Here is a 91743-nt window from a genome sequence, read left to right as displayed (position 1 = left end):
TAGTTGAAAGTAGAACCTGAACCATTTCCAGCTGTATACGTACGAACATTTCCTTGATCATCATAATCAAATCGATACGTTTGAGAACCTTCTTTCTATATAAAGAAAGAAGGTGTCTCCAAAAGAGCATTTTTAATGACCTTTTGAGACACCTTCTTCAGCAATTTATTTCTCCTTAACCACTTGAATTACCTGTTCTATACTTTCTGCTACAAGTACGGGAGTCCAAATCCCCTCTCCATGTTCAGCTGTGTACACTGCACACTCTATATCTTTAGTGTCTACAAAAATAGGATCTCCTATATATGAATCTAAGCCAATTACAATCCAACCTTCTTGCCAAGATCCTTCTTCATCACTTATTAAACTTTCCCCACTATCGGTAATACGGAACCCAATCTGTCCTTCTTCTATTTCTTCACTATTAAATAACTCTATTGTAATTTCTTCTCCGTCGCAATCTAACTCAATTTCATTATCTTCTAAACCATTTACACACTCTAAAAGCTTTTTTAGTTTATTATGATACTCCAAGAAAAACATCCTTTCCTATTTAATCAATAAAATTCCAACGTGATAGAAATATCTCAATCATTCAATAAACCTATTAATAATTTATACGATCTGCTTCTTGTAATAATAAATCCAACCATTGTTCCTAAATCCCGTAAAACTTTCTTATTTCTTGAATGTAATTCTAATACTCTATTCTCCTCATTAATAGCATATATCGTACCTAAACTCATTGAATCTGCAAATACAAAATATGTATCCGGCATTTTCTTAGAGAAATATAATTGTTGAAAGCTAATTAAATCAAAAGGTTGATAGTACTGTTCCTGAATAGAGATTCCTTTTATCTTAGGAGTACCTGCTATTCGAACTAAACCGGCTAGTATGCTCCCATTCATTAGCGATAATAATTTTTTATAGGCTTTTGGAAATACAAGTTTCATCTCATTTTCGAATTGGTGAATTTCTTCCGAATTAAGAGGAGGATTTACTACATTCACCCAATTATTTTCATCTATATTTCCAAATAATCTGCTCCCAGTTCTTATAACTTTAGTATCGGTTCCATATATTGAACTTAGTCTTTCAATAATAATATTATTCACTTTTTACCTCCTTTATAAGTTCCTATCAGACAAATGTATTCTATTGTTATCTCATTCGCGATTGCCTATAGATAAATTTTCCTTTTGTAGGATTCCTCCAATTACCTCCATGAAGTCTTAAATGTTCTTTTCTTGTTACGAATCTTATATTATTGGGATTGGCTGCATAATGCGGATATGAATACTCGTTCATCTTTTGGAAATTTTATTATAATACGAAACGGATTAAGGCAAAATTAAAAATGAGCCCGGTACAATACCGGACTCATTTTTATCAAGCTGCCTAATGAAATAACCGTGTCTAATTTTTAGGGGTCACTTCATTATTAGGACGGCTTTTTTCTAACTTGTGCATATTAATTGAGTAACTATTATATCCCTTCGCCCCATCCTTACCTTTTTTCCCATGTACAATTGCTTTAGCTAAAATTTGTGTTGGGACATACCTTTCAGACTCTCCCATATGTTTAGCTGCTGAACTATCAAAATCCATTTTTCTAGCTATTCTATTCGATTGATAGTTTTGTACCTTCTGATATACTCGTTTTACAGCTTTAAATTTCCCTCCACCAATGGCACCCTTAGTGGCTGCCTTAACGACACCTTTCCATCCTTGACCTGATTTATAAGCCTTATAACCATCATAAGCCGCAAATCCAGCGTTAATTGCAAACCATACCCAATGCCCATCCGGATCAGGGGCCGCTGATAGGAACATTTCCCACGCTTTTCACCTTATAATACGTTTCAACAATTACTAGCTACGATTTAAATATTATGTCATATATATCTGTACTTTTTAGAGGAGTATTTATAAAAAAGCATTTTATAGTTCAAACTCTTTTTTATATAAACGGATTTTCTATTAAGCTTCCCTTTAACTCGTTATTCCACGACATCACTCAATGTTTTTAGTTGTTTTTCTAATGAACACTCAGTTGTTTTTTGATGTTGTTATACCAAACCGTGCCTTTTTTTAGCCATTTTTTCTGTATGTAACAAACGGATATCCTTGGTCACAATCATCAAAACCAAATTGAAAACGAAACTCTTCTTTCTAATTAAATATGTAAAGAAAGTGCCGTCTGATTTAATAATCAAACGGCACTTCAATTTCATTTTCCTATTCTAAGTACTTAACCTTCAAGATCTATTACTTATATAAAGAAAAAGAATACATTTTAAAACCTAATCCGTATATTCCTAATACTATTAATTAGCTTTATTCATCAATCTTTCTTTAATCGAAAAATTGGATCTTGATCATGAAAACCTATGCAAATAGGAATATTTAGCTCATAACTTTGAACACCTTTGATATATGCAATAATTGTTCGAGTAATTAAAAATATTATTGTCCCATGAGATGCGTTAGTAGTATCAAAGCCATCACTTTTATTATAAATATCACTGAACTCTCTCAAATTTGGTCCCTCTATGCTATGTTGCCAATCACATGCCCAGTCATCATCCTCTTCCTCTAGAGGGTAATAATCTTCACACAAATAAAACTGTCCATTCCAATTATTATCCATATCATATTCGAAATATAAACTCTTTATTTCATTTTCATTTAAATAATTTATACTGTCCGTAAAACTTTTTTTTAGTCCCTCTTCATATTCCCTCAAGTCTAAGTTTTTAATTTTTTGGGCAACCTCTATACCTGCTAATTGCTCACAAATCTTATAATATTTTTTTTCAATATCTTCGAGATTTAATAAAAAAATATCGCTTTGTAATTCATCTAAATATTCATAAATATCATTCATTATTTTTTATCTCCTTTTATTTTTCCAATATGGTGAATATAACATATCCGGATTTTTTGAACATGTTTTTTAAGACTTCTATAGGATTTTAAAAATTGTTTTTTATCACCATTGGCATGCTTATCAATCTTTTTCATATTCCTTAACATAAATTCGTGATACGCATTCGGGTGTCGACCTTGATGACGCATTTTCTTCTTATTCCAACCATGATCTAAATTCAAATCATATTTTTTTGTGATTTTTCCAAATTGTTTTGTGTACTTTTTACTCTTATTTGTTGCAAAGTGATGGACTTGAAAAGGTTTCTTTTTCATAGCCTGTAAAGTTGCCCTTTTCGCCGTTTGTTTTGCTACATAACGTGCGACATGCGGAGCAGCAAGTCTACCACCATGTATAGCTAATGGAATTACAAACTGAGCAAAATGACCATCTGGATCGGTCAGCATCACTGGATTATTATCACCATACGTATACCCATTCATGGTAATTGGGTCATCTTCATCACCCGGATCAGGATCCACCGATAAGAACACACCATGGTCTGGATTATAGTATCTCGCAATCAGATAATACATACCAATCTCTTTATCATACATGTATCCCGCATATCCAAATGGATTGTCTGCTGCAATACCTTTTGTATCACTCTTTAGTACGTTGCCCCACGAATCATATTCATACGTTGCTACAACTTCTCTATTTTGATCTGTCATCGCAATGACATCACCACGAGGGTTGTAGTGGTAGTATAACGTTTGTCCTTTTGATTTCATCGCTAGACGCGCGCCACTTGTTGAGTATACATATTGACGAAGTACAGTTCCACTACCATCCGTCTCGTATAACGGGTTAATACTGTCTCCATCATAGAAGTAACGTGTTACTTGGCCATTTACATTCTTTTCAATACGACGATTATCCTCATTGTACTTATATGTTGTGAAGGCATTGCTCTCACCTTGTTTTGTAATCGCTACAATTTGGTCGTCTTCATTCCATGTATACTTATACTTTCCATCAGACGTACGATTTCCATTCGCATCATACGTTAACGATTCGTTTCCGAATTTTACAAGTTGATTTCCTTCATTAAATGTTGCCGCTATAGATTTTGTTTCTTTTCCATTCTCTACAACTTTCACACTTGTACGGTTTCCAAATCCATCATATGTGTATGATTTAGTTGTTCCGTTTGGTAGTGCTTCATTTAATAATTGGTTAATGGGGTCATATACAAAGTTTGTTTCTGTTACTTTTCCGCCCGCACCTTCATGTTTAATCTTCGTATTGAAGTTTAAAGATAAATACATTTAACAATTGATAAAATAAAACAAGGGCTTTTTTGGAATCATCGGTTAAACTTGCAATTTAGTTGAAGAAGGCACAAACTGATGATGCGGAAAAACGTAGTATATAGAAGACTATGTAAGGAGTTTTTCATATGATTGATAACAGAATTTCGAAAGATTATGACCATGAAATAGATGATTCTTTAAAAGAAATTACAGATACAACCATCTTACTTAATTTTCAAAAAGCGATTGTAAGTTTATATCCTCATCTAATACCAATTCATGCTTTTGCCTATGACGCATGGGATGATATTGTAATGCCATTGTTTTATGAAATGGTATATAAAACCTTTGCTTTTAAATACGGGATAGATATTAACTTTAAAGAAACTCATACCTATATGTTTTCGCTTAATAGTTATAAAGGGATACATCACATCGAGTGTGTTCCAAAGTGCACGACATTTAAGATTTATATTAACGAAGAATGGATTGAAATGGATAATAAAAGTTTGAAAGAAAATGTATTTGTATTTAAGTCATTTGGGGATGGATTGCATTTTCTAACTGGTGGAATTGAAATTGCAGATGCTTATCGTGTAGGATTTGACCTTGTTGAGGTTGATATTGTTTCTACCATAACAGGTCTTCCATCTAAAACAAGTATTTTTATTGATAAAGAGCATGTAGACTTTGTGTTTGTTGCAGAAACATATGATACAAATATCCAAAATTAAAAATTTCATGTAAGAAAGTAGGAAGAATATCTTCATTACTACTAGTACCAAATAGTTATTTGAACACGCTCCGCTATTATATATACAAACTTCCTACTACATTTCATATGAGAAAAAGTTATTACGATAAACAAAGAAAAGGTCTCCTAAAATATATTTTAGGAGACCTTTTCTTCATTACACTTGCATCGCTTTCTCTCTCAATGCTCTTCTTAACAACTTACCAGTCGTATTCTTCGGTAATTCTATTAAAAACTCAATGCTTTTCGGCACTTTATATTTCGCTAAATGTAACGTGCAGTAATGCATTAGTTCTTCTTCTGTTACGTTCATTTTCTTCAAAACGACGTAAGCTCGTACGGCTTCTCCTAAGTTTTCGTCAGGAACACCGATTACGACAACTTCCGCTACAGATTCGTGCGTATATAATACTTCTTCTACTTCACGAGGATATACGTTATAACCGCCAACTAAGACGATATCTTTTTTACGATCAACGATATAGAAGTAACCTTCTTCATCCATTTTTGCTAAGTCACCTGTATATAGCCAGCCATTTTTCAACGTCGCAGCTGTATCTTCTGGTGCATTATAGTACCCTTTCATAACGTTAGGTCCGCGAACAATTAATTCACCGACTGCGCCGACAGGTACTTCTTCCCCTAGTTCATTCACAATTTTATTTTCTACATGCCAAATATTTGTACCAATTGATCCTGGTTTACGTGGACGATCTAGCGGGTTGAAACAAGTAACTGGTGATGCCTCTGATAAACCGTATCCTTCTGAAACAATAACGTTAAAACGTTTTTCAAAGTTTTGCAGAAGAGCAACAGGCATCGATGCACCACCGGAAATACAAAGACGAAGCGTCTTCACATCTTCTGCGCTTGCTTCTTCAAATAAATATAAATAATTGTACATCGTCGGTACGCCAGCAAAAATCGTTGGTTCGTACGTGCGACAAATACGGAATACTTCTTTCGGACTAAATTTCGGTAACATTAAAATTGTTGCCCCGTTCACAATCGGTGCATTTACCGCAACTGTTAAACAGAACACATGGAACATTGGCAGTGCCGCAACGACGCGATCGTCAGCAGTAAATTGTAAATAAGACGCAACATCATTCGCATTACTATATAAATTTTTATGTGTTAACATAGCGCCTTTTGGTTTTCCAGTTGTACCTGAAGTGTATAGGATAACCGCTACATCTTCTTCATCTAGTTCAGGGCCTTCGTATTGTAAGTCTCCAGCCCCCACAAAACTAGTAAACGTTTTCATTTTTTCGGTTTCTGTATGGTTAAAATCTGATGAGGTTTCGCATATGATGATATTTTCTAATGAAGGAAGTCTTGTTGTAAGAGATTGTATAACAGGTAGAAGGACGTCGAGTACGATGATTGTTTTTACATCTCCATTTTGTAAAATGTAATGCATTTCGTCTGCTGTATAAATTGGATTAACTGGAATAACAGTTGCTCCAGCTTTCATTGTTCCGTATAAACCGACCAAAAAATGTGGTGAGTTCCCAACAACTAATGCGACATTGTCCCCTTTTCCAATGCCCATTTCTGCTAAATTGCTAGAAAACCTTGTGACCATTTTGTTTAATTGGTCATATGAGACCGACTGATCCATAAATATATAAGCCGGTTTATCCCCCTTCTTTTTTGCCGTTTCAGCCAAAGATTGAACGAGATTCACAAAAACCCCACCTTTATAAAATTTAGAATATTTAAAAATTCTAAATTAATTATATTAAAAGAAAATTAAAGTAGCAAGTGATATTCTATTAACTGCATATAGACAGATCACCTTCTCTTAGTTTACTTTGGAAAAATAAGGGGATTTTATTTGCAAGTAATTTATAACACTAGACCAAAAATCATTTTAGGATAATATGCACTCATCTTTTCTTTAAGCTTTTCAAGTTCCTCTTTATTTAAGTTCGTATACTCTCCATACAAATTCAAAACGTCCGCTCCATTTTCATGAAAATACACGGTAACATATAACGTCGGTAACCCTTTATTGTTTTCATCTATTGATAAGACGACATCTGGCGTTTTATTAACAGTGCTGAATGTTTCATTTCTTTTCCATTCCTTATTTTGAAACCTGTCCTGTATATCCTGTATCTTTCGTTTGTTATCTGTATGCGTAAAATATATAACATTATCCCGCGCTGGCTTTCCGATAGATAAAAGGGTACGACTTGAGGAAGTTTCACTGTTACACGCTGCAATCCCAATGACGAATCCGAGCAATATTACAATGTGTATGACCCTTTTCATATCGATCCGCCTCCTTTTCATATATATATTCCTTTATAAGAGGCAGATGTCCTGTAAGTATACATTTTGTGGTAAATGGAATTATATCGACAAAACTACAAAAAGAAAGAGGCTGCCTTTATGGCAGCCTCCCTCATTTTTAGAAGAATAAATGTAAGAAATCTTCAGTTGTAATGTTACCGAAGTAGCGTGCGATATCTACGCCTTCTAAAGCTGCAGTGAATGTATCTTTATCGAACTGAACGCCTGTTAGACGCTCTTCGATATCATGAACATCTAGTGAACCGAAGAAGTCGCCGTAAATTTTGCATTCTGTTACTGTTCCTTTTTTCACTTCCAGACGAACGTCAACTTGTCCAACTGGGAAGCGGTGTGAATGTTGTAAGTTGAACTTCGGTGATTTTCCGTAGTTCCAGTCCCAATTGCGGTAGCGCTCTTCAGAAAGTTTATGGATTTCTTTCCAATCCTCTTCTGTTAATTCATACGTTGGGATTTCTGTTTCTCCTTCGAAAATTGTTTCTAGAAGAAGTTGTCTAAACTCTTCTGTCGTCATTTCTTCGTTTAGGAACTCTGTAATGTTCGCAACGCGGCTACGGATTGATTTAATTCCTTTTGATTGGATCTTATCCATTTTTACTTTCAGTGCTGATACGACGTGATCGATTTCAGAGTCAAATAGTAACGTACCGTGACTGAACATACGACCTTTCGTTGAGAACTGCGCGTTACCTGAAATTTTTCTTCCTTCAGCTAAAATGTCGTTACGACCACTTAGTTCTGCATTTACACCTAATTTACCAAGCGCTTTCGTTACAGGCTCTGTGAATTTTTTGAAGTTGCTGAAACTATCTCCATCATCTTTCGTGATAAAGCTGAAGTTTAAGTTTCCTAAATCATGATATACTGCGCCTCCGCCTGATAGACGACGAACGACATGAATACCTTTTTCTTTTACGTAATCTGCATTAATTTCTTCTACTGTGTTTTGGTTTTTACCAATGATAATCGAAGGTTCGTTAATGTAGAACAGTAAATATGTTTCGTTAATATCTAAATTTTTCACACAATATTCTTCAATCGCTAAATTTATTCTAGGATCTGTAATTCCTTTATTATCAATAAATAACATCGTATCACCTCATGAGTTCCATACGTAGCCACTATGCGCTAGCGTAATATGGCCACTGAAAATTTGTTTTGCTTCTGTTACTAAATTAGATGGGTTTCCTGTATGCGGTAAGTGCGTTAATAAAAGTTCTTTTACATTCGCATCTTTTGCAATACTTGCTACTTCTGTACTATTCATATGCCCTGCTTTTGCAGCCTCTTGATGTGCATACATATTACACTCACAAATGAAAAGATCAGCATCTTTCGTGAATGGAATGAATTCAGGAATATAACTTGAATCAGCGCTGTATACTACAGCATCATCTCCAGCTGTAATACGCATCGCAAAGCATGTAACAGGATGAACAGTTTTTAAGAACGAAATCGAGAACGGTCCAACTTGAAGTGTTTCTTCTGGATTGTACGCGATTCCTTTCGTATGTGGTTCATGTGTTAAAGAATGGAATCCATTCTCGTCAAACGTATGACCGTATATTGGTAATTCCGGTAGTTGCCTTGTTGTCGCACTCGTAATTAATCTCGCATATTGCAATACCCCAATGTCCGCAACATGATCGTGATGATAGTGTGACAGTACAACTGCATCTATATGAGATGGTGTTATATATTTTTGAAGCTGTGCTAGTACACCACTACCACAGTCTACAAGTAAACGAAAACCATCGTGTTCAAACAAATACCCCGACGTTGCTTCTCCCGCTTCTGGAAATCCGCCCCAAAAGCCGACAACAGTCATTTTCATATGTATCCATCCTTTCTAAAACCGAGTAGGAATGCATGTTTCACTTACATTCTACATTGTTAACTATAATCCATTTCCTAAACTTTTTCATTAATTTTCAATTTTGTTATAAAACAGTTGTTGACTTTTATTTTTTGTACTAATACAATAATAGTAAGAAATGGAAATGGAGGGATTGACATGATTGATCAACCAATGGAGTTTTTCAGAAATTTACCGACGAAAACTTGTGCGCACTGTGGGAAAGAAATTGATGAGCAACACGAAGCATACCATAACAAATGTGATGACTGCGTTCACGAAGAATAGTAGTTTATGAACATAAAAAAACCTAGCAGACATAGTCTACTAGGCTAATAACATCGTATCCTTCTTCATCGTTGAACCTTTCACCAAGAGCTCCAGTTCAAACTCATACAATTCTTTTTGTCGATAATTTTTCGTATGGATTTTATCCATCATCAGGTCGACAACTTTTCGGGCCATCTCATCGATTGGCTGTTCAATTGTCGTAATACCTGGCTCTGTAATCTGTGATAATATTTGATTATCAAAACCGATAACAGCGAGATCATCTGGAATGCTCCAGTTATGGTGCTTCGCCTCTGAGATAATTCCAGCTGCTACCTCATCGCCTCCTGCCAAAATCGCGGTAGGATTTTTTTTGTCCTTTAATACTTCATGGAATATTCGTTTTCCATCCTCCCAAGAGAAAGCGTTTTCAAGAAAATCAATCGCTTCTACTTGGCGGCTCTTCTCAGTTATTGCACGTAAAAAGCCCATTTTTCGCTGCTGGCTAACTAATTTGGTTTCGTTACCACGGCAAAAAATAAGATTGCGATATCCTTGATCTAACACATGCTTCGCAGCTATGTATGCTCCTTGCGCATGATCAAACTTCACTGTTGGAATATTTGCTTCCTCAATATATTCATTACATAACACGATTGGACCGTGCTGTAAGTATGGCTCTACATCTTCCCACGGATTTTCTAGTGAACATAGAATAATCCCATCTACTTGTTTCGTAGATAATAATTGTAAATACTCCATCTCTTTTTCAGGTAAATATCTTGTTTGACAAATAATCAGTTTATATTTATGTTCAGAAGCTGCAATCTCGATTGCTTCAATAAATCTACTGAAAAAAGGATTTGTAATCCTTGGAACTAGCACCGCAATTGTTTCCGTTTTTTGTTTACGAAGCCTTCTCGCCGCAGAATTAGGAACAAAGCCTAAATGCTTCATTGCTAATTGAACCCTTTTTTTCTTCTCATCTGAAACATATGGATGATTATTAATCACCCTAGAAACCGTTGTCCTTGATAACCCCGCTAATTTCGCCACGTCCTCTATAGTCGACACGAAATTCTCCCCCTTTGCATGAAAACGTTTTCTTAAATTGATTATATAGTATATTATTGGAAACTGCAATATCGGTTGTTATGATTTTACTATATTAATATTATACATAGGTAAAAGTCTGTTAATGGAGGGGCAATATACTGCTTTTAGACATTTACGGTAGGTACATTCCTTTTCTTAATACCATATATCCTTTATTCAATATAAAAGCCCATCAATACATCGTCTCCATATGATCCATCTTCATACTTTATTTGCTTTCGTTGTCTCCCTTCTTCTACAAAACCCATACGTTTGTACACTTTAATTGCCCGATCATTAACAGAAACTACACCTAAGCAAATTTTCTCTAAACCTTTCTGCCCTTTAGCCCAACTAATAAGAAATTCAATTAATTTCGTGCCGATGCCTTGATTACAATACGCCTCTTTAATCCCCATTCCCATTGTGCCTGCGTGTTGTAACCGTTCTAGTTCATATCGGTTGAAAAGTAAAAAGCCAACTACCTTCCTATCTACTTCATACACGATATAGAGATTACCTTTCTCATTGCTTTTCCGTATCTTTTCTCTTTCTGCATTACTATCATTCGGTAACTTCTTTGGGGATACTATGAAAAATTTTGTAGTAGTTTCCGATAATATAATTTCTTTTCTAATATTCATAATTGCTTCTGCATCAGTCTCTTTTACTAACCGTATCATTGAATCACCTCGTACTTTTTCTTTTTAAAAATAATATTAAAACTATAAAACGTCCAATATGCAATATTACATATCGAGAATCTTTTTACTCTTGATACAATATTCATAAATCAAAATAAAAGGAATATATGGAATGAACCCTATCTTAACAGATGCAAAACAACTATTACATAAAGAAGAAAAAATTTTATCTACTTTAAAATGTTCACTTACTGGCTATATGATTACGCATAAAGTCCCGTATCCTGGCATGTTACTTGCTACTAATCAAAGACTTCTCTTTTTTAGCCAATATAAAAACACATTCATTGCCGAATTTGATTATGAAAAAATTCTATCCATAGAAACGAAGAGAAGAATCTTTGACAAAAAAATAATATTTTACTATGAAGATGAATATATAACGCTTGGATACATTACAAGTTCGAATGTTGAAGCGTTCATAGACTTACTACAAAGAAACAGCAAGACTAGCACAGGCTTATAATCAGCGGGGATCCCCTCGCTGATTCATTATTTTAACTCCTCCCACTTCGTCCAAACTTCTCTCCCGTTTATACGGTACATACTATCCTCTCTATCCATAAACCTATGTACAATAAATTCACGTCTAATTGTACAAAAATCATCATGATATTGTTTTATAAATGTATTAATTTCTTTTTCTGTATATTGATTTTCAGCATTTAACTTGCTAATTAAATGCTCTAACAATACTAATTTTTTCTTCTTTTGACCTGGAATCGATTTTAAACGATTCTCTTTATCAAAAAAGTTACGAATGGTCGTATCACGGAATTTCATCTCACTTTCAGTCATTTTTTATCCTCCATCGGTTTTTATACAATAAAATTTATCGTTTATCTTTACTATCCTTCTTCATTCTTTCACTTACAACATCCATAAAGTAATATCCACTAATTAGCACATAGTAAAATAAAAGTATCCCTAGTATATCTTTCATACTCGTATATTCTTTTTTCTGAAACAAGATAGGTGAAAGAGAGAAAACGAGAAAGAAGATTAATGGATATAAGATAAAATAGTAAGTAGGATTGCCTTTCATCATATCAACTCCTCTACCCTATGTTTCTCTGTAAATTGTTGTAATTCCTTTTCTTTCGTTTCTATAGCTTTTAGAAAGATTTATAGATGAACCAAGGAAAAGATGCCCTCTATTAAAATAAAAAAGCACCAAAAAGGTGCTTTTTTTACGCTTCAACCGATTGATTTTCAGCAACATTTTTAAATTGTCGTTTGTGCATCAAAGTTAAGGAGGCGATTGTTCCAAGTGATAATACAACGATAAAGATCATGAGCATTCCTATGTTTTGCCACATGAAGTTAAAGTCTCCGCTTGATACAACTGCTTTCAATCCTGATACAGAGTATGTCATCGGTAACCAAGCATTAAATGGTTGTAAAAACTTCGGAATTAACTCTAACGGGAATGTTCCAGCACTTGTTGTAAGCTGAATAATTAATGTGATGATGGCGATGAAACGCCCTGCATCACCGAATGCTGTTACTAAACATTGAATTAATGCAATAAACGCTAAACTTGTAACGATGCTAAAGAGTATGAAGTACGGAATACTTTGTACTTCTACACCTAATCCGAACAGTAATATAACATCTGCTACTATCGCTTGAATAATACCGACCGATAGTAAAACACCGAACTTACTAATAAACCAGCTAAACCCTGATTTTGGAACACCAACTGTGTCACGTAATGGATATACGATAGATAATAATAATGCCCCAACAAATAAACCGAGTGATAAGAAATACGGCGTAAATCCAGTTCCGTAGTTTGGAACTTCCGCCATTTTCTCCGTCTTCACTTTTACAGGGCTTGCAAACATATCATACGTTTTATCCGTCCCTTTTACTTCACCAGTTTTTTCTGCTCCTTCGCCCAGTTTCTCAGCAAGTTCGCCTGAACCGTCGTTTACTTTCACGAGGCCATCTGTTACTTTTCCTGATCCATCTGCTAGTTTATTTACGCCGTCGATTAGCTGGGTTGAGCCTGTTGACATTTGATTTAGGCCACCATTTAGAGTACCTAAGCCAGTTGTTACTTGGCTTGAACCGTCTGTTAATTGCGTTATTCCTCCTGACATTTGATTTGCTCCCGCGGATAATGTACCTAAACCACCTGTTACTTTGCTTGAGCCGTCCGCTAATTGAGTTACTCCATCAATTAATTGATCTGACCCCTTATTTAATTTATTTACACCTACTTTGGCATTATTTAATCCTTCACCAAATCCGTGAAACTTACTTACAAATTGGTTTTGCGCATTCATTAATTTCGTAATACCATCCGTTAAAGTATTAATCCCACCTGAATTCGGTAGTTTGTTTTGCATTTCACTTGCCTTTTGATTTATTTCACCTTTTAGTTGATTTACTTCTTCGTTTAGTGTCTTTGTTCCACCCGATACTACAGCAACTTTTTGTTGAACTGTCGCTGTACTTTTTGCCGCATTTGTTATATACGGTTGTAACTGCTCTTGATATTCTTTTGGTAAACTCTCAATTTGCTTTTGTAAATTAGCTACATCTTGCGCTGCATTTTTGGCATCTCCTGCTGTTGATTGAGTAAATCCATTTAACTGATTTACGTTTTTTTCAGCTCCGTCTATTTTCTCATTTACTTTATTTAATATTGTAGGAACTTTCGCCTGCATTTCTTCTAAACCTGCAGCGGAACTTTTCACTTTACTATCTAATTCTTGCAAACCCTTTTCAATTTTTTGAGAAACCCCCTCTAATTGACTTTGTCCTCCAACAAGCTGTTCCATACCAGCTGCTAATTCATTCGTTCCTGTTTTTAATTCACCTGATTTATTTACTAACGTATTCAAACCCGCTGTTACTTTCTGAGATCCATCTTGCAATTTCCCTATACCCGTCTGCATCTCACCTGTTTTGCTATTTAACGTATTTAAACCATTTGTTACTTTGCCTGATCCATCTACTAATTTATTAGATCCATCTGCTAATTTCTGAGCTCCATCCTTCATCTCTCCAGACTTCCCTTGAAGTGTATGAAGGCCATCCGTCACTTTACTGGAACCATCATGCAGCTCACTTGATCCGTCGTGTAGTTTATTTGCTCCTTCCGCCCCATCTGCTAATCCTTTTGAGACGTCTTGAATAGAATCAAACATTTTCTCTGCATATGTTTTCGTTAACGTACTTGATACTTCACCTTTAATTTTTTCAATGGCTGTTCCGCCAATTTGTGAAGATAAGAAGTTTAAGCTTTCGTTTGGAATGTATTCTAAATTTAATGGTTTTGGATCATCTTTTAATAACGTTGTAGCGTTACTTGAGAAGTCATCTGGAATGCGTACTAACATGTAATACTTTCTACCTTCCATTCCTTTTTCCGCTTCTTTTTCACTTACAAATTCCCATTTGAAACTTGTATTATCTTTTAAGTTATCAACGAGCCCTTTTCCGACCTCAATTGGTTTCCCATCAAATACTGCACCTTTATCTAAATTGACTACCGCAACTGGTAAATCATCTAACTGTTTATACGGATCCCAAAAGGCCCATAAAAACATACCTGCATATAAAATTGGCACGAATAAAACCGCGATAATTGGAATTAATATTTTTTTACTTTTTATAATTTCAGTAAACTCTTTACGAAGTAACTGATTCCATTTCATCATTTCTCCCCCTTTTCTAAATGACCACATTGTTCATTTGGTCATTTTCACTCAAACAAAAAGGCTATACTTGTTCATACATATGCCTTATCCCCGAATTTATTACTATGCAACTTTTTCTCATTATAATTTTTCTATAACTCCTCCTCAAATTAAATATATGACCTCATTATTAATTTGGTCATTTTTTTATAAAATTAAAAGGATCATCTTAGTTTGACAATCCTTTTAGTAAATAAAGTTCAAATAACTCTGCAATTTTTTCTTTTTCTAGCGGTTCATGATTTTTTTCCCAATCAAAAATAAGCGATACATATAGACGAAGCATAATAAATGCTGTAATTTCTGGATCACATTTGCTAATTTCACCTTTTTCAATCGCAATCTTTAAATACGATTGAATAACAGAAACAATTTCCACATCAACTTGTTGCATGACTTCTTGTACTTCTTTCGTTCCCATATCGCGCTCTTCTTGAATTAATTTAATCATGAGCTGATGTTCTTTTCTAAATTCCAAGATGCTATATAATGCTCTATGTACATTTTCAAAAAATGAAACATCTGAACGAATTGCACTTTCTGCAACTTGCTTCATTTCTGTAATTAAATTAGAAATAATTTCACCAAATAGCTCTTCTTTATTTTTGAAAAAAGTATAAATCGTTCCTTTTCCTACATTCGCTAACTTCGCTACTTGATCCATCGTTGTTGCTTTATAACCGAACGCTGAAAAAGACTTTGTTGCAGCTTCAATAATAGAACGTTTTCGATCTATCGCCACATCTTCACCTCCAAAAATGACCAATTGGATAATATAGTCAATCAGTACACCTTTGATATTACCACACGCTTACATTCTAGACAAGTTCTCTTTTTTATTATTTCCAGTATAAAAAAATTCCAGTCAGTGTATATCATACTGTCCATAGTTTATCAGAAGAAAAGAGAAAAGGAAAAGGTGTTCTTAAGATATATGATTAAACCTTACTTCACAACAACAAAATTCCTCTTTTTCAAATAATCAAATAAAAAAACAAGAAAATCTTTACAATTAATAGTAATATAGAAAATAGACAAGTTTATCAAAATAGTGGAGGCTTTTTCAGTCATGATGCGTGCGCTTCGTTTAAATATAAAGCAAGCTTTTTGTAATCGTGTTTCTTTAATTATTATGTTTAGTGGACTAGCTCTTATTTTTATTTACCATTATTATTATGTAATTCGTTACATTGGGGATGGAACGGATGCGTTTGTAACAACAGCTTTTAAATGGATTGGATTTCGCGACAATGAAATGGATGTTTATTTATTATTAATGCCCGTTATTGCTAGTTTCCCCTTTAGTACAAGTTACAATTCGGATAAATCAGATGGTTTTAAACCGTTTGTAAGTAAAGGGATTTCTTTGTTCCCTTATTCAGTAACGAAATATATCGTTACATTCTTTTGTGGCGGACTTCTTTATACATTTCCATTCATCTTATCGTTATTATTTTGCAAATTAACCATTCCAGACGGAGAACCGACGGCTGGTTCAGGCATTATAAATGATAATGGGATGTTTGCAAACTTATATTACGAATCTCCCCTCACTTACATTACTGTATATATCGGAATTAATTTTTTATTTGCAGGTTTAATGGCCCTTTTAGGACTTGCAGCATCTGCGTGGTCACAAAAGGACTATATGGCGATTCTCTTCCCATTTGCAGTTGCCTCCATTCCATACGTCCTGCTAAATACGATATTCCCTACAATAGGTGGAGCGCCTTTTCATTTATATGACCCAAAACAACCGTTGCATGGCATGTCGCCGTATATTTTAACGATGCAATGCACTTTTTTCCTTCTCGTTAGTTTATTCATGTACATACAAGGAGTAAAGCGTGATAGAAAAAAATATAGAAGAAGGTTGCAAAGAAGAGAGCGGTGTAGAAAGGCTTTTCAAGTATAATAAAACCCTAATTTCCTTACTATATTGGAAATTAGGGTTTTATTTACTATTCATTTACGGTGTACCAGCCAATCCCCATAAAATAACAACCGCTACAAAATAAATTGCTTTAATCGCCACTACTAAACATAATGAAGCAATTGCATATTTACTTAATTCTCTTCTTGCACCTATTAAAGTGAAAATAACCGCCAAACTAAATGTTATATAAGAAGTTGCTGTATGTATTAAGTTATACGTAATGTCTAAATTACTTGTAAGTCCTGTTATATCAGCTACAAACTGAAGCATGACGATCGTACTAAAAAAAATTGCAAACTGATTCATTAATTTTCCATTTATTCGTGCTTGCATCGCTGCCCTCCTAACGACTGAATATTCAATTAATTTTATCATCAGATTACAAAAAAAGGAATCATCTCTTTATACTATTGATGCAGAAACAAAAAAGAACGCTCAGTCACCTAAGCGTTCCTTTCTTTAAGAAGCTTTCTTCAAATCAATTTGAGCAAGTACTGGGTCATGATCGCTTACACGTCCGTGCTCTTTCATTATGTTTGAGTTTAAGTGCACTGGATCTACAATTGTGTGCGGTGCGATGTTGTTTGTTACTAAAATATGATCTAACACTTGTGCATTTCCTTCGTGAATGTACGTGTAACGATTCTCTTTCGGCACTGTGTTTAACATATTCTTTAAGTTTGTTCCTTCTAGTGCTTTTAGTGGTTTAGCAAACTCAAAATCGTTCATATCTCCTAACACAACAACTGGTGCATTTGTGTTCTTTTTCTGAATTCCTTGTACAAATTGATTTACTTCTTGTGCTAACTGAATTCGTTTGTCTTCACTTTTTAATACGAGCGGTTGCACTTTTCCAAATGGCGTTGCATCCCCTATTTTTGAGTTTAAGTGATTTGCAACGACAACAACGTTTTGTCCTTGGAACGTAAATTCTGCCGCTAACGGTTTACGTGTACTTTCAAATAATGAACTTTCGTCTCCAATGCGAACCACATTTTTATCAAGTAACTTCGGTACTGCTGCTAATTTCACGCGTGATGGGTTGTAGAAGAAACCGACGCGAATATTCGCTCCTGGTGCTCCTCCGTCTAGATTATTGTTTGGAGCAATTTCTACATACTCATACTTCGGTCCACGAATTTCTAGAACTGCATCAATGATACGTTTTGCGCTCAATGACGCATCTGTTGTACCGTCATTAATTGATCCGTTATTATCTTGCATTTCCTCTACACCGATAATATCTGGCATTTTTAAATTGTATTTAATAGAATACGCTAACGCTTTTACCTTTTCATCTGTTGTTTCTTTTTTATTCGCCGAGAAGTTTTCAATGTTATATGTAGCAACTGTTAACTTATCAAGACGAGGCTGAATATTTGCCCCTACTTGCTTAAATCCACCATCCACTACAGCTGGCAATTCTGTTATTGGCGAAATACGGAAAGAACCGTAATCATATCCTACTACCCCTGTTATATCTCCAGTGAAAGTATCTCCTACTTTTGCTACATAATCGCGAGGCACTTTTACAGAAAGACGCTCTGGGTTTAATTGATTTTCATCTAATAGAGGTGTGCCATATTGTGTTACTATTTTATCTCCACCATTTTTTACTGTTACATATAAATTTCCGTTTTTCTGAGGTGCAATAATTTTTGGTGTTGGCATCGTAACACGCATACCTTCTATACTTTCATAGAAGTCGATTGCATCTTCATTTGGATCAAATAAACCAAATGCATCATTATCAATAATCTGATCCGGGATTTTCACACCGTTTTCCCCAAGTACAATCGGTGCTGGTAAAGATTGATCTTTTGCGATTACAACAACGCGACTCGCCTTAATTTCTGTCGTCGTTAAGTCTGTTTCAAATCGCTCTGCATATCCTGGTCCAACATATTCTTCTACTACTCCATCAACTTGAATAAGATCTCCTACTGCTACATTCGCATCTTTTTTGTATACGTACATACCTTCTGAAGTAGCTGGATCATTATCTAGCTGATTGTCTTCTATATAAAAGCCGTTTTTATCAAGCGCTGTGACAACGCCTTCCACATTGTATACTTTCTTCCCGTTGTAAGGAGACATATGTGATTTTCCTTGAATGTCATGAATACGAACCTGTTCATTATTTACGATAATAAACGAAAACGTCGAAATTGCTGAAGAAGTAAGCCCTTCTTTTTCTGCGATTGCTTTCACTACACTATTTTCATTCACTACAATTTGTCCATTATAACGAACGCTTTTATTAGTAGGATTAGAGCCATCTAACGTATAGTAGATTGTTGCCCCTTCTGTATTCGTCGTTAATGTTACCGCTGTTCCTTTAGCAACTTCTCCACCGTTCGGTGAAGCTACTACATCGCTAACACGGTTTTGGCCTTCACCTTGAAACTTATAAGCTGTTACTGATTTTAAACCTGGGTTACTAAAATATAATTCAAGAGTCCCAGTCAAACTAACTTTCTTCCCGATATTTTCAGGATGATCTTTTACATTCACTGCCGTTCTCACATCACCTTTTGGCAACTGAACAGGCATGATTTTGTCTGGATTCGTTTCGTTTGGCGAATCTGCAATTGCTACGTTTGTATCATCAAACTTAGCTGGATCCTTCGTATATTTAGAAGAACTTTGCGTATATCCAACAATGTACCCTTCCACTATCCCCTTCGTTTTCCCTTGCTGCTTAAATACTTGAATTGCTTTTTCTACTGACATAGAAGCAGTTTCTTCTGCTTGCGCTAAAGTTCCAGTAAATGAAAGCAATAGCAAGAATGATAAAAAGACACTTAACAATTTCTTCACAGCCATTTTCCTCTCCATATTTCATATTTTCTCAGCATTTCTATCATAACAAATGATTCGTTATATAGAACTATTTTTCGACAAATTTTACAAAAGATTTATTTAATTTACAAGCTTTCAACCTATAATACAAAATAATAATTTTACACCTTCTACAAATGCACTCTATAATGTTAGAGAGAGAAAACAGAAAATATCGACATTTGATTGGCATGTAAAATGGATTCATTTGAATAGGAGTGATTGGATGGAAGTGCAAACAGAAACATACCGCGCAGCTATGAATGGAACATTAGAACGTCATTTTTCAGATATGATTGCTGTTATACCAACTAGAATTACAATTGAGCAGTTAAAACAGCGGCTAGAGACTATCGCTACTAAAGTTGATGAGTTAAAAATTGTTTATAGTGATGAGACAAGCCTTATTTTTGAGTTACATATGGATGAAGCAATCATACCGTATGAACTGCATATTGATGAGGCGAATGACCCAGAAGAATACAAAATGTACAATAGACAAGATTCTACAATCGTAGATCGTAATTTTGAAGATGCGGCTTTCGGCACTGAAATTTTCACTCGTACGCTATTTGTAGGCGATGTACTGGACTGCTTTTTCCAGCAGTTACAGTTTTTATGGAATCTCGCCCCAGATTTGTTATTTGTAATCGATTCAAGTGCAGCAATGAAAGTGATATCTAGAAGCTATATTGAATATCACGTTGAAAATGAATTATTACCTGACATTCCTGACTTGTACGTTATTCATTCTGTTTATGAAGACGATAAAGATGATGAGCCTACGCAATATTGGTTTCATACACACGGTCTTTTAAGAGCAGGCGTAACTGAAATAGAGTTAATTATTCCAAATCGCATTTCTTCCTACTACGGCATTAGCGATCTCTTTCAAACATTTGCTAATAATGCGGTTGAAAATGGACAAGTCCCTATGAATGAGCCTATCGTTATCGCGCATAGTCAGCAAGGTTCTATACATACAGTCGCTGTTCCGTGGGAAAAAGGATTATCTTATATAGGGCATAAAACGAGTATGGACCAATTATCTTCAATCGAGGATGAAGAAGTGAAACTACAACCAATAGATGCACAAAATACATTCTTAGGCGGAATGGATGCCCGAGATGAATACCATCAATCTCCATCCGTTCTCTTATTCAAATTTAATACTTCAGAAGAATATATTGAAAGTTTTTTCAAAGAACACGAGGAAGCTACAGGGCTCATGTTCTATAAAACAAATAGTGAAACCAATCGTATGGCTTACAATGCGAAAAATACTTTCGGGTATTTCAGCAACATTTTTCACATTGAACAATCAAATGAAGATTTTCGTTTCCTTGCTAAGTTTGGTGTCTCCTACGAAGAAGGAAAAAGTGAACATATGTGGTTTGAAATGCAAAACATTACGGAAGATTTCATTCAAGGAATACTCATTAATGAACCATATTTTATAGAAGATATGAGTGAAGGAAATAGTTATCATTTAGATTTTGATAACTTAACAGAGTGGGTTATTTATGCAGGAGATGCCGTTATAAAGCCAAATAACTTATATATGTTTATTGGCGAATAAGTATTTTATACAATAAACGAAACGCCTTCAATATAATTGAAGGCGTTTCGTTTATTGTGCGATTAATTCAGCATCTATTACTTTCTCCAAATGAGATAATACACGCTTTGCAGCTTCCTCACCTTGATTAATACAATCTGGAAGTCCAGCACCAGCATAGGAGCTACCTGCCAAGTATATACCAGGCAACTCTTTCTGCATAAATGTTGTGAGCTTTTTCATTCGCTCATTATGGCCTACTGTATATTGAGGCATCGCTTCTTTCCAGCGGCTTACGATTGTAAATTCTGGATCCTCTGTAATATCCATCGTTTTTCTTAAATCTTCTAGTACGAGCTGAACGAGTTCTTCTTCAGTTTGTTCTACAACCGCTTCATCACCAGCACGTCCAACGTAACAGCGAAGGAGTGTTTTTCCTTCTGGCGTTGTATGTGGCCATTTTTTATGCGTCCACGTACATGCTGTAATCGTGTAATCGCTATTTCGTGATACGACAAATCCTGTACCATTAATATCGCGCCGGATTGCTGACTTTTGGAAAGCAAGTGCCACATTCGCAACGGATGTGGCCGGAATATTACGGAAGAAACGAAACTGCTTGTACTGAGCAAACATGGACGGCAATACTTTATGCGAAGTTGCCACTACGATGGCGTCCGCTTCTATTTCTTTTCCATTACTAAGAGTAATTGTATAACCATCACCCTGTTTTGCAACTTTTTCAATGCGAGTTCCCTTTATTATCGTACCTTCATGCATCTTCACTTCGAGAGATTCTACGATAGATTCTAAACCTGTTTTCACTGTTTGGAAGATTCCTTTTTTCGGTTTAGCTTTCTCTTCTTTCGGAGCGAGCGTACGCATACCGAGTGAAATACTGCGATGTTTCTGCTCAATCTGATACATTTGCGGGAATGTTGACATTAAGCTCATTTCATCAATATCCCCTGCATAAATACCCGATAGTAACGGTTCTATTAAGTTTTCAACCACTTCGTTTCCGAGGCGATGTCTGAAAAATTGTCCGAGTGATTGGTCAGATACTGGCTTTGACCTCGGCATTAATAGATCAAAACCAGCTCTTAGTTTACCAATTGGGGAGAACAGCCCGGAAAATAGAAACGGCGTAATTTGCGTTGGAATTCCCATCATTGATCCGCTCGGCATTTTATGTAACCGATTGTTTACGAGGATAAATGATTGACCGGCTTGATTATTTACAAGTTCATCGCCAAGACCTAATTCTTTCACTAATCTAGCTGCACTTTCTTTTCGTGCTAAGAAAGAATCCGGTCCGCGTTCAATTGTAAATCCATCTTTTCGAACGGTTTGAATTTTTCCGCCAAGTTTACCCGATGCTTCTATAAGTAATGTATCAATCGGCAAGTTTTTTTCATGAATATTTTTTTGTAAGTTATACATTGCTGTTAATCCCGTTATGCCTCCGCCGACGATCACAACTTTTTTCCTCAAGCAGGCTCCCCCTTTCTTCTTACAGTACAGATTCTTTTTTCTTTAATACAACATCTGTTAAACAATCAATAAATGCGTCCGATGCATTTGGCATTTCTGGACGATAATATTTCGCACCAATTTCATCCGTTACAACTTTACACTCAAAGTCGTTGTCATATAAAACTTCTAAATGTTCAGCAACAAATCCAACTGGTGCATATACGAATGAAGTATAACCGTGCCTTTCATTTAGTTCTCTCGTTAAATCTTGTACATCTGGACCAATCCAAGGATCTGGTGTGTTTCCTGCACTTTGCCAGCCTACTGCATAGTTTGCTACTTCAGCTCCGCGCGCGATATAATCAGCTGTTTCATTTAATTGATCTGGATATGGATCGCCCATTGCAATAATTTTCTCTGGTAAGCTATGTGCAGATACGATTAATACTGCTTTTTCACGCTCTGCATCTGACATACCGTTATATATACCTTTCACTGCATCAACCCAGTACTGGATGAATTTCGGCTCTTTATACCAGCTATCGATGCCGTGAATTATTAAGTTCCCAAGTTTCTCAGCTTCTTCTTGTGCTCGTCCAACGTATGATTTCACGCTAAACGTAGAATAGTGAGGTGCAAGAACAAGTGCGATTGCATCTTGTATTCCGTCGTTATGCATATCTTTCACCGCATCTTCAATAAACGGTTCAATATGTTTTAAACCAAGATACATATGGTACTCTACTTCATCTTGCACTTCATTTAAACGCTTCTCTAACTTCTTAGCTTGCTCTAATGTAATAGTAGCTAAAGGAGAAATACCACCAATTGCACGGTAACGCTCTGTTAAATCTTCCAGCATTTCAGGACTTGGCTTTCTTCCTCTGCGAATATGTGTATAGTAACGTTCAATATCTTCTTCTTTATATGGCGTTCCATATGCCATTACAAGCAAACCAATTTTCTTTTTCATACAGCAATTCTCCTTTACTTCGCTAACTGCCCTTTAGAGTATTCATGAATAAATGTAGTTAAACGTTTTAATGTATCTGGATTTACTTCTGGGAATACACCGTGTCCTAAGTTAAAGATATAACCAGGCTCTTTCATCCCTTGATCTAAAATACCTTTTACATGTTCTTCAATAACAGACCATGGCGCAAGTAAGAATGAAGGGTCCATATTTCCTTGTACCGCCTTATGAACGCCGCGTGCACGTGCTTCTTCAATTGGTAAACGCCAGTCTAAGCCGACTACATCAAGCGGTAAATCGTGCCACTCATTCACTAAGTGTGCAGCTCCTACGCCGTGCATAATCATCGGTACACCCATAGGGCGAACTTCTGCAAAAATACGCTCCATTGCTGGTTTAATAAATACGCGGTAATCTGCTACATTTACTGTTCCAACCCAAGAATCGAAAATTTGAACTGCTTTTGCTCCTGCGTTAATTTGCGCTTTTAAATATGTAATAACCATATCTGCTAGCTTATCCATTAAAGCAAACCAAGCTTTTGGCTCTGCATACATGAACGCTTTCGTATTATGGTAGTTACGAGATGGACCGCCTTCAATCATATAGCTCGCTAATGTAAATGGAGCTCCTGAAAAACCGATTAACGGTACGTCTAACATTTCTGTCGTTAATAAACGAATTGTATCTAGTATGTACGGTACATCATCTTCTGGATTGATTTCCCCTAGTTTTTCTACGTCTTGTAAAGAACGGATTGGGTTATCGATAACTGGGCCAATACCTGATTTAATTTCTACATCCACACCAATTGCAGGTAGTGGTGACATAATATCTTTATAAAGAATTGCTGCGTCTACGTTATATTGATCAACCGGCAATTTTGTAACGTAAGCACATAACTCTGGATTGTGTGTAATTTCAAATAAAGAATACTTTTCTTTAATCTTTCTATATTCCGGCTGTGAACGACCTGCTTGACGCATATACCATGCTGGTACATAATCGGTACGTTCCCCCCTACATGCTTTTAAAAATGTCTCATTTATAGTTCTTACCAAGACCCTTGCTCCCTTCCTTACCAATGCTTCGAATACGTTCGATATTTATCTTTTTTTACTATACAGCTTGTAAAAACAAAATGCATAATATTATGTACGTTGTTCATTAAATTGACACAAACATTCGTAAAAACGCTTACTATTTTCACAACATTCTTATTATAACACAGAGAAAAACTATGGTTTAGCTACTTTTGACTTTTCTCCTTCGCGATTCGTTTGTGAATTATATGGTACAACGTAAAAGCTCGGTTTTGAAAATATGTTAACGAACTTTTCCTCATATTCTCCAGCACCATTTACAGTGCTAACATGCGTATGAATTCCGTTCTCCACTCTATAGATTCGGTACATAATTCTGTTATCTGGAAGTGGCGTCCAACTTAATTTTGCTTTAAATAAACCGAAAGGGCTAAATGATAGTTTCATTTTTACATCTTCAATTTTGCGCAGCCGAATCGGAGCACCGATTGTTTCCACACCTTCAGGCTTCATAAACTTCTCTTTATGTTCTACATTAGCCTTCGTTAAAATTTTCTTAAACAATTTTGTCGCAGATGCACTTTCTCCTTGCAACTGATGTTCCTTATCCGTACGGTCATAACCAATCCAAACAGCGCCTACTAAGTTCGGTGTATAGCCGACGAACCACATATCTCTTGCTCCCTTATCGTCATTTGGCAATGAAGTTGTACCCGTTTTTCCAGCTAGCGCACCGTTATATACACCTGCTCTCGCTGTCCCCTCCTTCACAACTCCTTCTAACATTTTCGTCATATACCATGCCGTCTGTTTCGAAAAAATTTTCGTCTCTACTTTCGGTGATTCCCCAATGACTGCACCGTGTCTATTTAATACTTTATCAATAACGTGCGGCTCGATAATATTTCCATTTGCTAAAAATGAACGATACATTTTTACAAGATCAAATGTTGAAACGCCATTTTTCAATCCGCCAAGCGCTGTACTTAAACCAGCATCTGCAATATGGACATTTCCTTTTTCTAAATATTGCTTTCCTTCTTCTACCCCTAACTCATTTAATAAAGAAACTGCCGGTACGTTTGCCGACTCTAAAATCGCATCATACATCGTCATTTCTTTTGAATACTCATGATTATAATTTCGAGGTTCATACCCTTCAAAAGAATTTCTTTCATTCGTTAATAAAGAATACGGATTATACTTTTTCGTTTCTAGTGCTGGTGCATAAACGATAAGTGGTTTTAAAACAGATCCGGGCTGCCTTTTGGCAAAAACACGATTAAATCCTCTCGGGACGTACTTTCTTCCCCCAATCGCCGCTTTAATCCCTCCCGTATGATTATCCATTAATAAAAATGCACCTTGTGCCCCTTCTTCTTTCCCAGGAAAATTCCTTGCATCTTGAAACTGGTTATACGCTACCTTTTGAATTTTTTCATCCATAGGTACGACAAACGTATATCCTCCGCGAAGTACTTCTTGATGAGACAATCCGTATAAACGAGCTGCTTCATCTATGACCATATCAATATACGGCATATATGCGAGCTCATTTTCGTCTAAGTTTTTATATAAAGCAATCGTCTTTCCTTGATAACGTACGCTATCTTCGGCAGTCAAATAGCCTTGTTTATGCATAAGTGACAATACTAGATCGCGGCGTTCCTTACTCTTCTCTGCAGAATAGTACGGTGAATATCCGTTTGGTGACTTCGGAAGGCCTGCAAGCATTGCCCCTTCCTCTACTGTTAAATCCTCAACATTTTTATTAAAATACAGCTTTGCTGCTGCTTGAATACCGTAAGCCCCATGACCAAAATAAATATGATTCATATACATTTCAAGAATTTGTTGCTTCGTATATTTTTGCTCTAATTGAAGAGAAATTGCGACTTCCTTCAATTTGCGCGTAAATGTTTTTTCACGAGTTAAAAAGACATTTTTAGCGAGTTGCTGCGTAATGGTACTACCGCCCTCTAGCTTTTCTCCAGCTAACGTATCTTTATAAAGAGCACGGAATATAGACGGATAATCAATTCCTTGATGCTCATAAAAACGAGAATCTTCCACCGCAACAAACGCCTGCTGCACATACTTCGGAATTTGCTCGATCGGTACGAGCTCCCTATTTTCTACGTATAATTTCGTAATTTCTTTCCCTTTCTGGTCAACGATACGTGATGAAGAGTGGAAAACGAGCTGCTTTTCATCCATCATATAGCCACCAGCTAACACGATAAGTTTATAGAGTACAATCGCTACTATAAACGTTGCGACGCCACCTAATAAAGTCCACTTTACTTTCTTCATACATCGGCCTTCTTTCCAAATGATGGTACATTTATTATTTGAAAAAGAAGTATCTTTATGTATATAATCTTCGAAGTTTTTTAAGAGAGTTGATATAATAGAAACAAACTATTAAGGGGGCATTAAAATGAAGGCTATTATTTCATACGAAACACCTCTAGAACAAGCACATTTCACTGCAAAAAATGATGAGAAAAATATGTTTTATAAAGAAAATACAGAAGAATCTGTAGAAGGCTCACTTCAGTATGACGTACTAGATGCTGTCGGTGAATTTAAAGGACAACCTGGCTATATCGTTTGTAACAATATTTCTGTAACAGACGAAGGTCGCCCAGTATTTGAAAACCGTTTTAAAAACCGTGCAGGCCTTATTGAAAACGAACCAGGATTCCAAGCGATCCGTGTTCTACGCCCATTAAGTAACGATACATATGTCATCTTAACGATGTGGGAAACGGAGCAAAACTTTAAAGATTGGACAGAATCACGTTCATTCGAAAACGCTCATAAAAAACGTCCTGCACAAGCAGAAGGACAAGCACAGGCACAGGCGCATCCACATGCCGAACAGCAAAAGAGTATTTTCTCTCGTCCGTCGTTCGTGACTACTTTTGATGTGTTAGTTTAATTAAAAAGTAATACAACACTAGCAGTACGTGAAATTATATTAACGATTTTTCGAATATATCTATCATATCTTTGAATATATCAACGATTTTTTCAATTTATCTATCACATCTTGAAATATATCAACGATTTTTTCAATTTATCTATCACATCTTGAAATATATCAACGATTCGACTAAAGATATCGATTTAATGACAAAAAGGAAACACCACTACACATCGGTGTTTCCTTTTTCTTTGTACCAATTATATATACGAAGCGAATCTTTTTTTCTCATATGCTTTACTTCATAACCGCGCCCGGCTACCGCTACAAGAGTTGTACATAATTCATCTTTTCTTTGAAAATACGATTGATTATAACCTACTGCTTGAACATGTCTTCTTCGCATTATTCCTGTATATTTCGAAAAATTACGATATACAACCGTTAGTTGATTTTCTCTTAATTCATAACCACCACTTTTATATCTAGCATACGCAAGTAACGAAAACACGATAAATAACGGTAAAATAACAAACAACGCAATATATTGTTTAAAATATATACTCACGCTGGCAATTAGAACTGTGAGTATGATACTTATTAACCAGCCCATAATGAAATAACGACGCAACGCTGTTTTTGGTAAGTGAACGATCTCCGCTTCGATTTCATAAGGTAACTCTAAATATGTGAGCAGGTGCTGTACATCTTTTTTCTTCATAAATGGATGCAACATTACTTCGTTACTTGCTGCTCCAATACTTTGAATTGCTTCCACTTCAACAGCACAATAGCCAAACGGCTGGCGAAGCATACCTTCTTTTACAGTAATCGCTTGAATGCGGTGCAATTTTAAGACAAACTCTTTCTTTTCAAATAATCCTTGAACGATACGAATCTCTTCCCCTTTTCGCCCAATTTTAAAGTTTGCATATTTCAACACATATCCAGCCGTGGAAATAATCCATGAAATTGCCATTAAAATTAATGCAATTACAATTAGTTTATAAACACCGTTTCCCATCACATACGCTTCTACTTTACTTGTGAATCCTTCAGGAAGAACAAAATCAAACTTTGTGTAAAGAAGTACTAGTCCAGAGAACACTAGTCCGAACCGACCAGATGTAATCGCTGCGGCTAAAACCTCTTTCGCTGTTAACTGATAAACCGTCTTGCTTTCTTCCTCTTCTATTTCTTCTTTTACAGTAGTTTCTTTCTTATGTAATACAGAGATTAAATGTTTTGCCTCGTCTTCTTTAATACCAGCCAACATCACTTCTGGTTCATTACCACCACCGGCTACTTCTATATTTAACTTCATGAGTCCGAGCATTTGATAAATGAAGTTAGAAGACGTACTAATATTTTGTACACGCTCTTTATTTAAATAGCTTTCCTTCTTTACAAAAACACCGTGCTTTACATGTAACATATTATTCTCAATCCAGTACAATTTAAAATACCATTTAATTGCTGAAAAAATAGCCATGATGAATAAAACAACCAGAAGGAAAAGATAAAATAAATACCAAGGTTCCACTTGTTCATCAGGTTTAAATAAAACAAGAATAATAAGTGGCAACAAACTCGCAACCCTAATACCTAACAATATCGTGATCGGATGTTGCCTCTTATACATCCTCATCACTCACTTTCGCAAGTTCTCCAATTTGTCTTTTCAGCTGTTCTGCTTCTTCTTTCGTTAAACCTGGGATACTATGAGAAGTTGCGGCTGTTGAAATGTGTAATTCTGCTAAATTATACTTTCTCATAATCGGCCCTTGCTCAATCGTTACGTGCTGCACACGGATCATCGGAATAAGTACGCGTTCTACAACAAACATTCCCTTTTGAATCTCAATCTCTTCTTCATTTAATCTGTAACTATAATAGCGCTGACGTAAATTTGGAAACACAAAATAATCAAGTGGAATAAATGTAATGGCTCCTGTTACTAATAGTCCAAACAACCACCCCCACCAGTTAAAGTTAATCATGAAAAAGAAATATGCAATTACGACTGTTAGTATAACTGCCGCCCCAATTAAAGCGTGAATCCTCCACACTTTCAGCATATTAGAATGAATCTCCCTTTCTAACGGCTGCATCTCATCACTCCAATTCTATGAATTTATTACTTATATATTATCAAAAAATAAGGTTTTATATACATTTTTGTAAATTTATAGTCAAATAAATATAAGTGAATCAAAAGCATGTTAAAAAACATATATTATAAATATGAATTATATTAGACCAAATAAACCCTGCATGATTCATGCAAGGTTTATCGTTTTATACACAATATATTTCATCATTGTTGAGATATACTAGCATCGCTTTCAATTCGATTTTCTTTTTGACTCAGTTTTTTATCTTTAGATTTTTTTAATGTTAAAGTCATGCCAATAAAAATAAAAAGAATTCCTGTTATTTGCATTAAAGTTGGACGGAATCCAGTAAGTACAGTATCTAATAATATTGCCACTGCCGGATCTAAAAAAACTAATATTGAGATTGTTTTTGTAGATAAATGGCGTAAACTATCAAAAAACAGATAATACACTATCCCAGTGTGAATAAAACCAGTAGCTATAATATATGTCCAATTACTTTGAGTGAGGCCACTAAAAGCATCTAAATCTATAAATGGTATTAAAAGAAATATCCCCAAGAATGTTTGTAAAAATGTCATTGCATACGCACTCATTTTGTTAATCCCTTTACCAAATAAAGTTGTAAATGCATAAAAGAGAGCTGCAAGAAATCCCCATATCATACCTGAAGACATTAATGAGCCTACAGAGAAGCTTCCATCGATACCAGCAATTAATAAAGCTCCCACAAAACACACAATTATTGAAATGATAGATATTAATGTTAATTTTTCTTTAAAGACGATACTTCCAATTAACAGTACAATTACTGGTGCAAGATGATAAACTGAGATAGCAATTGTAACTGACATATTTTCAAAGGCTTTAAATAAGAAAACCCAATTAAATACTAAGAAAAAGCCACATATTAAAACTTGAATAACTTCTTTTCGTTCCCATTTATCTTGTTTATATTGCCCTGTAAGCAACCAGCATACACTTAAAAATATTGTCGCAAAAATACACCTTACAAACACTAATTCAAACGAAGGCAAGTTTGTTTGAACAGAAAAAAATCCAACTGATCCAAAGATAACCATTGATGCTATCATCTTTAAGGCCGGTACCGTTTTCTCTTGCTTAAAACTTTTTTGAAACAAATTAATCCCCCTCCAATAAAAAAATCTGTTTATAGTGAGAAAAACACCAGCCTAAAAAAGGACAGGTGCTTTTCCTCAAAAACACTCAACTACAAGTTTTTCCCAGCAGTCCAACCACCATCAATTACAAAATTAGAACCAGTAATAAAGCGGGCCTGATCAGAAATCAAGTACTCAATACATGAAACAATATCCTGCGGCAATCCCCAAGTATCTAAAGATTGATTACTTTTTATCATAGACATCAATGCTTTATTACTAAAGTATTCTTCTGTAAGTTCAGTTCTAATAACACCGGGAGAAATGCTATTTACCCTTATATTTTGCTTCCCAAATTCCATAGCCATCTGTTTAGTCAATCCGATTAAGGCATGCTTTGATGCCACATAAGCAGCTCGCTCTGGTTCAGCCATTAATCCAGAAACCGATGCTATATTCACAATACAACCTTTTATTTTCGATTCACACCATCGCTTCGCTACTTCCCTAGAAAGTATAAATGGGGCTACTAAATTTACATCAATTACTTTTTTAAACATGTCATCGGATAAATTTAAAACAGGTGTTATCTCTCGAATACCAGCAGCATTTATTAATATATCAGGAGAAAGCTTTTCTAAATCTAATTGAGTAAAAAGATTATGAATCGCTTCACTATTACTTAAATCAATTTGCACTACTTTCAAAGGCATATCTGTTTTCATATAATCTATTAAGTTATTATTATTAATATCAAGAGCTATTACATGAAAGGATTTTTCTAAAAAGTATTTTATACAAGCATGACCTATACCGCTATTGGCTCCAGAAATCATAATTATTTTATTCTCTCTCATTTTGTCTCCTTATAAGAAAATGTTACTAATAAAATATCACGAAAAGCTTCAGTACTACATTCTGTTCCAAGTGGCGTTACGGCATGGAAAACCTTTTGTCCAAATACTAAAGTTTCTAAAGGCTCCTTCAAACTTATAAACTGATTAATTTCCCTTGGAGAATTAGCTATTAAATTATCTCCGCCAATAGCTGTATTACTTAAATTCATAAGGTGTAAAAACACTACTGGTTCATCATCTTTATGTAACCAAATAGGTGAACTAAAAGATGGTCTTTCTTTAGTAGCTTTATATCTTACTTGATGTAAACCTATAATTAAATCTTTACTTGTATCTATTATATTTGTTTTAAATGCAAATTCAGTATCGAAACGCACGATATTTTGAATTAAAGGATTATATAAAAAACTATCATTTATGCTATGGAACTGTCTAACTTTACCGCCATCATCATAGTTATATTCTTTAGATTGGAAGTAATCATTACTATTATCTAAAATATAATCTGGTGAATCAACATACTTTATATACCTTGAATAAGATCTAGCACGGCATTCACCGTACGCATCATCTTCCAAATTATAATAATCTAACTGTGCTTGTGTTAATAAACGATGATTCTCTTCCTCTTGTAAAAAGATTTCATTTGAGATTTCAAGGAATCCCTTAGATTCAAATTCATGTACCTTTTCTTCTATGCTAAAGCCACTCATTTTACTAAGAACAAACGTCATTATAAAAACCTCCACACTATTGTATTTTTCTTTCTCACCCTATGTTAGAAATGCAATAAGTAACCGAGATTCTTGCTTAATAAAATTAAAAATTATGATATTCAATTAATACACCAAATGAAATATATGTAATCCATTAAAACTATTTCTTAAGCAATATTATATATCCTCTTGGTTATTTTTTCTAATTATCTGAAGATTTTTCAACATTAGTCTTAATATTCAAAATTAAAGAAATGTATTTTTCAGAAAGAGAAAACTGCGAGTATTGCAATTATTTATGTATATAACTTTTTTTAAAATTATATTTTAAATATAACTAGTTTTTTATAATTTTTTTGATATAATTACATACGGGAAACGGGAAGAATTTTGTCTTCCCAAGTGTTTTTATTTGCATCTAGTTCTTTTGCTAGATGCCTTTTTTTATGTTAAAAAAGGTATCCTCAAATACTTTGAGGATACCTTTTCACTTTTATTATCTCTGCTGTTTTCTACCTAATACGAGTAATCCAAAACTCATCATTACAAGAAGTGCTCCCATATATGGTTCCACAGGCATTTTCTGCCCTGTCTTTGGTAATTCTTTTTCCGGTTTTTCTGGACCCGGTGTTCCAGGCTTTTCTGGATCTGGTGTTCCAGGTTTTTCTGGATTCGGTGTTCCAGGTTTCTCTGGATCTGGTGTGCCAGGTTTTTCTGGATTCGGTGTTCCAGGTTTCTCTGGATCTGGTGTTCCAGGTTTCTCTGGATCTGGTGTGCCAGGCTTTTCTGGATCTGGTGTTTCTGGAACTGGTGGTGCTAAATGATTCAATTTGTTTAATACTTCTAATTGAACTGCATTTATCATTCCATTTGTAATTTCAAATGGAATTGGATTAGTTAATTTTTCATATCCTTTTGGTGCTTCTACTTCTACTAGTGTGTAGTTACCTACAGATAAATCTGCGATTTTTGCCTTTCCATCTTTATCTGTTGTTACTTTCACTACTACTTTTCCCGCTTCATCATGAACTTCAAACACAGCTCCTGATAAGACTTCCTTGCTTTCAGCAGCCATTTTTGTAATCTCCACTGAACCTTTGTCTAACTGTTCATTCTCTACTTTCAATGATAAGACTTTCGTCATACCTTTTTTAATTTCGAATGATACTGGTTCCGTTAACTTCTTATAACCTGGTAAGCTCTTCGTCTCTACTAATTTATATTTTCCTACTGATAGATCTGAAACGTTTGCTTTTCCTTCTTCATCTGTCGTTATTTCAGTTACTATTTTGCCTTGCTCATCTTGTACTTCGAAGACTACGGCTTCTAATGCTTTTTGGCTATCTTTATCTACTTTTGTTACTTCTACATTTCCCTTGTCTAACATTTCATTTTCTACTGTTAAAGCAAGAGATTTTGTCATACCCTTTTCAATTTGGAAAGTAATTGGATCTACTAATTGTTTATATCCTTTTGGTGCTTTTACTTCTACTAACTTGTATGTGCCAACGGATAAATTAGTGACTTGTGCTTGTCCTTTTTTATCTGTCGTTATTTTAGCGACTACTTGTCCTGCTGCATCTTGAATCTCAAATACTGCATCAGCTAAAGCATCTTTATTTTCTTTATCTACTTTTGTAATTTCTACATTTCCTACATCCACTAATTCATTTTCTACAGTCAATTGTAATGCTGTAACTCTACCTTTTTCAATTTCGAATGAAACTGGCTTTTCTAGTGGTTTGTATCCTACCGGTGTTTCTACTTCTACTAACTCATACTTTCCAATAGATAAATCTGAAACTGTTGCTGTTCCTTCTTTATCTGTCGTTACTTTCGCAACTACTTTTCCTTTTGAGTCACGTACTTCAAATACAACATTTTCTAATGGTGCTTTACTGTCTTTATCTATTTTTGTGATTTCTACATTCCCCGTATCTACCATTTCATTTTCTACAGTGAACGTTAAAGATTTTGTCATACCTTTTGTAATTTCAAATGGTACAGGCTTTTCTAATTTTTTATAGCCTGGTAAACTATCTACTTCTACTAGCTTGTACTTTCCTACTGATAAATCTGAAACTGTTGCTTTTCCAGCTTTATCTGTCGTTACTTTCGTTACTACCTTGCCTTTGTCGTCTTGAACTTCAAAGACTACCCCTGCTAACGGTGCCTTATTATCTTTATCTATTTTTGTAATTTCTACATTTCCCGTATCTACCATTTCATTTTCTATTTTTAATGATAGAACTTCTGTCATTCCTTTTTTGATTTCAAACGATACTGGTTCTGTTAATTGTTTGTAACCTGGTAAGCTTTCTTTCTCTACTAATTTGTACTTTCCTACAGATAAGTCTGAGATTTTTGCTTTACCATTTTTATCTGTTTTTACTTCCGTTACTACTTTGCCTTTTTCATCTTGCACTTCGAAGACTACATCTTCTAATACTTTTTTACTATCTTTATCTACTTTTGTAATTTCTACTGAACCTTTATCTACTAGTTCATTCTCTACTTTTAATGATAAGACTTCTGTCATACCCTTTTTAAATTCGAATGATACTGGCTCTGTTAGCTTTTTGTAGCCTGGTAAGCTTTCTACTTCTACTAGTTTGTAATTTCCTACAGATAGATTTGAAATTTTCGCTTTTCCTTCTTTATCTGTTGTTACTTTCGTTACTACTTTGCCTTTTTCATCTTGCACTTCGAATGTTACGCCTTCTAATAACGCGCCACTTTCTTTGTCCACTTTTGTAATTTCTACTGAGCCTTTATCTAACTGTTCATTCTCTACTTTTAATGATAAGACTTCTATCATACCTTTTTTGATTTCGAATGATACTGGCTTCGCTAGTTTTTTATATCCTGGTAAGCTTTCTACTTCTACTAGCTTATATTTTCCTACTGATAAATCTGAAATTGTTGCTTTTCCATCTTTATCTGTTTTTACTTTCGTTACTACTTTGCCTTTTTCATCTTGCACTTCGAATGTTACGCCTTCTAATAACGCGCCACTTTCTTTGTCTACTTTTGTAATCTCTACTGAACCTTTATCTAACAGTTCGTTCTCTACTTTCAATGATAAAACTTTCGTCATACCTTTTTTGATTTCGAATAATACTGGTTCTGTTAATTTTTTGTAACCTGGTAAGCTTTCTTTTTCTACTAATTTATACTTTCCTACTGATAAATCTGAAATTGTTGCTTTTCCTTCTTTATCTGTCGTTACTTCTGTTACTACTTTGCCTTTGTCGTCTTGAACTTCGAAGACTACGCCTTCTAATAATTTTTGACTATCTTTATCTACCTTTGTAATTTCTACATTTCCCTTGTCTAACATTTCGTTTTCTACTGTTAAAGCAAGAGATTTTGTCATGCCTTTTTCAATTTGGAAAATAATCGAATCTACTAATTGTTTATATCCTTTTGGTGCTTTTACTTCTACTAACTTGTATGTGCCGACTGATAAATTAGTAACTTGTGCTTGTCCTTTTTTATCTGTCGTTATTTTAGCGACTACTTGTCCTGCTTCATCTTGAATTTCAAAGACTGCATCAGCTAAAACATCTTTATTTTCTTTATCTACTTTTGTAATTTCTACATTTCCTGTATCTACTAATTCATTTTCTACTGTTAGCTTTAATGCTGTTACTCTACCCTTTTCAATGTCGAATGAAATTGGCTTTTCTAGTGGTTTGTATCCTGCCGGTGTTTCTACTTCCACCAACTCATACTTCCCAATAGGTAAATCTGAAACGTTTGCTTTTCCTTCTTTATCCGTCGTTACTTTCGTAACTACTTTTCCTTTTGAATCACGTACTTCAAATACAACATTTTCTAATGGAGCTTTACTATCTTTATCTATTTTTGTTATCTCTACATTCCCTGTATCCACCATTTCATTTTCTACTTTTAATGATAGAACCTCGGTCATGCCTTTTTTGATTTCAAATGATACTGGTTTTTCTAGCTTTTTATAACCAGGTAAACTTTCTACCTCTACTAATTCATACTTTCCTACAGGTAAATCTGAAACATTTGCTTTTCCATCTTTATCTGTCGTTACTTTTGTAACTTCATTCCCCTTTTCATCTTGGACGATGAATGTTACTCCCGCTAACGGTGCTTTATTATCTTTATCTATCTTTGTTATCTCTACATTTCCCGTATCTACCATTTCATTTTCTATTTTTAATGATAGAACTTCAGTCATGCCTTTTTTGATTTCAAATAATACTGGATCTGTTAGTTTCTTATAGCCTGGTAAACTTTCTTTCTCTACTAATTTGTACTTTCCTACTGATAGATCTGAGATTTTTGCTTTACCATCTTTATCTGTTTTTACTTCCTTTACTACTGTTCCAGCTTCATCTTGCACTTCAAAGACTACGCCTTTTAATGCTTTTTTGTTGTCTTTATCTACTTTTGTAATTTCTACTGAACCTTTATCTAACTGTTCATTTTCTACTTTCAATGATAGGACTGTTGTCATACCTTTTGTAATTTCGAATGATACTGGTTCTGTTAGCTTTTTGTAGCCAGGTAAACTTTTCGTCTCTACTAATTTGTACTTTCCTACTGATAAATCTGAGATTTTTGCTTTACCATCTTTATCTGTTTTTACTTCTGTTACTACTTTTCCTTGCTCATCTTGCACTTCGAAGACTACGCCTTCTAATACTTTTTGACTATCTTTATCTATTTTTGTAATTTCTACTGAGCCTTTGTCTAACTGCTCATTTTCTACTTTTATTGATAAAGCTTTTGTCATACCTTTTGTAATTTCAAATAGTACTGGTTCTGCTAGATTTTTGTAACCTGGTAAGCTTTTCGTCTCTACTAATTTGTACTTTCCTACTGATAGATCTGAAACGTTTGCTTTTCCATCTTTATCTGTTACTACTTTTCTTACTACGCCATCTTTCTCATCTTGGACTTCAAATTCGACACCGGCTAATACTGCCCCGTTTTCTTTGTCCACTTTTGTAATTTCTATATTCCCTTTGTCTACCATTGCATTTTCCACTTGTATTGGGAATATGCCGTCCCCTGTTACATTTACTTCCAACTCTGTTTCTTTTAATTGGTAGCCTTCAGGTGCTTTTGTTTCTTTTAAAATATATTTTCCTGGTGCTAACGGTTTAGAGATTGCCTTACCATCTTTATCTGTAACAATATGTTCGACTACTACACCGTCTTTTACTATATCAAACTCTGCATTTTCCAATGGTTTTTCACCATTTTCCGAATCAATTTTCTTTACTTCAATTTGACCCTTTTGCATAGTATTTTTAATTTCAATTGTTTTTGTTTCTCCAGCTTGAAGTGTAACCTCTACTGGGCTTGTTAATTTTTGATATCCTTCTGGTGCTACTGTTTCATAAACTTTATACGTCCCAGGAGCTAAAGTTTGAGGTACTGAAAAACCTTTTTCGTCCGTTTTTAGTTTTGCAACAACTTCATTTGCACTATTTCGAACTTCAAATTCGGCACCTTTTAACCCTTTATTCGGATTCTCAGAATCTGTTTTATGAATCAGTACTGTACCATCTTTTGGAGCTTCAGGCGGCGTAATAGTTACTTCTTTTGATGTTAATGTTTTATCATCAAAATGCAATTCCGCTTTATTAGGAATCTTCTTATCTACGTAAGAAGATAAGTCTGCATTATTTTTTATTTTCGCCTTGATACTGAGATTGATTATCTGGTCTTCATATGACTTATAGTCAAAACTCTCACCAAACGTAAATGTTACTTCACTTCTTTGTTTATCTATATTTAACGTTCCTTTAGAAGTAATATCTTGGCCATTTTGATCATACACTTTTGCCTCTAATACTTCTAAAACATCTTCTAAATCATCACTAATTACCATAGATGTGTATTTAGGAGGATCGTTCGGTATATGTGTACCAACTTGGTATTGAATAACTTGATCCATTTGTGTTAACTGCTCATTCTCTACAAGCTTGCCATTCTCATCAACTATATTTTTTTCAATGCTAGGTGGATTATTGTCACCTGAACCGGATCCTCCTCCACCACTTACAAATACTTGTCCTACTTTTTCTTCAGTTTTAATATTTTTACCTTCTAATTTCACAGTATTTTTATGAGGCTTTGCAGCAGGATTTGTAACCTTTGTTTTATATCTTAAAATATAACCTTTTGAACTGTCTGGAAACTCAATTGTAAATCCAGTCTTCGTTGCATTTATTTTAATGTTAGATAAATCTGCTGGCTTAATATTTGTTGGTGCATAACCATCTTCAAATACAGCCTCTTCTAATACTACGCTGTCTGTAATTAACTCATGCCCAGGTCCTAATGTATCTGTTAATTTAAGATCTTGCATTTCTGTTCCAGTTGCATTTACGTATACAAGCCAATCAGCAATTGAAGGATCTTCTTGATTATAAGAACCCCATTTCAATAAATTTTCCGTATTGGGCTGTGGCTTCGGTCTCTCTGTCGTATTATTTACACTTACTTCTTTATTGACGATTTGACCATCAACGTTAAATTCTAATGGAATTTCTTTAACACCATCATATGCTTCTAGACCAAAGTAGAATTCTACGAATAAAGAGCCTTTAATGTTATTCTTTCCTTCTACGTAATCACCCATAGTACACGTTAATAGACCCTTTTTCATCTCACATGTACCAACTGTTTTTCCTTCAGCATCTTTTAAAGGAAAACTCATATTCATAAGGTCTTTTCGAAACTCTTTTGGCATATCAATTGTGAATTGATCTCCACTTTTTATTTTTTCTTTAGCTGACCACTTCACTTCTACTTTCATACCATCTGAGGCTTGATACGGTTCAGATGTCGTGCCATCAGTACGGGAAATATTAATTTCGTCCACTGGACTTTTCATCACAGCAGCTTGAATAACTGGAGCCCACACATTCAGCACTGAAAATAATACTAGAAAAACTAATGAAACCATTGAAATATGCCTTTTAGTACTTTTCATTTGCATAGTTCCCTCCTATTTTTTTATATTTATATAACAAAAAAAGACCGTCCGGTTGCATCAAAAATGTGCAACCAGACGATCTTAGTAACCAATATGTATTACCGTAGACTCTAAGCTTTGCGGCCTATCCTTTCGAATAGTGTGCTAAAAATATCTTTTATTCTTTTTTTGTTTCATTTTCCTCTTAAACCAAATATTACTATACCGTCTGGACGGTTATAATTCAATACTCTATAAAATTGTTCTATTTTTCTAATAAAAAAAACAATTCACCACTACATTAAATAAGTAATGGTGAATTGTTTTCGTATTATATAGTTCGTATATTCTATTTATATGAATTATCAATAAGAGCTTGAATCACTTTTTCTCTTAACTCGGGGCTTAGTCTGCCAACCCCTAAATATTCCGAATACCATAATCCATCTGCTGCTAATCTAATAATTGTTGCACAAACTGAATCTATCTCATCGTTTTCTATATTCTTTTGCAGTTGCTGAAATGATTGTTGTAATGGCTCAAGTAATTCAGGTTTTAACATGAATGCTGCCATCATACTACTAGACAACTCTTCTGTTCTTCTCTCATTACTTAATCTTTCCTCTACAAAAGAGCGAACCCATCTCCCTTTCCTCTCTGAGTCTTCCGCTACTTTATTGTAAATAGCGCCCTCATAATCCTCTATCCCTCTGACTATCATACCTTCTATTAAAGCTTCTTTATTTGCAAAGTGATACAATAATCCACCTTTACTTACACCCGCCTCTTTTGCCACTGCTTCTAAGGTTAATTTAGCAACCCCTTTACATTGCACAATTTGAGAAGCGGCCGCCAAAATCTTTTGCCGCGTTATGCTGATACTCATTCCTTTTTAAAACCCCATTTCTACTAAATTTATATAAATACGAATCTTATTTTTAATATTGTTGATTACTACTAAGTATTTTCTTTATACAACAAAAGCTTCATTACCTTTGAATTTTTAGTTACTTATTCTATTAAAAATTTCCATATCATTCAATATGATAACATTAAATACACAAAGTCGACTATACATCTATACTTTTGTATTCATTCCTAATATATCCATCAATAAAATTTACCGATTAGTCCTTCTTATTACTTTATAAGACGGCAGTAATTCTTTCAGCATTAAATAAAAAATGTTATTACTCCCATCGAATCGAGTAATAACATTTTACTTAACAAATTCGCGGCCAACTAGCATCCTTCACATCTTCACTAGTCGGTTTTCTAACTGATCCAATAAAGTGAAACTTTATATCCGCAACATGGACAGGTGTATTTCATTTTGTCACTCCATTATTAACTTGTTTTCCCATATATTCCGACTCACAAAGAATGTAACAGCACAAATCATAGTTATCCCTATGAAAAATGTATTAGAATCTTCATATGTAGTTGGAATGCCTACCGTTACGAAAACAATACTAAAAGCTAAAAATAGATATAATAATAAAGATATAATATAGCTTAGTTTAAATCGTAAAATGATACCTCTAAACAATAGCTCACCAAGTAGACAGCCACCTAAAATAATAGGTACTCCGAAATACAATGTAAGGACTCCCATTTGCGCAGTAGATTGAATTATCTTTCCAATTATGTTCGGCGAAACCAGCTCACTATCGTTTCCCATCCTATCATATAAATCAAGTGCTGTTGCTGAAATAAAGAAACTTAATATAGAAAATGAATACGGTATTAAAAATTTGCTCACTCTCATTCACCTCGCTTTTTTCTTTACATATATTATTCATTATTTCCTATCATTTTTACATAAAAAAATAACCCTCTATGATAAAACATAGAGGGAAGCATTTCTATATAAAAATCTATACCTTATCCTGAAGTGAATCCCGAAAATAGGACAAATATCAAAACACCTAAACCATCTGCTATCTGCTCCCTACATTCTTTAGGGTAGATAGTTTATATGTTTTATTAGAAAGTAGTGCTCTCTTTTTTATAATATTCTTTTGAAATCTCTTCATAAAATGCTGCCGATGTCGAGTAGAAATAAGGTACTAACCATAAGAAACCGATTCCTATAGTAAGAATACTTAATATGAACCAGCCTAAGAAACTTAAGCATAGTAAAAAGTAATCCATTTTATGTCCATTCATCATATGACGACTCTCAGTAATCGCTTGATTCGCTGTATATTCTGGATGATCATTCAAAATAAAATATGTCATAGAATAAGAAAATGATTTAATAATACCTGGAATAATAAGAAGTAATGTCCATAGAGTCAAGTATACATACATTAGTAAATATGTTAAAAACGACTTCATCAACTTACTTCCATCGCTAAACCATCTAAATATATGACCAATGCGAGCATCAGTCCTACGAATTGCATTTAAAACAAGATAATAGGCACCTATTGTTAATGGACCAATAACAAGCATTACAATAATACTTACTGTGAGTGAATCACTTGCTTCTTCCCAACCCCAAAATATCGAAAAAATACCTGTGGTTAGCATTTCAACAGCTCCAATAAGGATTCCAATTAATAAAGTTGCCCCTACCGCTAATCCCCATCTTCCTTTTAATGCATCAAGTGCTTCTCTTTTCAACTGACTTATCATATATAACCTCCTAATACTATTTATATTTTAGTATACCATTTATATCAAAAATTCCACAGATTCCTCTAAAATAGAAGAATATTACCTTTTTTCATACATATTAATACATGTGTGCTGTAGTTGTACTGCTCTATCACTTAAACCACTCATTTCCTTATAACAAAAAAAGCCTGCCCTTCATAATAGGCAAGCTTTCTCAAATTATTCCTCCCTCATTCTCTTCTTATACCAATCCTGCATTCTCTCCGCGTCTTCTACTCTCGTATGCTCTATTTTATAACTAGATGATGCACTAGAAAACTTATACGTACATAAATCCGCGCGGCGCTGGAAATATGATTGTGTCTTCTCCATTGATTGGACGTGTCTTCTTCTAATAAGTCCTGTGTATTTTCCGACGCTACGATAGACAAGTGTAATTTGTTCTCCGTTAACACTGTAACCATTTGTTTTAAATGTTGCGTATCCAAGTGTAAAGATAAGGATTGCGAGCGGAATTAATGCCCACATGATGAAGTGCTTTTCAGAGTATATACTTATTCCAAGAAGCGGGATTGCTAGCATTGCGAAGAAGATAAAACTATCAATGAGATAGCGGCGCAATGCTGCTTTTGGTAATGCAATAATGTTTGCATTCAGTTCGTATGGTAATTGTAAATGGGCGAGTAACTGTTGCACTCGATTTTTTCGAATGATAGGATGCAGTGTAACTTTTTCTTCTTTTCCCTCACTTTGAATGACTTCTACTTGCACAGCACAATAACCGAATGGTTGGCGTAAAATACTTTCTTTTATCGTAATACCTTGAATACGATGCAATTTTAGTACGAGCTCTTTTTTCTCAAGTAATCCTTGTGAAATGCGAACTTCGTCATTTCTTCGATTCACTGTGAAATCGCCATGTTTTAACGCGTAACCGATTGTAGATATAATCCAAGAAAGAACGAGTAAAATGGCTACCATGAAAATCCAGCCATATATATCATGTTCCATTACATACGACTTTACGCCATTCTCTATCCATTTCGGAATGTACTCATCTACTTGGTGATAAACGAAAAAGATTAAAGAGAATAATAGTCCAAATTGACCAGATGTAACAGATGCTAATAAAATCTCTTTCCAAGTTAATTTATATTCTGTCGTTTGTTTTTCCTCTGTAACAATTGCTTTTTCTACTACATTTTCTGTTGCTTCGTCTAACGTTCCTTCTGCTTTCACTTCTGGAGTTGGCTCATTTAGCAAAGCAATAAGCTCCGCCGCTTCTTCTGCCGTAATACCAGCTAAGCTAACTTCTGCTTCATCGCCCCCACCAGCTGTTTCAATCTGAATTTTTTTCAAACCGAGCATTTGATATAGTACGTTAGAACTTGTATTAATCGTTTGAACACGTTCTTTATTTAAGTAGCTCTCCTTTTTCACGAAGAGACCTTTTTTCACATGTAATACGTTATTTTCAACCCAATATGTTGTGTAATACCATTTTTCAAATGCTGAAAAAACGGTGAGTAAACCAAATGCTGCGGGAATTAAATACCAAAACGGGAATTTTCCGTTTAAGCTAAACATGAAAATAATGAGTGGTATAAAATCTGTTATTTTCAATTCTAATAACATCGTGATTGGATGCTGCCTCTTATACATCCTCATCACTCACTTTCGCTAATTCTGCGATTTTCGTTTTCAACATTTCTGCTTCATACATCGTTAAGCCTGGAATGCTGTGAGAAGTTGCTGCTGTTGAAATGTGTAATTCTGCTAATCCGTATTTTCTCATAATTGGTCCTTGTTCAATCGTAACGTGCTGCACACGAATCATCGGTACTAATACGCGCTTTACGACGAAAAGACCATGCTGAATTTCAAGTTCTTCATCATTTAGTTGGTAGCTGTAATAACGTTGACGTAGTTTCGGGAATAAGAAGTACGAAAATGGCGCGAACACAACTGTTAGCCCAATCATCACATACAAAATCCACGCCCACCAATCAAACTTTATCATAAGGAAAAGGTAAGCTAAAATGACGAGTATACCGATCCCTTCTTCAATTACAGCACGAATTTTCCACACTTTGACCATGTCAGGGTTAATTTCATTTTTCAATGGATCCATGTAACCACTCCAAATCTAGTAATCTAATATACGAATACTCTTAATCTATATTTTACATAACTTTACAGAAAATTAAAATTTAATCTTCTTTCCTCTCTGGAATAAAATATCCGAACCAAAGTAGCCAAATAAAACCGATTAACTTCATCCAACTTCCATCTGCTTGAAAAGCCTCTATCATGCCTGGAATTTTATAAACTCCAATGAATCCAAGAAAACCGAGCCACCAGTTTTTTTGCATTTTCATTTTTACTCCTCCTTCATGACGCTTTTCACATTTCGAATCCAAATTTCTTTATATTTTAACTGAAATCCCATGAGCATATAATTGCTCATATTATCGATCACAAGCGCTAGCGTATGAGCGTTTTCTTCCGTTGCATGTTGTGACACAACGCCCAGTCTCGCGCCTTGCTTCAATAAATCGTGGAAACCATGTAAGAAATCCTCTTGTATTTCAAATAATCGTTTCTGATACTTTTCATTTCGCGATGCAGTTACGATAAATTCATTGATAACGCGTAGTATTCCTTCTTGCCCTTCATACTCAGAGAGCATATGTAAACCATCTGCGATTAGCTTTTCTGCAAAATTTTCTTTCGTATACTGCTCTTTATCGAAGTAATTTGCAAAATGATAATCAGAAAAAATCTCTTCAAATAAAAAATCGACTAACGCTTCTTTAGAAGAAAAATGATAATAAATAGCCGGTTTTGAAATACCTACCTCTTTCGCAATCATGGAAAGGCTCATCTTCTCAATGCCGTGCTCTGCCATGAGTTTAAATGATGCCTCTACAATGTTTTGCGATGTTTGTAAATTCTTTGTCATACTGTACCTCACTTATTTTTACTTACCGGTCGGTAAATAAATTATAAAATGAAACTGAATAATTTGCAAGTTAATAAGAGTTTACACAGGAAGTTCTTGATAAAGTGAAACTTTAATCAGCCTTCATAAACAGCGGGATAAAGGCGGCGATGAGGCTGGTCACGATAATAAAAGCGGATTTCCATCCATTATTGTGCTCTTTATCATATTGATTGTAGTCGGAGTTGGCTATAGCGAAATTAACTTCTAAAAAAAGCATCCTAAATCACACATTTAGGATGCTTTTTTTTACTTTCTATTTAGCAATCGCATACGATAACAATTCATTGTCACTTCTCCAAGTCTTTGCAGCAATTGATAGTTCGCATATGCGCCTACCGGGGCACCGATTACTGGTACGAGCTGAAGCATTTTCGCTAAATCGATATAGTCTCGGTATTCTGTTTGGAACTTTTCCCAGTCCATATGATTTTCTTTTTCTGTATCCCACGTTTCAATTGCTTTCCATATTTCTTTTCTGTGATTGTCACTTGAAAAGGCGAGTTGGAAAACGTGAAGAATAAAAAGACGCTCTTCTTGTTTACTTGTATCAAATCCATACAACGTTGCTGCATCGAATAAAAATTTAATTTTAATCGTAAGTAAAAGCGGAAAGTCAGCAAGACCGAGTAAAATACCACCAGCCCCCGTCCCTGCTCCTTCTGCCGCAGCTATTTTTTTGTACTCATCCATTTTTTTACGCACTTCGTCATCACGTCTTTGCAGTGACCATGTCGTCTCTTTTAGCTTCGGCTTTATAAAGTTTGATCCGGCGCTGATCGTTTGCACCATCATCCGAATCGTTTCTGTTAAGACTTTTTGCACTTTCGCCGGAATAAGCTGTTGTACTTTCGTCTGCACTTTCTTTGAGAACCGTGTCATCATAGAAGAATCTTTCATGAATGTAGCTTTCCACTGCTCCAGTTCTTTTATAACCTTTTCTTCATATGTAATCATAGGTTCATTCCCTTCAATTTAAACGTTCAATGCGCTTCGCACCGTATTGGTAAACGAAACCGATACTAAATAATATGCTTACGACAAGTAAAATTCCTGTCATCATGAAATCTTTCGTTGCTAGTGCAAATATAACTGTAAAGATTACGCTCCCGATGATTAGAATCACATTTAATAAAGTAAGAAAATCTTTCTTCTTTTCATCTACCTTTACTGGATACAAATCAAGCCAAATTTTCATGCGGTGATGTTTCCATAAAGTTAATAGCTGATAGCCAATTAAGTATAGGAAAATAAAACTTACGATAAATCGCCCGTATAAAAATGGAATGAAGTAAAGAATAACTCCTCCAAGAGCGAGCAGACGCACATATAATCCAAAATAGTTACCTGATCTTAAAAACGTTCTCGTATATAAGTATAAATATGTGCGCTTTTCGCCGATTATCGACAGAATGAAATCCAGCCATTTTCGGCGAGATACTCTTTCTTTTAATGCTGGTACATCAACGAACATATTCGCAATTCGGTACAGCAGCATCATTTTCTTACCTTCTTCAGAAATTAAATACTCCCAGTTTAGCGGCTTTCCTTTTACCATTTGATGCATGATAGCAAGATATAACACCATGAGCAGAACGATTCCGCCAATAACAAGAACTGAAGTACGTTCTACAAGGAAATATACAAATAAACCGTTTAAGATAAAACGAATAAACCAATCAGCCTTTTGTATATTTTGATCTGTTAAAAATGACTTTTCCCACGCTACAAATAAATTCCACGCTTTTACAATGACAAATGCGAGGACAATCCATATGTAGCCAGCACCGGTTTGCTTCATTTGTTGGAAGTATAACGGAGCAAGCGCAGCTGCTACGATTGCGATTATGTATAACTGAATCATAAATGTAAAAAGAAATGCCTTGGTGAAGTAAGGTTTTAACTTTTCTTCAACTGGCAGTAAGTAAACGAGATCCGCTTCTTTTAATAACGTTTGAATGGATCCAGCTGTTAACACGAGTCCAATTAATACTGCCATTACGAGCGCAGTTGGAAAGGAAGATGTTAACGTTTGTAACCATTGCTGGTAATAATACGCTCCCGCACCGATGATGAACACGAAAATAAATTTCAAATGATCATTAAATACGTATTTACTATATGTACGAACTTCTTTTAGAAAGTGACGAAATCGTTCTTTCCATAACGCTGTGCTATTCATAATCTTCTTCCTTTGTTAGCGCGATGTAAATATCATCTAACGTTGCACCTGGCATATTAAACTGTGATTGCAGTTCAGCTAATGTTCCCTTCGCTCTTACTTCACCTTGATGCAGAATAATGAACGAATCACAATAACGCTCTGCCGTCGCTAAAATATGTGTGCTCATTAAAATACCGGCTCCACTCTTTTTCATTTGATCCATCATTTGAAGAAGAGATTGAATTGCTAACGGATCTAATCCAACGAAAGGTTCGTCTACTATGTAAAGAGATGGCTCAACTAAAAACGCGCTCATAATCATTACTTTTTGTTTCATCCCTTTTGAGAAATGAGATGGAAACCATTTTAAACGATTTTTCATTCGAAATTCATGTAATAGTTGTCCTACACGTTCTTCATATTGTTTTTCATCGACGCCGTACGCCATCGCTGTTAATTTCAAATGCTCTTCTAACGTTAATTCATCATATAATACCGGCGTTTCTGGAATGAATGAAAAGCTAGAACGGTACGCTGTCATATCATCACGAATTGTTTTCCCATTAATTGTGACAGTTCCTTTTTTCGGTTCCATTAAACCGATAATATGTTTAATCGTCGTACTTTTACCAGCTCCATTTAAACCGATTAAGCCGACAAGTTCGCCTTTATTAACAGAGAACGAAACGTCTTTTAATACAGGTCGTTTCGTATATCCTCCTGTAACATTTTCTACACGCAATAACTCGCTCATACGACACCACTTTCTTCATTAGTATTCATTCTATATTCATCTTACCAAAAATTATGCTGTACTACATAGTATCCATGTACTCAAAAAAAAAATTTAAATTTATTAGCATATATTTTCCCGAAAGCGGACATCATAATTATTGAAGAAGGAACACATTGAAAAAGCAACCACCAATTGATGAGTACAACAACATAGTGAAGTCATCATGAAATGGGGTGTCCATGTTGGACAATGAAATTTACACATAACCAGATTATTTGTTTCATTTTCGAAACGGGGTGTCTCCGAAAGAGCATATACTGTTTTAAAAAATAAACAATTTCCTTTTATGAAAGATTGCAATTCATTTCACTTGAAAATGGGGTGTCTACGGCAGAAACTTTAGCCGATTTACCGTGCATTTCTTAAATAAATGAGGTGTCTGCGAAACGTAAATTACGATAATGCTTTTTCAATCCCTCTTCAGAAAACAGGAAGCTGAGTCAGCTTCCTGTTTTTCGTGTTTGTTCTCTTATGTAATTATGGTAAAATACGGCTAAGGATATTTGAAAGGATGAGATCAATGAATCATACAGCAGACAATTGTATTTTTTGTAAAATCATTGACGGGCAAATCCCTTGCTCAAAAGTATACGAAGATGAACATGTGCTTGCATTTTTAGATATTAGTCAAGTAACAAAAGGACATACTCTTGTTATTCCGAAAGTTCACAAACAAGACATTTTTGCGTTAACGCCAGAAATCGCATCACACATTTTTTCTGTCGTTCCAAAAATCGCAAATGCGATTAAAGCAGAGTTTAATCCAGTTGGCTTTAACCTACTTAACAATAACGGTGAAAAAGCTGGACAAACTGTGTTCCACTTCCACCTTCATTTAATTCCACGCTACGGTGAAAAAGATGGTTTCGGTGCTGTTTGGAAATCACACCAAAATGAATACACTATGGAAAATTTACAAAACATCGCAAGTACAATTGCAAATAGTGTGAAATAATGACACTATAAGAAGGCGTAATACATAACAAGCCACTTCCCTGAAGTTATCAAATTCCGCATGGCTTGTTTCTTCACTTAAAATGCTCAGGGATGATTGTTTGTGCATAGCACATATAAGAAAGATATGCATATTGTTTTACATCATGAATACGAACAAAAAATAAGGAGGTCTCCTTTTATGTCAAAAGCTAAATCCTTTATTACAGGTGTTATTTGCGGGGGAGCAGTTGCTGGACTAGCCGTTCTTTTCTCAACTCCTTCTTCTGGTAAAGACATGCGCGGCAAGTTAAAAGAAAAAGGAAATGATATTAAAAAGACTTTAGCTGATATTACAGCTGATACGAAATTATTAAAGCGTCAAATTGTTGAAACTGCTTCAGAAGGTAAAGAAGTGTTTCAAGAACTAAAAGATGACATGCAAGACACGCTTTCTAACTGGAAACAAGATATTTCTCAAAACAAGCGCCATATTGAGAAAGAAATTTTGGACATCCAAAAGTCAATTGAGAAACTACAAGAAGCTGTTCCAGAAAAAGCGTAAACAAATTCCTGCTTAGTTTTTTGCATATAACAAATATTTTTTATATAAATTGACCTTGACACGGCATATCGTATAGATATGCCGTGTTTTTATGCATTTACAATATATGTTATCAATTAACATGTAAGGACAACGCATGTATTCACGACTCATAAAACGCTTCCATAGTTATGCATGATTTGTATAGAATGTCATTTTGTTAAAAAATTTTCACAATTCTCACAAAAAGACTTTATTAATTTTTATTTTACTGGCATAATAGATAGTAATGAAAAAAGAATGTTAAAGTGGGTGAGTACATGAAAAGTGGAGAAAAAGATTACTCGGTAAAAGAAGCGATGATTTTCAGCCAACGCATTGCTCAATTATCGAAAGCGTTATGGAAATGTGTAGAGAAAGATTGGCAGCAGTGGATTAAACCTTACGATTTAAATATTAATGAACATCATATTTTAACAATCGCTTATCATTTAAAAGGGGCTTCTATTTCTGAGATTGCTAAGTTTGGAGTTATGCACGTATCAACGGCGTTTAACTTCTCGAAAAAGCTGGAAGAACGCGGCTATCTTGTATTCTCAAAAAAGGAAGATGATAAACGAAATACGTACATTGAAATTACAGACAAAGGGGAAGAATTACTACTTCGCTTAATGGAGGAGTATGATCCTGAAAATAATTCAGTGTTTAATGGGGCTCTTGCACTTCGTAATTTTTATGGGAAGTTCCCAGAAAATATCGAACTGATTGCAATCCTGCGTAATATTTACGGACAAGACTTTATCGATATTTTTGAGAAATCATTAGAAGATATTGAAGAGAACTTTACAGAATCCGATCAAAAGTTAGTTAAGAAATAATCTATTTATTTTTTCGCAATCATGCTTAAGAATTCATTCATAAGCGGCTTAAATAAACCTTGTTTTGCTAGCGCTTCCGCAGTTTCGTTTACTTCGAGCTGATGTGGAAGCGCTTTTTCAAATTGATTTAACAGCGCATCGAACAAAAGAAGCCCTTCAGCTTTCTCCACTACATATTGCTCGTTCAGTTTTTCACAAAGATTTAGTATACGTTCAATATCTTTTTTACGAGCTTTTTTCTTTATGATCAAAGAATAAAATGGACACTTCTCTTCATCAATCATTTTAAATAATAGGTCTACGTAGTATTCAGCTTGTTCTAATCTTCTAACAACGTCCATTTTCTCCCTCACTTTCTAACACAAAGTCTTCTATTTCTGAATTTTGTAACACGAACAAAATATCGTGTGATACAATATATGTATATGTATTTTAGCCAAAAGGAGGTCTCGCCTCATGACACTTATAACAGTTGTTTTTGTCGCATTCGCACTTCTTGTTATATTTTACACGAATTTCATGACACATACACTGTGTGAACGAAAACAAATAGCTGCGAGCCGCCAGCCCGGTGTCTTTCGGGTTATTAATGTATGTATAACAATTTTATTAATTTCTAGTTATATAGAAATTATATTTCATGGAAAGTGAGGAAGGAAAGCCCCTTCCTCACTTTTTTCCTCTATAAGCAAATTATACCTACAATAACCAATAAAATAAACAGTACAAGTAATAAAATAAGTTGAGAATTCATCCCCATCCCCTCCTCTATTCTGTATATGCGGCATACGCCCAATATGGCACACTTTCAAAATCTGACACGTACTGGTTAATTTTTCTTTATCAATATGAAAACGCGTCGAAATATGATATATTAAATTTTGTACATATTGCTTATACTATAGAACAAAACATTCATCAAAACTTTATCCTCAGCCACGGTAAGCCCTGTTAAGCGCGCTTTACCAATACAAAAAAGCAAAAGTATCAGTGAGACTTAATCGGGCTCTTATGAATTTAAAATTCATCGGTGTAGGATAAATTAAAAATACATAATAGTAGGAGTGTTTATCGAATGAAGAAAGCTATGCTTGCCTTAGCCGCAACAAGTGTAATCGCATTATCAGCATGTGGAACATCATCATCAGACAAAATCGTTACATCTAAAGCTGGTGACATTACAAAAGAAGAATTCTACGATCAAATGAAGACACAAGCTGGTAAACAAGTACTAAACAACATGGTTATGGAAAAAGTTCTTATTAAAAACTACAAAGTTGAAGACAAAGATGTAGACAAAAAGTTCGATGAAATGAAAAAACAATACGGTGATCAATTCGATACACTAATGAAACAACAAGGTATTAAAGAAGAAACTATCAAAAATAGTGTGCGTGCTCAATTAGCTCAAGAAAAAGCGGTTGAACAATCGATTACTGATAAAGATGTAAAAGCAAAATTCGAGGATTATAAAAAAGAAATTAAAGCAAGTCATATCCTTGTAAAAGATGAAGAAACTGCTAAAAAAGTGAAAGATGAACTTGCTCAAGGTAAATCTTTCGAAGAATTAGCAAAGCAATACTCTGAAGATACAGGTTCAAAAGAAAAAGGTGGCGACTTAGGATTCTTCGGACCAGGGAAAATGGTAAAAGAATTTGAAGAAGCAGCTCAAAAGTTGAAAAAAGATGAAGTAAGCGAACCTGTAAAAACACAATTCGGTTACCATATTATTAAAGTAACTGATAATCACGCAGATGCAACTTTCGATAAATCAAAAGCTGATATTAAAAAATCACTAGCTCAAGAAAAAACGCAAGATGCTCAATTCATGAACGATCTTATGATGAAAGAAATCAAAAAAGCTGACGTAAAAGTTGACGATAAAGATTTAAAAGATCTTTTCAAAGAGCAAAAAGCTGACGATAAAAAAGACGAAAAGAAATAATGAAAAGCTCGGGCTAAGCCCGAGCTTTTTTATATCCCCTCTTCCAGGGGGAAATTGTGTACAGATTGGGTAAATGAAATTACATGATTGACTCTTCGATTCTATAGAAAGGATAACGTCTTTTTCATTTTATGGATAGTGTACAATCTTAGCTAGTTTTACACTATCTTCGTTACCGAAAGTTTATTTTGTCATTCGTTTAACTAAAACCACCTTTTATGCATTTCACTTAAAAACATTTCTGTGATTCTAAATCCTGAACTTTCCCCTATAATAGAGTCAATCCCACAATACGGACAAACTGCTGTGTTATCATCATCCCACCACTCTGTAATTTTTTCTGGATGGAAAATTTCTAAACAATAGAAACAACCACATATAACATCCTTTTCTAAGTGCTTTCTATTACGAGAACAAAAACGATGTGCTTCCTCAAAATATTTTCCCATCAGTATCCCCCTATTCCTGATTGTTTCTATACTTTACTTAGATTATCCTCGGCAAAATTGCAATTATTTCTTACAGAAAAACAAAAAACCCTTGATTCACAACGCGTGGAACCAAGGGTTTATCTCATCATTATTGATTAAATTAAGAAACTATGTTAAATTAGTACAGAAACACGTTTTCTAAAGTACACAGAACGTATTTATCCGTATCTTAATTGTACAACAAAACCTTTCTTCAGTCAACCTCTATTTTTCACTTTTAAAGGAGTGCTTACGTATGAACAAAAAACTTGATCTAGAGCAAAAACGATTGGATACCGTAATCGAAACGATTACGCAGCAAATTGATAAGCTGGAAAACGAAACTGGCAGACGCCGGGCAGAAGTAATCAACATCCGTAAACACTTCTGGGATGACGTTAAAGTGAATACAGATACTTTTGATGATTACCTTGAAACAGTTATCAACTTAAGACAACAAGCTCAGTCACTAGCTGTTACACAAATCACCCATAAACACACCTTTAATCGACTTGCCGCGCTGCGACGCATGCAAAAAGCACCTTACTTCGGACGCATCGATTTTACTGAAGAAGGCGAACCTGCCGCAGAACAAATCTATATCGGTGTTTCTACCCTTACTGATGCAAGCGGAGAAAACTTTCTTATTTATGACTGGCGCGCCCCAATTTCAAGTGTTTATTACGACTATCCACCAGGACCGGCTGAATACAACACACCAGGCGGCGTAATTCGCGGTAATGTGGAGAAAAAATTACAATACATTATTCAAAATGGCGAGATTGATTCCATGTTCGATACGAGCCTCACAATCGGTGATGAAATTCTGCAACAAGCGCTCGGAAAAGGTACAAACAAACATATGCAGAGCATCGTCGCTACGATTCAGCGTGAGCAAAATGAAATTATCCGTCACGATGAAGGCCGACTCCTTATCGTTCAAGGAGCTGCTGGTAGTGGTAAAACATCAGCTGCCCTGCAGCGAATCGCCTACTTACTATATAAATATCGCGAATGGCTAAAAGCGGATCAAATTATTCTCTTTTCCCCTAACTCTATGTTCAATAGCTACGTTTCTAACGTACTACCTGAACTCGGTGAAGAAAATATGCAGCAAGTAACATTCCAAGAATATTTAAACCATAGACTAAGTAAGTCATTTGATGTGGAAGATCCTTACGAACAATTAGAATATATGCTAACTGAAACAAATAGCGCAAATTACAAAATTAGAAATGCCAGCATCCGATTTAAAGCATCCACTCAATTTTTCGAAATGATTAAAGCGTACAGACAATCTCTTGAAACTTCAGGCATGCTATTTAGAGGAATGAAATTTAGAGGGAAACTGATCGCCTCAGCTAAAGAAATTACAGAGCAATTTTACAATACTGACTCCTCCCTCCGCTTCCATAGTCGAATTGAGAAGTTAACGGATTGGCTAAATAAACAAATAGATGCACTTGAAAAAGCAGAACTGAAAAAGCCTTGGGTAGAAGAAGAAATTGAATTACTTAGTAAAGATGAATATCAAAAGGCTTATAAATACTTGCAGAAAAAAGGCGAGTTTGACGACAACTCTTTTAATGACTATGAGAAAGAAACGAAAGTCCTGGGACGTATGATTGTCCGCAAAAAATTGAAGCCGCTTCGTAAAGGCGTTCAAACACTGCGCTTCATCAATTTCACAGGAATCTATAAACAACTCTTCACAGACGCATCATGGGTTACTGGAGAAAAACCGAAAGAATGGGATGACATTTGCTCTCTAACGGTGAACATGCTTGATGAAGGAAAGCTATATTACGAGGATGCGACTCCATTTTTACTTTTAAAAGAATTAATTGAAGGCTTCCAAACGAACAGATCGATTAAACACGTACTCGTAGATGAAGCGCAAGATTATTCTCCGTTTCAGTTCGAGTTCTTAAAACGTCTCTTCCCTGCTGCAAGAATGACGGTACTCGGAGACTTTAACCAAGCGATATTTGCCCATGCGAGTGAGGCAGTGAATTTCAATACACTTACTAGCTTATACGGACCAGATGAAACGAACGGTATTAACTTAACTCGTAGCTACCGCTCAACAAAACCGATTATTGAATTTACACGTGCTCTCGTACCGGAAGGGAAGAACATTCACGCCTTTGAACGCGACGGCGAGAAACCTACAGTAACGAAAGTAGCTGATTACAGCGAACTGCACGAGCATATTACTACAAAAGTTACCGAACTACAAAAACAAAATCACAATACAATCGCAATTATATGTAAATCCGCAACTGAAAGCGCCGCTGCATACGAAGCACTCCGTCATATCGAGAATATTAAACTCGTGAAGAGTAACTCAGCCGAGTATGAGCAAGGTATTGTCGTGATCCCTGCTTATTTAGCGAAGGGTATTGAATTTGACGCTGTTATTATTTATGATGCTTCTGAAGATGTATACAGTGATGAGAGCGTACGTAGATTGTTCTACACTGCTTGTACGCGCGCGATGCATGAGTTGCAACTTTATAGTGTTGGCGAGGTTAGTCCTTTTGTGCTTGGGGCTGATTCGGATAGTTTTGAACTTATAACGAAAACACCTTGATAATCATCAAGGTGTTTTTCTCATTCTAAAAGGAATATCTTTACGTCGATATACACTTAACACAATTCCCATTATAAATGCATGAAACAGAGTTGGTATCAATCCGTAGCTAATAAAAGGTAATGATATAGAAACACGTGGTAATATCCCGAGGGTCATGCCAACGTTACAAATAAAATGGATTACAAAAAGAGTCACTCCGCCAACGAGAAGCAATTTACCATAACCATCATTTATTTTATAAGCTATGTTCATTATTCTTACTGCAAAAAGAGAAAGAATCACGACAAGAACTAGCGCAAGTACATATCCATAATAGTAAGTCAAACTTGCAAATACAAAATCAGTATGGGCAGCACGGATAGACTTTATATTTCCATATGTACCAAACCAACCTGCTGAAGACATTGCCTCTTGTAAACGTAAATCCCATTGATCATGCGCTGGATTTATAAATCCTAAAATTCTAGCTATCCGGTATTCTTTTACCGCAGACCAGGAAAATAGATCCCTAACAATAAAGGGTAAAATTGGTAAAATTGTAATGAGCCATGCCGTGTTCTTTCCTAACTTACTCCACCAAAGCATAACGAATACCATCGTAATATAGATGAAAATTGGTAAAAGAATTGATGTAGTTGAAAATAGATATAAAGAAAATACGTATAATATGAGAAGATGCATAAACTTTAACCTACTATTATTGAAAAAAGAAGCCCAAGCTAGAAAGAAGAATGGCATCGTCATTAAACAGTCAATTTTGATGGGGCCAATTTTTATTATTGCTTCCCCAATCACGTAATCAGTCGGAAAACATTTTATCATTAACAAGATAAGTACGCCAATTGTATAAAACATCCACCCAAGTTTCTCTAATCTCCGATAATCAAGTAGCATCATGCCCATAGCTGTTACAACACCGAGAATAACAAATATCACCTTATTCATGAATAAGTCAGCATGTCCAAAAGTTATAATCGGCAAAAACCCTAGCCCCATCGCAGCCACTAATAAACCAATTAAAAACCAATCAACCTTTGGCTTATACAGTTTGTTAAGTTCTTCGCCAAGTTTGACCGGACTTCCCATTTGTTCAACAGCCTTATCTTCAGCAACTTCCTCACTTAATCCTTTATCCATCCACATATTCTTCGCCTGTTTTAAGTGAAAGTCTAGTTCCATCGCCACCAAATCCTTCGCTTCTTTTGATTTAATATGGTTCGTAACTTCTTTTAAAAAACGCTCCCCTTTTTTGTTCAATTTTTTCTCACTCCTGTACTAATCCTTTTAATATAAATCGTGCCTTCGTAGCATTCTTCTCTGCCTTTCGCAGCATCTTGTTTCCTTTATCATTTAATTGATAATATTTAGCTCCCGCGTGATCCCAGCTAGATTGGATAAAGCGATTTTGTTCTAGACGATGTAATAAAGTGTATAGAGACCCTTCACCACCTTCGAATTTTTGAATCCCTCTCCCTCTTAGCAACTGCATCAATTCATAACCCGTTTTTTCATTCATAAGAAGTTGTAACACTGCTAAAAGGATATCTTCTTCCTTTTCGGACGATTGCTTAATTTTTTCGCGCACCTGCTTCTGGTGCTGATCAGAAAAACTCAAATGTTTAAACGTTGTGTTCTCCATTGATTTTCGCAAGCCTTTTAATCGATCTTCCATTTGATTATTCCTCCAATCCTTTCTTCAAAAGCTCCTTCGCTTTTTTCAGTCTCGTTTTTATCGTGTTTTCCTTTACTTCTATTACTGTAGCAATCTCTTTAATTGATAATTCTTCATAATAAAATAGATAAATGACTTCTCGATATTTTATCGGTAAACTCATTACCGCAGAAGCCAACCTACTATCCTCCGCATTTTGAATGACAGTTTGTTCGACACTATCATTTTGAATCCCAATATACGCAAATTCATCCTCTGTAACGATTACCTTTTTGTTATACCAACTTTTTATATAGTCCTTACATTGATTAATCGCAATTCTCCATAACCACGTTTTCACATTCGATTTCCCTTTATATGTATGAAGAGATTTATAACATTTTACAAATATATCTTGCGTTACATCCTCCGCAATCTCTTTATTATTCACATATGAATACACAAGCTGCAGGACTTCTTGCCCATACTTGTTCATTATTTCGTCGATAAGTTCCTCCTTATCTTCTATTTCAAACGCTTCTATCGTTAATTCATCCACATCATTTCCTCCTTCCCATATATTAGACGACGCACTGTATGGAAAAGTTTTATAAATACATAAAAAAATACGGATGGTAATGTCCATACCGTTTTTTTATGAATATTTATTTACTTCTTGTCCCCTGACACTAATGCTCTGCTTAAAAACTAGGAATTTTCATCCATATATCTTGTTCCCTATTTTAAAACATAATACAATGAATACGTAACTTAATAAGCTATAACTAGTAGGTGTGGTAATCATCTCTTCCATTTTGAAAAAAGGGGGAGGTGATAATATGATCGCGATGTTTGTAATGAAATTAATGTACGGTATCCTAACCGGAGCTGGCGTTGTCATCGGTAGAAGATACGTCGGTCCGTGGCTAATTTCTGTATACAAAAAAGCGAGAACCACCCTGCTTCGTGGAAAAGGTAAGGGCGGTTCTCGGCTAAAACGTTAATGTAATTGTCTTATAACCGCACCTACTACCACCACAATAGCAAGTTAGGTTACACAAGGCAGAAGTTTCTCAGGCTTCTGTCTTTTTTATTTTATGCAAAATTCATACTATATACTCTATCATCATTGTAACACATTTTATTTATTTTTAGTCAAGAGAAAAAACCACCTAAAGGCTCCCCTTCAGGTGGTTCTCTATTTTACGCTAACGCAGCTGCCTGTTCTTGTTGATCTACAGGAATTACAGCGTCTGTTAGTGCTTTTTCTAGTTCTGCTGTGTATTTCATTTCAACACTATTATCATTAATAACGCTATAAAGACATATACAGTGGTGAAAGCCTTCTTAGATCTGGAGAATTTTGAGTATGATAAATAATACCTTAATTCGTTCAAAACTTACAATAATGATGGCCTATTATTTATTATCTTGATTTAATTCTATAGAAACCTTTCTTTTCCCTATTCGATTTGCAAAAGGAACAAAAATAATAAACGCCATTCCTAACATAACTCCTACAATCGTATTCACAAAAATAAAATCAATATATACTTTCCCATGATCAATTAAACTAATAGCATATGTTAATAGAATCCCGGCAAAAGTACCAAGTATTAATCCTATAAGGATATATAGAATAACTTGTGTCATTATGACCCTTATAATCCCTCTTTTATCAATACATATCGTCCTTAAAACAGCAAATTCTTTTCTTTTTGAATTTATATTATTAATAAGAGTATTAAATACTCCTAACATAACACTAAACACCATTACTATCATCACTACAATAAATATGGACCATCTTTGATAAAACATTTGTTTTGCCTTTTTGACCGACTGTTCATAGCTATTGATTTGTAATTCTGGATACTGTTTTTTTAATTCTTCTAATTGTTTCAAGGTATATTGTTCATCGTTGGAGCTAATAAATAAACGACTAAATACAGTGAAATCTGTATTAAATTCTTTATTTCTCCAATCCATATACATTTCTACATTTGAGCCAGATAATTTTTGAACGATTTCCCCCACAACAACTCTTCCATTCTCTTCTATTTTTTGTGAGGATTCTGAGTACATACCAAGAACAATACTATCCCCTACATGAAGATCATGTTGTAGCGCAAAACCTTTAGTAATAACAACCTTATTTTCCACATTTGTAGAAAGAAGTGGAAGTAAATTTTGTTTCCCCATCTCCTTTAAATCAGCTAATGCATAATTAAAAGAAACATATTGATCGCCTTTCTTCAATTCTGCAGAAACAAAATTACTTAGCGTGCTTACTTCCTTAACACTTTTTATTTTTTTTATCTCCGCTTGCAATTCTGCATGCTTAATTGTTGAATTTTTACTTAAATGACTTTTCACAATAATATTTGTTGGATATTCTTGTTTTAAATATGCTTCTTCATTCTTTTGAATAGTTTTTAATAGTGCCGATCCAAAAACAGCAATAATCATCATTGTACTAATAGTCAAAACAACAAATGTATTCTTCTTTACTTGTGGTATAAGATTCTTAATTGCTACAAATGATGTATTACCAATAAGAAATTTAATGATAGGTAAAGTGCGCGTTAATAACGTTGGAAGATAAATAGGAAACAATATAAATATCCCTAATATTAATAACAGTGATCCAATTAATACAAACGCTACTCTTGTATCTTCTCCATAAGTTACAAACCTTCCTATAAGAATTAGAGCTACACTGATAAAAGTTATGAATTTCCCAAATTTCAAATACTTATTTTTATTAGAAAAATCGACTTTTTCATTGTCCTGCATAATTTTAAATGGCAACACTTTTGCACTCTTATAAGAGGGAAACAGCATGAATATTTCAATCAATATTGCGCCAAAAATCATGACCATTACTGCTATTTTATAATCAAATCCTAACGAACTAATTTGAAAAGAAAATAATTTTTCCAGCCATTTTTGCAAGAATTGATTACTTATTACAGCTAGCACAAAGCCCAAGATAGTACCAATAATATTAATCAAGCTACATTGAAATAACACAACTTTAAATATTTGTTTTGTTGTCGCTCCAATGGATCTCATAATAGAAATTTGATTTTTATATTTATATAAAAACAATTCAAAATTAGAAATAATCATCAATGAAGTAACAACAAGCATGAGTACCGACAAAATAATCATAAATATATTTAATGAGGCTAGATTACTCTTTAAAAATTCATCTTCTTCTGTTACATCAATTCGTAAGTCCGAATCAATTTCTCTAATTTGATTAGCTAATGTTAGTACATCTTCATTTTCTTTCATCTTAATTAAAACATAAGTGGCTTCAATATTTTTACTATTCTTTTCCTGCATAAGTCGTTGAACTGTATCTTTAGATAACATAATTATATCAGGAGGCATCCCCGTTGCATCTAAATCTGTCAATAACTCTTTTATCTTATATTGTTTATTTTCTATTAAAATACTATCCCCTATTCGAACCTTCAATACTTGAGCTAATTCTTTATTAATTATCACCTCATTGGATTCTATATTCTCATTAAAATGATACTTACTTTTTGTTAGTAAATCATTTTGAACCCCAACTGTATACATATTTGTGTTTAAACTATCAACTTTTAAACGTGTAACCAAGGCACTCGATGATTGTTTAATACTTTTTGAGGATGTAATTTTATCTAATAGGGACTTATCCATGACTTTTGTTTGATCACTACTGTAACCAACTGACAAATCCATATCTCCATATATCTGTTTAACTTTATTTTCTATTGAATGTCTAGCATTTACCGAGAAAGTTCCCATTGTGATAATTAACGAAATGGACAACATCACACTAACAATTGATGACAATGCAATAAATTTATTCGCTCTAAAAAAACGTAATGCTATTCCCCTAATAGATCTAATCATTGCACTTTCTCCATCAACGCTTTAAACTTCTCTAAAATATTTTCCATATCGACCGGTCCATTATCACATACATAATTGTCCACAATTTTTCCATCATGGAAAAAAATCACGCGATCTGCGTATGTTGCTACATTGGGATCATGTGTAACTAAAACCATACTTTGATTTAATTTTTTTTTCATCTCTACTAACATTTTTAAAAGTTCTGTAGTTCTATTAAAGTCTAAATTCCCAGTTGGTTCATCAGCTAATACGATAGGTGGTGATGTAATTAATGCTCTTCCGATAGCAACACGTTGCTGTTGCCCCCCTGAAAGTTGAACTGGTCGATGATTAGACCAATTTTCCAAACCAACTAGTTCTATCATCTGCTGCACCTCAGTGTCTATTTCCTCTTTTTTTATATCTTTTAAAATAAGCGGTAATGCAATATTTTCTTTAACTGATAAATCTTTCAATAAATTAAATGATTGAAACACAAACCCTATATTCTCACTCCGGTATTTTGTCGCATATGGTTCAGTAAACATATTATTTTTCACTTCCCCATTTAACAAAATAGTGCCTTCATCTGGACTATCTAAAGCACCTAATATGTTAAGTAATGTACTCTTTCCTGAACCACTTGTTCCCATAACTGCAAGTAACTCACCTCTATGTAAATCAAAGGATACATTTTTTAGCGCTTTAACTTCATAGCCAACACCCTTATAAGTTTTACACAAATTTTTCACAGATAATAAAAACTGACTCTTTTCCATAATACACCTCAATGTCTTAAATCGAATTTTGCGTTATTTGTTCCTCATACCATTTTGCTTGTGATAAATACATTTCATAATACACTCCACGTTTATTCATCAACTCATCGTAGTTTCCCTCTTCAACTATATTCCCATTGTCCATTACAATAATTCTATCTGAATACTTTGTAGGTCCTAATCTATGAGAAATAGTTATTGTCGTTTTATTTTCAGATAATTTGTTGAAAAGTTCAAAAATTTTCATCTCACTTAGTGGATCTAATGCTGCAGTAGGCTCATCTAAAATAATTAAATCTGAATCTTTCAAGAACCCTCTTGCAATAGCTAATTTTTGCCACTCTCCACCAGATAACTCTCTCCCAGCTGGTATTTCTCTAGTTAAATATGTATCCAGATTAAATTGATAATTTTTTACTTTCTCATATAACCCTACCTTTTGTAGTGCATTATATAATTCCTGATCATCGTTTAACTTCTTTAGATTCCCAAATCCTAAATTTTCTCTTACACTAAATTTATATTTATAAAAATCCTGGAAAATTGCTGCTACTCTTTCAAAATAAGTTATTTTATCAATATCTTTAATATTTTTTTCGTTTACTCTAATTTCACCATCACTTACATCATAAAGGCCTAAAATACATTTAACTAGTGTAGTCTTTCCAGAACCATTATGCCCTACAATTGAAATATTTTCTCCCTTATTAATCTTTAAGTTTATATTATCCAATACCTTAACATTAGTTTTTGGATAATAAAAACTTATGTTTTTTAAAGATATCTCTTCTACGCTTTGAATTTCTATGGGATCTACTTCTTTTTTATTTTTAACATCGTAATCCAATATTTGCATTAGAGCACTATTATAGATAGCTGTCTCAAAAATCGAACCTAGATGAGAACCAATTGAACCAAATATTGATTGCACAGAAGCTACTGCCCCAAGTAAAGCAACATAGTCACCAATGGATAACTTATTATCAAATATTTGGTATACAAGTATTAAAGATACAACTAAACTAGACACCTGTAACAGTAATGCGGCAATCGATTTAGTTTTGCACTCCCATAAAGCTAAGTTGAGTTTATATTTTTGTATAACTTTAAATAAGTTAGACCATTTATTTAATAAAAAATCTCCCGAATCATTAATCTTTATCTCTCTGATAGCACTTTTATCAACAAAAAGGTTATCAGTAAAGCCCAGTTCTCTATCTTTAGCCGCTGTTTCTTTAGTCATTCTATAATTTTTAGACTTTGCTATAAAAATCAAAATAATACCTGGCAATGTAGACAAAAATAGTGCAATGGGTAAAATCCAATGGATCGCAAGTAATATCCCACAAATCCCAATTAAAGAAATCAAACTTTGTAAAACCCCTATCAAACTACTAATTACCCTTACACCATTTCCGCTTATTGCTATATTCGCTAAATTTATAGTGTCAAAAAAACTACTATCTTCATATTCTTTTAATGGTATTTTAATCAATTTTGTTAACATTATTTTTTTTAGAACATAATTAACAGTCTGGGTAATACGAGTAAATATATATATTCCTATATTACTTAATACAGAAGAGAAGTACTGCAATAAAAAAGTTACTACCAACAAAATTATTACAACTTCTTGAGCATCAGGGTTATTATGTATATTAGTAATCGTGTCAATGGTTTGTTTATTTAAAATGATTAAAATTGGTGGAATAGTAGCGGTAATAAGTGATAATATACAAAATAAGATTAAACTCAAAGGATGCTCTCTATATATATAACCTAGAAAATATTTCTGAGTTTTTATAAATGCCCAAAATTGATTATGTCTTTTCTCCTTCACTATAATCCTCCTCTCAATTAGCTAGTTTAATTTTTCAAGTTATATAGTTAATCAAGTTTTCTTTAGTAATATGACTATTCTCTTCAACTTTACCACTTTCATCCACTCTCATTGCAAAAGGAAATACATCAATATTGAATTTATTAATAATAATATCTTCATCAATAAATAATGCTCTATCCTTATAAACACTATTGCTCATATATTTGAAATTTTTTTCTGTTTTTATTAAAACTAGTTTAATTTCACTTAGGTAGCTAATATTAAAAACATCTAACGAGCTAAAAACTTTATTACATTCTTTGCAATCTAGATCTAAAAAAACAAGTGTATTTTTATTTCCTAATACATTATCGTAAATCCCCTTTATGTCTCCATCAACATTGTTAAAATCAACGTTTGGAATCTTGTCTCCGATTTCTAGTCCCCCCTGAACTACTTGACCCCATTTTAATTTTAAAATTGTAATTATATGTAAGGCTGTTTGTATCGTTATAATAATAAGTAATGAAATTATTATTTGATGATTTATATCCATTATTGCTCCTCCAATTACAACTTAATTAGATAATTTATTAGGAAATATAATTTCAAATATTAATCGAATTAATATTAATGTTATTGTCCAAAATACAGAAATTATAATAATTTCTAGTCCATACATTAAATGCTCCTTATGAGTCAATACTGTGCTTAAATTTGTGCCATTAAATATTATATTTGGAATAATACTAAGCAATAATAGTAGACATTGAATTAATCCACCATAACCAAGTTTAGTCTCTATTATTTTTCCAAAACAAAAACATTTCTTTTGCTTTTTTTCAACAATTACTTTGAAGTTGATTAAAATAAACATGACTATCAAACCTATCGCTATAATATTAATAAACATATTATTATTAAAAATAATTAAGGATACACCTAAAAAAATCTCCAGAAAAGGGAATAACATTCCAAATATAGATGCTAATTTTTCAGGCATTAAATTCATTTCAACAATCGATTGAGATGCTTCTTTTATAGCAATCAATTTAAACAAACCCGAAATAAAAAAAAGTAATCCTACAGACACACTAAATATTAATGTTATAACATTCAAAAGCCTAATTCCTCCTAATCGATAACTAGTCTGCATAATATATCATGTTAAAATATGGTCTATTATAAAAGTCTAATCTCACAACCATATATCAGTACTATGGATAATAATAAAATAATATTAACAGCTAAATTTTTTGTTGTTACTTTCTTAGGCATATTTAAGGAAAAACAACCACAATTATTTATAAATTCTTTGTTTATGTTAATTATTATCAGTAATATATAAAACACTTGAATTATTAAACCTATAATTAGAACAATATTTGAATATATTGTAGTTATTAATAATAATGCTAAGAATAGCTCTAAAGCAATTAATAGAGAAGTAATAACATTTAGTGATTTTTCTTTTTTAACTATTTGATAATCTTTCATAGCCATATAATAAGCAAATGGCTTTTTCACTTTAGTTCTAACACTTTTTAGAAAAATCAAACCAAGAATAACATATGACATCTTAATCATAATTAGATAAACTGTATCCATAATTTAATCCTGCCCTAACCTTTTTTTGAGTTCTACCAGAAATTCTTGATTATTGAAGTTTTCCTCGAATTCACCAAAATGTATGATTTCTTTTAATTCCTTACCATTTTTCATATATATAATTGAAGGAATAAAACTAATGTCTAACATTTTAATAAGTTCCATATTTAGTTCAGATGAAGCATGTGTGTCATTAGATAAATCTACTAAAACACATCGTCTTTCTTTATTAATAATATTTAACAACTCTATAAACAAATTAAAATCATGTATAAAGCTTTCTCTATCTGAGCATATAGCATATCCTGTATAGTCATTAATCTTCTTCCTAAATTCCGATCCACTCATAATACTTGCGGTAAAATCTTGATTTTTTTTAATTTTGATATATATGTATGCGCATGTAATAATTGCTACTATTAAAATTATTATAAAAAGGTAAGTCACCATTACAATTCTCCTATGAATACTAATAAAATAAATTTAAAAACAATTAAACATTTTTTGTTTCATCAGTTTAGTAAATTAACATGTTTTATCAATGGATTAATATTCCCCTCATTAAAAACTATAAAATTAGGCAATCATACCAGCTACACAGCTGGTATGATTATCTTTCAATTTATTTAGCATTGGTTAGAGTCGGAACTACAACCATCTACAACCGCACATTTAAATACTTCTTTATATCCTGGAAGCCAACCAGCATGTACATATTTTCTTTTTTTCGTATAGTACGCTCCTGTTTCATCTAATGCGAAATTTTCTTTCCCCCAAGAGCAATCTCCTTTAATTACACTTTCACTTTTACCACAATTCACCATTGAAGGTTTTACAAATGTTTTCATTTAAATCAATCTCCCTTATTGTTTTTTGATAAATAACGCAATAGTTTTATACTAATTTTAATTAAATATATTCATTATAAATTCACAAAAAATTAGTTAACATTAATTTCATATATAAAAATATTGCGTTATTTATTTGATATATTTTCTACTAATTATTTTGATTTAATCTTTGTTGATACTTTATAAACCATATTTCAATACAAAATAATGTCCAAAAATCTTTTCTATTTTCAAGACCATTTCTCCATTTTGCGAGTTCCTCGTGCCACTCTTCATGCGAAAGCAGGTTAAGCTTCTCTACAATCATCGGATTTTCCATTAATCTGTATATTTTATCCCAATTCTTTCGAATGCTTTTATAAGTATAATCTAAGTGGGTTGTTTTATTAATTTTATTAACAATATTTGGAGTTAAGTATTTCTCCATTGATTTTCTTAATATATATTTAGTAGTTTCAGTTGAAAATCTAAATTCACCGGGGATTTTGTAAACGAATTCGATTAATCTTCTGTCTAAAAACGGATGACTAATATCTGCACCTACTGCAGCACCTATTACCCTATCTATATATAAGTGCGCTTTAGCATTAGTAATTTGGTAATATAATTCCTTTTGGTGAAAACGTTTAATATTTCTCATTTTTTTATTCATAAACTTATAATAATTACTATCTGTATTCCCAATAAATTCTTTGGCTAAATCAGGAGATAGTACACAGTTATAAAAATTTTTAAGGGCTGATGTATTTGTAGTTATAGAATAATCAGTAATCCAAGAAAATGTTTTTTTCAGTTGTCCTTTATTAAAAAAATCTCGAGTTGTATGTAAGGAACCTTTTAATAGATGATCACCCGCGAAGCCACTCAATATGTTAACTAAGTTATTCTCAACTGATTTTTTCACAGTATTATATGTGAAATTAAAAGATATTGAATTTACATTCGGTTCAAAAGTAAAAGGGTCATCATTAGGGAATTTTTCAAACATCAATGTATTATCTAAATTTAAATATATTCCTTCATCATTATATTTGTGAGTTAATTCATTAATATATTCTCTTTCATCACAATTCTTCAATTCATCAAAAACTGCACTAACTGATGAAATATGGAGTTTTTTTTCTTCCTTCGCAATAATTTTGGAAGCTGCGTACAACGAGGTAGAATCCATCCCTCCACTCAACATTATTGCGTTTCCTTCCTCTTTATCTAGCCTATCTTTTACAGCTTGAAATAATAAATCTGAAAATTTTCTGAAATAATCTTCCTCAGTCTTATATAATATTGTTCCAGAAACTTTAGATAAATCCCAATATGTTTGCACTTTAGATACGTCCTGATTTATGTTTAAATAACATCCACTAGGGATTCTAAAAATATTATTATAGGGTGTATCTGTTGTATCAATTATTCCGTTTCTCTCATGAAATTCTTTGAAATAGTTATAATTTATATCTTTAAAATCAAAGTAACTCTTTAATAAGAAAATATCACTTGCTAAAACGTATTCATCCTTATGCTTAACCCAAAATAAAGTTTTCACCCCTATATGATCTCTTACTGCAAATGTTTTTTGCTTCGCTTGATCATACAGTACAAATGAGAATTCGCCTACCAAATCTTTTATAAATTCAATCCCTTTTTCTTTGTATAAATAACTAATGATATATTCACTTTCTACGTCTTCATCTAACGATATTGAAAGATTATATTTCCTTATAAGCTCTCTTTTGTTATGTAATACAATATCCCCAATAATTAATATGTCACCAAATTCAAATTTAGTGTTTATATTCTTATGGCTATTGGCGGCAAAAAATTCAAAATGATTTTTCATTCCATAATTTTCTTCAACTTTTATTTTAAATTCATCAAAAATAGTATTCTTTATACTTAGATTTTTAAAATCTTTTTCCTTAGAAGAAACGGATACCAAAAACCATTTCATTTTAAATCCTCCTTCTTTAATTCCCTCGAATCCAATATAATGTTATATCGACTTGTTTCTTCTTGGTCATCAAAAAAATTATCACCATTGCACTGTAACCATGCGTGAGCCTCAAAAGGAAATTTTTTAATCCCTATAACCATCTCAACTGGTATTGCGAAATTTTTTCTAATAATTTTATACCCTAGTAAAGTTTTATGTATGCAATCGGCCTTTCTTGGATACCAAACACAAACAACATCTAATATATGGAATATTCTTTCGATTTCACTTTTAGTTTTTTCTATAGATTCCTTGTCCCATTTTATATCCCTTATATTAAGATGTTTATATGCATATCTTTTAAATGTATTATTAAATCCATTTCTTGATAATTCCATGTCGAATTTTACTAATAATACTAACAAGTATATGTATGTATTCAAATTCTTAAACTTACTTATCAATCTCAATTACCCCTGCCTTCTCTAAATTAAAAATAAAATCCATTATTTCATTCTTAATAACTTCTCTTTCGCCATCAAACTCTTGAAATATAGAGTCAATTATCTTTGTTACTTCTGATAGAAGTTCGATTTTCTTCCAAATCTCAGATCCTGTGTGATCTAATGCATAGAAATTATTTTTAATCATATTCACTAGAATAATTTCATTATTTTCTTCATATACAATTACATCTTTATTTACCGAAATATCCAATTAATCAACTCCATTTTCCTGCCATTTATATTTCACAACACAAAACATATTTTTACAAAAAATATGTTTTTTTACTTTTTCCATTAGCGACATCTTGATATTACAATACGAACCAAAATTTGTATATAAGTTCCACATAATTTCCAATATGCAATTTTATATATCTGGATAAATAAATTAAAATTCCTTTTAGAGATACATCTATCTAAAGATTCTGACAGAAGAGAATCCGAATACTCCCACTTAATTACAATTTTCAAATATAAAAATTCTTCTAATCATCTAGTACAAAATAGAAGAGTGTTCTTTGATGGAAATTTATTTAATTTTAACTGTCCCCGTTTGAAACATACGTTTCCTTCTTGTTCTTTGTTACTTCACATATCGTTTTAATGATTTCGTGCGGTACAAAAAGTGAAAAACACCCTGCTTGCGAAAAAGGTAAGGGCGGTTCTCAATTAAATTGTTGATTTGATTGTTCAATAACCACATCTACTACCACCATAGAAGTATGGTTGTACAAGACAGAAATTCATGAGTGTTCTGTCTTTTTTTATTTTATGCAAAAAAGCTTATAAACCCATTAGAAACCTTAATATTCAAAATAAAATTAATACACTCTATTTACTTATAATCACGGTTTTAGTGCGTGCATAATAAAACAAAAAACCACCTAAAGGCTCCCCTTCAGGTGGTTCTCTATTTTATGCTAACGCAGCTGCTTGCTCTTGTTGGTCTACAGGAATAACAGCGTCTGTTAATGCTTTTTCTAGTTCTGCTGTGTATTTCATTTGCTCTTCTTTGCTCCAGCCTAGTTTCGCAGCCATATAGTTGATTACTGCTTCTTTCCACTCGTATACCCAGTGGATGTTGAAGAATACAGCGCCTCTGCGGCGTACGAAGAAGTCAACTGGTTTTGCTGTCATTTCGTAATCCATTGCGTATACAAGTGGGATTAGAACGTCAAGCGGCATGTTGTATTCTTTCGCTTCGTCTTTATGTTTTTTCGCTAAGCCAAATAGTACATCAACGTTAGAACCATAGAATTTTGCGAATTCTTCTGCTTGTGCTTTCGTTAAACCAGATTTCGTACCTTCGTCTGCTTTTTTCGCAACGAATGCCGGGAATCCGTGTGAACCATCTACATGTCCACCAGAGATCGGCATATGTTTCGTATCACTCTTCGGATATGCACTATGACCTTCTTTTTGTAGTAAGTTCGTTACGTAATCTACTACCATTTCAGCCATTTTGCGGTATCCTGTTAATTTACCACCTGCGATTGTAATTAAACCAGATTCAGAAGTCCAAATTTCATCTTTACGAGAAATTTCAGATGCATTCTTACCTTCTTCATAAATTAACGGACGTACACCAGCCCAGCTTGATTCAATGTCTTTCTCTGTAATTTTCACGCTTGGGAACATGTAGTTAATTGCATTAATGATGTATGTGCGATCTTCTGTTGTCATTTGTGGTACAGCTGCGTCTTTATCATAGAACGTATCTGTTGTACCTACGTATGTTTTTCCTCCGCGAGGAATCGCGAACACCATACGTTTATCTGGTGTATCGAAGTAAATTGCTTGCCCGAGTGGGAAACGTTTTTGATCAATTACTAAGTGAACACCTTTTGATAACTGAAGTACTTTTCCTTTTTTCGAGTTATCTTTTTCACGAAGTGTATCTACCCAAGGACCAGCTGCGTTTACAATTTTCTTACCGTAAACTTCATATACTTCACCGTCTAGTAAATCGATTACACGTACACCGCATACTTTTCCATCTTTATATAAGAAACTGTCTACTTTTGCGTAGTTAACAGCTTTCGCACCATGCTCAATTGCTTCTTTCATTACTTCAATTGTAAGACGCGCATCGTCTGTACGATATTCTACGTAGTAACCGCCGCCTTTTAATCCTTCTTTTTTTACAAGAGGCTCTTTGTTTAGCGTTTCTTCACGGTTAAACATCTTTCTGCGCTCGCTTCGTTTTACACCTGCTAAGAAGTCGTATACACGAAGACCAATTGATGTACTAAATGATCCGAACGTACCGCCTGTATGGAACGGAAGTAACATCCACTCTGGTGTTGTTACATGGGGACCGTTCTCATATACGATCGCACGCTCTTTACCCACCTCTGCTACCATTTTCACTTCAAGTTGTTTTAAATAACGTAGACCACCGTGTACAAGCTTCGTTGAACGACTTGATGTACCTGCTGCAAAGTCCTGCATTTCAAACACAATTGTTGATAACCCGCGTGTTGCTCCATCTAATGCAATACCAGAACCAGTAATACCTCCACCAATTACGATCACATCTAACTCTTGTTTATTTACTCCGTTTAATACGTCTTTACGTTGTTTACTTGAAAATTTCATGGTAATTCCTCCCTTTGATAACGAAAAAAGAGACCACAAACTCCGCTATAGATTTCGCCTCTATAGCGCGTTGTGGTCTCTCCAAATCTCCTACCGAATTATTAACTTGTCACCATTATAACACTGTTTATGATTATTTGAAAGCTTTTGTTGCTTCAATTGCTTTTTTCCATCCAGCATATAGCTCTTCGCTTGTTTCCGCTTCCATCGTTGGTTCAAAGCGTTTGTCCATATGCCACTGTGATTTAATTTCATCTTGGTTTTTCCAATATCCAACCGCAAGACCAGCTAAGTATGCTGCACCTAGAGCCGTTGTTTCGTTAATCACTGGACGCTCTACAGGAACATCTAAAATATCACTTTGGAACTTCATTAAGAAGTTATTTTTAACTGCTCCGCCATCAACGCGTAATGTTTTCAGTTCAATACCTGAATCTGCTTCCATTGCGCATAATACATCTTTCGTTTGGTAAGCTAAAGATTCTAGCGTTGCACGAATGAAGTGCTCTTTCGTCGTACCGCGTGTTACACCAAACATAGCGCCGCGTACTTCACTATCCCAATAAGGTGTTCCTAGTCCAACGAATGCTGGTACAACGTATACACCATCAGTTGATTCAACGCGACTCGCATACACTTCACTCTCACTTGCATCTTTAAACATGCGCATTCCGTCACGTAACCACTGAATTGCAGAACCTGCTACGAAAATACTTCCTTCTAATGCGTAGTTTACTTTACCATCTATTCCCCATGCAATTGTTGTTAATAGACCGTGCTCAGAAGCTACTGCTTTTTCACCTGTGTTCATTAACATGAAGCAACCAGTTCCGTAAGTATTTTTCGCCATACCTTCACCGAAACAAGCTTGTCCAAATAATGCTGCTTGTTGGTCACCAGCTACACCTGCAATCGGTACATTTTGGCCGAAGAAGTGGTAATCAATTGTTTCTCCGTAAATTTCAGATGATGGACGTACTTCTGGAAGCATGCTCTTTGGTACTGTTAACATTTCTAGAAGCTCATCATCCCACTGTAAGTCGTGAATATTAAACATTAACGTACGTGATGCGTTTGAATAATCTGTTACGTGTGCTTTACCACCAGATAGTTTCCATACAAGCCACGAATCAATTGTTCCGAATAATAGATCACCGTTTTCTGCTTTCTCTCTTGCACCTTCAACGTTATCTAAAATCCATTTTACTTTCGTACCAGAGAAGTATGCATCAATTAAAAGACCTGTTTTTTCGCGAACCATTTCGCTATAACCTTTTTCTTTTAACTCATCACAAATTTCAGCTGTTTGGCGAGATTGCCATACAATTGCGTTGTAAATTGGTTTACTAGTTGTTTTATCCCAGACAACCGTTGTTTCACGTTGGTTCGTAATACCGATACCTGCGATTTGTTCTGGTTTTACATCTGCTTCGCTTAAGCAAGTTGCGATAACTGCTAAAATAGATCCCCAAATTTCTTGTGCATTATGCTCTACCCAGCCCGGCTTTGGAAAATGTTGTGTAAACTCTTTTTGAGCTGAATGAACAATTTCACCTTTTTTATTGAAAAGAATTGCGCGTGAGCTTGTTGTTCCTTGGTCTAATGAAAGAATATATTTTTTCATATCGGTTTCCCCCTTATGCTACTTTTCTACTATTTGTATTGCTTCCGCTTTTTTTACTTGTCATATAAGAGATTGCTAGTACAATCACAGTTGCGATAATCACATAAATAAGTGCTGAATTTTGCTTTCCTTCAAATACAACTTGATGGAATAAACCTGCAAGTGATCCACCTAAAATTGGACCTACTACTGGAATCCATGCATACTTCCAGTTTGAACCGCCTTTTCCTGCAATCGGAAGGAAGAAGTGTGCGATACGCGGACCTAAATCACGTGCTGGGTTAATTGCGTATCCTGTTGTCCCACCTAATGATAAACCAATACTTACAATTAAGAAACCTACGATAAATGGATTTAATCCATCTGCAAATTTATTTGCACCAATTGCTAATATACCAAATACTAAAACGAATGTTCCAATCATTTCACTTAAAAGGTTTGCAAATGTGTTCGGAATTGCTGGACCTGTTGCAAATACACCTAACTTTGTTCCTGGATCTTCTGTTTCTTTCCAGTGTGGTAAGTAATGTAAATATACGATAACTGCCCCGATAATTGCCCCAATCATTTGTGCTACGATATAACCTGGTACGTCACTCCATGGGAACGCTCCCTTAAATGCTAGTCCTATCGTTAAAGCTGGATTCAAATGTGCCCCACTAATTGATCCAACCGCATACGCTGCAACCGCTACTGCTAAGCCCCAGCCCATTGTAATAACAATCCAACCTGAATCTTTCGCAAACGATTTCTTTAAACTTACACCAGCACAAACGCCGCCACCAAGTACGATTAACAACGCAGTCCCTATTAACTCTCCTAAAAATGCTGACATAGTATCCCTCCACAATCAATTTAAACGCTTCCAAATGTGATAGAGGTAAAATGAATGGCCATTCGTTTTTGTCAAAAGAAAAAGACCCACAGCTTTGCACGCTTCTATATAAATTTATATAGAAACAATGAAATGTGGATCTCTTCTTTTCTCCGTCACGTTTATTAACTTGTCTATAATGTTAACCTCTTATGAAAGCGGTGTCAACAGAATTTTTTCACATTTTCGTCACTTTTTTTGGTAATGTTTCCATAGTTCGCGTTTTGACGTCGTAATCGCTGTCGCACCAGCGTTTAAAGCTCTTTCCACATCTTCTACAGTACGAATAAAACCACCTGCTAAAATCGGTACACCAGTACGCTCTTTCACTTCAGCGATAATATCCGTCATTGCTCCTGGAAGCACCTCAATATAATCCGGTTTCGTCTTATCTAAAAGATTGCAGCTCTTCTCCATCGCACTCGAATCGATTAAAAAGATGCGTTGTATTGCCACAACACCTTTTTGCTTCGCCTTCATAATAACGCTCGCCTTTGTCGAAAGTAACCCGTACGGTCTAAACTCCTGACATAAATATTCCGTCGCATGCCCATCACTCTGCAAGCCATGAATTAAATCCACATGTAAAAACACCTTTTTACAATATTGCTTCGCAAGTGATATAACACTCTTCAATTGGCCGACATGAATATCTAAAATAACGATGTATTCATACGAACTATGTAATAGCTTTTCCAAATCTTTAATTTGCCTCACTGCCGGCAAAATCTTCTGTTCATGAAATTCCATTCTCTATATCCCCTTCTTTATGTCATCCTATCCTTTATAGTACACAATTTAAGTGAAAAGAACAGCTAGTGTAGGGGATTTCTTTCAAATCTTTCCTCTATTTATATATTTTCTTCAACTTATCCGATCCCATACCACCTATAATCATGAATGCAAGGGGCAAAAGATTCATTACATATGGCGCATCTGCTACAATTGTAATACTTGCTCCTGCAAACTTATTTAGCATCCATACAACGATTTTTGCAATAAACAAAAATACTCCTATCATAAATAGACTATCAAAAAACACCTTCCATTTTGGATATGCCAATTTCTTACTATCTTCAATTACTTTCTGCGTCAATTCTTCATCACTCCTTAGCAGTTCATCAATCGTAATATCGAACAAATCACTTAAATGAATAATAATTTCAATGCTCGGATAGTTCTTTCCCGTCTCCCATTTCGAAACAGATTGCCTACTTACATGAATTTTTTCAGCCAAATCATTTTGCGACCAATTTCTTTTTTCCCTTTCTTCTTTTAAACGCTCACTAAAAATCATACTGTGTTTATCACCTCTCTATGCCCATTATGTTCAAATAAATGATGAAGAGTAAAGCTAGTTATCGTTGCATCGCCTGTGCAACTTATGCGTTACAGCTTATAATAGTGCTATTTTATATGTATCTTCCCTATACTATGCTCCAATAATAATTTCCCGAACAATAATACAAAGAGCGGATACTAATAAAGTGAAACTTTAATCAGCCCTCACCAATCGGGCTTTTACAGACAGCCCGGCAAATAGCGGGATAAAGACTAGATTAGGCATAAAAAATACGCCATCCCTTCTTATCAGTCTCCAGAAAGAATAACGCAAATTTTCATTTTTACTCATCATTTTTCGGACTATATGAAAACCCCGGATATTTCACAACAGGCCACTTCTCCTTACGCAGGGAATCCATTACTTGCGGGCCAACATGTATATTACTCTCCACTATTTCTTTAGGAGTCAGTGCCATCCATTGATTTAACGATACATCTTCAAAACGATTGCTTCTGAACATCTCTAAAAACCATAATGTTTCGGTACCTGTATTTTGAATATAATGCCCCGTCGCAAACGGTACATATCCGACATCACCAGCTCTATAATCAAATGTACGAGCGGTACCATTTCCAAGAAACACAGTCATTCTCGCTTCTCCTGTCAAATAATATTGCCATTCATCATTATTCGGGTGCCAATGAAGTTCTCTCATTCCACCAGGCTCAACCTCAACGAGCGCTGCTGCGATCGTTTTTGAAATAGGGAAATTTGTAGAATCTACAATTCGAACGCTACCACCAGGAGTCTTAATTGGCTTTTGTTTTAACAGTTCATGTTTAAATGTTAAAGGAACTTCCCCTTTCGGTGATTGAACTTCCTGACTTTCAAGCGAACCTGGCACCTCTCCTTGATAAATATAAACTTGACCTGAAGGGATAGAATGAAAAGCACTCTCAGGTACTCCAAAATTAGCCGACAACACTTCTTTTGGCGTATGCGCAAACCAATCAGAAATAGCTAAAGTAGATAAATCAGAAAAATGTCCATCATCGAAAACAAGTAGAAATTCACAATGTTCCAATCCTTGAATGGAATGCGGAATACCAGGCGGAAAATACCAAAGATCACCTGGTCCAACATCAGCAATAAAATTCCGTCCATTTTGATCAACAGCCGTTATGCGTGCCCGTCCTAAAAGCATATACGCCCATTCCGCTTCTTTATGCCAATGAAGTTCTCGTATTCCACCGGCCGTTAAGCTCATATTTACCCCAGCAATCGTCGTCGAAACTGGTAGTTCCCGAGCAGTAATCTCCCGAGACCACCCGCCGTGTTTCAAAATCATAGAAGTGTCCGAGAATGAAAACTTCAAGTTAGGAACTAATCCTGCATCCGTTATAGGTGGAACAAGCATATTCGGATTTTGAATATCTCGCATAACATTACGAGGTCCAGAATCAATCGCACCTGCTCCGTCGCTGCGGATTGGTTGCGGCACTTTCCCTCCCGCTTCATTAACAGTACGTTTCTTCATGATTACACCCCTTTTTCATCCGGTTATTAGGTGAAAATCCTCCACCATAGTGTATGAATTGGGCTTTAGATGGTTACAGTTACTATGGAGTTACATCAACTGCCTATCATTATCGTTTTGTTCATTTCTCAACTTATACTAGTATGGACAGCGTCTGGAAAGATAATGAAGAAATTAAATTAAAACTAATAAAAAACCCTGTAAAATTTATTACAGAGTTTTTCACCAATTATTTATTGTTTTACATATCGAATACGAACATTATCGTCCATATGATAAATTTGTAATGTGTTTCCATCATAGTTTTGCAATTTATACATGATACTATCATTTGTTAACTTTACTTCTTGACCGTCTTTAACTGCTTTTGTTACTTTTAAAGATAACTGGAATGATGGGACATCCACCGTATATGTTCCTGTTAAATAGTTATCTTTATTCGGATAAGAACCATTCGCATAAGACTCAAATGTTTTATCACCTTTTAGTACTAGCGTAGTTTTTACGCCACTGCCGTAATCAATACCCCAATTACCAATAATCTCAGTACCATCTTTAATGTTCTTCTGCATGTTGCTATAACTAATTCCTAACTCTTCACTTGTACCAACTGTATCTACAAATACCCCAGTTTTTGCTTGACTTTTATCTGTTTGAGCCTGACTGCCAGTAGTTGGGTTTGCCTGTGTAGAACTACTTGTTGTACTAGTAGATTTTTCCGTGGTTGTATCACCTTTTACTTCAGCCCTTAACTTATCAAATGTAGGTTTCCAAATACGTTTTGCTTCCTCTAATTTTATATTTGCTTTATTTAAGATTTCCTTATCAGTCTCTAAGCTAAAACCTTTATCGTTGAATAACTTCTCTATTTCACCGAATGTTTCTCTTAGTTTACCTGCAGCTCTTTCAATCTCTTTTTGGTCTTCTTTATGTTTTGGCGGTGCAGAAATCTTCTCTATCTTATCAAATACTTTATAGATGTCTTTAACACTATCTAATACCTCAGCTTTTGATTTACTTCCGTTTCTCAAATCCTTTACAGATGCATCATAGTAATCAAATCGTCTTAACATATCCTGTTCAATGTCTAATAAATATTGTGCATAATCTTCATCTAAAACTCGAACCTTTTGAACATCTTTACTTTCTTCTTTCGAATTAGTTGATTTTTCTTTTGTTCCAGAAGACTTAGCTTTACTTGTTTCTTCTGTCTTTGCTTCTTTACTTGCCGAATCTTTTACTGTAACACAACCACTTAATAATAATGTAACTGGAACTACAGCAGCCATTAGTTTCTTCACTTTCATACCTCATACTCCTTAAAGTAATTTACTCTTAGTTTGTTTTGCTACCGATACTCTTCGCTGCTTCTTCAAACAGTTTTGAACCTTCTTGTGCTTTACTTAATGATTGATGCATTTTACTCTCGTCTTCTTGGTCTAATGCATCAAAGAGAAGTTGGAAACAATCCGCATACAGTTCCATCGATTGCTTTATCTTCACTTGTTCTCCCTGTAATTCAGGAGGTGCTTGTAGATTCTTCAGTTTCGTTGCAGTTGCCTTTGCTCCACCTAAACTCAGTTGTACTTCACTTTTCTTTTGTTTGTATGATTTTACGTCTGAATCTGCTATTCCTTCAATTAATTTCATTGTATCTTCAATTTGAGTAGCACTATTTATGATATCTGCCTTGTACCTTTCAACATCTGAACCAGTTACCTTACCAGTTGAAGAACTAGAAGAAGTTGAATTATTTGAAGAAGAACTTGGTTGACTACTTGATGAACTACTGTTTGTACCTTCACCTTTCGCTACAGATAAGCTATCCTCTTTCTTGCTATCAGTTGACTTACTCTCTTTTTCAGAAGTCTTATTCTCTTTCTCTACCTTTTGCGTTTCTTCTTTCTTTGGCTCAGCTTTCTTACCATCAGTTTCAATTGTAATACAACCACTCAATAACATAACTGGTAACGCTAAACTTACTAATTTCTTTGCTTTCATGATTACTAATACCCCTTTATTTGTAAAATGTAGTGCAAACAAGTTAATATACTTAACTAATAAATTTCCCCCGAATAATTTATTAAAATCTACTATCCATAGATTTCCTGTATATTCATAATCTTTCCATATATATCATTTTACAAAGAATTACATATTTGGTCAAAGGGATTTATGTAGTCCTTAAAAGAAAATTTTAATCACAAAGAAAAGAAGCTAACAATAAATTGTTAACTTCTCGGCTTAAGGAAAAAATAGTATCTTTCCTTATCTTCTAATATCTAGGTTGTGATTGAATATTTGTAAGATGAACATCATACATATCAATGATTTCAAGAAATCTATCAGCTTCACGGAAAACATGGTCTGCTAATAATGGATGAATGATACTCTTTATTTTACATTGCTCAATTAAATCACGTGCTGTTTTCTTAAAATCCCGAAGAGATGTAACCGACACACGATTTTGATCTAAAAATTGATCTAAAAGTGGGACTGTTTGGGATTGTGGTTTCATAGATTCTAAGTCAATTGCTTGATACATCAATTCATCAAAATCATTGCTAAAATTCCGTGCTGTATCTACAAGCTTTCTTTCCGATGGATCAAGAAGATGGCCAATAAATTTAGCATGGTCTGCCATAATCCGTAAAAAGAAAACATTTTCTTTAATAATAGCATCAGGAAGGGCATCTAATTTCCCTTCATTTAATTGTATTAAACGTTTTCTAAAATAGTCAGCTTCCCTACTTGTATGGTCAACTAACAGTGGAAAGTTATTTTGTCCTGGCAATTTACATGTGAGAATTAATCCTAAAATTTTTCTTTTAAATCCCCAAATATTAGTTGCGGCTTGTTGTACTTCTGCATTAAATCTTTTTATTTGCTCAGGATCTGTTTCATTTGTATAGGAATGCGCTATTTGTTCGATATGTTCAAACAATCGATAAAATTGATTAGCCTCTTCAATTAGTTGAGTATCCTCGCATCTAAACCCTAAGCGAAGAAAAAAAGAATGCTCCTTCATGATTCTAGACCAAAAACGAATTTCATTTAATGAACGCTCAACAAACATTACAGATGTAACACCTGTATCAGGATGTAATGAAGTTTCATCCCTATGCATTGTTAATCCCCCCCAGTAAAATCCCCGCTAGTTCCATTCTTATGAGTAAAAATATATATAAATACCATCAATAAAAGTTTATGATGACTCTCTTATACATGTAAAATTAAACTAATATAACCTTAGCTTGATGAACATATACTGCTCCCCCAGAAGAAAAAAAGCTACCACCTAGTTGTAAAATTATACCAGGTGGTAGTCTTTCAAAATTTTTATTAAAGCAATACCGAATCTTTATCACTATCCTGATTACGTTTCTCACGCTCTTCTTCTAAGCGCTTCATATATACTTCGCCTTCTTTTTCAATAAACTCATTATCCATATCTTGCTCTTTTTTCGAAGTATATAAAACCATGTAGCCACTTAGTACAATCCCGACAATTACAAGATACACCCACCATGGTAAAGTTTCCAAATCACTTCATTCCTTTCCTTAGACAAGCCTTATTAGTTTCACTCTATGAGGAAAGAAGTGGATTTATGCTTAAAATTTTTATTGTGGATGCTTCGCGAAAAATGCTTGTACATATTCCATAAACTCAATTGGTTCTTGACGAAACGGTGCGTGGTATCCTTTTTCAATAATATGAAACGTACTATTCGCAAATAGCCCATGATACAGTTCACCATTTTTCCAAGAAACACTTTTATCATGTCGTCCCCATATAATTAAAGTCGGCACCTTAATTTTATCAGCTTCCATCGCAATGCGGCGCTCTCTCATTTTCGTAAGCTGATCATAATGCTCTTTATCATCCCGACTATTTTTCACTTCATTTTTATTATACTTCGTAATCTCAGTTACAGTTTGTAAGTCCGTCGATAGCGGTGGTACTTCATAACTTTCTTTTTGCTGGAAAGACTCTATCCCTGTGGAATCCGCCAAGATGAGATGCGTCACTGCATCCGGATATAAATACGCTAAATTAAGGGACATCTCTCCGCCCATTGAATGGCCGAGCACCGCAAACTGATCGTATCCGAGCTTCTTCATTAACTTATAATATAAATTCACTTGCGCAGGAAACGAATACTGAAAATCAATAGGTTTAGAAGAACGCCCAAACCCTAAAATATCAACCGCAATAATCGTATGGTCTCGCGCTAGTTCCGGATAAATATCACTAAACCCATCAGAAGAACCACCAAACCCGTGAAGCATAAGTAACGGAGGTTTCCCCTCACCAATTTGTTTAAAATAAATCGTCTGCCCATCAATTTGCGCCATACTCTCTTTCGTATTCAACTTCATCATAACAGTATCTTTCACTTCTCCAACCTTCGCAATCGGCTTCTCAACGAAGTTACAAACAATTAACAAAACGAGCACAATACCGCTAATCATATAAAACTTAAACCGTTTCAAAGTTCCCGTCTCCTTTCTCTTGTTTCTATTTAAAGTTTTTACATTTTTTGGTTATTTTATGTTATCCTTTTAATTGTAACTAAAACAGTTACAATTATACTAAAAAAATATAACTCACTTCTATTACTAATGGTTATTCTGTAACTATTATAGTTACATATTTAAAGTAAGTCAATTCTTTTCTCTACATGGCCTGAAAATAGAAAAAGGGACTCCATGTTGAAGTCCCTTTCTTTGTTATTATAGTTGGCTTACTCCGCCGTCGCCCCTATTATCTGCTGGTGCTCCTCCTGTGTCGCCAATGTTAACGTAGTCTGGTCTTGCTGGTGCTCCTCCGTCACCAATATTAACTGCTTGCTGTGTAGTAGAAGAAAAATTAAGTCCCAATGAAAGAATCCCTACAAAAATTAATCCTTTTGCTATTACGCCTACTTTTTTCATTATTTCAACGCCCCTTTTTCTAAATGTTTTTTCTGTGCTTGATTATTTATATAAAAATATTTACTTGCCTTTACATGGTTTTCTTCTTTATAAAATTGCATAGCTAAAATCTCAGTATATTCTTGAATACAATCCAACAAACCTTCTTTCTCAAAATATAAAATCCCATTTAAAATAGTAGATTCTAATAATACACTAGACGTCTTTTGATTCATTTCCTTTAAAATTACAAAACGGTGCTGAAATTCTTTATTTTGTATCTTATTACATATATCTAATCCTTTTTCAATTAATTCAGCGGCAGTATCGATTTTTCCAATTTTGTAATATTCACGTGCTAATACAAACATTGCTTTGAAATGTTTGGAATTACTTTTTATTACTTCTACTAAATGTCGAATTGCTAAACTCGAAAGGTTTTGACTTGCATATAACCATGCTAAATTATGACGAACCATTGTAATAAATCTTTCATTATCTATCTTTTGAAATACATCTAATGCCAAATTCAACTTCTCTTCGGCTTGTTCATATTGCTTTAAATCAATACAAGCCATTGCAAAAATATTCTCACACAAAGCAATACAAACTTCATAGCCAGGATGTTTTTCATATTCATCTTTTGCTAAACGTATTTGATCAATCGCCATCAATGGTTTATACGTTTGATAAGACAAATATGCAAATCTATAATTGAATTCAGCATGTTCCAACGAAGATGTTATATATTTAATTAATTTCCCAGCCTCTTCAAAGTGATTTTGTGACTCAATGTAATTTGATATATACATTGCATGAATACCTTTAAATAAGTGATAATAATGTGTTAAAAGTGCGTCATCAGGAATTATAAAGGTATTAATTTCATCAAAACTATTCTCTGTAATACTCAAACTATCAATTAGCACATGATAACGGAATTTTAATAATGCGTGATAAAATGCCGCATACTGATCTTCTTTAATATAAATAACCTTGGACTCTATTTCCTCATTTAGTACTTTCGCTTTAACCACATCTTGTTTTAACATTGAATGATACCAATCATCCAATAAGTGTCTCATTTGCTCCCGCGTTACTACATCTGCTCCCATAAACTCGCATCCCCTTTTCTCCAAAATTAGGATTTTTATACAATTATCAAAATTGTATATTACCACTCCTTTTCTATGTATTGAAAAATAATTATCAGAAAATTTAATGTTTTAATTAATTATACCAAACTTTTCCTTTTTGATAACTTGAGAAACAATTATCAGAAAACTCACTAGAATAAATAAAAAAGCAAGCAGTTCCAGCACTCCGCTAAAACTACTTGCTCTCCTACTTACTATCTCTATTTTTACTCTTTAATAAATTCCTTCGTACTTCTCACTGTATCAATTGGACGAACTAATTTTTCAATTTCTTCACGTTTTGGCTCTAGGAATGGAGGTAAAGATAATTTTTCACCAAGTGTTTCGTATGGCTCATCTCCCATAAATCCTGGGCCGTCTGTTGCAAATTCAAATAAGATTTGTGGTGCAACTCTTGCATATAATGATTCGAAGAAGTGACGGTTTACATATCCAGATGAAGGAAGTCCTACGCTACTGATTCTCTCAATCCATTCTTCTAATACAGCGCGATCTTCTACGCGGAATGCCGCATGGTGCACTGTACCAAAACCTTGTTGTGCTTCAGGAAGAACTGTATTATGTTCTACAATAACAGATGCACCGTTTCCGCCTTTGTTCACTTCAAATAAATAGAATTCCCCTTCTTGCGCAACCTCTTTAAATAATAGAACTTTTTCTAACACTTCTTTGAAGAAGCTAAAGTTTGCAATACGGATAAATACAGGTCCTAAACCAGTGATTGCATATTCTAATGGTACTGGCCCGTTTTGCCAAGGTGTACCTGATTCGATTCCTTTATCAAGTTCATCTGAGATTAATTGATAGTGTTGGTCATCAAAGTCAACGAAAGAAAGAGTTTTCTTACCAAATTGCTCTTTAATTCCTGTATGTTCTACTTCAAGACGGTCAAAGCGTTTCACCCAATACTCTAATGCTGCATCAGTCGGAACACGGAATGAAGTTTTTGAAATTTCATTTGTACCGTGTACTCCTTTCGGAACACCTGGGAAGTCAAAGAATGTCATATCTGTTCCTGCACTACCTTTATCATCTGCAAAGAATAAATGATACGTTTGAATGTCATCTTGGTTTACTGTTTTCTTAACTAAACGCATTCCTAAAACGTGAGTGAAAAACTCATAGTTTTTTTCTGCACTACTTGTAATCGCTGTAACGTGGTGAATTCCTTTTAATTGGTTCATTTTATATTCCTCCAATATTTTTTAATTTATATTTTCTCTCCTATTACTTCTCTTCAATAGGTGCTAAATTCGCTTCAATCTCTGCACGCTGATCTTCTAAGAACGGTGGTAAATCAAGTTTTTCTCCTAAATGTTCCACATCTCCATCAACTGTAAATCCTGGTCCATCTGTCGCAATTTCAAAAAGGATTCCGTTTGATTCACGGAAATATAAGCTTTTAAAGTAGAAACGGTCGATGATTCCTGAAGACTGGAAGCCTCTTTGTTTCACCTGTTCTTCCCAATAGGCAAGCTCTGCATCGTTTTTCACGCGAATTGCTAAATGGTGAATGCTCCCTCGGCCCGGCTTTTCAGTAGGTCCATCTAAATATTTCACAACGATTTCTCCAAAATCCTCTCCTTTAATGGATTGAAAAATTGCTTCCTCTTCGCTACGGCTAACCGCTGTATAACCGAACATCTCTGTAAGTGTACTCGACATTTTATCAAGTCTACGAACTGTCATTTCCACAGAACCCATTCCTTGAATTTGATGCTTTGCAGGAACTTCTGATTTCTCCCAAGTTTCCCAGTGCTCTACTTTTTCTCCGTTTGAAACGAGTAGTACTAAGCGAAGACCTTCAGCATCCTCAAATTGTAAAGCAGGACGATTTGCATATGTTGTCATTTCACTATGTTTCACATCAAAATTCTCAAATCGTTCTTTCCAGTAATGTAAGCTTTCCTCTGAAGGAACGAGTAATCCAATTCGAGTAATCGCATTCGTACCGCGATATGTTCTTCCTACTAATGGAATTTCAAAAAATGATAATTCCGTACCTGGACTTCCTGTTTTATCTCCATAAAATAAGTGGTACATTGACGGATCATCTTGATTTACTGTCATTTTCACACGACGTAAGCCAAGCACGTTTTTATAAAAGTGATTATTTTCATTTGCATTTTTCGTAACCATTGAAATGTGATGATGCCCTTTAATTTTATACATTGGTTATTCCTCCGTTTCGTTTTACTAGTCAAGTGATAACTAAAAAAATAATATTTCCCACAACTAATATGGTTTTTAGCTTTTCAATTTATTCTTAATTATGTTTTTGTAAATTCATCTTAGTTTTTACTGTATAAGTTACTTTGTTTTTTAATCGAAAACAACTGAGTGTATGTTTTTCATATGACTCAATCGCTTTCGTTACTATCACTTTACACCTCAAGTGATTGAAAAGCAAGTGAAAAATCTCGAATTCAAGATTTTTTTGTTAAATAACATTTAGGGTGTAAAATCTGATTATTTACGTAATTAACATTCTATTAAAACGCTCATTTACAGAAGAACATTATTCAAGTGAAGCCCTCTATAATTCAATTACAACTCCTTGAAAGCTTATGATACTATCCTGATCACACTTTTTATATTTAATGTTTTAAGGAAAAAAGCTATACTATAAGCGAAACTAAAAATCAGAAAGGAAATACCAGAACATGGAAAATTATATGCTATTTATCCTTACAGCACTCCTTATTATAATGATGCCTGGTCCCGGTTTTGCTTTAGTTACAAAAAACACTATCTCTCATGGTAGAAATGGTGGAATAAAGACCGTCTTAGGAACAGTATCTGGAATGATGATTCATACAATAATGGCTACACTAGGACTCTCTGCTATCTTAATGAAATTTGCTATGCTATTTACATTAATAAAATATGCTGGGGCATTTTATTTAATTTATTTAGCTGTAAAGTCAATTAAAAGTGCCTTTTCTAAAAAAGAAGATATGTCAAGTTCAGTGGAAATAAACTCTAAGGATATTGGAACGGTTAAAAGTTTTAGACAAGGATTTACCACGGCAATCTTAAACCCAAAAACGGCTGTATTTTTCCTTAGTTTTCTACCCCAATTTATTGTGAGTAATCAAAGTCATTTCTTCCAATTTCTTTTGTTGGGATTCACATTTACGACTTTGACAGCAATATGGTATTTACTTTATATCTCTCTAATACGTCAATTAAGAACTTTTTTAAGAAAAGAAAAGGTGAACCGTACAATAGAGGGTATTACTGGCACAGTATTATTAGTATTTGGAGTTAGGCTATTTTTCCAAAAATAAATATGTAATAGAGAGAGTTTAAAACTTTCTGTTTTTCCAATAAATGAATCAATATAAAAAGTATGGCTTTCAAACAGTAAAAAAGTGAACAAACGGGTGTGTTTGTGGAATAAGCTTCAATAAAATAACCAAACTTTTTATAAAGAAGTGAATCGATTATATTAAAATTGATATAAAGGCGTTATCCTTTCCTATGATTTCTCAGAAAGAATAACGCCTTTCTCTTTTTAGAGGATATTTTGTCTAGTTAGCTTGATAGCGATGTGGTTCTATCCCTTATAAAGTGAAACTTTAATCAGTGGGGGTTTTGTTCATCCCCCACTGATTATTAGTTGAACCAATCGGGCTTTTACGGACAGTTGATCCCCCACCTAACTTCTTTGCTTCCGCTGAATTTTGAGGTGGGGGTCTTACTGCCCGTTAATGCGGGATAAATGTTACAAAAACATTTATAATATCTCTAACTTGCACAATGCTTCCCGTTAATATAATACGCTGATTCTGTGAAAACCGTAAATACAACCTCTACTTCTGGAAGTCCAAAATCCATTACATATGTAGTAATGGCCTTGGCAAATCGATCACGAATTTCCTGTCCACGCTCGAACCATTTCACTTCAATAAGAGGAAACGCTTCTATTTCTTCTCCATTGAATATAAACGTAGAACTTGGTAGTTCCAACGTAAAATTATCCGTACCACACTCACAAATCTCTGCGAGCTCTTCTACTAATGGCTTGCTTATGTGTTTTAATTGTTCAGTAGTAATTCCACGAAACACAATATGCGGCATGTAAATCCCTCCTTTAGATAGTTTTATATTTGCCCACATCATAGCACAATTCTCCCACCTTTTAACAAAAATAGATGCTAAACAAGTTTCAACTCTTATTTTTAGGCCTGTTATACAGGCTGAAGCGATTCTAAGTATCTGCCATATTAAAGTTGATATGCTCCCATTCTAGTGGTGAGATATGTTTTAATCGTTCTTCGTTAATCCCATGCGTACTTCTTAACTATTTCATTTAATTTTTAATAAAGAAAACAGCCTCACTAAGCTTTTAAAACTTAATGAGGCCACTTTATTCACACTTTTAATTATGGAACGTCGGTTTATAGAACGAACGATTATCAAGTGCGAAGACACGCTCTGTGTATTCGCCTGGTTTTGTGCGTCCTAATGCGCGGTCCATCATGTTCATTTTTGCATCTAAGTTGTCGATGTAGTGCAGAATTTCTGCTTCTTTTACTAACGGTGGTTTTGGGCTACCCCATTCTGCTTTTCCGTGGTGAGAAAGGACGATGTGTTGAAGAATTAATACTTCTTCTGCATCGATGTTCAGCTCATCTGCTGCTTTACCAATTTCGTTCACCATGATAGAAATGTGGCCTAGTAAATTTCCTTCTAACGTATACGTTGTAGAAATTGGACCAGATAGTTCAATTACTTTACCAAGGTCATGTAAAATAACGCCTGCATATAGTAAGTCTTTATCTAATGATGGGTATAGATTTGAAATAGCTTTCGCTAAATCTAGCATTGATACAACGTGATAAGCTAGTCCAGATACGAACTCATGATGATTCTTTGTCGCTGCTGGATATTCTAAAAATTCATTTTGATGCTTATTTAATAAATGTCTTGTTAGACGCTGAATGTTCGGGTTTCTCATTTCAAATATGTATTGCGTAATTTTCTCAACCATATCTTCTTTTTTCACTGGTGCTTTTTCTACGAAATCCGAGATATCTGTTACTTCATTTTCATTCGCAACACGGATTTGTTTCACACGTAATTGAATACGTCCTTTGTAGTTTAAAATATCACCAGCTACTTTAACGATTGTTTCTGCTACATATTGTTTCTCAACTTCTGGTGATACGTCCCATAGCTTCGCTTCAATATCTCCACTTGGATCTTGTAAGATTACTGTTAAAAATGGCTTTCCATTACTTGCTAGACCTTTTGTCGCTGTTTTAATTAACAAGAAAACATCGACTTGTTCACCAACTTCATATTCTGCAATTTTCTTTTTCATTCGAATTCCTCCACCAAATCAGTTACTTTTAGTATAGCATATTACAACTCATTTTCTTTACGCTTATGTGTTAATTTTATAATCTGTTTTTCTGTAAAATACGCGAGTAAATGCGCATGACATGTAAAGAAGATGACTTGTCTATCTTTTGCGATTTCCTTTATTAGTTCAATCGTTCGATCCGTCCTTACCGCATCAAAGTGCACGAAACTATCATCAATAATAAATGGGTAATCATGTTCAAATGTTTTCGCAAGTGCAAATCTCAGCGATAAATATAACTGCTCCGCTGTCGCTTGGCTTAGTTCATGACTGTAAAAACGTATACCGTCGTTACGTTCAACAACGAACGGCTCCGCCTCTGACGGTGAAAAGATTTTACTATAGCGTCCGCCCGTTAAATAGACGAAATACTCTTCTGATTTTTGTAAAATACGAGGCAGATGCACTTCATGATAATATTGCTTCGTTTTCGTTAATACTGTCTTTGCGGCCGCATAAGCAGCCCACTTCTTCACTTGTTCACGTACTTGCGCTTTTTTCATTTCCCACTCATGCATTAAATCGCCGTACGTACTACCTTCTTCTAAATTCGCAATTTCCATACGATGTTTCGCGATGCGCTCTGTCAATTCTTTCTCTTGCGCCAGACAGTTTTGTACGACTGTAATTTCTCTCTTTAATTTCTCTTCATAACCGTCAGCTTCGTAATGTTCAGCTAATGATAAACTCTTTAAACGCTGTTCTAACAGATCAATTTGCGGTAATAAACGCACTACTTGTTTCTCAGCATCTTCACGTTTTTCCGCCAGTTTACCCGCTTCTAAAAACATCTCTTCATCTGTAGTCTCTGCAATATTCCATAATGCATTTCGTTCTACTAACAGTTGTTTCAATTGTTCTTGCATAAACTCATATTCTTCTTGCCATTCCGCCAGTTTTTCTTTTAACTGCTTACAAGTTTGGCGCTTCTCTTTCTCATTTTGCATACGACTTTGTGCCCCGTGTAGCTTACTATACTCCGCACTACCGATAACAGCTTCTAGTTTCTGTTCAAAATGCGAAATCATTTCATATAATGAAGATTTTCGCGTGCCTTGTTTTTCTAACTCCCGATATAATTGCTGCATTTTTTCAATACGCTCAAACGCTGGCAATATGTGTGCATACGTATAAAATTCTGGGAACATATAGCGCGTTTTATATGCATCTACTTGTTCTCCCGCCTGGAACGTTTCTCTCTCCCATTCCTCATACGATGAAACGACTTTATCATAAGCTCGCTCCATTTGCTGCAATTTATAAGACTCACGCTCAAATAGCTTCCGAATCTCTTCATCTTTTTCTAACTCATAGCGCACAGACATCGCTTCTTCACTTTGTCTCCCGCCAGCACTTTGCTGAAGAGTAAGAAGCTCTTCTTGTAATCCACTTGACGGATCTTTATATAAAACAAGGGCAAGAACAATCCCTACAAAAACAATAACACTAATAAATAAGAGCGGGCGGTTATCAATAAATAAACTCGTGAATAAAACAAGCGTGTTAATAAGAAGTAACAGAAGACAAACTCTTTGCCACTGCTTTTTCTTTTGCATAGCTGCTCCTGCTTTTTCCTCATACTTGCGCTTCATTCTCTCTGCGCCCATACCGATAAACGCCGCATCTTGGAACGATTTCTCTTTCTCAACTAACGTATCTCGCTCTTCATCAACTAACATTTGTTTCTGAATCTGTCTTATATTTTCTTCTTGTTCTTCTAATTGCTCTTGCGCTACTTTAAAACGATCATCAAGCTGTGCTTTTTGCGTTTCTAATTCACGCGCTTTTTGTACGGTTTGCGTAATTAATTCTTTCGTTGCCAAACTCATGTCAAACGCAAGAACCGCTTCCTTTTCAAAAGTAGCACCAATTTGTTGTTCTAGTTCTGCAATTTCTTCTTTTATATTCGCAATACTTCCTGTCATATCACGCATTTCTTGGCGTGCATTTTCGTAAGACATATGTTGCATACGAAGTTCTTCTACATAACTTTCTTTTTGTAAAAACTCTTCATCTATTTGAATCGAGGCAATTTCCGATTGCACCGTCTCTATTTTTTTATGGAGCGAGTCAACTTGTAATTGGAGCGGCTCCATCTTCGCCTTAATCGCTTCATAGCGCGCCATTCCGTTTACAGGAAACTGCCCGCTCTCATTTTCTAACACTTTCTCATGCGCACGCTTTTCAATAACGAGTGGCTCAAGCGCTGCTAATATTTCATAATCTTGCTTTCGTTTTTCTGCACTCTCTTTCTCCATACGAACAGAAGCAAGTTTCTCTTCACTTTCTTTTAATTGCTCGACTTGTTTTTCATACGTGCCAATTTTCCCTTGCCACTCTTTCATCTTCTCTTCAAGTTTCTTCATCTCTTGCAGTGACACGTTAATTTCCGGTTTACGCCCACTCGGTTTAAAGCGTTGATCCATTTCTTTTTCTAGCTTTTTATCTAACTGTAATAGCGCATCGCTTCCGACTGCACTTGCCGAAAATAAATAATTGCCAATATCCGCTTCGCCGAGCTGATGAATATTTTGAAGACCATGCATATCAAATGAAAAGATCGATTCAAATAAACTTTCATTCATCCCGCTTAATATATCGTTTAAAATTTCCTCGCCGCCCGTTTTCCCGTCTTCAAAATAAACGGTCACCTCGCCAGATGCCGTCTTTGGCAATCGTTCAATTTTCAAACGACCGTACTTCTCTGTTTGTACAGTCATCGCTCCGCCATACTTCCCACCTTCTTTTGGCTCATAACGGCGCTGTCCTCTCGTCGGAAAACCGAACAAAATACTTTTCATAAACGAGCGAATTGTCGATTTCCCCGCTTCATTTTCACCGTATAACACCGTCAGTAAGGAAAGATCCATTTCCACATTTTCTAATTTTCCGTACCCATAAATATGGAGTTTTTCAATTCTCATTTTTTATCCCTCTCTTGCTGGAATAATTGCTCTAAAATAATATTTTCTGCTTCCTTTTGAATCTCTTTCTTCTCTTCTTCTGTAAAAGATTCAATACTATTACGCGCTACAGGAGACGTCCAAATGGTGCGCAACACGCCGTCCATATTGGTGAAAGCTTCTAACTCTTTTAGCACACTACCGACGAAATGATTTTCCGCTTTCAAACGTTCGATTTCCGCAAAAGAAACCGTCTCATTTTTCCACTTCATCACATATACGAAATCTTTTCGCTCTTCGCCAGATGCTAAAATGTGAAAAATCTCTTCCACACGCTTTTCGTCACGCAAATAAGGAGAAAGTGGGCCCTGCCCTATGAATACGACAGTTAAAAGCGTCCCTTCCTCTTCTCTTCGGCAATCATTCATCGCAGTTGACATGCTCGTCATAAGTTCATCAACAGTTTCAAGTCCATCAATACAAACCTCGATTTCATCCCATACAACATCTGCCGTATGGAAAAATGAACAGTGCGTTCCTTGTTTCGTAAGTTCAATAAGGTACGCACCCTTCTCACCTGTTTCCTTACGATGACGACCTTGTATGTTCCCTGGATAAATAATGTATGGCTCTTCTGATAAAATTTCACGTTTATGTATATGGCCAAGAGCCCAATAATCAAACTGTTTTTCTTTCAACTCACGAATTTGAAACGGTGCATAGCGATTATGCTCTGCATCTCCTTCCACACTTCCGTGAAGCATGCCAATATGAAAAGGCGCATCACTCATTTTCGTATACTGCGCTGTCATATTATCCGTTACCGCTTGCTGCAAATAACTAAACCCATAAATAGAAGCTAATAGCTCACCATTTTTATAAAATGATTTCTCTTCTACGTAAGGCTCCGTAAACACATGAACATTTTCCGGAAACTCAATCGCTGCCCAGCTTCCTCCTAAATGATCATGGTTACCGTGAATAATAAAAACAGGGATATCGTACTGCGAAAGTCTCTTCATTTGCTCACGCACAAACACTTGCGCCCTCAAACTTCTCGTCTC

General features: G+C 34.6%; 86 protein-coding genes, 3 pseudogenes and 1 riboswitch (1 of these 90 only partly in view). Of the genes and pseudogenes, 16 read left to right on the top strand and 73 right to left on the bottom strand.

Annotation, left to right across the window (positions count from 1 at the left end; genetic code table 11):
• Positions 1-165 precede the first annotated feature (165 nt).
• Both DOS87_RS05755 and DOS87_RS05750 read right to left on the bottom strand, forming a co-directional pair.
• Positions 166-543 carry a hypothetical protein gene (locus DOS87_RS05755; protein ID WP_098578394.1) on the bottom strand — a complete coding sequence of 126 codons (378 nt, stop codon included), beginning with the start codon at positions 541-543 and terminating at the stop codon, positions 166-168.
• Between the two features lie 44 nt (positions 544-587).
• Entirely contained in the window at positions 588-1118 is a 531-nt protein-coding gene (locus tag DOS87_RS05750) for an SMI1/KNR4 family protein (protein ID WP_223840592.1), read from the bottom strand.
• Between the two features lie 206 nt (positions 1119-1324).
• On the opposite strand from DOS87_RS05750, the pseudogene DOS87_RS30590 reads away from it, so the two are divergent.
• Positions 1325-1405: pseudogene (locus tag DOS87_RS30590) on the top strand (IS3 family transposase); the annotation flags it as partial.
• A 14-nt stretch (positions 1406-1419) separates the two neighbouring features.
• Here the strand turns inward: DOS87_RS30590 and DOS87_RS30040 are convergent.
• From DOS87_RS30040 to DOS87_RS05730, 4 genes and pseudogenes are all read right to left on the bottom strand, one after another.
• Positions 1420-1836: a hypothetical protein gene (locus tag DOS87_RS30040; protein WP_223840593.1), complete on the bottom strand. Its 417-nt coding sequence runs from the start codon at positions 1834-1836 to the stop codon at positions 1420-1422.
• A gap of 511 nt (positions 1837-2347) precedes the next feature.
• On the bottom strand, positions 2348-2890 hold the full coding sequence (locus tag DOS87_RS05735) for a hypothetical protein (RefSeq protein ID WP_097892301.1): 543 nt from the start codon (positions 2888-2890) through the stop codon (positions 2348-2350).
• Positions 2890-3150: pseudogene (locus DOS87_RS30035) on the bottom strand (AHH domain-containing protein); the annotation flags it as partial. The pseudogene DOS87_RS30035 and the gene DOS87_RS05735, both read right to left, overlap by 1 nt.
• Positions 3151-3308: 158 nt before the next feature.
• Positions 3309-4179: pseudogene (locus DOS87_RS05730) on the bottom strand (RHS repeat-associated core domain-containing protein); the annotation flags it as partial.
• A gap of 155 nt (positions 4180-4334) precedes the next feature.
• Between DOS87_RS05730 and DOS87_RS05725 the strand changes: the two are divergent.
• The gene (locus DOS87_RS05725; RefSeq protein ID WP_000566763.1) at positions 4335-4922 is read left to right on the top strand and encodes a hypothetical protein; all 588 of its coding nucleotides are present in this window, start codon (positions 4335-4337) and stop codon (positions 4920-4922) included.
• Between the two features lie 177 nt (positions 4923-5099).
• Here the strand turns inward: DOS87_RS05725 and DOS87_RS05720 are convergent, their stop codons facing one another.
• From DOS87_RS05720 to DOS87_RS05705, 4 genes are all read right to left on the bottom strand, one after another.
• Complete coding sequence (locus tag DOS87_RS05720; protein WP_001055171.1) at positions 5100-6632, bottom strand: fatty acid--CoA ligase family protein; 1533 nt, start codon at positions 6630-6632, stop codon at positions 5100-5102.
• Positions 6633-6793: 161 nt separating this feature from the next.
• On the bottom strand, positions 6794-7222 hold the full coding sequence (locus DOS87_RS05715) for a hypothetical protein (protein WP_000832165.1): 429 nt from the start codon (positions 7220-7222) through the stop codon (positions 6794-6796).
• Between the two features lie 139 nt (positions 7223-7361).
• Positions 7362-8351, bottom strand: coding sequence for a lipoate--protein ligase (locus tag DOS87_RS05710; protein ID WP_000897261.1), 990 nt, complete (start codon positions 8349-8351; stop codon positions 7362-7364).
• A 9-nt stretch (positions 8352-8360) separates the two neighbouring features.
• Positions 8361-9095 (bottom strand): MBL fold metallo-hydrolase, encoded by a 735-nt coding sequence (locus DOS87_RS05705; RefSeq protein ID WP_098577895.1) that lies wholly within the window; start codon positions 9093-9095, stop codon positions 8361-8363.
• 180 nt (positions 9096-9275) lie between these two features.
• On the opposite strand from DOS87_RS05705, the gene yhfH reads away from it, so the two are divergent.
• Positions 9276-9404, top strand: a complete 129-nt coding sequence (yhfH, locus tag DOS87_RS05700) for a protein YhfH (RefSeq protein WP_000567010.1) — start codon at positions 9276-9278, stop codon at positions 9402-9404.
• A 39-nt stretch (positions 9405-9443) separates the two neighbouring features.
• On the opposite strand, the gene DOS87_RS05695 is transcribed toward yhfH, so the two are convergent.
• Together DOS87_RS05695 and DOS87_RS05690 are read right to left on the bottom strand one after the other, a co-directional pair.
• Positions 9444-10460 (bottom strand): LacI family DNA-binding transcriptional regulator, encoded by a 1017-nt coding sequence (locus DOS87_RS05695; protein ID WP_000103710.1) that lies wholly within the window; start codon positions 10458-10460, stop codon positions 9444-9446.
• A gap of 194 nt (positions 10461-10654) precedes the next feature.
• Entirely contained in the window at positions 10655-11164 is a 510-nt protein-coding gene (locus DOS87_RS05690) for a GNAT family N-acetyltransferase (RefSeq protein WP_000620472.1), read from the bottom strand.
• Between the two features lie 133 nt (positions 11165-11297).
• On the opposite strand from DOS87_RS05690, the gene DOS87_RS05685 reads away from it, so the two are divergent.
• Positions 11298-11651: a PH domain-containing protein gene (locus DOS87_RS05685; RefSeq protein ID WP_001068229.1), complete on the top strand. Its 354-nt coding sequence runs from the start codon at positions 11298-11300 to the stop codon at positions 11649-11651.
• A gap of 26 nt (positions 11652-11677) precedes the next feature.
• Here the strand turns inward: DOS87_RS05685 and DOS87_RS05680 are convergent, their stop codons facing one another.
• The 4 genes from DOS87_RS05680 to DOS87_RS05665 all read right to left on the bottom strand — a co-directional run bounded on the left by DOS87_RS05680 (position 11678) and on the right by DOS87_RS05665 (position 15637).
• Positions 11678-11983, bottom strand: a complete 306-nt coding sequence (locus DOS87_RS05680) for a DUF2087 domain-containing protein (protein ID WP_000140302.1) — start codon at positions 11981-11983, stop codon at positions 11678-11680.
• Positions 11984-12017: 34 nt separating this feature from the next.
• Positions 12018-12233, bottom strand: coding sequence for a hypothetical protein (locus DOS87_RS05675; RefSeq protein ID WP_002083046.1), 216 nt, complete (start codon positions 12231-12233; stop codon positions 12018-12020).
• A 142-nt stretch (positions 12234-12375) separates the two neighbouring features.
• A complete protein-coding gene (locus DOS87_RS05670; protein WP_000871856.1) occupies positions 12376-14853 on the bottom strand; it encodes a YhgE/Pip domain-containing protein in 2478 nt (825 codons plus the stop codon).
• A gap of 211 nt (positions 14854-15064) precedes the next feature.
• Positions 15065-15637 carry a TetR/AcrR family transcriptional regulator gene (locus DOS87_RS05665; protein WP_000963381.1) on the bottom strand — a complete coding sequence of 191 codons (573 nt, stop codon included), beginning with the start codon at positions 15635-15637 and terminating at the stop codon, positions 15065-15067.
• A 327-nt stretch (positions 15638-15964) separates the two neighbouring features.
• Here DOS87_RS05665 and DOS87_RS05660 point away from each other — a divergent pair, with 327 nt between their 5' ends.
• Positions 15965-16810 (top strand): hypothetical protein, encoded by an 846-nt coding sequence (locus DOS87_RS05660; protein ID WP_000984163.1) that lies wholly within the window; start codon positions 15965-15967, stop codon positions 16808-16810.
• Positions 16811-16864: 54 nt separating this feature from the next.
• Here DOS87_RS05660 and DOS87_RS05655 read toward each other — a convergent pair whose 3' ends face one another.
• Complete coding sequence (locus tag DOS87_RS05655) at positions 16865-17164, bottom strand: hypothetical protein (protein WP_001148894.1); 300 nt, start codon at positions 17162-17164, stop codon at positions 16865-16867.
• 126 nt (positions 17165-17290) lie between these two features.
• The gene (locus tag DOS87_RS05650; RefSeq protein WP_016097880.1) at positions 17291-19657 is read right to left on the bottom strand and encodes a DUF6359 domain-containing protein; all 2367 of its coding nucleotides are present in this window, start codon (positions 19655-19657) and stop codon (positions 17291-17293) included.
• A gap of 241 nt (positions 19658-19898) precedes the next feature.
• On the opposite strand from DOS87_RS05650, the gene DOS87_RS05645 reads away from it, so the two are divergent.
• On the top strand, positions 19899-21251 hold the full coding sequence (locus DOS87_RS05645) for a DUF4026 domain-containing protein (protein WP_000453727.1): 1353 nt from the start codon (positions 19899-19901) through the stop codon (positions 21249-21251).
• Positions 21252-21302: 51 nt separating this feature from the next.
• On the opposite strand, the gene hemY is transcribed toward DOS87_RS05645, so the two are convergent.
• The 4 genes from hemY to DOS87_RS05625 all read right to left on the bottom strand — a co-directional run bounded on the left by hemY (position 21303) and on the right by DOS87_RS05625 (position 27035).
• Positions 21303-22724, bottom strand: coding sequence for a protoporphyrinogen oxidase (gene hemY, locus DOS87_RS05640; RefSeq protein WP_001228109.1), 1422 nt, complete (start codon positions 22722-22724; stop codon positions 21303-21305).
• 19 nt (positions 22725-22743) lie between these two features.
• Complete coding sequence (gene hemH / locus DOS87_RS05635; protein ID WP_000726772.1) at positions 22744-23679, bottom strand: ferrochelatase; 936 nt, start codon at positions 23677-23679, stop codon at positions 22744-22746.
• Between the two features lie 14 nt (positions 23680-23693).
• Positions 23694-24740 (bottom strand): uroporphyrinogen decarboxylase, encoded by a 1047-nt coding sequence (gene hemE, locus DOS87_RS05630; protein ID WP_000252608.1) that lies wholly within the window; start codon positions 24738-24740, stop codon positions 23694-23696.
• A 177-nt stretch (positions 24741-24917) separates the two neighbouring features.
• The gene (locus DOS87_RS05625; protein ID WP_042597272.1) at positions 24918-27035 is read right to left on the bottom strand and encodes a transglycosylase domain-containing protein; all 2118 of its coding nucleotides are present in this window, start codon (positions 27033-27035) and stop codon (positions 24918-24920) included.
• Positions 27036-27162: 127 nt separating this feature from the next.
• Here DOS87_RS05625 and hmoB point away from each other — a divergent pair, with 127 nt between their 5' ends.
• Positions 27163-27666, top strand: a complete 504-nt coding sequence (gene hmoB / locus DOS87_RS05620) for a heme-degrading monooxygenase HmoB (RefSeq protein ID WP_079245157.1) — start codon at positions 27163-27165, stop codon at positions 27664-27666.
• Positions 27667-27877: 211 nt separating this feature from the next.
• On the opposite strand, the gene DOS87_RS05615 is transcribed toward hmoB, so the two are convergent.
• From DOS87_RS05615 to DOS87_RS05555, 13 genes are all read right to left on the bottom strand, one after another.
• Entirely contained in the window at positions 27878-29293 is a 1416-nt protein-coding gene (locus DOS87_RS05615) for a PH domain-containing protein (protein ID WP_098577892.1), read from the bottom strand.
• Complete coding sequence (locus DOS87_RS05610) at positions 29286-29762, bottom strand: PH domain-containing protein (RefSeq protein ID WP_001182720.1); 477 nt, start codon at positions 29760-29762, stop codon at positions 29286-29288. The genes DOS87_RS05615 and DOS87_RS05610 overlap by 8 nt, the downstream gene beginning before the upstream one ends.
• Positions 29763-29968: 206 nt before the next feature.
• Positions 29969-30910 (bottom strand): DMT family transporter, encoded by a 942-nt coding sequence (locus DOS87_RS05605; protein ID WP_052658746.1) that lies wholly within the window; start codon positions 30908-30910, stop codon positions 29969-29971.
• Positions 30911-30999: 89 nt separating this feature from the next.
• Positions 31000-31746 (bottom strand): SDR family NAD(P)-dependent oxidoreductase, encoded by a 747-nt coding sequence (locus DOS87_RS05600; RefSeq protein WP_001208943.1) that lies wholly within the window; start codon positions 31744-31746, stop codon positions 31000-31002.
• Entirely contained in the window at positions 31743-32480 is a 738-nt protein-coding gene (locus tag DOS87_RS05595; RefSeq protein WP_000144818.1) for a 2OG-Fe dioxygenase family protein, read from the bottom strand. Before DOS87_RS05595 ends, DOS87_RS05600 begins: the two co-directional genes overlap by 4 nt.
• 478 nt (positions 32481-32958) lie before the next feature.
• Complete coding sequence (locus DOS87_RS05590) at positions 32959-39450, bottom strand: SpaA isopeptide-forming pilin-related protein (RefSeq protein WP_208730221.1); 6492 nt, start codon at positions 39448-39450, stop codon at positions 32959-32961.
• Positions 39451-39510: 60 nt separating this feature from the next.
• A riboswitch (cyclic di-GMP riboswitch) is annotated at positions 39511-39603 on the bottom strand.
• 172 nt (positions 39604-39775) lie between these two features.
• Positions 39776-40312: a TetR/AcrR family transcriptional regulator gene (locus DOS87_RS05585; protein WP_000028014.1), complete on the bottom strand. Its 537-nt coding sequence runs from the start codon at positions 40310-40312 to the stop codon at positions 39776-39778.
• 450 nt (positions 40313-40762) lie between these two features.
• Positions 40763-41188: a hypothetical protein gene (locus DOS87_RS05580; protein ID WP_002083032.1), complete on the bottom strand. Its 426-nt coding sequence runs from the start codon at positions 41186-41188 to the stop codon at positions 40763-40765.
• 224 nt (positions 41189-41412) lie between these two features.
• Entirely contained in the window at positions 41413-42066 is a 654-nt protein-coding gene (locus DOS87_RS05575; protein ID WP_000625404.1) for a DUF975 family protein, read from the bottom strand.
• A 201-nt stretch (positions 42067-42267) separates the two neighbouring features.
• The gene (locus tag DOS87_RS05570; protein ID WP_000278212.1) at positions 42268-43710 is read right to left on the bottom strand and encodes a PH domain-containing protein; all 1443 of its coding nucleotides are present in this window, start codon (positions 43708-43710) and stop codon (positions 42268-42270) included.
• The gene (locus tag DOS87_RS05565; RefSeq protein WP_098578268.1) at positions 43703-44179 is read right to left on the bottom strand and encodes a PH domain-containing protein; all 477 of its coding nucleotides are present in this window, start codon (positions 44177-44179) and stop codon (positions 43703-43705) included. Before DOS87_RS05565 ends, DOS87_RS05570 begins: the two co-directional genes overlap by 8 nt.
• Positions 44180-44258: 79 nt before the next feature.
• A complete protein-coding gene (locus DOS87_RS05560) occupies positions 44259-44426 on the bottom strand; it encodes a hypothetical protein (RefSeq protein ID WP_000783816.1) in 168 nt (55 codons plus the stop codon).
• 2 nt (positions 44427-44428) lie between these two features.
• Complete coding sequence (locus tag DOS87_RS05555; protein WP_000164836.1) at positions 44429-45010, bottom strand: TetR/AcrR family transcriptional regulator; 582 nt, start codon at positions 45008-45010, stop codon at positions 44429-44431.
• A 115-nt stretch (positions 45011-45125) separates the two neighbouring features.
• On the opposite strand from DOS87_RS05555, the gene DOS87_RS05550 reads away from it, so the two are divergent.
• A complete protein-coding gene (locus DOS87_RS05550) occupies positions 45126-45260 on the top strand; it encodes a YjcZ family sporulation protein (RefSeq protein WP_102981857.1) in 135 nt (44 codons plus the stop codon).
• A gap of 38 nt (positions 45261-45298) precedes the next feature.
• Here DOS87_RS05550 and ecsC read toward each other — a convergent pair whose 3' ends face one another.
• Genes ecsC through ecsA form a run of 3 tightly spaced genes read right to left on the bottom strand, consistent with a single transcriptional unit; the run spans position 45299 to position 47967 of the window.
• Positions 45299-46006, bottom strand: coding sequence for an ecs operon protein EcsC (ecsC, locus tag DOS87_RS05545; protein ID WP_000634144.1), 708 nt, complete (start codon positions 46004-46006; stop codon positions 45299-45301).
• Between the two features lie 13 nt (positions 46007-46019).
• On the bottom strand, positions 46020-47231 hold the full coding sequence (gene ecsB, locus DOS87_RS05540) for an ABC transporter permease EcsB (RefSeq protein ID WP_098578269.1): 1212 nt from the start codon (positions 47229-47231) through the stop codon (positions 46020-46022).
• Positions 47224-47967 carry an ABC transporter ATP-binding protein EcsA gene (gene ecsA, locus DOS87_RS05535; protein ID WP_001292597.1) on the bottom strand — a complete coding sequence of 248 codons (744 nt, stop codon included), beginning with the start codon at positions 47965-47967 and terminating at the stop codon, positions 47224-47226. The genes ecsB and ecsA overlap by 8 nt, the downstream gene beginning before the upstream one ends.
• A gap of 562 nt (positions 47968-48529) precedes the next feature.
• On the opposite strand from ecsA, the gene DOS87_RS05530 reads away from it, so the two are divergent.
• The 3 genes from DOS87_RS05530 to DOS87_RS05520 all read left to right on the top strand — a co-directional run bounded on the left by DOS87_RS05530 (position 48530) and on the right by DOS87_RS05520 (position 50364).
• Positions 48530-48964, top strand: a complete 435-nt coding sequence (locus DOS87_RS05530) for an HIT family protein (RefSeq protein WP_001016835.1) — start codon at positions 48530-48532, stop codon at positions 48962-48964.
• Positions 48965-49144: 180 nt separating this feature from the next.
• Positions 49145-49507, top strand: a complete 363-nt coding sequence (locus DOS87_RS05525) for a YtxH domain-containing protein (protein ID WP_000030302.1) — start codon at positions 49145-49147, stop codon at positions 49505-49507.
• A 299-nt stretch (positions 49508-49806) separates the two neighbouring features.
• Positions 49807-50364: an HTH-type transcriptional regulator Hpr gene (locus tag DOS87_RS05520; protein WP_000834924.1), complete on the top strand. Its 558-nt coding sequence runs from the start codon at positions 49807-49809 to the stop codon at positions 50362-50364.
• A gap of 5 nt (positions 50365-50369) precedes the next feature.
• On the opposite strand, the gene DOS87_RS05515 is transcribed toward DOS87_RS05520, so the two are convergent.
• Positions 50370-50705, bottom strand: a complete 336-nt coding sequence (locus tag DOS87_RS05515; protein ID WP_098578270.1) for a DUF1878 family protein — start codon at positions 50703-50705, stop codon at positions 50370-50372.
• Positions 50706-50820: 115 nt separating this feature from the next.
• On the opposite strand from DOS87_RS05515, the gene DOS87_RS05510 reads away from it, so the two are divergent.
• Both DOS87_RS05510 and prsA read left to right on the top strand, forming a co-directional pair.
• Positions 50821-51015 carry a hypothetical protein gene (locus DOS87_RS05510; protein WP_000172690.1) on the top strand — a complete coding sequence of 65 codons (195 nt, stop codon included), beginning with the start codon at positions 50821-50823 and terminating at the stop codon, positions 51013-51015.
• Between the two features lie 424 nt (positions 51016-51439).
• Positions 51440-52309, top strand: a complete 870-nt coding sequence (gene prsA / locus DOS87_RS05505) for a peptidylprolyl isomerase PrsA (protein ID WP_098578271.1) — start codon at positions 51440-51442, stop codon at positions 52307-52309.
• A 203-nt stretch (positions 52310-52512) separates the two neighbouring features.
• On the opposite strand, the gene DOS87_RS05500 is transcribed toward prsA, so the two are convergent.
• Complete coding sequence (locus DOS87_RS05500) at positions 52513-52758, bottom strand: hypothetical protein (protein ID WP_000521398.1); 246 nt, start codon at positions 52756-52758, stop codon at positions 52513-52515.
• Between the two features lie 277 nt (positions 52759-53035).
• Between DOS87_RS05500 and helD the strand changes: the two genes are divergently transcribed.
• Positions 53036-55372 carry an RNA polymerase recycling motor HelD gene (gene helD / locus DOS87_RS05495; RefSeq protein ID WP_065228421.1) on the top strand — a complete coding sequence of 779 codons (2337 nt, stop codon included), beginning with the start codon at positions 53036-53038 and terminating at the stop codon, positions 55370-55372.
• Positions 55373-55378: 6 nt separating this feature from the next.
• Here the strand turns inward: helD and DOS87_RS05490 are convergent, their stop codons facing one another.
• The 3 genes from DOS87_RS05490 to DOS87_RS05480 are packed head-to-tail and all read right to left on the bottom strand — an operon-like array spanning position 55379 to position 57585.
• Positions 55379-56632 (bottom strand): FtsW/RodA/SpoVE family cell cycle protein, encoded by a 1254-nt coding sequence (locus DOS87_RS05490; RefSeq protein ID WP_072939782.1) that lies wholly within the window; start codon positions 56630-56632, stop codon positions 55379-55381.
• Between the two features lie 7 nt (positions 56633-56639).
• Positions 56640-57047 (bottom strand): PadR family transcriptional regulator, encoded by a 408-nt coding sequence (locus tag DOS87_RS05485; protein ID WP_000390151.1) that lies wholly within the window; start codon positions 57045-57047, stop codon positions 56640-56642.
• Between the two features lie 4 nt (positions 57048-57051).
• Positions 57052-57585 carry a sigma-70 family RNA polymerase sigma factor gene (locus tag DOS87_RS05480; protein WP_000344008.1) on the bottom strand — a complete coding sequence of 178 codons (534 nt, stop codon included), beginning with the start codon at positions 57583-57585 and terminating at the stop codon, positions 57052-57054.
• Positions 57586-57865: 280 nt separating this feature from the next.
• Between DOS87_RS05480 and DOS87_RS05475 the strand changes: the two genes are divergently transcribed.
• On the top strand, positions 57866-58030 hold the full coding sequence (locus DOS87_RS05475) for a hypothetical protein (RefSeq protein WP_000561155.1): 165 nt from the start codon (positions 57866-57868) through the stop codon (positions 58028-58030).
• Between the two features lie 415 nt (positions 58031-58445).
• Here the strand turns inward: DOS87_RS05475 and DOS87_RS05470 are convergent, their stop codons facing one another.
• The 26 genes from DOS87_RS05470 to DOS87_RS05345 all read right to left on the bottom strand — a co-directional run bounded on the left by DOS87_RS05470 (position 58446) and on the right by DOS87_RS05345 (position 84577).
• Positions 58446-60938, bottom strand: coding sequence for an ABC transporter permease (locus DOS87_RS05470; protein ID WP_000621279.1), 2493 nt, complete (start codon positions 60936-60938; stop codon positions 58446-58448).
• On the bottom strand, positions 60935-61699 hold the full coding sequence (locus DOS87_RS05465; protein ID WP_208730220.1) for an ABC transporter ATP-binding protein: 765 nt from the start codon (positions 61697-61699) through the stop codon (positions 60935-60937). The genes DOS87_RS05470 and DOS87_RS05465 overlap by 4 nt, the downstream gene beginning before the upstream one ends.
• Before the next feature lie 16 nt (positions 61700-61715).
• Positions 61716-63539: an ABC transporter ATP-binding protein gene (locus tag DOS87_RS05460; protein ID WP_000660696.1), complete on the bottom strand. Its 1824-nt coding sequence runs from the start codon at positions 63537-63539 to the stop codon at positions 61716-61718.
• A gap of 34 nt (positions 63540-63573) precedes the next feature.
• Positions 63574-64077, bottom strand: coding sequence for a hypothetical protein (locus DOS87_RS05455; RefSeq protein WP_000353919.1), 504 nt, complete (start codon positions 64075-64077; stop codon positions 63574-63576).
• A 21-nt stretch (positions 64078-64098) separates the two neighbouring features.
• Positions 64099-64641: a MauE/DoxX family redox-associated membrane protein gene (locus tag DOS87_RS05450; protein WP_063535823.1), complete on the bottom strand. Its 543-nt coding sequence runs from the start codon at positions 64639-64641 to the stop codon at positions 64099-64101.
• A 62-nt stretch (positions 64642-64703) separates the two neighbouring features.
• Positions 64704-65129 carry a MauE/DoxX family redox-associated membrane protein gene (locus DOS87_RS05445; RefSeq protein WP_098578530.1) on the bottom strand — a complete coding sequence of 142 codons (426 nt, stop codon included), beginning with the start codon at positions 65127-65129 and terminating at the stop codon, positions 64704-64706.
• Positions 65130-65132: 3 nt separating this feature from the next.
• Complete coding sequence (locus tag DOS87_RS05440) at positions 65133-65579, bottom strand: hypothetical protein (protein WP_063535822.1); 447 nt, start codon at positions 65577-65579, stop codon at positions 65133-65135.
• A 176-nt stretch (positions 65580-65755) separates the two neighbouring features.
• Entirely contained in the window at positions 65756-65977 is a 222-nt protein-coding gene (locus DOS87_RS05435) for a hypothetical protein (protein WP_000847606.1), read from the bottom strand.
• 151 nt (positions 65978-66128) lie between these two features.
• Entirely contained in the window at positions 66129-67928 is a 1800-nt protein-coding gene (locus tag DOS87_RS05430; protein ID WP_000870873.1) for an asparagine synthase-related protein, read from the bottom strand.
• Positions 67925-68374: a lasso peptide biosynthesis B2 protein gene (locus DOS87_RS05425; protein ID WP_223840594.1), complete on the bottom strand. Its 450-nt coding sequence runs from the start codon at positions 68372-68374 to the stop codon at positions 67925-67927. The genes DOS87_RS05430 and DOS87_RS05425 overlap by 4 nt, the downstream gene beginning before the upstream one ends.
• On the bottom strand, positions 68364-68627 hold the full coding sequence (locus DOS87_RS05420) for a PqqD family protein (RefSeq protein WP_000355425.1): 264 nt from the start codon (positions 68625-68627) through the stop codon (positions 68364-68366). Before DOS87_RS05420 ends, DOS87_RS05425 begins: the two co-directional genes overlap by 11 nt.
• 704 nt (positions 68628-69331) lie before the next feature.
• Entirely contained in the window at positions 69332-71014 is a 1683-nt protein-coding gene (gene glpD / locus DOS87_RS05415) for an aerobic glycerol-3-phosphate dehydrogenase (RefSeq protein ID WP_000672828.1), read from the bottom strand.
• 133 nt (positions 71015-71147) lie between these two features.
• On the bottom strand, positions 71148-72638 hold the full coding sequence (gene glpK / locus DOS87_RS05410; RefSeq protein ID WP_000760013.1) for a glycerol kinase GlpK: 1491 nt from the start codon (positions 72636-72638) through the stop codon (positions 71148-71150).
• A 13-nt stretch (positions 72639-72651) separates the two neighbouring features.
• Positions 72652-73473 (bottom strand): glycerol uptake facilitator protein GlpF, encoded by an 822-nt coding sequence (gene glpF / locus DOS87_RS05405; protein ID WP_001272200.1) that lies wholly within the window; start codon positions 73471-73473, stop codon positions 72652-72654.
• A 228-nt stretch (positions 73474-73701) separates the two neighbouring features.
• Complete coding sequence (gene glpP, locus DOS87_RS05400; RefSeq protein WP_000394286.1) at positions 73702-74262, bottom strand: glycerol uptake operon antiterminator GlpP; 561 nt, start codon at positions 74260-74262, stop codon at positions 73702-73704.
• Between the two features lie 97 nt (positions 74263-74359).
• A complete protein-coding gene (locus tag DOS87_RS05395) occupies positions 74360-74809 on the bottom strand; it encodes a helix-turn-helix domain-containing protein (RefSeq protein ID WP_098578117.1) in 450 nt (149 codons plus the stop codon).
• Between the two features lie 328 nt (positions 74810-75137).
• Positions 75138-76334, bottom strand: coding sequence for an oxalate decarboxylase family bicupin (locus tag DOS87_RS05390; protein WP_000747506.1), 1197 nt, complete (start codon positions 76332-76334; stop codon positions 75138-75140).
• Positions 76335-76567: 233 nt separating this feature from the next.
• A complete protein-coding gene (locus DOS87_RS05385; RefSeq protein WP_000865195.1) occupies positions 76568-77641 on the bottom strand; it encodes a DUF3994 domain-containing protein in 1074 nt (357 codons plus the stop codon).
• 28 nt (positions 77642-77669) lie between these two features.
• The gene (locus tag DOS87_RS05380) at positions 77670-78335 is read right to left on the bottom strand and encodes a DUF7018 domain-containing (lipo)protein (RefSeq protein WP_000644836.1); all 666 of its coding nucleotides are present in this window, start codon (positions 78333-78335) and stop codon (positions 77670-77672) included.
• 274 nt (positions 78336-78609) lie between these two features.
• Entirely contained in the window at positions 78610-79461 is an 852-nt protein-coding gene (locus DOS87_RS05375; protein WP_000554483.1) for a DUF2935 domain-containing protein, read from the bottom strand.
• Positions 79462-79676: 215 nt separating this feature from the next.
• Positions 79677-79877, bottom strand: a complete 201-nt coding sequence (locus DOS87_RS05370) for a sporulation YhaL family protein (protein WP_000449223.1) — start codon at positions 79875-79877, stop codon at positions 79677-79679.
• Positions 79878-79955: 78 nt separating this feature from the next.
• Entirely contained in the window at positions 79956-80828 is an 873-nt protein-coding gene (locus tag DOS87_RS05365) for an alpha/beta fold hydrolase (RefSeq protein WP_000819485.1), read from the bottom strand.
• 240 nt (positions 80829-81068) lie between these two features.
• Positions 81069-81269: a Phr family secreted Rap phosphatase inhibitor gene (locus DOS87_RS05360; protein ID WP_000755466.1), complete on the bottom strand. Its 201-nt coding sequence runs from the start codon at positions 81267-81269 to the stop codon at positions 81069-81071.
• Positions 81269-82363: a response regulator aspartate phosphatase gene (locus tag DOS87_RS05355; protein ID WP_000500599.1), complete on the bottom strand. Its 1095-nt coding sequence runs from the start codon at positions 82361-82363 to the stop codon at positions 81269-81271. Before DOS87_RS05355 ends, DOS87_RS05360 begins: the two co-directional genes overlap by 1 nt.
• Positions 82364-82611: 248 nt before the next feature.
• Positions 82612-83589 (bottom strand): ring-cleaving dioxygenase, encoded by a 978-nt coding sequence (locus DOS87_RS05350; protein WP_001072577.1) that lies wholly within the window; start codon positions 83587-83589, stop codon positions 82612-82614.
• A 43-nt stretch (positions 83590-83632) separates the two neighbouring features.
• Positions 83633-84577 carry a ring-cleaving dioxygenase gene (locus tag DOS87_RS05345; protein WP_000276686.1) on the bottom strand — a complete coding sequence of 315 codons (945 nt, stop codon included), beginning with the start codon at positions 84575-84577 and terminating at the stop codon, positions 83633-83635.
• Positions 84578-85068: 491 nt separating this feature from the next.
• On the opposite strand from DOS87_RS05345, the gene DOS87_RS05340 reads away from it, so the two are divergent.
• A complete protein-coding gene (locus tag DOS87_RS05340; RefSeq protein WP_000433010.1) occupies positions 85069-85695 on the top strand; it encodes a LysE family translocator in 627 nt (208 codons plus the stop codon).
• Between the two features lie 460 nt (positions 85696-86155).
• Here the strand turns inward: DOS87_RS05340 and DOS87_RS05335 are convergent, their stop codons facing one another.
• The 4 genes from DOS87_RS05335 to DOS87_RS05320 all read right to left on the bottom strand — a co-directional run.
• Complete coding sequence (locus tag DOS87_RS05335) at positions 86156-86488, bottom strand: DUF1904 family protein (protein ID WP_023521344.1); 333 nt, start codon at positions 86486-86488, stop codon at positions 86156-86158.
• A 301-nt stretch (positions 86489-86789) separates the two neighbouring features.
• A complete protein-coding gene (gene yhaM, locus DOS87_RS05330; protein ID WP_000726650.1) occupies positions 86790-87734 on the bottom strand; it encodes a 3'-5' exoribonuclease YhaM in 945 nt (314 codons plus the stop codon).
• Positions 87735-87775: 41 nt separating this feature from the next.
• The gene (locus DOS87_RS05325) at positions 87776-90700 is read right to left on the bottom strand and encodes an ATP-binding protein (RefSeq protein ID WP_098578119.1); all 2925 of its coding nucleotides are present in this window, start codon (positions 90698-90700) and stop codon (positions 87776-87778) included.
• Positions 90697-91743, bottom strand: the 3' portion of a protein-coding gene (locus DOS87_RS05320; RefSeq protein ID WP_098578120.1) for a metallophosphoesterase family protein. 195 nt of this gene lie beyond the right edge of the window; the window shows 1047 of its 1242 coding nt (coding positions 196-1242); its start codon lies beyond the right edge, outside the window — the gene reads right to left on this strand; the stop codon is at positions 90697-90699. The genes DOS87_RS05325 and DOS87_RS05320 overlap by 4 nt, the downstream gene beginning before the upstream one ends.

Source organism: Bacillus sp. CR71 (assembly GCF_003429245.1).
In the GTDB taxonomy this organism is placed as follows: domain Bacteria; phylum Bacillota; class Bacilli; order Bacillales; family Bacillaceae_G; genus Bacillus_A; species Bacillus_A thuringiensis_S.
This window is presented reverse-complemented; position numbering and strand designations above follow the sequence as displayed.

Coding starts and splice junctions, on each gene's coding strand:
- DOS87_RS05755 (WP_098578394.1), bottom strand. CDS start 543: ATGTTTTTCTTGGAGTATCATAATAAACTAAAAAAGCTTTTAGAGTGT.
- DOS87_RS30040 (WP_223840593.1), bottom strand. CDS start 1,836: ATGTTCCTATCAGCGGCCCCTGATCCGGATGGGCATTGGGTATGGTTT.
- DOS87_RS05735 (WP_097892301.1), bottom strand. CDS start 2,890: ATGAATGATATTTATGAATATTTAGATGAATTACAAAGCGATATTTTT.
- DOS87_RS05725 (WP_000566763.1), top strand. CDS start 4,335: ATGATTGATAACAGAATTTCGAAAGATTATGACCATGAAATAGATGAT.
- DOS87_RS05715 (WP_000832165.1), bottom strand. CDS start 7,222: ATGAAAAGGGTCATACACATTGTAATATTGCTCGGATTCGTCATTGGG.
- DOS87_RS05710 (WP_000897261.1), bottom strand. CDS start 8,351: ATGTTATTTATTGATAATAAAGGAATTACAGATCCTAGAATAAATTTA.
- DOS87_RS05705 (WP_098577895.1), bottom strand. CDS start 9,095: ATGAAAATGACTGTTGTCGGCTTTTGGGGCGGATTTCCAGAAGCGGGA.
- yhfH (WP_000567010.1), top strand. CDS start 9,276: ATGATTGATCAACCAATGGAGTTTTTCAGAAATTTACCGACGAAAACT.
- DOS87_RS05690 (WP_000620472.1), bottom strand. CDS start 11,164: ATGATACGGTTAGTAAAAGAGACTGATGCAGAAGCAATTATGAATATT.
- DOS87_RS05685 (WP_001068229.1), top strand. CDS start 11,298: ATGAACCCTATCTTAACAGATGCAAAACAACTATTACATAAAGAAGAA.
- DOS87_RS05680 (WP_000140302.1), bottom strand. CDS start 11,983: ATGACTGAAAGTGAGATGAAATTCCGTGATACGACCATTCGTAACTTT.
- DOS87_RS05675 (WP_002083046.1), bottom strand. CDS start 12,233: ATGATGAAAGGCAATCCTACTTACTATTTTATCTTATATCCATTAATC.
- DOS87_RS05670 (WP_000871856.1), bottom strand. CDS start 14,853: ATGAAATGGAATCAGTTACTTCGTAAAGAGTTTACTGAAATTATAAAA.
- DOS87_RS05660 (WP_000984163.1), top strand. CDS start 15,965: ATGATGCGTGCGCTTCGTTTAAATATAAAGCAAGCTTTTTGTAATCGT.
- DOS87_RS05655 (WP_001148894.1), bottom strand. CDS start 17,164: ATGCAAGCACGAATAAATGGAAAATTAATGAATCAGTTTGCAATTTTT.
- DOS87_RS05650 (WP_016097880.1), bottom strand. CDS start 19,657: ATGGCTGTGAAGAAATTGTTAAGTGTCTTTTTATCATTCTTGCTATTG.
- DOS87_RS05645 (WP_000453727.1), top strand. CDS start 19,899: ATGGAAGTGCAAACAGAAACATACCGCGCAGCTATGAATGGAACATTA.
- hemH (WP_000726772.1), bottom strand. CDS start 23,679: ATGAAAAAGAAAATTGGTTTGCTTGTAATGGCATATGGAACGCCATAT.
- DOS87_RS05625 (WP_042597272.1), bottom strand. CDS start 27,035: ATGAAGAAAGTAAAGTGGACTTTATTAGGTGGCGTCGCAACGTTTATA.
- hmoB (WP_079245157.1), top strand. CDS start 27,163: ATGAAGGCTATTATTTCATACGAAACACCTCTAGAACAAGCACATTTC.
- DOS87_RS05615 (WP_098577892.1), bottom strand. CDS start 29,293: ATGTATAAGAGGCAACATCCGATCACGATATTGTTAGGTATTAGGGTT.
- DOS87_RS05610 (WP_001182720.1), bottom strand. CDS start 29,762: ATGCAGCCGTTAGAAAGGGAGATTCATTCTAATATGCTGAAAGTGTGG.
- DOS87_RS05600 (WP_001208943.1), bottom strand. CDS start 31,746: ATGAGAGAGAATAAAATAATTATGATTTCTGGAGCCAATAGCGGTATA.
- DOS87_RS05595 (WP_000144818.1), bottom strand. CDS start 32,480: ATGACGTTTGTTCTTAGTAAAATGAGTGGCTTTAGCATAGAAGAAAAG.
- DOS87_RS05590 (WP_208730221.1), bottom strand. CDS start 39,450: ATGCAAATGAAAAGTACTAAAAGGCATATTTCAATGGTTTCATTAGTT.
- DOS87_RS05585 (WP_000028014.1), bottom strand. CDS start 40,312: ATGAGTATCAGCATAACGCGGCAAAAGATTTTGGCGGCCGCTTCTCAA.
- DOS87_RS05575 (WP_000625404.1), bottom strand. CDS start 42,066: ATGATAAGTCAGTTGAAAAGAGAAGCACTTGATGCATTAAAAGGAAGA.
- DOS87_RS05570 (WP_000278212.1), bottom strand. CDS start 43,710: ATGTATAAGAGGCAGCATCCAATCACGATGTTATTAGAATTGAAAATA.
- DOS87_RS05565 (WP_098578268.1), bottom strand. CDS start 44,179: ATGGATCCATTGAAAAATGAAATTAACCCTGACATGGTCAAAGTGTGG.
- DOS87_RS05560 (WP_000783816.1), bottom strand. CDS start 44,426: ATGAAAATGCAAAAAAACTGGTGGCTCGGTTTTCTTGGATTCATTGGA.
- DOS87_RS05555 (WP_000164836.1), bottom strand. CDS start 45,010: ATGACAAAGAATTTACAAACATCGCAAAACATTGTAGAGGCATCATTT.
- ecsC (WP_000634144.1), bottom strand. CDS start 46,006: ATGATTACATATGAAGAAAAGGTTATAAAAGAACTGGAGCAGTGGAAA.
- ecsB (WP_098578269.1), bottom strand. CDS start 47,231: ATGAATAGCACAGCGTTATGGAAAGAACGATTTCGTCACTTTCTAAAA.
- ecsA (WP_001292597.1), bottom strand. CDS start 47,967: ATGAGCGAGTTATTGCGTGTAGAAAATGTTACAGGAGGATATACGAAA.
- DOS87_RS05530 (WP_001016835.1), top strand. CDS start 48,530: ATGAATCATACAGCAGACAATTGTATTTTTTGTAAAATCATTGACGGG.
- DOS87_RS05525 (WP_000030302.1), top strand. CDS start 49,145: ATGTCAAAAGCTAAATCCTTTATTACAGGTGTTATTTGCGGGGGAGCA.
- DOS87_RS05520 (WP_000834924.1), top strand. CDS start 49,807: ATGAAAAGTGGAGAAAAAGATTACTCGGTAAAAGAAGCGATGATTTTC.
- DOS87_RS05515 (WP_098578270.1), bottom strand. CDS start 50,705: ATGGACGTTGTTAGAAGATTAGAACAAGCTGAATACTACGTAGACCTA.
- DOS87_RS05510 (WP_000172690.1), top strand. CDS start 50,821: ATGACACTTATAACAGTTGTTTTTGTCGCATTCGCACTTCTTGTTATA.
- prsA (WP_098578271.1), top strand. CDS start 51,440: ATGAAGAAAGCTATGCTTGCCTTAGCCGCAACAAGTGTAATCGCATTA.
- DOS87_RS05500 (WP_000521398.1), bottom strand. CDS start 52,758: ATGGGAAAATATTTTGAGGAAGCACATCGTTTTTGTTCTCGTAATAGA.
- helD (WP_065228421.1), top strand. CDS start 53,036: ATGAACAAAAAACTTGATCTAGAGCAAAAACGATTGGATACCGTAATC.
- DOS87_RS05485 (WP_000390151.1), bottom strand. CDS start 57,047: ATGGAAGATCGATTAAAAGGCTTGCGAAAATCAATGGAGAACACAACG.
- DOS87_RS05475 (WP_000561155.1), top strand. CDS start 57,866: ATGATCGCGATGTTTGTAATGAAATTAATGTACGGTATCCTAACCGGA.
- DOS87_RS05470 (WP_000621279.1), bottom strand. CDS start 60,938: ATGATTAGATCTATTAGGGGAATAGCATTACGTTTTTTTAGAGCGAAT.
- DOS87_RS05465 (WP_208730220.1), bottom strand. CDS start 61,699: ATGGAAAAGAGTCAGTTTTTATTATCTGTGAAAAATTTGTGTAAAACT.
- DOS87_RS05455 (WP_000353919.1), bottom strand. CDS start 64,077: ATGGATATAAATCATCAAATAATAATTTCATTACTTATTATTATAACG.
- DOS87_RS05445 (WP_098578530.1), bottom strand. CDS start 65,129: ATGGATACAGTTTATCTAATTATGATTAAGATGTCATATGTTATTCTT.
- DOS87_RS05440 (WP_063535822.1), bottom strand. CDS start 65,579: ATGGTGACTTACCTTTTTATAATAATTTTAATAGTAGCAATTATTACA.
- DOS87_RS05435 (WP_000847606.1), bottom strand. CDS start 65,977: ATGAAAACATTTGTAAAACCTTCAATGGTGAATTGTGGTAAAAGTGAA.
- DOS87_RS05430 (WP_000870873.1), bottom strand. CDS start 67,928: ATGAAATGGTTTTTGGTATCCGTTTCTTCTAAGGAAAAAGATTTTAAA.
- glpD (WP_000672828.1), bottom strand. CDS start 71,014: ATGAAATTTTCAAGTAAACAACGTAAAGACGTATTAAACGGAGTAAAT.
- glpK (WP_000760013.1), bottom strand. CDS start 72,638: ATGAAAAAATATATTCTTTCATTAGACCAAGGAACAACAAGCTCACGC.
- glpF (WP_001272200.1), bottom strand. CDS start 73,473: ATGTCAGCATTTTTAGGAGAGTTAATAGGGACTGCGTTGTTAATCGTA.
- glpP (WP_000394286.1), bottom strand. CDS start 74,262: ATGGAATTTCATGAACAGAAGATTTTGCCGGCAGTGAGGCAAATTAAA.
- DOS87_RS05395 (WP_098578117.1), bottom strand. CDS start 74,809: ATGATTTTTAGTGAGCGTTTAAAAGAAGAAAGGGAAAAAAGAAATTGG.
- DOS87_RS05390 (WP_000747506.1), bottom strand. CDS start 76,334: ATGAAGAAACGTACTGTTAATGAAGCGGGAGGGAAAGTGCCGCAACCA.
- DOS87_RS05385 (WP_000865195.1), bottom strand. CDS start 77,641: ATGAAAGTGAAGAAACTAATGGCTGCTGTAGTTCCAGTTACATTATTA.
- DOS87_RS05380 (WP_000644836.1), bottom strand. CDS start 78,335: ATGAAAGCAAAGAAATTAGTAAGTTTAGCGTTACCAGTTATGTTATTG.
- DOS87_RS05375 (WP_000554483.1), bottom strand. CDS start 79,461: ATGCATAGGGATGAAACTTCATTACATCCTGATACAGGTGTTACATCT.
- DOS87_RS05360 (WP_000755466.1), bottom strand. CDS start 81,269: ATGAAAAAAGTAGGCGTAATAGCAAAAGGATTAATTTTTGTAGGGATT.
- DOS87_RS05355 (WP_000500599.1), bottom strand. CDS start 82,363: ATGGGAGCAGATGTAGTAACGCGGGAGCAAATGAGACACTTATTGGAT.
- DOS87_RS05350 (WP_001072577.1), bottom strand. CDS start 83,589: ATGAACCAATTAAAAGGAATTCACCACGTTACAGCGATTACAAGTAGT.
- DOS87_RS05345 (WP_000276686.1), bottom strand. CDS start 84,577: ATGTATAAAATTAAAGGGCATCATCACATTTCAATGGTTACGAAAAAT.
- DOS87_RS05340 (WP_000433010.1), top strand. CDS start 85,069: ATGGAAAATTATATGCTATTTATCCTTACAGCACTCCTTATTATAATG.
- DOS87_RS05335 (WP_023521344.1), bottom strand. CDS start 86,488: ATGCCGCATATTGTGTTTCGTGGAATTACTACTGAACAATTAAAACAC.
- yhaM (WP_000726650.1), bottom strand. CDS start 87,734: ATGAAAAAGAAAATTGCAGAATATGAAGTTGGTGAACAAGTCGATGTT.
- DOS87_RS05325 (WP_098578119.1), bottom strand. CDS start 90,700: ATGAGAATTGAAAAACTCCATATTTATGGGTACGGAAAATTAGAAAAT.